This window comes from Macrococcoides bohemicum (assembly GCF_016865215.1).
GTDB lineage: Bacteria > Bacillota > Bacilli > Staphylococcales > Staphylococcaceae > Macrococcoides > Macrococcoides bohemicum.
The window spans coordinates 2,076,175-2,191,517 of the sequence record NZ_CP054482.1 but is presented as its reverse complement, the minus strand read 5'-3'; the positions used below and the strand labels follow the sequence as shown (position 1 = coordinate 2,191,517).

Genomic DNA, 115,343 nt, shown 5'->3' with positions numbered 1-115,343 from the left:
ACTTTCCATCGTACTAGGTCTAAGCATTACGATGACTGCGATGTTTAGTATTATATTCAGTATGATTACGCTCATGATAGTAATTCTAGCAAGCTTAAATCATAAATTTAATTCACAGACGACATGGATGATACTAATTGGTATGTTGATTAACTTCTTCTTTTCTAGTCTCGTATATGTGTTAGTGCTGATGTTTCCGGAGAAATCATCAAACATCATGAATTATTTGTTTGGCTCGATAAACTCGGTAAGTTTTAAAGATATTATGATTTTATTACCATTAACTATTGTTGGCATGATGATTATTTATTTTTTGCAGCAGCAAATTGAAATACTCGGTTTAGGACAAGACCGAGCGATTGCACTTGGTTTACGAACGAATACAATCATCTATATTTTGCTTATTACGACGAGTATTATGTGTGCTGTGCTCATTAGTATGACAGGTATTATCGGATTTGTAGGTATGATTATCCCGCCATTTGTAAAACTGAATTTTAAAGGGAATCATCATGCGAAGCTGAATCTGACAATACTTCTTGCAGTATTACTCGTCTTAACGGGAGACTTTCTGGGTAGAGAAATGCTTTATCCAGTACAGATTCCTGTATCAATTATGATGTGTTTAATGGGTATGCCGCTATTACTATGGATTATTATGAAACAAAACAGAAATACTATAAACTGAAATATTGCATTAAGCTCGCTAAAGTAAGCGCATTGGTGATTTCGCCATGCGCTATTTTTGTTTTTAAATCTTTAATTGGCACGAGCACGACTTTGATATCTTCAAACATTTCTCGGGAAATGGTATCTGTTTGTGTGCTGTTGGACACTAATACGGTCGTTAATTGATTCGTAAATAAAGCTGGATTCGGGTGCATAACGCCAATCACTTGCGCCTCGCCGATATATCCTGTCTCCTCACTGAGTTCTCTTCGACCAGCAATTAATGGAGGTTCGTCTCTATCCACAATGCCGCCAGGTAATTCGAGTACGTAATCTTCGATGCCGATACGAAATTGCCTGATCATAACGATACAATCGTTATGTATTGCGATAATATTTACCCAATTTGGAGCTGCGATTTGATAAAATTCAGCACTTTGTGCCTGATAAGTAAATTCTGTCGTATTGACTTGAAATACACGGTAATCAGTCGTATTGATGATTTGTCTTTTATGCCAGTCCATAAGTCACCTCGTCATTTTAGTCGATTTAATTTTAACAGATAGGCTATACTATTGTTAACTGGAGGGGGTTTCATGGAAAGAGCAATCATATTTGATCTTGACGGAACATTACTTGATCGAGAACGTTCGTTACGCTTATTTTTAGAAGATCAGTTTGAAAGATATAGAGCGTATTTTACGCATGTACAGAAAAATGACTATATCAATTATTTTATAGCATACGATGAACATGGTTATGTGAAAAAAGAGCGTGTATATAAAGCTTTGCTTAATCAACTTGATATTCATTACATCGAAAAGAAGGATTTACTGCTGGATTATGATTTAAATTATCCGAAGTTTGCTACAGGTTATCCAGATGTAAAAGATATTATTTCGAGAATTCAAAATAGAGGATTAAAAATAGGTATTATTACAAATGGTAAGGTATCACACCAAAGTTATATTATCGATCTTTTGGGTATAGAGAAATATGTTTTAGAAACGTTAATTTCTGAGGCAGTAGGTTACAGAAAACCAGAACCGGAAATATTTATGATGATGTGCGATAAGCTGGGTGTTAAACCAGAGGAATGTATTTTTGTCGGTGACCATCCGGTAAATGATATCGAAGCGGCTCACCGTTTAGGGATGAAGACAGTATTTAAAGATAATCATTATTTTAAAGCGCCGAGTGAAACAATGATGGACTATCGAATAGAGGATTTATCTAAATTATTTAATATTATAGGTGAGGAGACGATATAGATGAATGTCGTATGGAAAGATGAAACAGTTGCAGGTGGTATATTCGAGACAATCAATGTTGAAGGGAATTCAGTAGTTAATTCAAGTGTTGAGGCCAATGAATTAATCGTTGAGAAAGAAAGTGTATTAAAAATTGAAGGTAAATTAAATGTACCTTATTTGAAAGTGTATGGTGAATTAGTTGTTGAAGGAACGCTTGAAACGAATGAGCTTGTAATTGGTGAAGATGGCTATATTGCTGTACAGGATGAAGCGGTTATCGGCACAATCGATAATAAAGGAACGCTTGATTTAAAGCGTGGTATAAAAGTGGATGATATTCAAAATAAAGGTTCATTTATTGGAATGGGACCAGTAAAAGCCACAACATTTCAGTCTAATGGATCATTGCGTCTGGATGAAGAGCTGAATGCAGAAAACGTTACAATTATTGTAGCTGATGTAAGTAATATTCGTTATATTATATGCGACGAACTTACGGTGAAAGCCGAACGAGAAAAGCTCATCTTTAAAGATAAATCATCAGTACTTACAGTACGTGAAATCGATGCGGTAAAAGCAAGTGTAGAAAATGTAGTTTGTGATCTACTACGTGCAGATGACGTAACGATTAAAGAGAATTGTTCGATTAAAGTCGTAGAGTACGTTAATGATTATGAATACGACGAAGCTTCAGATGTATTAGAATTTGCAAAAATCAAGAGAGACTAGAGGGATAGAGAATGGAACTGGCATTGACGAATAATGATATCGCGATTCATTATGAACTGATTGGAAAAGGGTATCCTCTGGTGATGCTACATGGCCAATTTATGAATACAACGATGTTTGATGATTTCGATACGGCATTTATGAAAAACTTTCAAATTATTAAAATAGATCTGCGTGGCCACGGATTTAGTGATAAACCGTTAGAAATTCATATGGATGATTATGTAGAAGATGTATTGACTGTTCTGGATCTTTTATATATTAAAGAAGCACACTTTTTAGGATTTGGACTCGGTGGTTCTGTAGCAGCAACGATTGCTTCGAAATATCCAAAGTATGTAAAAAAATTAATATTAATCAGTACTGGGATTAGAAGTTACTATGAAGCTGAGCGTGAATTTCATAATCAATATGCGAGTATACTAAGAACGATGTCACGCAAAGAACGTAACGCTATGCTGGAAGACTATATGTTTAAAGATGTTAAAACTGTAAAAAAATATTATAAGAAGATGAAAGATACACAAAGTGGTATGACTGAAAAAGAAGAGGATGCGGTCATCATCTCTACTGTTGATTATAACCCTCAAAAGCTTGATGTGATTGAAGTAAAGACGCTCGTGATGAGCGGTAGATATGATGAATTAGTACCGGTTGAAGAAGCTGAAGCGCTCGCTGCACTATTACCTGCCAGCAAATTGTCAATTTATGAAAATAGTGGCCATGGGTTGTTATATGAACAATACGATGATTTTGTAAAAGAGGTTAAATTGTTCCTTCAAAACTAATTACAATCTGATAGCGTTATGTTAAAATATGTGAGTACTGATAAACTTAAGGATATTTTTGGAGGATGCATGAAGAAAATCATAGCATTGTGTACAATTACCCTATTACTCGCAGGCTGTCATGAAGAAGAAGTTGCACACACATCTACACAGAAACAATCGTCTACGAATCATCAAGCTAATCCTACTGTTGAGATGGAATTTATACATAGTGATCCTAAAAAGATAAAACCACAGCACAAACAAATCGCAGACGAAAACATTCAGCAACTCAAAAATGAAATTTCAATAGAAGTTGCTTCGAAAATTCCGAAATTAAAACCTATTACATCACAATATGAATATGTGGATACCGTTAGAGAATATTCGAAAGAGATGGATCGGGTTATTAGTACGATGACTGTATATGATAATAAAAAAGATGTTGAACAGCAACTGAACAAAGTAAAACATATTGTGGTCAAATATGAAGCGAAAGTTCAAACGGCAAAAGAATTGCCGCAAATAAAAAAAGTAGATGCAGAAGTGAAGAAAGCGAATGATAAATATATTCAGTCATTTGGCAAAATAGCCTCGGCAATTACCACGAAAGATACAGCACTAAAAGAAGACGGTTATACTGATTTCTCAAAAGGAAACACTTATTTTAACAGAGCGTACTATGGCGTACAATCTATTGAGGATAACGTACAGAAGGAAGCAATGTTTGAACCAGATGCTACAAACGAACCACCAACGAGTGAGTCATCATCTCTAGAGATTGTCGTTTATACAGCAAACGGTAGTGAAGCGTTACCGCTAAGTGATTCACCGGAAGTTAAGAAGAGTGCACCACTGAAATAGAGATACTTATTACACAAATATGATGAACAAACAGTGAAAATCATTATGATTTTATTGTTTGTTCTTTTTTTAAAGCTTATTCAAAAAACTTTATAATCTATTATAATTTTGATAAAGTAAGTGCTAATAAGATACTTAAAGGAGTGCCTATGGACAATAATATGTATGATAATCGGTCATTGTTCGATAAATATAGTGAGATGGAACGCTCAAAGAAAGGTTTAGAAGCAGCAGGAGAATGGGAGAGCTTTAAAGAAATGCTTCCCGAGTTAAATGGTGCTGCTGTGCTAGACTTAGGTTGTGGTTACGGCTGGCATTGCCAGTATGCTGTAGAACAAGGCGCAGAGAAAGTTGTCGGAATCGATATTTCTGAAAAGATGTTAGAGCGTGCGCAGGCACAGCCGGATGCAGATAAGATTATTTTTATTAATCAGTCGATGGATGAATTAGACTTTGAACCACATGAATTTGAAGTAGTAATGAGCTCATTAGCGATACATTATTTGCCGTCATTTAAAGATGTTGTTGAGCAGGTTAAGGAAGTATTAACGATTAACGGTACATTTATCTTTAGTGTAGAACATCCTGTATTTACAGCTGAAGGTAGTCAGGACTGGATCTATGATGAGGCTGGTAATAAATTGTTCTGGCCGGTAGACAACTATTATAAAGAAGGCGAACGTGAAACGCAGTTTCTTGGGGAAGAAGTAAGGAAATATCATCGAACACTTTCACATTACTTAAGTGTGCTGATTGATAATGATTTCGTGATTAAGGGCATCTCTGAACCTGAGCCAAGTGAAAAACTATTAGATGGAGTGCCTGAGATGAAAGATGAACTGAGAAGGCCGATGATGCTTATTATTTCTGCACGTAGAAAATAATGCATATTGTGTTATAAATAAAAGAGGAGAGATAAGCTTAAGCTTGTCTCTCCTTTCTATTATCGTAAAAACCAATAATCGGTTTTCATACCTTTTAAATAACTATATTCTTTCGGCGTAATTCCGTGTGTACGAAGTTCATCGTTGATAAAATCTCTAACATCCCAAACGAGGTGAATAAATTCATTCGTTGGAAGTATTGTAGACATTTGCGAATTATCGATATTTAAAATTGCTGTAATATCCTGAGATGTTAAATTAAAATGTTCTGCGATTGTTGCAATAGATAACGTCGCATCGTTTAAGTGAGCGTATAATTCTGTGCTTGTAACTTTACGTTCTTCAACTGATAGTGACATGTTCATCCTTCTTTCTACGTGTAGAAGGTTATTATAATACTTTTAATGTAAAACACAAGGTATTTTTTACTTTAATGTGATAAATTCTGCACAACTTTCACTTTTGAAGGATACGTTGTCATTAAATCATTAATAAAATTAAACTGTGTTTGTTTCGTACCGTTATCAAGTGATGATTGCATTAAAGGTACAGTTTTGTAGCCACCAGCGTTATAATCACCTTCATTGTATGTCGGTAAGAATTCACCTGATGCTACTTCAACACCATCTTTTGTTTTTTTGATATCTAAAGATAATATTCCGCCTAAACGGGTCTGCATTTGACCTTGACCGCTAAAGAAATTACCTTGGCTGTAGATGACAAAACTATCTTTATCCTGTTTCATCGGTTCTAAAGCATGAGGATGTCCACCAAGGACGATATCCGCACCGTAATCCGTTAGCGCCTGTGCTACATCTCGTTGCTCTTGATTCTCGTGATACTGATACTCTGTACCCATATGTAATGAGACAACAACGCCATCAACTTGTGGTTTTAATGTTTCGATATCTTTTTTCATTTTTTTAAGGTCGATAAAATTCACATCATAATCAGCAGCTGGTTCATGGCCATTCGTCCCATATGTGTATGCTAAAAATCCGAGTTTTACACCGTTTTCTTCGATGATACGTGGCGTGTCATGATCTTCTTGACTACGATAAGCCCCGACATATGGTAAGTGCATTTTATCTAAGTAATCTAAAGAAATATGTAACCCTCTTTGTTCCTGATCGAGTGCGTGGTTATTCGCATTAGAGACAATATCGAATCCAGCATTTTTAATTGCCTGTGCGACTTCAGGGGGCAAATTAAATGTAGGATAGTCATCTAGACCTAATTCATTTGCAGCGATGGGTGTCTCAAGGTTAGCGATCGCAATATCAGCGTTCTCAATCATCGGTTTAACCGCTTCAAATCCTGGATTAAAGTCATAACCATTTGCCGTCTGTGCATGACGCGCCACATGACCATGAACGAGTACGTCACCGACTGATTTTAAATTCACGATGCCGTCTTGTGCTTCGGGTATTTGATGATCAAGTACAGCTGTAGGTAGAACGAATTGTGATGCAGTTAATACAGAAAGTGCAAGTGCTTTAATTTGATATTTATCCATTGGTTAAACTCCTATAAAATAATATTAATTACATTATATCTTAAATAAATATAAAAACATTATTTATTTTTAATGTAATATATTACCTTTATTTAAATAATGGATACGTTGATTAAGTGACCCGCGAAACTTTAAGTTTGGCTGAGATAGGCTATGGACATATGGACCGTCAACAAGTACATCGATATCATTTAATACTTCAGCCAGCATTGGCGTATTATTAATATACTCGATCATATATCCTGACCACATCCATATATCTTTTCTATCTCCGAATTTCTTTCTGAATGCTGAAATAAGTGGTTGAATAACAGCTAAATTATCTAACGGTTCCCCACCAAGTAGAGAAAGTCCGCTTATATAATCTTTATCCAGCAAGGTTAATATCTCCTCGATTTTCTGTTCTGTGATGCGTTCTCCATTATTAAATGGCCAGATACTTGCATTGAAACACGCTGGACAATGAAAGTGACAGCCGGATACATAGACAGACACACGCATACCTGTACCGTCTGTAACGACACAATTCATTATTTTAGCAACATATCCCATGCCTTCATACGTCATAATAAATCATCTCTTGTCGACATATGTTTGACACGCGTGGCAATTTCAATTTGACGTCCTTTTACCATCGGACGTTTTAAAGGCTGGCCGAGATAACCGCAAGTACGTTTGACCACATCTGTCGTTTCAGGATTATTGTTTCCACACTCAGGACAGACATATCCTGTAGCCGTCGGTTGAAATTCACCAGAATAACCACATTCAAAACATTGATCAATCGGTGTATTCGTACCGAGATAACCGACACGTGAATAAGCATAGTCCCATACCGCTTCTAACGCTTCGGGGTTATGGATAATCGGCGGGTATTCACAATAATGAATAAATCCGCCTGTTGAATAACGCGCGAAGTCTTTTTCAAAATCAATTTTTTCGAAAGGGGTTATATTTTTGCGTATATCATAATGAAATGAATTTGTATAATATCCTTTATCGGTCACGTTTACCACAAGTCCAAAGCGTTCAAAATCGAGTGTACAGAAGCGGTCCGTTAAAGATTCACTTGGTGTGCCGTATACACTGAACTGAATATCGTATTGATTAGTTAAGTCATCAGCATATGATTTTATCGTCTTTAATATATTTAATATAAAGTCAGAAGCATCTTTATGATGTTCCCAGTCTTTCTCAAATAAATGTGCGCCAACTTCGTATAATCCGATATAGCCGATACTGATGGTGCTACGACGATTTTTAAACAATGCTGATATGTCTTCGCCTGCATGTAGTCTTTTACCGAACGCACCATATTGATAAAGTATAGGGGCATTTTGTGGAAGTGCATCTTTTAATCGATTAATTCTAAAAAGACAAGCATCGCGTACAATATCCAATCTTTGATGTAACATGGTCATAAAAGTATCCGGGTTATTGCTTAGTAATGCAATCCGAGGTAAATTAAGCGTTACGACACCTAGATTGAAACGACCATTGTTGATAAACTGTCCATCTTCCTGATAAGTATTCAGGAAACTTCGACAACCCATCGGTGCTTTGAAATCTCCAATCATCTCTGTTAACGCCTGATAATTTAATACATCAGGATACATGCGTTTTGTAGCGCATTCGATAGCCAATTGTTTTATCGCATAATTTGGATCAGTCTGTTTTAAATTCACTCCGTCTTTTAAACTGAAGACAAGCTTTGGAAATATTGCAGTCGTTTGATCAGCACCAAGCCCTGCAATACGCGTTTTTAATATTGCACGTTGAATCATAACACTGTACTTATCCGTTCCTAATCCAAAGCCGAAAGTTACAAACGGTGTTTGCCCGTTACTTGTATATAGTGTATTAATTTCATATTCAAGCGACTGGATGGCATCACCGATATCTTTTTCGGTCATTTGCTGGATATATTGTTCCTGTTTATCTTGCTGGACATACTTTATTGCAGTTTGACGATGTTTTTCTGCATTTAAGACAGCATAAGGACTTAGCACTTCATCGATACGATCTACTGAGCATCCTCCATATTGACTGCTGGCGACGTTAGCGATAATTTGTGCAATCTGAGCTGCAGCAGTTTGAATCGATTTTGGTGATTCAACTTTCGCGTTACCAATCTTAAAACCATGAGCCAGCATATTTGGAATATCAATTAAACAGCAGTTCGTCATCGGCATATAAGGATGATAATCTAAATCGTGGAAATGAATATCTCCGTTTAAGTGAGCATGTTTAACATGTTTCGGTAGCATATCAAGGCCGAGTGATTTAGCAACAGTACCGGCTGTTAAATCACGCAGTGTATTAAAGACATTCGCATCCTTATTTGCATTCTCATGAACGACTTCCGGGTGTCTATTTATTAAACGTTCTAAGCTGTCCTTCAAATCAGTTGTTTCTGTTAACATTTTATCACCTACTATATATTGTGTTTGCAATTCAATATTAATACTATATACAGTATTTGTGTGCAAAATAGTAGTGAATTTGAAAAGATGTCATATTTACAACGAAGCTATCTGGTTTTAAGAACATGCGGTGTGAGAAAAGTTACAAAAAAAGCCGGACACAATGTTCGGCTGTGAAAATATTATCCTTTTAGAAAGTCTGGTGCTTTATAGCTAGGGTTTGGATATGTATAGAACCCCTCTCCTGTCCCAATCATCTAGGCTCTATCAACCGTTTCAGCGTCACCGACACCATTTGCAAGTAACATTTCTGCTGACTGTAATAATGGCACAAGTAAAGAATTTAATATATAGCCAGGTTGTTCTTTTTTAACAAGCATCGGTACCATATTAATCTGTTTCACAAAATTCATCACAATTGTATGTTTATGTTAAATTAGAAAGTTTAATTTTTACTTAATCATTGGTAAAATAGAATAAATATTAATAAAAATAAATGCTTTTAAAAAGGATAGCAACAACTTATAGAACCGTGGGGGACTTACTATGACAAACGAGTTAAATATCGACATCGCAGCACAGGAAGAAAAAAAGAAATTAGTAGCTGAAAAATTTAATGACAATACATTTGATATGTATTTATCAGCGCTATCTAAAGAAGCGTTAAAAAATATATGTCGCAACCTGGGTATTAAAGGTTACTCTTCTAAAAATAAAGAAGATTTGATCAGCTTAATTACCGAAGCTTATTTTGCAGATGATCAAATGCTAGGTAAGATGCTGGAAACATATGATAGTAACTTTAAAGTCGTGTTAGATGATATCACAGCACAAGAAAAGAACTACATAGTATATCATCATGATATACCGGATGAAGTTTTCTTATTTTATGCAGATGACACTGAGCTATTGTTCATTCCTCAAGATGTAAAAGTGCATTTTAATGCGTATATTCAAGCGCATCCAGCATTTAAAGAAGAAATTGATAAGATTCATTTCTATCGTAGCGCATTAAATTTATATGGCTTTGTAACGTTGAAACATTTAGCAGTGTTAAAAGAAAAGTATTTCAATGTACAAATGACTGAAGATGAAATCCGTGAAGAGCTTATTACAGTGATGCCTGAGTACGAAGCGCTGATTAAAGATGGCAGTGTTAAACATAAAGAGCTTAGCAATATTGATATCGATTTAAAATTTTTAACCGAACAAAAAGAATACTATATTCCTAAATATGAAGATTATAAATTATATACAGAATATTTCTATATTGAGCCGACGCAAGACATTAAGCATTTAGTTGAATATATCGAAGCAGGAATCACTGAAGATTTCCAGGGAACAGACACAGGGAAATTAATTGTTAATACAATCTTGTTCGGATTACGTGCCAACGAAACACCGGAACAAATTCTATTACATATTGATAACGTAGAGAAGAATGGTTTCGTTAAGTTTGATGATCGTGAAAAGTTGACTGAACTTATTGCAGCCGCATTAAATACAGCAAGATTATGGATGCTAAATGGACACACGCGCAATGAAGTAGAAAGTAAAGTACAAATTGAACAAGGACAATCTCAGGTTCAAGCACAGGCACCAGTACAAACAGTGAAGAAGAAGAAACCTGTACAAGTAAAAAGAAAAACGAAAAAACGTGGTAAAAATAGAAACGTAGCACACGTAGCGAGATTGAATAAACATTAATTGGTATGTAGATAAGCGTATAACTAGAGCGATATAGCGTTTGATGTTATAGTGTATCGTAACAAACATTTAGAGGTGAACAACTTGAATAGAACTAAAGAAACAACAGTTTGGGGTCGCATGTATAACATATTAAATCTTGCTGTTGTCGTATTAATCATTATCCGACTAATTACTGATATGAACTTTAATATGTTAATCGTATGTTCGTTTGCAGCTTTACTTGTACTTGGACTACTGGATAGTTTAGACCGCAACGCATGGCGTGAGAATATGTTCCGTCATATCTTTGATCTTATATTGCTTGTATTATTTGCAGTACTTTATTTCGGATAATATAAATTGTCATCAATAAGACTTCAATGCTATTGAAATAATTTCCTTATTCAACTTATAATGAGGAATATTATTAAATAGATTGGAGTCTTTTTATTATGAAGAAAACAAATGTGTATTTTAATCACGATGGTGGCGTGGATGTGTCAGGAAGCCCGAACTTGTAAAATCAAAATTGGCGGATCACCAATTTCAGCAACAAAGTCCAACTCGAAATTGGAGGATCACCAATTTCAGCATCAAAATCCAACTCGAAATTGGCGGATCACCAATTTCAGCATCAAAATCCCGCCCGAAATTGGAGTATCACCAATTTCGTCCAACCATCACCAATAAACAAGTCCGATATCGACAAGATATCGGACTTGTTTTGTATATACTTAATTGCTAATAATCGTTATCAGTACAATAATGTAGCACAATACATTTTTACTTGATACACTAAATAAAAAATGCATAGGAGAACGATAATGTTTAATATATTCAAGAGAAAACAGGAAAAGACAAACGATATGTTAACTGTTCTAGGGGTTGATGATCGCGTACGTGGTACTGCAGGTGAGGAATATGTGCATCACGAACAGCAAATCACTGAACTGATCAAGCCGATTAAAGAAGTGGAAGCGAAGACGACAATCGACGGACTGCCAAATAATATTTACTGGATGGTTGGGCATGTCATTGTAGAAAATGAATATCGTTTAATACCGAACGCTGCTAATACTGAAATTGCTGGATTAGCAAAATATTTTAAATCGGGAACGAGCCCTGATGACTTTGATGAAGATATTCCTTCGTTTGATACATTGAAGTTATTGCTTCCACTTCAGACGAAACGTCTATTAGGTGGGATTTGCGATCGCGACGAACTAAGTATTAAGAATGACGATATCGAATTTGCTGCCAACCATATGACGCTTCATCTCGGGCAGCTAAAAACGATGCATCAGCTTATAATGAACAATGACTAGGGGGTAAATTTTATGAGAAAACAATTAGAAAGTCCAACATACTTTCATCACGTTGAACATTTAAAACATCAGCAAGGCTCTAAACGCACACTATGGGCGTCACTTTACATCACATTATTCTTTACGATTGTAGAAATTGTCGGGGGGATATTATCTAACTCACTTGCATTACTATCTGACTCAATGCATATGATGAGTGACGTATTAGCATTAGGATTATCGATGCTTGCTATTTATTTTGCATCAAAAGCACCAACAGCTAAATATACATTCGGATATTTACGTTTAGAAATATTAGCAGCATTACTTAACGGCTTAGCACTTATCGTCATTGCATTAGGTATCACATACGAAGGGATTATGCGTATTTTACATCCGCAAACAGTTGATGTTAAATTAATGCTGATTATCTCTACAATCGGACTTATCGTCAATATTATCTTAACATTCATCTTAACCCGTTCATTAAAAGGTGAAGACAATATCAATGTGCAAAGTGCACTTTGGCATTTTATCGGAGATTTATTAAATTCAGTAGGCGTTATTGTTGCAGTGATCATCATCTACTTTACACACTGGACTTTAATTGACCCAATTTTAAGTATCATCATTTCAATTATCATTTTCCGTGGAGGATATAAGATTTGTAAGAATACTTGGGATATTTTGATGGAGCGAGTACCAGATGGATTAGATACTGATAAAATTATTCAGACGATGAAAAATCATCCGGCAGTTGTTGATGTGCATGAATTCCATCTATGGTCAATTACAACTGATCATCCATCAATTACAGCGCACGTTGTTGTTGAACCTTCAACAGATGATAAGAACTACCAGGTCATCAATGAACTCTCAACGATATTAGCTGATAAATACAATTTAAAACACGCAACCCTTCAAATCGAACATCTGGAGAAAAATAATCCGGACAATGCATATTTTGAAGAGGTTAAACATCACGAATAAAACCGTGTGCAGCAATTGCTGTACACGGTTTTTTATAGATAATTATGATAGTTGATCTTTTGGAATAGGCGAAACATCTGATAATTTATATACATTATGGCTAATATATTGTAGCTCATCTAAATAAAAGGTAATGTAACGTAGAAGACGTAATAATGTCAATTCATCATTATTTGTTTCCATAATACGATCATAATTGAGTTTTCTACAACGGAGACGCATAAATGAAGGGGCCTCATGATACAGGTCATTCTGGTAAATAGAACATGTCCATCTGTGATTGAAACGATCGAAGATTTCATAGTTGTTTAGTGCGTTCAAGATGTATCCCCCCTTTATATTAAATTAAATATATCACGTTCATTGTTTGAATAATACAATAATAAATTACAAAAATAAATAATAATTAATTTATATTTGCTATTAAATTGCATGATTGAAATCAAGTGGTGGATAACAAATATGGAAAACTTATTGAGTTAATTACTTTATACGATTTATAAAATTAATTTAAATTAAATTTATCATGATATGAAAATAATAGTTAATTTTATTTCTTATAGATAATATTGTAAAATAAATATTTCAAATTCATTTGACATAACATATAATGGAGAGGATAACATAATAATAGATTGGGTGAGGGATTTGAAATATATACTAGGCGTACTAGCGTGTGTATTTTTATTGTTTACAACAGGTTGCAGTAACCAGGAAGAAAAAATCATCAGTGCAAAAAGTGCAAGAAAATCTCAATATCTTTACCAATGGTCAGGAACGAAAAAAGATGATATTATGCTGGTCAATTCAGCAATGAAACACTTTTTTGATCGCTATGCAGATGCATATAATAAAAGTAATTACAATCTCCTCAAATCCACTGTAAAAGAAGGCTCAATCGCTGAAAAAGAATTAAAAAAAGAAATTAGCAGCGGTAATTATACAAATATGGAAGTATATAGTACTACAATAGATAAGATTACAACGCAAAAAGATGAATATGTTGCACTTGTGGGTAAAGAAATATCTAATTACGCATCGAATGGCAGAACATACTCTGAAACTGTTTTTCATTTTGCCTATGATCCTTCATTAAAGCAAATGATGATTACTCAAATTTCAGACGTTAATAATAGCGAACTTAAGGTTAACGATCAATCGCAAGCTCAAAAAAACACAAAAGGTAACGGCGTTGTGATCGATGTTTTATCTACAAATTTTAAAAATGAATTTTTCCTAGATAATAATCGATTTGCTGGCGGTATTTCTGAACAAATGAGTTTCCAGGTGATTAAGGATAAGTTTGGAGACTTCTCAGATCATACAACGATTAACCAAAAGAAATATTATATCTTCGGCAATGCTGGTATCAATTTTAATAAACAGTTAGACGATAAGAGTACAGGTGCTGAAACAGCACAGGATATGGTCATTATCCCTCCATACATGTTGTATCAGGATGTTCTTGCATTTTACGGGCAACCTAACAAAGAATTTTTAGAAAATACTAATGACCCGCGCGTTATCTATGAGAATGAATCAGGTAATGTGAAAGTTGCATTTCATTTATCAACAAATAAAAAAGAAGTAGAATATGTTGAAAAATTAAAATAAGTGAAACCCCTACAAATGTTTGTAGGGGTTTAATATTATTATACCTGAAAGCGTGAAAGAAATTTTCGCGAAGATAGTTTGCTTTTTTAGAGTACTCATACACTTCTATGGTAAAATAGAGGGAAATAACTGAATGGATGGTGTAGTCGTGCGTATATATAAATTGATATTAGCGGTAATGTTGTCCTTTGTGCTTGCGGCATGTAATAATGCACAACAAGACAAAGAAGAAACGAAATCTACTGAAACATCAAAAGTGAAGTCAGACACCCCTGAAGCAACAACAGAGCAACCATCAAGTGAAGCGCAGTCTGTTAAAGATAAGAAGAAAGAAGCACAATCAAAGAAAAAAATAAAACAAACAAAAAAATCTACTAAAGCTAAAGTGACGAATACAAACGAAACGGCAGCGAACTTAAAACAGCTGACGCATCAAACGATGACCGATTATTTAAATGCAATGCCGAATGCATTTAATCAACGTAATTATAGTATGATTCGTCCCTTTATAAAATCTAACTCTAAAGCTGAAGAATATATATTAGCGAAATTACCAACAGGAAGTTTTGATAATTATCGTATTACCGCTCAGAGCATAGATCAAATTGATGTTAGAAATAGATATGCGCATGCCATTGTTACTCGTACGCTATCATCAAATGCTACAGGGGGACAATTGAAACGCGTTATAACAGTGTTTGATTTCTACTATAATAAACAAACAAAAAAAATGGAGCTATATGATTTTAACGATAAAGTAATATTTGATGTACATGATAACGCTCCAGCTACACCGAAAACTTCTTCGGCGCAACCTAAACAGCCAACACAACAAGCCAAAGGTGATGCAACGACATGTATTCAAACACGATTACAATTAAGTTGTGAAGGTATAAGTGATACACAGTTACGTAATGCATACAACACAATGGTGAGCGCAGGTACTTTACCTCAAGCAGCTGACAATGGATGTATTACTTGTACAATTAAAGCAGCCTATCAGTTAAAAGATCAGCCGGTCGCTTCTCAAGTAAAGGTGAAAAGTTTACCTCAAGCTGTTCAAATGGCATCCGACAAATACCGTAAAAAGGTAGAAGCTTATTATTCTGAAATGGATATCGCAATTGTCGGTGCTGAACCGATAAACGGTAAAGATATTCAGGAAGATTTAGGTGGAAAGTACTATAAAGTTAAAGCGATAGATATTCAGTCGAAAGAACTATTACAAACATATAAAGTATATATTCAAAGCGGAAAAATAATCGCTGAATAAAATCTATTTTATAGATACAAAAAACGTCAGAAATTAATCTGACGTTTTTTAATTTGTGGTTTATTTTACTGGATAAAATATAGTAATGCGACGAAGTGACAAAGTGCACCGGCAAAGATAAAGAAATGCCAGATCATATGGAAGTAATGACGATGTTTTTGTGCATAGAACCATGATCCAACACTATACATCACACCACCTAAAACGATAAAGGTAATAAACAACCAGCTCGCTTTTGTAATGAGCGCTGGAAATAAGAGGATACCTAACCATCCCATAATCAGATAGATTGCAAGACTGATTTTAGGATTAACATGTTTTGCGGTCGATTTATAAACTATACCTGCAATCGTAATAACCCATTCGATAATCATGATACTGATACCTAACTTACCACCCACTAGACTTAAAGCCACAGGAGTATAAGTCCCCGCAATAGCGATATAAATTAAAGAATGGTCGATAATGCGCATCACGTATTTATGAATCGACTTCGGGGGCATAAGATGGTAAATTGCTGATGATAAGAACATAAGAAAGATGCTGATTAAAAATACACTGATACCAAAAGCAAATGTTGTACCATGTTCGATATATGTCTTGATGGCAAAATAAGGCAGGGTGAGTAATATAAGCAAAGCGGGCACACCATGAGATACCGAGTTGCCTACTTCTTCACCGAATTTCAATTCTTTTATATCTCTGAAATTATAGTTAGGTGTTTCCGGTTTCATCTGATCATTCCTTTAGTATGCGTTTTTATCTTATTCTAACATATAATTAATGATTATATGATTTTAGACTATTCGTAAAAAATAAATAAAATGTGTCGAAATCAGTGATGAATTCACTGAAAATTCTAAATTTACAGTGATTTGTTACAGTTATGTTACAATGTAAAACTGAATATATTATTTAATTAACCATATATTATGAAGCGTTTTCAAACGTTGATATATCAGTGTTTTATTGAAATGGCAAACCATTCTTTAATTGTTAAGTGAAATATAAAAATTGTCGAAACTAATAAAAAGAATTTTTATCTCAATTCATTACCGAACACCTGGAAGTGTTGGTATAATTCAATTGAACACAACTTTGTTCAAAAAGTGTTCGTATTTCAAATAAATATTATTACTTATTACTAAATAATCATTTGAAAGAAAACTGTAATGTCAAAAGAACTGTATATATGCAATAATAGATTTATTGAAAAAGTTTGGCAAGGAGGAACGAAATTTGAAAAAGAAATTAATTTTTGCGGCTACAACTGCATCAGCTGCGGTTGCTACTTATTCACATCAAGCAGAAGCAGCAGAACATAAAGTACAACCTGGCGAGTCATTATGGTCTATCGCCAACCAATATAATACTTCGATTGATCAGTTAAAGTCGTTAAATCAATTATCATCAAATCTGATTTTTCCTTACCAAACTTTAAAGGTATCGGGTGAAGTAACACGAACAAATGCGACAACTTCAACGACAAATGTGAGCCGTCCACAAAGTGGTACAAGCACGGGTAATACACATGTAGTTCAATCGGGTGAGAGTTTATCGATCATCGCAGCAAAATACAATACATCTGTAGCACAGATTATGAAATTAAATAATTTATCTGGTTATTTAATCTTCCCGAATCAGAAATTAAAAGTAACAGGAGCAGTAAGTACGACTATTCCTATGACAACAACATCTACAAATTCAGGCACAACTGGTGCAAAAGTACATATAGTGCAACATGGTGATTATTTAGCGAAGATTGCCAGCCAATACGGTGTTTCAATCCAAAGTATTAAACAATGGAATAATCTATCATCAAATATCATCTACTCAAATCAAAGATTAATCGTTAGTGGGAATGCAGTTGCCGCTACTATTCCGACAAGCGACGTGCAAAAAGCACCTGCTAAAGTTGTAACAATTCCAGTAGTCACAAAAACACCGGTGTTTGCACATGCTAATTTGTATGACTACGGTCAATGTACATGGTATGTATTTAACAAACGTGCTGCAATCGGAAAAGGTATTTCAACGTATTGGTGGCATGCATACAATTGGGCAAGTGGTGCACGTAAAGATGGATACACAGTAAACAGCACTCCGGCAGTTGGTTCAATGGCAACAACTACTGATGGCCCATATGGGCACGTGGCATTCGTTGAACGTGTCAATGCAGATGGAACAATCATGGTTTCAGAAACGAATTATTTAACGCCTTCAGGTGTTGTAGGTTATAGAACACTTACATTATCTCAAATGAGCAGATATCAATTTATACATTAAAGAGGAGAGACGATTGTCTCTCCTCTTTAATTTTGTCTATTTAAATAAATCTTTTATGCCTTTAATCAAACCATCGATTGCAGCATCTAATATTCGATGCAGCGCTTCGCGAATTTGGAGTCCGATATCAGTTTCAGCTTTACTTTCTTCAGCTGTACTATTAAAGCCTTCTCCGTCTGTATTGACGAAACCTTTAATCGACCAGATCTTCAAACCTTGCTGTTTCGCCTTTTTTTCGGCTTGCAACAATCTATCTAAATAATCCTTTTGCTGATAAACATAACCAACACGAGCATAACCTTGCTGAACGAGTAGTTCATTAATCATCGTATTGCCACAATATAGATAGACTAAATCTCTGCCGTATCGATCTTTCTTACCTTTCGTGTCATACTGAATCTTTAAATCACATGTTTTTACAATAGATTCTGTAAAGCGTGCCGCTTCAATCGCATACGGTTGAACGGGTGTGTTAGGCTTTTTTGATTCAGGCGTGTCAACAAGTAGTAATCTCACTGTCTTTTTTCTGTTATTTACTTTTACAGAAATAGTATCGCCGTCAATAGCGCGATCAAATGTTGCATCAATCTTAGGCATGTCTGTTTGAAACATGCTCAAATTTATTGTTAAAGCTAAAGCAGATAATATCAAAATAAACCCTCATTTTTTAAAAGATGTTTCTATTATACACAAACGTATGTTCTGTTTCAAATGAGATAGTGCTTTATCAAGTAATACTTGTTCGTTATAATGAATATAATAAAGAAAAGCAGGTGAAGCTGATGAAAGAAATACATGATATTGTTGCGCATAACTTAAAGATGTATCGGACTGATAATGGATTAACTTTAGATAATGTATCGCGACGTACAGGAGTTTCAAAGACAATGCTGTCGCAAATTGAGCGAGGAGATTCTATTCCATCAATTACGACGGTGTGGAAAATAGCGAATGGTTTGAAGATAAGTTTCACAGCATTAATCAAGTCTCCTGATCAAAAAGTAGATATAAAGAAAAAGTCAGAATTAATGGAGATGACCGGAGATGATGGAAGATATCGTTTATACCCATTCTATCCATTTGAAAGCGGACACCCATTTGAAATGTATCAGTTTGAAATTGAGCCAGGTGGTGTATTCGCAGCAGAAGCCCATCAAAACGGTGCTGAAGAATATATTATGATCTATGATGGCATGCTCAATCTGAAAGTACAGAATGAAGATTATCAAATTGGAAGTGACATGTCGATTCGCTTTGATGCGGATGTCCCTCATGTGTATATCAATATAGGTGAAGGCATCGTTCGTGGTACGATGACCATCTATTATCCGGAGCAAATGCTATGAAAAGACATGGCGTTATCTTATGTAGTATCATCGCAGTCATTGCGACACTACTCGGACAATTGTTTCCGATTATCGGTGGTATCATCTTTAGTATTATTCTTGGTATTATCATCAGTAATGCAATAAAGCTACCTGATCAATATCAACCAGGTATTAAATTCGCTTCCAAGAAAATATTACAGTATGCCATCATTGTAATGGGATTTACGCTTAATTTAAGAGTAGTAGTAGAAATGGGATTATCATCTTTACCTATTACATTAACGACAATAACAGCAGCGTTACTCACAAGTGTATGGTTAGGGAAAGTTATGAACATCGGAGAAAATATTAGAACATTAATCGGTGTGGGAACAGCAATTTGTGGCGGCTCTGCAATCGCAGCAGCAAGTCCGATTGTGGATGCAAAAGAAGATGAAATCGCATTCTCATTATCAACGATCTTTCTATTTAATATTATTGCAGTATTCATCTTCCCGGTTATTGGACATACAATTGGCTTAAGTGATATTGGATTCGGTCATTTTGCGGGCACAGCAATTAATGATACGAGTAGCGTCGTTGCAGCTGGATATGCCTATTCTGAAACAGCCGGTGACACCGCAACAATCATTAAACTTGTCAGAGCACTGATGATTATACCGGTCTGTCTCATACTCGTAATGGTACAACTTAAGAAAAGCGAGAAGAGAGCGTTTAGTATTAAAAAAGTCTTCCCGTGGTTTATTCTATATTTCTTTCTGGCAAGTGTAGTGACATCAATTATTAATTTGCCTGAAGCAATAATTTCGTATATAAAAATGCTATCAACCTTTATGATCAGCATCGCGATGGCAGGTATCGGGTTATCGGTAAGTATTAAGCAATTCAGGTCAATTGGAATTAAGCCTGTTTTACTAGGTGCAAGTGTATGGTTCGTTGTAGCGGGTATTAGTTTAATAATGCAGTGGCTGTTAAATATCTGGTAGGAGTGTTTATATGATGAAGAAATTTATATTGTCGTTTGTCATTGGATTAATTGCGATGGTATTAAGAAGTGACAAGAAAGCACAATAATTAATAAGAGCCTGTTAAAGGGCTCTTTTTTTATTGGCAAAATTCATTAATACATTGTATATTAATTGTGTGTTAACAAATGTTAAATGAGGTGACTTAATGTTTGTAAAGCAACGTGAATTAAGTAACTATGAACGTTATCTTTTAGAAGTAAAAGACAGGATACAAATCGATAAATATGATAGTGATAAATTATTCACTTTAGAGAAAGGACTGTTAGGTGAAGCGTATTTTTATGAAAGTATTAAAGATTGTGAAGGTGGCGCTAAAATATGGGACTTGCGATTAAATATTAAAGGGGAATCACAATACGACTTTATTATTGTATCGAATAAAAAAATCGTTCACTTTGATACGAAGTATTATGAGGGGAAATATAATTATAATAACGGCGTATTTATGAGTGAATATAATTACGTTATCAATAATCCGCTACATAAATTGGACATGCAACACAACAAACTGCAGGAACTCGTAAGGAAATTAGGTATTAACTATGAAGTGCTAAGTTATGTGATTTTTGTTGGTGAGCAATTTGAAGTTATCGGATACAAAGGAGATAAGAGAATATTATTTAATAAAGATTTAGATAGGATAGTTGAAAGCCTAAATGAATGCGAAGTAACAGAAGAAGAAATACAAATAGCACGCAATTTATCAGCATATTATTATGATAAAGGCGTGTATGATCGCATCTATTATTATCCATTTGATTTGATGAGAAAAGGAGTAAAGTGTGCGAAGTGTCATAGGTTTTTACCTCTAATGGAGAAAAATGCGAAAAAAGTGAGATGTGCTTGTGGATGTGAATATACTAAAAAAGAAATCGTACGGCTTGCCTTTGATGCAATACATTTACTGAAGAACACAAGTGTTACTTCTGGAGATATCTTCGACTTTACTGGTGTTGGGAAGACAACGATTAAGAAAGTGCTTAGCAGAGAATATGAAAAAATCGGCGTTAATCGATCGACTGCATATGTGACGAGTAAATCAGATGGCATGTTAATTAAAGAAGAAGTTTATTTGTATAAGGTAGAAGTTATGAAATCCAACGAGTAAGAGTCTTCAGAATCAATTTGGCGCCACTTCCGTAGACGATATTAAGAAATCCAACGAGTAAGTGCCTTCAGAATCAATTTGGCGCCACTTCCATAGATGATATTAAGAAATCCAACGAGAAAGTGTCTTCAGAATCAATTTGGCGCCACTTCCGTAGATGATATTAAGAAGTCCAACGAGTAAGTGTCTTCAGAATCAATTTGGCGCCACTTCCGTAGATGATATTAAGAAATCCAACGAGTAAGTGTCTTCAGAATCAATTTGGTGTCACTTCCGTAGATGATATTAAGAAATCCAACGAGAAAGTGTCTTCAGAATCAATTTGGTGTCACTTCCGTATACGATATTAAGAAATCCAACGAGAAAGTGTCTTCAGAATCAATTTGGCGCCACTTCCGTATACGATATTAAGAAATCCAACGAGAAAGTGTCTTCAGAATCAATTTGGCGCCACTTCCGCAAACAATACCTAAAAAAATACACGGAAACATAAGTTTCCGTGTAAATATTATTATTCAGCCTTCAATGGTGCAACTTCACGACCCAAATCAGCTGGTGCAAGAGGATTCTCGCGTTTTGGTATAGGCTTGTTCGTAGATTTCAGTTTCTCAGGTACTTTGCCATTTTGTGCTGAGGTCTTCTTCGGTGCTTCGTTTATTGTTGATTTCTCAAGATTAATTTTCTGTGTACTTTCTGAGAATTCACCAAGTTCATTTTTATTAGCATCTTTTGTTAAGTTCACGACACTATCTATAAATGTTCCAGTACCGTTAGCAACTAAACGATTTGATACATCATTGAATGTTGTGTTGTGGAATGTTGCTGTCGTATTATTTGCGTAAACTGCAGATATTGGTGAGCGTTTGCCATCAATTTCAATGTTATTTACGACTGAATTATACATATCAAATGAATAATTCTTCGGTTTCATTCCTTCAGTATAATAAACACCATGAACGATGTCATTACGACCAAAAGGTAGTAGATTCATTTCGACATTATTTGATCGTTCACGTAGTTCACCGTTTACTCCGGCAGCAATAAAGTAACTCTTAGCACGGGTCTTGACATCATCAGTATTCCAGTAAACATTACCATACGTAGATTCTACGTGGAAGGTTGTTTCATAATCATTGAATGTAGAATTCGTAACATTGATTGTTGTATTTTGATCTTTAAGCCAGTTTTCTTCATTAGCATCCTGTATCGTACCATTTTCATAAACGACACCGATCCAGCCCATATACTCTTTAGAGCGTTTTGAAGTTTTAGCGTTAGATATTACTTTATCGATATTAACCACAGCATCATCTTTATGACCGCTTAAATAAATCGCCATACCGAAACTATCAGTGATATCATCTCCACCGACATCTTCTAAATTTACATTTTGAATATTCACATCACGATATTCTTGAGCAAATATCGCATATCCACCATACATATGTTTATAGTTTACGTCATGGATATTTAAACTTTTCGTATTCGTAATTGCAATACCTTTAGTCATCGCAGTTTTATAGAAATCATCTGCTTTTTTCATTGTGAAGTATAAATCTTGAGGGTTTTTACTACCATCGATTGTTATACCTTCAATTTCGATTTCAGAAAGAGCATCTTTGTTTGAAGATAGACGCATTGTATAAAATTCTGGCGGGTTTGTCATTGGATTCTTCGGTTTGATGATTGCACCTTCACCCTTAATGTGTAATCCTTTAATATCATTTACTTCTATCGTTTTATTCGTATCATAAGTACCCTGTGGAATTACAACTTCAACAGCTTCTTCTTTTGACTTTTCAATTGCTTTTATTAAAGCGTCTGTATCATCTTTATTATCATCTGGCTTTGCTCCGAAATCTGCGACGTTAATTTGTTTAGCATTTTTAATAGAAGGAACTTTTTGAGTACCATTTTCTTGTGACGTTTCTTCGGTGCTTGTATCTTTTGACTTATCTTTCTGTGTATCCTGGCAACCAGTAAGTAATACTGTGAAAGCAACAGCTGGAATTAACCATTTTTTCTTAAAAGACATTATTTATTCTCCTTTGAATCATAAAATTTATGATACAGTTCATTCTAACATATAAAGCACATGTACCTGTTAATATATGCTATACATATCAGTGTATAAAACAACTAAATTCCTATAAAACGCTATCTAACCATTAAAATCTTTACTATAATAAAACTAACTGACTAAACAGGGGGATACATTTGTGAACTACTTTTGGCTGAATTGTGGATACAATAGATTTAATCACTTCGAAGATTTAATGGGACAAGTTTCAGTGTTCGACTCCACAGTACACTTTAACCCGAATGAAGGCTATACAGCGTTTAAACGCGCAGTGCCTGGTGATAAAGTTATCTTCTATCAAGTACAGAATAAAATAGGTCTACTTGGAACAGGATCTGTCTTAAAAGTTGAAGAGCCGAGACGTGGACAGATTAAAATACACTTTAAATATGAAGAGAAGCTATTGCCATTTACAAAAGAATATTTAATTCGAGATGAAGGGCTTAAACTGACGATTAATGGTATGAAAGAGCAACTGCTTAATCCATTACCTGAAGTAGACTATACAAAGATAGTACGTGTTGGGCGAAATGAAGAGAAGATTAACCGTTACTTTATAATGAAGGAAGACATAGATTTTGAAGCGGATGAAACATATATAATCTATGTACGTAACATTAATGGCGTGAACCGTAATGGATTTAAACATTACGGACAAATGCAGCCTGGTGATAAAGTGATTATCTACAGGACAACGCCCGAAAGAGGGATTTACGGAACTGCTAGCGTAATAGAAGGAATGCAACAAAATCAACCGATTCCAGGAAGAACTGACAGCACAGCAGTAAAGATAAAATATATAGAAGACATTACGCCACGTACCATCTATGAACTAGACCGTGAACCACAATTACGTGCGCAATATTTCTTACATGAGAAGTGGAATGAGTCGATTACTGAGATAACTCGTATACAATATGAAGCGTTCCTCAATCCATCTGAAGAAACACCGCTTATCTCGACTTCTATACAGCAAACGATTGAAACAGCTAGCTACTCAGCGAAGAAAAATATGCACAGTGCATATAAGCAAGCACAAGCAAGTGATATGCTAAGCCCGATACATGGCCTGAATAAACCACAAAATAAGACACAGCTTGCATTACCGAATGATATAAATAAATTGTATACACCATCGGAACCGTGGAAGATGATATACGTATTTAGCTTACCAGAACATTTTAATGGGATAGCAACTGCTATTAAGTATTTGCAGCTAAAACGATCACAACTCAAAGTTTTTACTGCAGGAAGTGATTGGACGATGGGTAATTTATATGGACAATACGTCAAAGAAGAAGAATATACCGTGCTTCACCAAGGTATTATTACCGAAGCGCTATCAAGTGCTGTGCAATGCGATTTATTAATAGAAGATTTTGATCAAATAAGTGCAGGACAACTGAAACCATTAATTCACGCTGCGCAAGGTGAACATGTGTCGTTACCGATTATGACAGAACTTACACGCGCGACATTAGGGCAGTCAGAAGCGGCAACGTATCAATTGCATAAAGACTTTAAAATCGTTGCAATTACAACGCAATCAATAGAAGCATTTAAAGCGCAGTATCCAATTTATATGCACCCATATATGAAATTTTATGCATATAGCTAATAATTAAATATGACAAAACAATTTCTATTTATTAAAATAATATTTATTAACAAAATTATTTTATGAAGAGTGGATAAGATGAAAACAATTGATGAAAAGTTGTTGTTACTGTATAAATATTTGGAAGAACATGATTTCTTAAGAGAAGAAGTTGCAGAGTACATTGAGATTACACCGAGGCAGTTATCACGACTTATTAATCAGTGGCAGGACGAAGGAATAATAGAATATATCGGTGGCATTGGCCGAGGCAATTATTCAACGATAATATTCAACGTTGATATCGAACAACAAGTTATAATGGATATCATTTCCAACTTAAATGATTATTCTATTGAAGAAATAACACATATATTGTCACTCCCTTTAAATGAATCTTCTAAGAGGCTTATTGAAGGTTTGTTTAACAATGCTATTCATGCAGAGAATACGCAAATGTCACCACTTAAAGAGCAAAAAGGCACAGTAACGATGGATTATATTTATCGGCTTCCAGAGAACTTAAATCCACTCCAACAAACAGACATAGCTTTAGATACGCTTTTGTATAATACAATGGATCGATTATATACAATTTCAAATGACATGACGTTTACATCCAAACTTGTTCAATATGAAGTGGTTGATGAAAATAGTATTACTTTATATTTATATCAGGATATTACGTTTTCTAATGGGAAGAATTTGTTGGCAGTTGATGTTGTAAATTGTTTAGAGACATTAATTAATCATGAGTGGCATAAAGAAAACTTAGACTACATTTATAAAATTGAATTAGTTGATTTATTTGCATTAAAAATCTATTTTGATGCTGACTTAGACAAATTGAAGTTTGATTTATCGAGCACTTTTTCAAGCATTTATATTCAGGAATTTGATGCTTTTATTGGTACAAACACATACTATATAGCATCAATAAAGGATAGTTATATTCAATTAACAGCACGCCAAACATCTCATCATGCTTTACCTGAAATTAACGATGTTTTTTTAATGAAAAGTTACGCAAGTTATGAAAGCTTTATTAAAGATAAACATTGTGAAGAAGTTGATAAATATGCGAAGATGACAAAATTTGTAATGATGAATCCTTGCTTTACTCAATTAGATTTACAAGAAAGACGGGTTCTTTTGCATTACATAAAAAAATATTACTACCAAGATTATGAAGATCTAACATTAGAGCAATATTCGATAACTAAGAAATCAATTGTTATGGGGATACCTGACTTAACAAGGCATAAAGTAATACCACTTTATCAGTACCTTAAAGCAGTTGGATTTAACATAGCATCTGTAGAGTTGCCCTTTGATTATTTTATTGGTCAGAATAACAAAGAAATACAATGTGATTTTGTAATATTAGGTCATACTTACAGAGAAGAAACATATTTTTATAAACTGATGAACTATACGCATATGAGACAATGGTTTGATTGTTTACCGGAAATGAGAATGTTAAAAAAAGAATACCTTGTAAAACCACTCAATAAATGGAAAAAACTAGAACAAGGTTACTCAGACTTCTTAACAAATAATGCTTATTTCATGATTACAAAACAGAAGAGAAGAAAGTTTATCGTTTTGAAGGGTCAGAAAAATGTTAAATTTAACAATGATGGTATAATTATATTCGGAGATATACTCGTAAGATAAGTGTAAAAGGGGCAATTTTAAAATATCTCTTATTAATTTGTATAATAATGTTTATTATAAAATTAAAAAAATAAATTTATTTAAAAATTTAAATTTTTATAACTTTGTAGGAAGTAGCATGTGATTAAAATGGATAAAAGATTATTATATTTAGAAAAATATATCACCGATAATATAGAAGATGTTACTTTGGCAGAATACTTAAATATATCAAATCGACAATTATCAAGACTATTAAAGCAATGGGCAGATGAAGGCTATATTAAATATACACCGGCTGTAGGTAGAGGTCGAAAAGCTGAAATAACATTTATTACTGACGTCGAAAAAGAATTATTCTACTATGCGATGAAACATCATAAAAATATGACACTCCAGGAAATCAATGATTTTCTGGAGTTGCCGTGGGATGATGAATCGAAAGAAGTCATTGTTAAAAAGTTGAAAGAAAGTTTTAAACAAGAAGATAGTAGTGGTAATATGGTTGTCGATTTCGTGTATTCAATTCCTTATACAATACACCCACATATCTCTCAAGATATAATCAGCTTCCAAGTGATTACGCAGACCAATAATACGTTATATAAACTTGATAAGGATAACAAAATCCTAAATGAAATCGTAAAGTACGATGAGTGGAAAGAACAAACACTTCATATATACTTACATAAAGATATTTACTTCAATGACAAGACTAAACTCACAGCACAACATGTGTATGACTCACTTTATGCCTTGATGTTTGAATCAAATTATCGTATTTATTTTGGCAACGTGAACAAAATAACAATCATTGATAAGTACTATTTAACGATTGAACTATGTGAGAGAACAGATCATGTTAAGTATTTGCTTGCCGAGCCATTTGCATCAATCTTTAAAGTGAAAAATGGGGAACTTCAAGGTACTGGCCCCTACTATTTGTCTTTTAAAGATGAAAATGAAATTAAACTGTCACTAAATCCTTACTACAAACGTGTCGTTCTAATCGAGGAAATACTATTGATTAAAAACCGTAAACGTTTTCTGGAATATATATCATCCAATAAATATGACAAATCACTATCTAAAAGAGTCTATATAGGTAACGATATGCTCGTCTTTAATCCGAATACGACATTCTCTTTAGAAGAACGACATGTCATTATTGAAGCGATGTTATACGTTCTATATGAAGATAACATCAATAACTGGAAGAATTTTAATTGGCTGCTTGATGAACCACAGAGCAGAGGAATTATTTCTAACATTTCCAGACCTGTACGAATGTTAGTCGATCAATACAACGCTGAAATCATGGAAAAGGTGAGAGACGAACTAAATAAAACAGGTTATTATATAGAGCTTATATATACAGAACATCACAATTATTTAAGCACAAGCTTGAAAGAATATGATGTTGATATTGTGTGGATGTCAGAAGCATATAATCAGAAACAACCATTTATGCTTTACGATTTACTATTACATTGTAAATTTAAAGATTGGTATATCGATGATCCAAATTGCATAGAATTTATTAAAAATTATAGATATGAAAATTTTGATCAGCTTGAAAATATCGCAAAAACAATTCTACAATCTTTTGAAGATAGATATTTATTTGCAAATGTACTATTAAAGCAGAAAGTCTTCTTCTATCCTTCTGTTGTAAAGTATGTAGATGAAGATAAATATGGTTATCTTGATTTTGGTAATGCAATATTAAAATAAAAACATATGTGAGTTCACAAAAATGTCGCAATTAAACAGTATATATTAGTATATCAATCAGGAACTAAGCTAAATGAATAAATCGTTAATTTGTAAAATTAAGCTAGACAACTAAAAAGCCTTCTGTGCTAATGTAGTGAACCCAAAAGTTGAACTTTTTATTATGCTACTTTTATTAAAGCAAGATTTCTGTATTCTACAGGAGTCTTGCTTTTTAATTTTCACTTCTTTCTTACGAAATTATAATATTCTATATACTTATTAATTTCATTTGCTAATTCATCGTATGATTCAAATGTCTCACCATAAAACATTTCTTGCTTTAAGATCTATGCATTTTTTAGAAAATAGCATTAATACTTGTTTCCTAGGTAACAGTGGTGTTGGAAAGACGGACCTGGCAATCTCATTAGGAAATAGAAGCATGTAAACAAAATATAAAGACTAGATTCTATACCTTTAAAGATTTAATAGACTTATTAACTGACTCAGATTACAAAGGAATCATCAATAAAACATTAAGGTAATTAAATAGAATAGAGTTACTTATCATTGATGAAATTGGCTATACTCCCATCACTTAAAAACGAGCGGATTTATTTTATCAGTTAATGTCACTAAGATACGAAATGAAATCAACAATAATTACGACTAATATTCCCTTTTCTGGCTGGGGTGAGCAATTCAGTAATAAAATCGTATCAGCAGCTATAATTGATTGATTAATTCACCATTCTAAAGTATTTAAAATTACCGGGGAATCATATCAATTAAAAGATTATAAAAACGAAAAATCCTTAAATATACGACATTCATAAATCGCTAAAAAACGACATTTTCAAACCGCCATAAAACTATATTCATAAACCGCTATTGATATAAAGCGATTCGTCGTTTTAAAAAACTAAAAGAAGACATTTATCAGTAAAATGTCTCTTTTAAAAAAAGTTTATATCATTTAAGATATATAACAGAAATTAATTTAATATCTATATATACTAAGGGGAATATATTCACTTTTTACACCATTGTAATAATAAGTTCTTTAGTGGTTTTTATTTATTATTAATAATAAATAAAAAAGTTTTAGCTATAAAAATAATTAAATAATATAGTATGGATTTAAATTTTGTTATTTAAAATTCTGTAAATTTAAAATTTAAGAGGTGGCATATGTCAGAATCTAAAAAGAAAAGATTTTTCAAGATTAGTGTTATTGATGAAAAAGTTAGATTTAAGTTGTATAAATCTGGTAAACACTGGGTTAAAGCAGGTATTAAAGAGTTAGAGATGCTTAGAATTTTAGGTATGCCAATGATTGTTAAACAAATCAGTGATAAAGAAAATATTCAAAACAAAGCTGCTGATAGAGTTAAGAATGCAGCAATTACAGGGACGACCATGGCTGGGGGATTATTAACAATAAATTTATTAGATAATAATCAAGCTTTTGCAGCATCTGACCTTCCTATAACTTCAGATTTATCTTCATTAAGTGAAACCGTTGCTAACCAAAACTCTACAGTAATTTCTAATTCAGAAAGTGCAGTCAGTGAATCTGAATCTTTAACTGGTGATTCAACTTCATCAAGCGAGAATTTGGAAACACAGGAACAGGATAGTTCTAGTGAATCTTCAAGTGGTACTACAGAAGAAAATCAATCTGTTAGTGAAAGTGAAAGTATTTCATCTTCAATGAGTACTTCTATATTAGAAAGCGAATCACTTTCAGAAAGTAAATCAATTTCAGAAAGTGAATCAATTTCTGAAGAGAAAGTTAACTCTAATAGTTCAGATGAATCATTATCATCAACGAAAGATAGTACAAGCTTGACAACGGATAGTGAAAGTTCTGATTCAAACTCAGAAAGTGTTGACTCATCTTCGAACTCAGAAAGTGTAACTAATAATTCAGATAGTGAATTAATTTCTCAGTCAGAAAGCCTTTCACAAAGTGCATTAGAAGCTGGAACATCTGTAAGCGATTCTAATATTGATTCTGACTCTTTAAATAGTCTATCAATGAGCGAATCTGTTTCAGTAAGTGAGAGTCTTTCAACTTATTTTAGTGAAACTCCTACTGTTAACAAAGTAATAACTTTGGGATCATTTAGTACGATAAATACATTAGCAGCAGCTGGACAGACATTAACATATACGGGGGCTGGTACTGATATAAATTACAATGTTCCAATTTACTATATATTAAAAACTTATAATGATGGAAGTAAAGTGACATTCACATATACAGTTACCTATGATAATCCAAATACTACTACAGTGGAAAAAGCGCCATCCACAATGTCTAGTAGTTATGCTATATATAATACAGGAACATCTAACCAAACTATGTTTACATTAGGAAGTGGGTTTGGTACACCTTCTGACGCTACTAGTTATATTACTGATTCAACTGGTACAAAAGTTAGTACCCTGGAAACTAGAACAACACCTATGGTTAAACAAGGCAGTGGATATACTTGGGCTAATGGATACCAAATGAATGGATATTATGCAAAGTTAGGTTCTGGGTTAACGACGACTTGGACAGCTCCTCTCAATGCTACTGGTGATACTTCATTTAAATTTGATCCTTACGCAACATCTGTAACTGGAGGGACAGACTTTTTTAATAATCAGTTAATCACTGTACCTGATTCAGCAAGTGTTTCAACAAGTACAAGTGTAGCGAACTCACAGAGCACAAGTGTAGCGAATTCGCAGAGTACAAGCACAAGTGTAGCGAACTCACAGAGTACAAGCACAAGTATAGCGAATTCGCAGAGTACAAGCACAAGTATAGCGAATTCGCAGAGCACAAGCACAAGTGTAGCGAACTCGCAGAGTACAAGCACAAGTATAGCGAATTCGCAGAGTACAAGCACAAGTGTAGCGAACTCACAGAGTACAAGCACAAGTATAGCGAATTCGCAGAGCACAAGCACAAGTGTAGCGAACTCACAGAGTACAAGCACAAGTATAGCGAACTCACAGAGTACAAGTACAAGTATAGCGAATTCGCAGAGCACAAGCACAAGTGTAGCGAATTCGCAGAGCACAAGCACAAGTATAGCGAATTCGCAGAGCACAAGTACAAGTATAGTTAATTCTCAGAATACAAGTACAAGTGTAGCGAACTCACAAAGTACATCGACATCAGTATCTGAATCAGCGAGCGCGTCAACGTCAATCTCAGATAGTACTTCATTAAGTACATCAGTATCTGATTCAGCAAGTACATCAACGTCTGTATCTGACTCAACAAGTACATCAACATCAGTATCTGACTCAGCAAGTACATCAGTATCTGATTCAGCGAGTACATCAACATCAGTATCTGATTCAGCAAGTACATCAACGTCAGTATCTGATTCAGAGAGCGCGTCAACATCGATCTCAGATAGTACTTCATTAAGTACATCAGTATCTGATTCAGCAAGTACGTCAGTGTCTGACTCGGCGAGCGCGTCGACATCAGTATCTGACTCAACAAGTACATCAGTATCTGACTCAGCAAGCGCGTCAACATCAGTGTCTGATTCAGCAAGTACGTCAGTATCTGATTCAGCAAGTACATCAACGTCTGTATCTGACTCAACAAGCACATCAACATCGATCTCAGATAGTACTTCATTAAGTACATCAGTATCTGACTCAACGAGCGCGTCGACATCAGTATCTGACTCAACGAGCGCGTCGACATCAGTATCTGACTCAGCAAGCGCGTCGACATCAGTGTCTGATTCAGCAAGTACATCAACATCAGTGTCTGACTCAGCGAGCGCGTCAACATCAGTGTCTGATTCAGCAAGTACGTCAGTGTCTGACTCGGCGAGCGCGTCGACATCAGTATCTGACTCAACAAGTACATCAGTATCTGACTCAGAAAGCGCGTCAACATCAGTATCTGATTCAACAAGTACATCAGTGTCTGATTCAGCGAGTACATCAACGTCAGTATCTGACTCAGCAAGCGCGTCAACATCAGTGTCTGATTCAGCAAGTACATCAACATCAGTGTCTGACTCAACAAGTACATCAGTGTCTGATTCAGCGAGCGCGTCAACATCGATCTCAGATAGTACTTCATTAAGTACATCAGTATCTGACTCAACAAGTACATCAACATCAGTATCTGATTCAGCAAGTACATCAACATCAGTGTCTGACTCAGCGAGCGCGTCAACATCAGTGTCTGACTCAACAAGTACATCAGTGTCTGATTCAGCAAGTACGTCAGTGTCTGACTCAGCGAGCGCGTCAACATCAGTGTCTGATTCAGCAAGTACGTCAGTGTCTGACTCGGCGAGCGCGTCGACATCAGTATCTGACTCAGCAAGCGCGTCAACATCAGTGTCTGATTCAGCAAGTACATCAACGTCTGTATCTGACTCAGCGAGCGCGTCGACATCAGTGTCTGATTCAGCAAGTACATCAACATCAGTGTCTGACTCAGCGAGCGCGTCAACATCAGTGTCTGATTCAGCAAGTACGTCAGTGTCTGACTCAGCGAGCGCGTCAACATCAGTGTCTGATTCAGCAAGTACGTCAGTGTCTGATTCAGCAAGTACGTCAGTGTCTGACTCGGCGAGCGCGTCGACATCAGTATCTGACTCAGCAAGCGCGTCAACATCAGTGTCTGATTCAGCAAGTACATCAACGTCTGTATCTGACTCAGCGAGCGCGTCGACATCAGTGTCTGATTCAGCAAGTACATCAACATCAGTGTCTGACTCAGCGAGCGCGTCAACATCAGTGTCTGATTCAGCAAGTACGTCAGTGTCTGACTCAGCGAGCGCGTCAACATCAGTGTCTGATTCAGCAAGTACGTCAGTGTCTGATTCAGCAAGTACGTCAGTGTCTGACTCGGCGAGCGCGTCGACATCAGTATCTGACTCAGCAAGCGCGTCAACATCAGTGTCTGATTCAGCAAGTACATCAACGTCAGTATCTGACTCAGAAAGCGCGTCGACATCAGTATCTGACTCAGCGAGCGCGTCAACATCAGTGTCTGACTCAGCAAGTACATCAGTATCTGACTCAGAAAGCGCGTCAACATCAGTATCTGATTCAACAAGCACATCAACATCGATCTCAGATAGTACTTCATTAAGTACATCAGTATCTGACTCAACGAGCGCGTCGACATCAGTATCTGACTCAACGAGCGCGTCGACATCAGTATCTGACTCAGCAAGCGCGTCGACATCAGTGTCTGATTCAGCAAGTACATCAACATCAGTGTCTGACTCAGCGAGCGCGTCAACATCAGTGTCTGATTCAGCAAGTACGTCAGTGTCTGACTCGGCGAGCGCGTCGACATCAGTATCTGACTCAACAAGTACATCAGTATCTGACTCAGAAAGCGCGTCAACATCAGTATCTGATTCAACAAGTACATCAACATCAGTGTCTGACTCAACAAGTACATCAGTGTCTGATTCAGCGAGCGCGTCAACATCGATCTCAGATAGTACTTCATTAAGTACATCAGTATCTGACTCAACAAGTACATCAACATCAGTATCTGATTCAGCAAGTACATCAACGTCAGTATCTGACTCAGAAAGCGCGTCAACATCAGTGTCTGATTCAACAAGTACATCAACGTCAGTATCTGATTCAGCAAGTACATCAACATCAGTATCTGACTCAGCAAGCGCGTCAACATCAGTGTCTGATTCAGCGAGCGCGTCAGTGTCTGACTCGGCGAGCGCGTCGACATCAGTATCTGACTCAGCAAGCGCGTCAACATCAGTGTCTGATTCAGCAAGTACATCAACGTCTGTATCTGACTCAGCGAGCGCGTCGACATCAGTGTCTGATTCAGCAAGTACATCAACATCAGTGTCTGACTCAGCGAGCGCGTCAACATCAGTGTCTGATTCAGCAAGTACGTCAGTGTCTGACTCAGCGAGCGCGTCAACATCAGTGTCTGATTCAGCAAGTACGTCAGTGTCTGACTCGGCGAGCGCGTCGACATCAGTATCTGACTCAGCAAGCGCGTCAACATCAGTGTCTGATTCAGCAAGTACATCAGTGTCTGATTCAGCAAGTACATCAGTATCTGATTCAGCAAGTACATCAACGTCTGACTCAGCAAGTACATCAGTATCTGACTCAACAAGTACATCAGTGTCTGATTCAGCAAGCGCGTCAACATCAGTGTCTGATTCAGCAAGTACATCAACGTCAGTATCTGACTCAGAAAGCGCGTCGACATCAGTATCTGACTCAGCGAGCGCGTCAACATCAGTATCTGATTCAACAAGCACATCAACATCGATCTCAGATAGTACTTCATTAAGTACATCAGTATCTGACTCAACGAGCGCGTCGACATCAGTATCTGATTCATTAAGTACATCAGTATCTGACTCAGAAAGCGCGTCAACATCAGTATCTGACTCAACGAGCGCGTCGACATCAGTATCTGACTCAGCAAGCGCGTCAACATCAGTGTCTGATTCAGCAAGTACATCAACGTCTGTATCTGACTCAGCGAGCGCGTCGACATCAGTGTCTGATTCAGCAAGTACATCAACATCAGTGTCTGACTCAGCGAGCGCGTCAACATCAGTGTCTGATTCAGCAAGTACGTCAGTGTCTGACTCAGCGAGCGCGTCAACATCAGTGTCTGATTCAGCAAGTACGTCAGTGTCTGACTCGGCGAGCGCGTCGACATCAGTATCTGACTCAGCAAGCGCGTCAACATCAGTGTCTGATTCAGCAAGTACATCAGTGTCTGATTCAGCAAGTACATCAGTATCTGATTCAGCAAGTACATCAACGTCTGACTCAGCAAGTACATCAGTATCTGACTCAACAAGTACATCAGTGTCTGATTCAGCAAGCGCGTCAACATCAGTGTCTGATTCAGCAAGTACATCAACGTCAGTATCTGACTCAGAAAGCGCGTCGACATCAGTATCTGACTCAGCGAGCGCGTCAACATCAGTATCTGATTCAACAAGCACATCAACATCGATCTCAGATAGTACTTCATTAAGTACATCAGTATCTGACTCAACGAGCGCGTCGACATCAGTATCTGATTCATTAAGTACATCAGTATCTGACTCAGAAAGCGCGTCAACATCAGTATCTGACTCAACGAGCGCGTCGACATCAGTATCTGACTCAGCAAGCGCGTCAACATCAGTGTCTGATTCAGCAAGTACATCAACGTCTGTATCTGACTCAGCGAGCGCGTCGACATCAGTGTCTGATTCAGCAAGTACATCAACATCAGTGTCTGACTCAGCGAGCGCGTCAACATCAGTGTCTGACTCAACAAGTACATCAGTGTCTGATTCAGCAAGTACGTCAGTGTCTGACTCAGCGAGCGCGTCAACATCAGTGTCTGATTCAGCAAGTACGTCAGTGTCTGACTCGGCGAGCGCGTCGACATCAGTATCTGACTCAACAAGTACATCAACATCAGTATCTGACTCAGCAAGTACATCAGTATCTGATTCAGCAAGTACATCAACGTCTGACTCAGCAAGTACATCAGTATCTGACTCAACAAGTACATCAACATCAGTGTCTGACTCAACAAGTACATCAGTGTCTGATTCAGCAAGCGCGTCAACATCGATCTCAGATAGTACTTCATTAAGTACATCAGTATCTGACTCAACAAGTACATCAACATCAGTATCTGACTCAGCGAGCGCGTCGACATCAGTATCTGATTCAACAAGCACGTCAACATCGATCTCAGATAGTGCTTCATTAAGTACATCAGTATCTGATTCAGCAAGCACATCAACATCAGTATCTGACTCAGAAAGCGCGTCAACATCAGTGTCTGATTCAGCAAGTACGTCAGTATCTGATTCAGCAAGTACATCAACGTCTGTATCTGACTCAGCGAGCGCGTCGACATCAGTGTCTGATTCAGCAAGTACATCAACATCAGTGTCTGACTCAGCGAGCGCGTCAACATCAGTGTCTGACTCAACAAGTACATCAGTGTCTGATTCAGCAAGTACGTCAGTGTCTGACTCAGCGAGCGCGTCAACATCAGTGTCTGATTCAGCAAGTACGTCAGTGTCTGACTCGGCGAGCGCGTCGACATCAGTATCTGACTCAACAAGTACATCAACATCAGTATCTGACTCAGCAAGTACATCAGTATCTGATTCAGCAAGTACATCAACGTCTGACTCAGCAAGTACATCAGTATCTGACTCAACAAGTACATCAACATCAGTGTCTGACTCAACAAGTACATCAGTGTCTGATTCAGCAAGCGCGTCAACATCGATCTCAGATAGTACTTCATTAAGTACATCAGTATCTGACTCAACAAGTACATCAACATCAGTATCTGACTCAGCGAGCGCGTCGACATCAGTATCTGATTCAACAAGCACGTCAACATCGATCTCAGATAGTGCTTCATTAAGTACATCAGTATCTGATTCAGCAAGCACATCAACATCAGTATCTGACTCAGAAAGCGCGTCAACATCAGTGTCTGATTCAGCAAGTACATCAACGTCAGTATCTGACTCAGAAAGCGCGTCAACATCAGTGTCTGATTCAACAAGTACATCAACGTCAGTATCTGATTCAGCAAGTACATCAACATCAGTATCTGACTCAGCAAGCGCGTCAACATCAGTGTCTGATTCAGCAAGTACGTCAGTGTCTGACTCAGCGAGCGCGTCGACATCAGTATCTGACTCAGCAAGCGCGTCAACATCAGTGTCTGATTCAGCAAGTACATCAGTGTCTGATTCAGCAAGCACATCAACATCGATCTCAGATAGTACTTCATTAAGTACATCAGTATCTGATTCAGCAAGTACATCAGTATCTGATTCAGCAAGTACATCAACGTCTGACTCAGCAAGTACATCAGTATCTGACTCAACAAGTACATCAGTGTCTGATTCAGCAAGCGCGTCAACATCAGTGTCTGATTCAGCAAGTACATCAACGTCAGTATCTGACTCAGAAAGCGCGTCGACATCAGTATCTGACTCAGCGAGCGCGTCAACATCAGTATCTGACTCAGAAAGCGCGTCAACATCAGTATCTGATTCAACAAGCACATCAACATCAGTGTCTGACTCAACAAGTACATCAGTGTCTGACTCAACAAGTACATCAGTGTCTGATTCAGCAAGCGCGTCAACATCGATCTCAGATAGTACTTCATTAAGTACATCAGTATCTGACTCAACAAGTACATCAACATCAGTATCTGACTCAGCGAGCGCGTCGACATCAGTATCTGATTCAACAAGCACGTCAACATCGATCTCAGATAGTGCTTCATTAAGTACATCAGTATCTGATTCAGCAAGCACATCAACATCAGTATCTGACTCAGAAAGCGCGTCAACATCAGTGTCTGATTCAGCAAGTACGTCAGTATCTGATTCAGCAAGTACATCAACGTCTGTATCTGACTCAACAAGCACATCAGTGTCTGACTCAACAAGTACATCAGTGTCTGATTCAACAAGCACATCAACATCGATCTCAGATAGTACTTCATTAAGTACATCAGTATCTGACTCAACAAGTACATCAACATCAGTATCTGACTCAGCAAGTACATCAGTATCTGATTCAGCAAGTACATCAGTATCTGATTCAGCAAGTACATCAACGTCTGACTCAGCAAGTACATCAGTATCTGACTCAACAAGTACATCAACATCAGTGTCTGATTCAGCAAGCGCGTCAACATCAGTATCTGATTCAACAAGCACATCAACATCGATCTCAGATAGTACTTCATTAAGTACATCAGTATCTGATTCAGCAAGTACATCAACATCAGTGTCTGACTCAACAAGTACATCAGTGTCTGATTCAGCAAGTACGTCAGTGTCTGACTCGGCGAGCGCGTCGACATCAGTATCTGACTCAACAAGTACATCAGTATCTGACTCAGCAAGTACATCAGTATCTGACTCAGAAAGCGCGTCAACATCAGTATCTGATTCAACAAGCACATCAACATCGATCTCAGATAGTACTTCATTAAGTACATCAGTATCTGATTCAGCAAGTACATCAACGTCTGTATCTGACTCAACAAGTACATCAACATCAGTATCTGACTCAGCAAGTACATCAGTATCTGATTCAGCGAGTACATCAACATCAGTATCTGATTCAGCAAGTACATCAACGTCAGTATCTGATTCAGAGAGCGCGTCAACATCGATCTCAGATAGTACTTCATTAAGTACATCAGTATCTGATTCAGCAAGTACGTCAGTGTCTGACTCGGCGAGCGCGTCGACATCAGTATCTGACTCAACAAGTACATCAGTATCTGACTCAGCAAGCGCGTCAACATCAGTGTCTGATTCAGCAAGTACGTCAGTATCTGATTCAGCAAGTACATCAACGTCTGTATCTGACTCAACAAGCACATCAACATCGATCTCAGATAGTACTTCATTAAGTACATCAGTATCTGACTCAACGAGCGCGTCGACATCAGTATCTGACTCAACGAGCGCGTCGACATCAGTATCTGACTCAGCAAGCGCGTCGACATCAGTGTCTGATTCAGCAAGTACATCAACATCAGTGTCTGACTCAGCGAGCGCGTCAACATCAGTGTCTGATTCAGCAAGTACGTCAGTGTCTGACTCGGCGAGCGCGTCGACATCAGTATCTGACTCAACAAGTACATCAGTATCTGACTCAGAAAGCGCGTCAACATCAGTATCTGATTCAACAAGTACATCAGTGTCTGATTCAGCGAGTACATCAACGTCAGTATCTGACTCAGCAAGCGCGTCAACATCAGTGTCTGATTCAGCAAGTACATCAACATCAGTGTCTGACTCAACAAGTACATCAGTGTCTGATTCAGCGAGCGCGTCAACATCGATCTCAGATAGTACTTCATTAAGTACATCAGTATCTGACTCAACAAGTACATCAACATCAGTATCTGATTCAGCAAGTACATCAACATCAGTGTCTGACTCAGCGAGCGCGTCAACATCAGTGTCTGACTCAACAAGTACATCAGTGTCTGATTCAGCAAGTACGTCAGTGTCTGACTCAGCGAGCGCGTCAACATCAGTGTCTGATTCAGCAAGTACGTCAGTGTCTGACTCGGCGAGCGCGTCGACATCAGTATCTGACTCAGCAAGCGCGTCAACATCAGTGTCTGATTCAGCAAGTACATCAACGTCTGTATCTGACTCAGCGAGCGCGTCGACATCAGTGTCTGATTCAGCAAGTACATCAACATCAGTGTCTGACTCAGCGAGCGCGTCAACATCAGTGTCTGATTCAGCAAGTACGTCAGTGTCTGACTCAGCGAGCGCGTCAACATCAGTGTCTGATTCAGCAAGTACGTCAGTGTCTGATTCAGCAAGTACGTCAGTGTCTGACTCGGCGAGCGCGTCGACATCAGTATCTGACTCAGCAAGCGCGTCAACATCAGTGTCTGATTCAGCAAGTACATCAACGTCTGTATCTGACTCAGCGAGCGCGTCGACATCAGTGTCTGATTCAGCAAGTACATCAACATCAGTGTCTGACTCAGCGAGCGCGTCAACATCAGTGTCTGATTCAGCAAGTACGTCAGTGTCTGACTCAGCGAGCGCGTCAACATCAGTGTCTGATTCAGCAAGTACGTCAGTGTCTGATTCAGCAAGTACGTCAGTGTCTGACTCGGCGAGCGCGTCGACATCAGTATCTGACTCAGCAAGCGCGTCAACATCAGTGTCTGATTCAGCAAGTACATCAACGTCAGTATCTGACTCAGAAAGCGCGTCGACATCAGTATCTGACTCAGCGAGCGCGTCAACATCAGTGTCTGACTCAGCAAGTACATCAGTATCTGACTCAGAAAGCGCGTCAACATCAGTATCTGATTCAACAAGCACATCAACATCGATCTCAGATAGTACTTCATTAAGTACATCAGTATCTGACTCAACGAGCGCGTCGACATCAGTATCTGACTCAACGAGCGCGTCGACATCAGTATCTGACTCAGCAAGCGCGTCGACATCAGTGTCTGATTCAGCAAGTACATCAACATCAGTGTCTGACTCAGCGAGCGCGTCAACATCAGTGTCTGATTCAGCAAGTACGTCAGTGTCTGACTCGGCGAGCGCGTCGACATCAGTATCTGACTCAACAAGTACATCAGTATCTGACTCAGAAAGCGCGTCAACATCAGTATCTGATTCAACAAGTACATCAACATCAGTGTCTGACTCAACAAGTACATCAGTGTCTGATTCAGCGAGCGCGTCAACATCGATCTCAGATAGTACTTCATTAAGTACATCAGTATCTGACTCAACAAGTACATCAACATCAGTATCTGATTCAGCAAGTACATCAACGTCAGTATCTGACTCAGAAAGCGCGTCAACATCAGTGTCTGATTCAACAAGTACATCAACGTCAGTATCTGATTCAGCAAGTACATCAACATCAGTATCTGACTCAGCAAGCGCGTCAACATCAGTGTCTGATTCAGCGAGCGCGTCAGTGTCTGACTCGGCGAGCGCGTCGACATCAGTATCTGACTCAGCAAGCGCGTCAACATCAGTGTCTGATTCAGCAAGTACATCAACGTCTGTATCTGACTCAGCGAGCGCGTCGACATCAGTGTCTGATTCAGCAAGTACATCAACATCAGTGTCTGACTCAGCGAGCGCGTCAACATCAGTGTCTGATTCAGCAAGTACGTCAGTGTCTGACTCAGCGAGCGCGTCAACATCAGTGTCTGATTCAGCAAGTACGTCAGTGTCTGACTCGGCGAGCGCGTCGACATCAGTATCTGACTCAGCAAGCGCGTCAACATCAGTGTCTGATTCAGCAAGTACATCAGTGTCTGATTCAGCAAGTACATCAGTATCTGATTCAGCAAGTACATCAACGTCTGACTCAGCAAGTACATCAGTATCTGACTCAACAAGTACATCAGTGTCTGATTCAGCAAGCGCGTCAACATCAGTGTCTGATTCAGCAAGTACATCAACGTCAGTATCTGACTCAGAAAGCGCGTCGACATCAGTATCTGACTCAGCGAGCGCGTCAACATCAGTATCTGATTCAACAAGCACATCAACATCGATCTCAGATAGTACTTCATTAAGTACATCAGTATCTGACTCAACGAGCGCGTCGACATCAGTATCTGATTCATTAAGTACATCAGTATCTGACTCAGAAAGCGCGTCAACATCAGTATCTGACTCAACGAGCGCGTCGACATCAGTATCTGACTCAGCAAGCGCGTCAACATCAGTGTCTGATTCAGCAAGTACATCAACGTCTGTATCTGACTCAGCGAGCGCGTCGACATCAGTGTCTGATTCAGCAAGTACATCAACATCAGTGTCTGACTCAGCGAGCGCGTCAACATCAGTGTCTGACTCAACAAGTACATCAGTGTCTGATTCAGCAAGTACGTCAGTGTCTGACTCAGCGAGCGCGTCAACATCAGTGTCTGATTCAGCAAGTACGTCAGTGTCTGACTCGGCGAGCGCGTCGACATCAGTATCTGACTCAACAAGTACATCAACATCAGTATCTGACTCAGCAAGTACATCAGTATCTGATTCAGCAAGTACATCAACGTCTGACTCAGCAAGTACATCAGTATCTGACTCAACAAGTACATCAACATCAGTGTCTGACTCAACAAGTACATCAGTGTCTGATTCAGCAAGCGCGTCAACATCGATCTCAGATAGTACTTCATTAAGTACATCAGTATCTGACTCAACAAGTACATCAACATCAGTATCTGACTCAGCGAGCGCGTCGACATCAGTATCTGATTCAACAAGCACGTCAACATCGATCTCAGATAGTGCTTCATTAAGTACATCAGTATCTGATTCAGCAAGCACATCAACATCAGTATCTGACTCAGAAAGCGCGTCAACATCAGTGTCTGATTCAGCAAGTACGTCAGTATCTGATTCAGCAAGTACATCAACGTCTGTATCTGACTCAACAAGCACATCAACATCGATCTCAGATAGTACTTCATTAAGTACATCAGTATCTGACTCAACGAGCGCGTCGACATCAGTATCTGACTCAACGAGCGCGTCGACATCAGTATCTGACTCAGCAAGCGCGTCGACATCAGTGTCTGATTCAGCAAGTACATCAACATCAGTGTCTGACTCAGCGAGCGCGTCAACATCAGTGTCTGATTCAGCAAGTACGTCAGTGTCTGACTCGGCGAGCGCGTCGACATCAGTATCTGACTCAACAAGTACATCAGTATCTGACTCAGAAAGCGCGTCAACATCAGTATCTGATTCAACAAGTACATCAACATCAGTGTCTGACTCAACAAGTACATCAGTGTCTGATTCAGCGAGCGCGTCAACATCGATCTCAGATAGTACTTCATTAAGTACATCAGTATCTGACTCAACAAGTACATCAACATCAGTATCTGATTCAGCAAGTACATCAACGTCAGTATCTGACTCAGAAAGCGCGTCAACATCAGTGTCTGATTCAACAAGTACATCAACGTCAGTATCTGATTCAGCAAGTACATCAACATCAGTATCTGACTCAGCAAGCGCGTCAACATCAGTGTCTGATTCAGCAAGTACGTCAGTGTCTGACTCAGCGAGCGCGTCGACATCAGTATCTGACTCAGCAAGCGCGTCAACATCAGTGTCTGATTCAGCAAGTACATCAGTGTCTGATTCAGCAAGCGCGTCAACATCAGTATCTGACTCAGAAAGCGCGTCAACATCAGTATCTGACTCAGAAAGCGCGTCAACATCAGTATCTGATTCAACAAGCACATCAACATCGATCTCAGATAGTACTTCATTAAGTACATCAGTATCTGATTCAGCAAGTACATCAGTATCTGATTCAGCAAGTACATCAACGTCTGACTCAGCAAGTACATCAGTATCTGACTCAACAAGTACATCAGTGTCTGATTCAGCAAGCGCGTCAACATCAGTGTCTGATTCAGCAAGTACATCAACGTCAGTATCTGACTCAGAAAGCGCGTCGACATCAGTATCTGACTCAGCGAGCGCGTCAACATCAGTATCTGACTCAGAAAGCGCGTCAACATCAGTATCTGATTCAACAAGCACATCAACATCAGTGTCTGACTCAACAAGTACATCAGTGTCTGACTCAACAAGTACATCAGTGTCTGATTCAGCAAGCGCGTCAACATCGATCTCAGATAGTACTTCATTAAGTACATCAGTATCTGACTCAACAAGTACATCAACATCAGTATCTGACTCAGCGAGCGCGTCGACATCAGTATCTGATTCAACAAGCACGTCAACATCGATCTCAGATAGTGCTTCATTAAGTACATCAGTATCTGATTCAGCAAGCACATCAACATCAGTATCTGACTCAGAAAGCGCGTCAACATCAGTGTCTGATTCAGCAAGTACGTCAGTATCTGATTCAGCAAGTACATCAACGTCTGTATCTGACTCAACAAGCACATCAGTGTCTGACTCAACAAGTACATCAGTGTCTGATTCAACAAGCACATCAACATCGATCTCAGATAGTACTTCATTAAGTACATCAGTATCTGACTCAACAAGTACATCAACATCAGTATCTGACTCAGCAAGTACATCAGTATCTGATTCAGCAAGTACATCAGTATCTGATTCAGCAAGTACATCAACGTCTGACTCAGCAAGTACATCAGTATCTGACTCAACAAGTACATCAACATCAGTGTCTGATTCAGCAAGCGCGTCAACATCAGTATCTGATTCAACAAGCACATCAACATCGATCTCAGATAGTACTTCATTAAGTACATCAGTATCTGATTCAGCAAGTACATCAACATCAGTGTCTGACTCAACAAGTACATCAGTGTCTGATTCAGCAAGTACGTCAGTGTCTGACTCGGCGAGCGCGTCGACATCAGTATCTGACTCAACAAGTACATCAGTATCTGACTCAGCAAGTACATCAGTATCTGACTCAGAAAGCGCGTCAACATCAGTATCTGATTCAACAAGCACATCAACATCGATCTCAGATAGTACTTCATTAAGTACATCAGTATCTGACTCAACGAGCGCGTCGACATCAGTATCTGATTCATTAAGTACATCAGTATCTGACTCAGAAAGCGCGTCAACATCAGTATCTGACTCAGCAAGTACATCAGTATCTGATTCAGCAAGTACATCAACGTCTGACTCAGCAAGTACATCAGTATCTGACTCAACAAGTACATCAACATCAGTGTCTGACTCAACAAGTACATCAGTGTCTGACTCAACAAGTACATCAGTGTCTGATTCAGCAAGCGCGTCAACATCGATCTCAGATAGTACTTCATTAAGTACATCAGTATCTGACTCAACAAGTACATCAACATCAGTATCTGACTCAGCGAGCGCGTCGACATCAGTATCTGATTCAACAAGCACGTCAACATCGATCTCAGATAGTACTTCATTAAGTACATCAGTATCTGATTCAGCAAGCACATCAACATCAGTATCTGACTCAGAAAGCGCGTCAACATCAGTGTCTGATTCAGCAAGTACGTCAGTATCTGATTCAGCAAGTACATCAACGTCTGTATCTGACTCAACAAGCACATCAGTACCTCCAACCTTCTCTAATGAAGATGAAGAAGTTTTACCGTTCAATAACGAAAATGATTCAGCAACTCATAATAATAATGTGACTATGGAATCATTACCTGACACAGGTGAATCAAATAAAACTTTAATCCCGGCTTTCGCAGCATTCCTTGCAGGTCTAGGTTTGTTAAGAAGAAAGAAAAAAAACGAGGATGAAAATCCAGAAGAAAGCAAATAACTAAATATATAGTTACAGGCACAAACATAATGTATGTTTGTGCCTGTACTATAATAATAAAAAAATGAAATATGAAGAGGTTTAAGCGTGAAAAACTTAATTAATATATTTTTGCGTCATACAGAACATCGACAACTTTATCGACGTATTTTGTTTACTATGATGATTATGATTATTTATATTATCGGCAGTAACATTGAAATTTTATCTACTGCAAATATTGATAGTAAAAAAGATGTGTTTACCACTATAGGTGTCGCAGCAATGGGGGGCGATTATTCGAGGGTTTCACTTTTCTCTCTTGGTCTTGGACCATATTTAACATCCATGCTGATTATTAATTTATTAGCTTTTAGAAATTCTGATGCTGTATTTATGCAAACGAAAAAAGAAAGACAAATTAAAGAGAAACTGCTTATATTAGCTCTTTCGATTGTTCAAGGTTACCATCTGCTAAGTATGTATGTAAAAAATGGTGAGGATAAAGCAGAAATTATGGCTCTTGGATTACTTGTAGTTATAGCTGGTAGCATGCTTTTAATTTGGTTGGCAGATCAAAATTTTATGTACGGTATTGCAGGTCCAATGCCGATTGTTGTTATGAGTATTATAAAGTCTATTGCTTATGGTGATCATACAGTGGTAATACATTTAAAAATATTTATTTGGTTTATTATTATTTTACTTCTTTTATTATGTGCTATTTTACTGATTATTATTGAACGTGCAGAGTATAGGATAAATTATATAGATATTTTAAATGTTTCAAAAATACAAAAAAACTTTTTAGCATGGAAATTGAATCCAGGAGGAAGTTTAGCAATAATGTTGAGTATGTCTATATTTATCATTATCAAATCAATTATTGAAATGTTTATTGTCATGTTCACGAAACATAAATTAGAAAGTATAAAATATATGGATTTAACGCATCCATTAGGTATCACCTTTTTTGTTTTATTACTTGGTATTCTTGCTTATCTTTTATCTTTATTAATGTTAAATCCCAAGAAAAAAGCGCAAGAATTTCGAAAAACAGGTAATTATATAGTGGGAGTAAATCCAGGAAAAGAAACATCCCAATTTTTATCTAAGAAGGCAAAAAGAATTAGCTTATTTAGTGCATTTATGATATCGGTTATTATTGGACTACCTTTCTACTTTACTTTATTGGTTCCTGAATTATCTAAAGAAATATATTTATCCATTCAAATTTTAATGTTGATATATGTTTCGATTAATATTATGGATGTAATAAGAAATTACATGTATTTCAATCGCTATAAAAGTTATATGAATAAATATTGGTAGGGTGTTAATATGAAATTTTTTATACCGGCATGGTATCAAGAGAATCAATGGTGGCGCGATAAAAATGTGCCATTTTATGAAAAAGAAAATCGGAGTGATTTCGATGATATGATAAGTTTAATGAATATGCATAAAAAAAATAGTCAACCTTTTCACTTGATACAATTAGCATATCATTCGAGCTTTCAGCTATTCTTACATCGTAATCATCTATATGAATGTGAATATTTTTCAATTTTTGATTTTATTCAAGGTTTTCCGAAGAGCACACCTCGACCTTTGGATTATAGAGACTTTAACTGGCCGGAAGGTACAGAATTTATCTATACTTTATTTATTATTAAAGCTGTAAATGACAATGAAGTAACAAATATTTATTATAATGAAGATGGATATTTGGTATGGATGGAGAAATTTATAGATAATGTTAAAGTATCGAAATGGATTTTTGACAATCGTGGCTTTCTATCGTCTATCATTAAATACGTTGATGGACGAGAACAGCAATTATTTTATCTGAACTATGATGGAGATATTTTACTTGAAGAAAATCTAGTGACCGGTGAAGTATATGTAAGGAAAGACTTTGAAAAATTTAAATCTAAATATTATACAAATATCGAATTTCTTATACAGGAACAACTTACTACTTATCTTGAGAATTTCCAAGTTGATTCTGTCATTGTTGCATTTAATAAATGTCACAATCATTTAATTGAATCAGTTATATCAAATGAAAATATTGTATATTCAATTTTCAAAGAAAGAAACAGTGCTGAATTTTTAATTGAAGGATTACATGACACAAAATTTATTGTGGATACTAAAAGTAATGAAAATAAATTATTGGCGAAGATAAATCAATCCAATATATTAAGGATTACTCCGTTTGATACAGAAGTCTTGCCATCAATCAGTAATCAACTTTATTTGGATTATATTGGTATCTTTATAGATGGTATTTCTGATAAAGAACTTATTAAAATTATTCAGGTGCTTCAGCCGATATTGCTGGAAAGTGGTAAATACAAGTTGAGTTTATTAACCAGAAAAGGTTCACATAGTAGAACAGAGGAACTAAGACAGATTGTAAGTGATGTGAATGATAAATTTCTGGAAAAAGAAGATTTAGAAGATTTGTTGGAAGAAGCAATAGAAGACTTAGAAGTAATAAAGTTTGAATATATTCCTTATGAAGTTGATTTATTGAAATTGATTTCTAAAATACGTATTATTGTTGATTTAAGTAGTGAACCTGATTTATATATTCAGATTGCTAGTATCAGTTCAGGTATCCCTCAAATCAATAAAGTTAAAAATGAGTATGTTGCTGATGGAATGAATGGTCTTATTATTAATGATATTAATCAACTTCCAAATGCCATCTTGGATTATTTACAAAGTTTGAAGCAATGGAATGCTTCGTTAAGTTATTCATATAAACTGATTGAGAAATATTCTTCTTTAAATATCATAAAAACAATTGATTATTTTTTGGAAGGAGGCTCATATGGCGAGGAAATTTAGAATCCTTCATATCGGTAAATTATCCATTGAGAATGAATTTATAAATAGAAAAGATATATCGATTGACTTTCTTGATAGTAGAGTTTTTGAGAACGAATCCATTGATTTTGAAGAAGTACTTACTTTCATTGAACAACAAAAAGCGTACAATTTTGTATTTGTAGAATATGAGTATAAGGAAAAGTTAAAAAGATTATTAATGAAAATCATTGAACCATTTAATACTTATATAAGTATGGAGTATTATGGCGCATCTTTTATACATGATGATGAATTGCAAAAATATTTTATTCGTCCAATTTCCGCTGAAAATAGACAAAAACTTATCGAAAAAGTAAAGTCCTTATGCTTCAGTGGACAATATGGTGACAAAAAAGGGCCAGGACAAATTAAAATTCATCCGAACTTTAAAGAGCAACATGAATATTTAGGTAATCGATGGTTAAAGTTATCTGGAGAATTTGGTAATCATTATCAGCAAATCGCGATGTTAGATGATTTGCTTTACTACGAAAAAGAAAAAGCATTGGAAATTTGGCCCGAATATAAAAAGGTTGGCAATGTGTCGATTGAAATAACATTTAGAATCTATAGTAGTGGTACTGTAGATGATATCATCAAAACGATTACTGTAAATGAAGATCATTTAAAAGAACCTATCATTATTGAAAGTATGCCTGAAGATGCTTTCATTTCTTACAGTGTTAAAGCAAAAGGAACAGGAGAATTATATTTAGGGGCAATCCATAGAAGATGGTCACGCTTAGAATTCGGGAAGTTTCTTCTAGGTGGTGAAATATTTAAAGACGATGAACGCAATGAATTCATCTATATTTTTAACCCAGGAGATATGAAACCACCTTTAAATGTTTATTTTAGTGGATATCGATCTGCAGAAGGTTTTGAAGGTTATTTTATGATGCAAAAGCTAGGGGCACCGTTTCTTCTGATAGGTGATCCGAGAATAGAAGGGGGTTCTTTCTATGTTGGATCAGAAGCTTATGAGCAAGGAATACAGAGTGTAATAAATGATAAGTTAGCTTATCTTGGTTTTAAAGATGATGATCTTATACTATCAGGCCTATCTATGGGCTCATTTGGTGCAATTTATTATGGTGCTAAGCTTAATCCAGCAGCAGTAATTGTTGGAAAACCTTTAGTAAACATTGGTACAATCGGACAAAATATGAAGTTACTACGACCTGAAGAATTTGGCACATCATTAGATGTATTACTAGAAGTAACGGGTGGTAATACAGATGAACATGTTTTACGATTAAATCAAAAGTTTTGGGATACTTTTAATAAAAATGATATTAGTCGTACAACTTTTGCAATTTGTTATATGGAAGATGATGATTATGACTTATACGCTTTCAACGAATTGTTAGATGTTTTAAGTGAAAATAGAGCACGTGTTCTATCCAGAGGTGTACCTGGGAGACATAATGATGATTCACCAACAATTAATAATTGGTTTATTAATTTTTATAGAATTTTGCTAGAAATGAAGTTTGGGAGAAGTAAATAATGAATAATATATATAATATTTACTGGAATAATATCGACAAAATAACCTTTTTGTATGGTACAAAACTTAAGTTTGTTAATCGATGTGTAGAATTTGAAAATTTTCAAATTCCTGCAGGTATTACTATTCATTTATGGAGAATGAAGACAAGTTTCTATAATAATAGAATTCATCCTTCATTACCTTTACTATCTAGAAATGAATACTATACAGTTCAATTTAAATATGAGTGTAAACCTGAGAACGGAATATATTTTGTAATTGAATTTTACAAAAAAAATGATGAAATAATTGAAACGTTGATTGTTCAGGATAAAGAAGTGGATTTCGTTTATCCTGAAAATGCTGATTATTATCAAATAAAGATGATGAGTGCCTCGGTTAATCAATTAAAATTCGATTGTATTACTTTAACACATCAACAATTATTAATGGATATGTCGAATGCCATAGATATTTATAATAGATGGTCAAATGAGGTGTTATAAATTGATTAATATAGATGAAAGTATTAATAAGGTGCGCATAAAAAGTATCAAAAGGATTTTAAAAGAAATTACTATGCTAGAAGATGAATATAAAGTTTTAACAGATGAGCAATTAAAATCTAAAACAGATGAGTTTAGAAAGAGACTTAAAACAGGAGCTACTTTAGATCAATTGCTCGTTGAAAGCTATGCAACAGTTAGAGAGGCAAGTAGACGTGTTTTAGGAATGTTTCCGAAAGAAGTACAGCTCATAGGAGCGATTGTACTCCATCAGGGAAATATTGCTGAAATGCAAACTGGTGAAGGAAAAACACTAACGGCTACATTACCTTTGTATTTGAATGGTTTGACCTCAAGAGGAGCCTATTTAATTACGACAAACGATTATTTAGCACGAAGAGACTATGAAGATATGAAACCATTATATGAATGGTTAGGTTTGACAGTTTCTCTAGGGTTTGTTGATAAACCAGGTTATGAATATAAAAAGGGTGAGAAAAAGTTATTATATGATGCTGATATTATATACTCAACAAATGGTCGAATTGGATTTGATTATTTGATTGATAATTTAGCAGATTCATTAGAAGGTAAATTTCAGAAAAATTTGAACTTCGCCATAATTGATGAAGTTGATTCAATAATATTAGATGCAGCTCAAACACCATTAGTTATAAGCGGGGCACCTCGTGTACAATCAAATATGTTTAATGTTGTGAAGTCATTTGTTGATACCTTAGAAGAGGATGTTCACTTTTTTTTAAATTCCAAGAAACAAGAGATATGGCTAACAGATGAAGGGGTAGCAATGGCTAATCAATACTTTGATGTGAAAAGTATTTATCAACCCGGATTATCATCTCTCGTAAGAAATATTAATTTAGCATTACGTGCAAAATATTTATTCGATATGAATCAAGATTACTATATTATTGATGGAGAGATAGTTCTAATTGATAGAATATCAGGGCGATTGCTTGAAGGAACTAAACTTCAAGCTGGCTTACATCAAGCAATTGAAGCGAAAGAGCTGGTAGAAATCTCTGAGGGTAAGAGTGTACTGGCTACGATAACATTTCAAAACTTATTTAAACAATTTAATGCTTTTTCAGGAATGAGTGCAACAAGTAAACTGGGAGAAAAAGAGTTTTTTGAATTATACGGAAAATTAGTTATACAAATTCCGACAGCCAAACCAATTCAGCGTGTCGATTATGATGATCGTGTATTTATAACGAAAGAGGATAAAGACAATGCAATAATAGAAAAGGTAGTTGAAATCCATCAAACTTCTAGACCAATATTATTGATAACTAGAACAGCAGATGATGCTGAATATTTTTCGAAATGTTTATATGAATTAGAGATACCCAATAACTTATTGATTGCTCAAAATGTTGCCAAAGAAGCACAAATGATTTCAGAGGCAGGATATCTTCATAGTGTAACAGTTGCAACCAGCATGGCTGGAAGAGGAACTGATATTAAACTTGAAAAAGGTGTAGAAGCTTTAGGAGGCTTAGCTGTAATTATTAGTGAACATATGGAAAACAGCCGTATTGATAGACAGCTAAGAGGTCGTTCAGGAAGACAAGGTGATCCGGGCAGCTCACAAATATATATTTCTTTAGAAGATTATATCGTTAAGCGCTGGAGTAATAATAAATTAATTGAGAATCAATATATAAAAAATATGAATACGAATCAAGTAGAAGAAAGTAGATTACTTGCACGAAAAATAAAAAAAATAGTTGAACGTGCACAAATTGTATCTGAAGAGCATGGAATGTTAAATCGCCAAATCAACAATGAGTTTGATCAAAGTGTCAGTGTACAACGTTTAATGATTTATAAAGAACGTAATAAAATACTTGAAGCTAAGTCGTTTGAAAGATTTGACTTCACACAACTGGCACATGATGTATTTACACGATATGTTTACACTGAATACCCTCTGACAGATCGTGAAATAAAACAATATATTTATAAAAATATTAGTTTTCAATTTGAGGAAGATATACCTAATGAAGTAAAGCAATCACCTTCACTTTTAATAGATTATTTAACGATGCTTTTTGAACAAACATTGGAAAAAAATAAAATGCAGTTTACTGATGAACATTTTTATATCCACTTTTTACAAAAATGTATTTTGAAAGCAATAGATAGCAGCTGGATAGATCAGGTTGACTATTTACAACAACTTAAAAATAGTATTAGTAGTAGACAACTCGGAAGAAGAAATGTCATATTTGAATATCATAGAACGGCGCTGGAATCATATTCTATGATGACTTCTGAAGCAAAGAGAAGGATGGTTAGAAATCTTTGTCTGAGCATGAAAGATTATGATAAAAAAGGGAACCTGGTTATTCATTTTCCATAAAAAAGTATTGATGGGATTGTCTCAATCTAGTTTTAATATTTATTTTTACTGAAAACGAGATAGTGCTTTACAAGTGTTTGAGCTAATACTCGTAAAAAATGAGACATGAACGATAAAACTTATAGTCAATCCTTAGGAGGTAATCATGACAATTTATAATATAAATTTTGGTATTGGCTGGGCAAGCAGTGGCGTAGAATATGCACAAAGTTATCGTGCAAAACTATTACGCACAATAAAAAAAAATTTAAAATTTGTATTTCTGGATTTTATTCAAAATGAAAATATCCAAACTTTAACGAGTAATCTTGGCTTCAAAGATAATGAAATTATTTGGCTTTATCAATATTTTACTGATATTAAGATTGCACCTACTTCAGTAACAGTAGAAGATATTATTCAACAATTAAATCATGAAGTAATAAAAGAAGAAAATAATAATAAAATACGCAGGATTTTCTTTAAAAATAATCAAACATTCGTAACTTGCTATTTGAAAGAAGAAAATAAAGATATCGTTGATAGAGCAGAATTTGTATCTAATGGGATGTTGATTCGCAAAGATTTTTATTCATATGTGCGCACCTTATCAGAGTTTTATGCACCCTTTGATAATAAAGCTAAAGCTTATATGAGGCAATATTATAACAAAGACGGATCAGTTGCTTATGAAGAATATATTAATGAAGATCAGGATACAAATATCTTTATTATAGATGATGAACCAATATATGGTAAGCGTGAATTTGTTTCATATTTTATACGTAAACTAAATTTAACTCAAGATGACATTTTAATTATCGATCGTGTGACTAAGATTGGTCAATCCATATTAGAAAATAAAGGAGATTGTAAAATAGGTGTTGTAATACATGCAGAGCATTATAGTAAGAATGCAACAAATGATAATACAATATTGTGGAATAATTATTATGAGTATCAATTTGCACAAGCTGATGAAATAGATTTCTTTATAACAGCCACGGATCGTCAAAGAGAATTGTTATCTGAACAATTTGAATATTACTGTAGTAAGAATCCGCTTATAAAGACAATTCCGGTCGGTGCTTTAGATAAACTGGTTAAACCTAAGGCAACACGTAAACAATTTTCTGTAATTACAGCATCAAGACTAGCAAATGAAAAACATGTAGACTGGTTAGTCAAAGCGGTAATCAAAGCGAGAAAAATTTTGCCAGATTTGAATTTTGATATTTATGGTGATGGCGGTGAAAAGAGTAAGATACAAGATATTATTAATGAGTTTCAAGCGAATGATTATATTCATCTAAAGGGTCATGTAGATTTAAAGGATGTTTACAAAAATTATGAATTATTTTTATCTGCTTCACAGAGTGAAGGATTTGGCTTAACTTTAATGGAAGCGGTAGGATCAGGATTAGGGATGATAGGATTTGATGTCAATTATGGGAATCCAACATTTATTAAAGATGGTGAAAATGGTTTTCTGATTCCAGTAAAAATCACTGAAGATTCAATCGATCAGATAACTGATCGTATTGCTGATAAAATTATTGAATTTTATAAAATGGACTTGAAAAATGTATCTAAAGTTTCCTATCAAATAGCTGAACCATATAAAAAACGATATATAAAACAAAGATGGCTAAATTTATTTGAGGAGGTCAGTGAATGATAACATTATTTGAGCACTTCAACACTCCAGCAAGAAAACTTTATAGTTCTTTGAAAATTGCTAACATGAATCTGTCAACCTTCGTAATAGAAGATGATGGCTTTCTACCAGATGAAATAATAACGCCATATAAGCTGTTTTCAAAATATGCACCTAAAAAAACTGATAAACCACTTTATTTTAATAGGGTAAAAATACCTAAATACTGGGAAATAGAAGGATCTAATGAACAGGCAACCATCAATGATAATGGCAAAATTAGAGCAAATATCAAATATAAAAAAAATTATCTTTCAAGAATTGTACAGCAAGTTGAGTGGTTAAATGAAAATGGGATAATACGTTCGATTGATCATTATACAAAGCACGGTATATTATTTGCACGCACTGTAAATAGTGAACAAGGAAACCCAATTTTCAAAACATTTTTCAACCAGCAAAATGAAATTATAATATATGAAAATTATATTACAAAGTCAATTATGCTTTATTTAGATAATAGAGAATATATATTTAATGATAAGAATGAATTTACAGCATTTAGCTTAGAAAGATTGGATTTCGATACAACTGATGTTGTTTTTAATTCATTAGCAACACCATTATTAGCTCTTATTAATAGGAAGCAATCTATAAAAGGCTATTTATTCTGGCAGGAACGTATACATCAGGAGTTACCTGGAAATATGCAATACATACTCGAAAGTGATGCTTTGGAATCTATAAAAGTAATTGTTCCTGACGAAGAAGAGTATAATAAAATTATAGCTCTTGCTGCGAATAATGTTAAAAGTAAGATTAAGAGGGCAGGTTACTTGTATAGATACCATAGAAAGAATACATTTAGTAAAAATGTATTAACAGTTACAAATTCAGATCAGTTACCGCATATTGAAAAAATCATTCAAAGTAGTCCGAGTTATACCTTTAATATAATTGCGATAACAGAAATGTCATCAAAATTAATGGACCTTGGGAAATATAAGAATGTCAGATTATTCCCTTCAGTTGATTTAAAGGTAGCAAGAAAAATTTATGAAAATACAGATATTTATTTAGATATTAATCAAGGCAATGAAATTTTAAATGCTGTTCGCAGTGCTTTTGACTATGATTTATTAATAATGGGTTATAAAGAAACTGCGCATAATCCTACATTTACTGGAAATGAACTACTCATCAGCCAATCAAATCCTGAAGAATTGATTAGATTGCTTAATTTGACAAAAAGAGATAAAGAAATATTATTAAGACAACAAAAACTACAAGCAAATGAAATTGAAAAAGAAGAATTTAGAGCTGTTTTTGATAAAAATAGTTAATTGAAACAAAAAATACTTTAGTATTAACTATTTTTCATAATAAACAAATATTTTGTTAACATTTAAAACAAGATAATATTTAAAGATGTAAATGAAAGGCACCCTAAAAGTTAGACTTGAAATCTAACTTTTGAGGTGTTTTTTTAAGATGGAAGGTAGTAATAGTACATCTCAATAATTATTATATATTTGTTATTAAAAATGACTCCTATTTAATTATTATGAATATAAAACTCTGTAATTTCTATGATGTAAAAATAAACTAAAAATTAATATAATCATGCTATAATAACTAATATTAATCAACCACCTTTAAAGAAGGTTATATTTGGAGGAAACACATGAAAAACACGACTTTTTGCTGAACAAATTGAATAAGTATTCGATACTTAAATTTACGGTAGGTACAGCATCAATATTAGTGGGAACTTTAATTTTTCTGGGCAATAGTGCTGAAGCAGAAGAAACTACGAAGGAAACACTGGCAACAGAAGCGCCGACAGAAACAGCTACAACAGAAGAGGCTACAACTGAATCACCGATAACTGACAGTGTAATATCAGAATCAATATTACCAGAGAAAGCAGTAAATCTTGAATTGAATGCTGATAATACAGAACTGACAGGTTTCGCAACAGCAGGCCAAGTTGTTGAATTGACAATAGCAGATGGTACTGTTGAAAAGACCGTTTTTGATACTGACGGAACAATGATGTTATCAATATTGATGTAATAGATGATTTTCAATTATCTATTACAGTAAATAAAAAGAATGAACATATTAAATACTTACTTTCTAAGCCTTTTAGTGCTATATATCGCGAAGAAGATGATGAAATTGTTGGTACCGAACCATATTTTGTCAAATCTAAGAAAGAGCATGAAATTATTTTGCAAGTAAACCAATACTTTAAACGTCTTGTAGAAGTAGAGAGCATGTATTTTATAGAAAATAAAAAGTGTTTTTCTGAATATATTTCATCTGATAAGTATGACACCAGCAAGTATAACACCAGCAAGTATAAAAGCGTTTATCTCAACCATCGAATGTTATTGATGAATCCAAAATCAACGCTCAATTTTGATGAAAGAAGAATGACATTTCAATCATTGCAAAGTTACCTATACGAATATTTCCTTAAAAACGATAAATACTTTAAATGGATGGCGAAGATACTAGATAAAAAAATAAAAAGGGGGAATATCCACAAACTTATTGATGAATTCAGTGAAGTAATATTTAAACACATTATTAAACAGATTAATAAAAATAGAATATGTATTGAGTTAGTCTGTATAAAACAAGAGCAATATAACGAACAACATACGGATGATCTTGACGTAGATATCCTATGGATGACTGAGTCAATACATAAAAAGCAACCAATTTATGTTATATGATTTATTGTTATGTGGAAAGTTCAAAGAATAGTATATCAATAAAGAACCTTTTTAATAATTTTGTAAAAATTTTCAATTTGACAATTTTCATTTTATTAGAAGATGAAGCGATAAGCCACATTAAAGATCTAGAGGATAATTATTATTATTCGAATGTATTAATCAATGAAAAACGATTTGTTTATACATCAGCAATTCTGCACATAGATATAAACCAATATGGAATTATAGATTTCGGAAGTGCAATTCTGAAATAAAATTGAATATTCCAGATAACATTAATGCTTTTAGTTTCAACGATAACTAAATTTTAAAAATTATAATAAATACAAGAGTAAATATTATATAAAGCATCTTGTCACAAAATTGTCACAATTCAAACGAACTATCAATTGCGGATAAGAATATACATTATTTTGTATATAAAAATATATTTTATTATATAAATAGCAAGGAAACACTTATAAATAATAGATGTATGGTAATTGCTAAAAAATGTATGATACAATATAAAATATAAATATACAAAAATAATGTATTTTTATACAAAATTGTTGATAACTTAGTTGTATGTTAAATGCATGTAAGTGTGACATTGTAAAATAATAGTATTAAAATAATAATAAGTCATAATCTGATTATTATGGCGAATTGACAATTTGAATGATTAAGAAATAAAGAGGAGGATTTTTATGAACAAGTATGGTATTAGAAAGTTCACAGTAGGAACAGCATCAGTAGTAGTAGGTTCATTATTGTTCCTAGGCGCTGGTCAACAAGCTGACGCTGCAGAAGCAACATATTCTTTAGGAGATCGTGTTTACTCAGATAACAACGGTAACTACGTTCAAGATGCAGGAGACACAGGTCTTGCTGGATTAACAGTTACAATCCGTGATTATGCAGGTAACCACGTTGCAACAACAACAACAGATGCGAATGGTAACTACACATTCTCAGGTTTAAAAAATGGTACTTACGTAGTTAACTTCGAAGTACCTGCAGGATATGCAAATGATGTAGCAAATATCGGTTCTGAAGATGTAGATTCAGACGGACCAGTTGACGTATTAGTTGATATTAACGGAGCTAACATCACTACTTTAGACACTGGTTTCATTCCTTTAAATGGACAAGGTTCTAAACCAGTACAAGGTGGAGAAGCTACACCAGCTCCAGCACCAGGTAATGGTGGAGAAGTTAAACCAGCACCATCACAAGGTAATTTATCAATCGGAGACCACGTATGGTGGGATGCAAACCGTAACAACTTATATGATCAAGGTGAAAACCCAGTAGCAGGATTACGTGTATCTATTCGTGACTATGCTGGAAACTTTATCGCTGAAACAACAACAGATGCAAATGGTAACTATGCATTCCATGGTTTATCAGATGGTCAATACATCGTTAACTTCCATAATCCATTAGACTGGTCACCAGTTATTGCGAACATCGATAATGATGTTTCAGAAGCAATTGATTCAGATGGACCAACTGACGTTATCGTAAACTTAAAAGGTGCTTCTAATTATAATGTAGACCAAGGTTACTATGGCGTTGGAACTCCAGCTCCAGGTGGCGGCGGAGAAGTAACACCTCCAGGCGAAACAACACCTCCAGGTGGCGGCGGAGAAGTAACACCTCCAGGTGAAACAACACCTCCAGGTGGCGGCGGAGAAGTAACACCTCCAGGTGAAACAACACCTCCAGGTGGTGGTGGAGAAGTAACACCTCCAGGTGAAGTAACACCTCCAGGCGAAGTAACACCTCCAGGCGAAGTAACACCTCCAGGTGAAGTAACACCTCCAGGCGAAACAACACCTCCAGGTGAAACTAAACCATCTGAGCCTGCACCAACTACACCAGCACCGGTTGAAACTGTTAAACCAGCTGAAATTGGTAAATCAGTATTACCTGATACAGGTGAAAAAGACAATGGTGGAGCACTTGCTTCAGTATTAGCATTATTAGGTGGAGCTGCATTATTCGGTTCTCGTCGTAAATAATAAGCAACTTATCAATTGGTTTGGAGACGTCTGAATCAATAACTAAGTTTTTATATTTAAGTAGCGCACACTCTATGAGTGTGTGTTACTTTTTTTATGAGGTTTTGTAATCAAAATGTTACATTATATTGTTTGAATTTTCAGATAATAGTAGTTATAATGTATTAAATATAGATTATATATTACACGATGAAAAGGAGCGGATAATGTATGGAACAGTTATTAGCACAGCTGCACCTATTCTCCGTAGGTCCAAATAATGCAATTGTATCTTCTCTGATCATCGGTACATTAACAGTAGTGGCGATGATTATTGATAAAACGAAATCAGATGAAAGTGATTAAGCATGAAATAACTTTATGCTAATTACTTTCATCTTTTTTTAAAAATATATAAAATTACATATTAATATTTATTAATATTTATTTATAACATTAATTGCATGTTTTTTTAGTGGTGTACTTGAAAACTTATCCGTCAGTTAATCAACATTTCAGTACGAATGAAGTCATTAGAACTATGAGAGCAAGTCAGGGTGAAGGTAGTTTTGCGATTCCAGTACCGTGCATTATATACCCAATATTAAGAAAGAACTCGTTCTTTAATAAGTTGTATGATAATCTGACATACAGTGATGATATGAATGGATCTAGAAATGAGCTTAATTATATAAGTGTTGAAGAAGGAGTCAAGCAATCGATGAAGTAATAAAGTTAGCCATCTGTGGATTCAGATGGCTTTTATTTATTTGATACGATATAGATGCATCGCATTGCCATGCAATATACCATCGATATATTGTGCATCAATGCCACTTTCCTCGATATATTTTACAGCACGCGTGTATTTCTCATCCTGGAAGTATGGGAAATCACTGCCTAACATAAAGTGAGATGGATCAAATGTATTCACTGAATTAATAAGAGACGGTACATGGAAGTTTGCTGTATCAAACCAGAATTGTTGATTGAGTACATCAAATGGACTTTTACTAAATGCATCTCAGTCCTCATAATTATCTTCTATGCGCTGTATTAGGAATGGTAATGCTCCGCCCAAATGTGAAATATGGAATTTAATATTTGGATACTTTTGTGGAATATCTTGCTTTAATAACTGTAGTGTTGCAATCATTGCTTTAAGCGGTGCACCTACCACCCATTCCAGACTGAAGTCATTGATCATTGGACTTATGGCACCACATCCTATCCTGTCGGATGGATATAGATAACTGCATTCAATTCATTCATCGCTTTAAAGAACGGTTCAAATTATGCGTCACCGATAGATGTTTTATTTTGAACGAGTGTTGATATCGCAATCTCTATAAATTCATCCTTTTGTAGTAAAGATGTCGCTTCTTCTATTGTCTGATCTACATAAGGTGATGATACTGCGCCATACACGAGAAATTTCCCGGGATATTTTTGTACCATTGCTTCGTATAAATCATTGATCATTGTTGCAGCATTATGTGCTTCTTCTTTTGTGCTCTATTGTGGTGTTGCAGAAATAATTTGTGTTGCTACACCTGCATCTTCCATCATCTTAAACGTTTATTTAATTCATCTTCAGTAATACCAGTATTAATATTCTTTGCGATATCTGTTCCTTCTGAACTGAGTGATTTTAAGTGATCTAAGTATTCAACTGACCAAAGATGAACATGCGTATCGATATATTTAGTCATTACTTTATTCCTCCTACTCATTTATATATATCTATTATAAACGAGAGTTATGTTCGCTTATAAATGGTATGATTCACGTTAAATTTCAAGGGGGATTAGAGCACAATTAATCAATATATTCATAATAAATTTACTTACTTTTAAACTGTTATCAATAATAATGGATTATAATGAATTAACACGTTTAGGAGGATCTAATCTATATGAAAAAGAAAAGTGCTGCATTAATCGCTACATCATTTTTTGTAACGACAGTAAATGTTTCTGCGATGGAAACAGACTACTATTATGATGGTATGAAACCTGAAAATACAAAGATTGCTTATCCTATTATCAAGCAATATCCGAATATGAGGACAATGATGAAATCTATACCAAATCGCTATTCAAAGTATACTGCTATCGGGCGTATATCTAATGAGAACGGTTGGGCGGGTCCTGAATATGAAACGATGGGGACTGGGTTTGTTATTGATGATCATACAATATTAACAAATGCGCATGTGATTGATGATGAACATGGTAAGGCAACAGATGCTAATTATTTAACGTTTGAGATGAACCGTAATGGTGAAGATATTCCTCGTGAATTTGAAGTCACTGAAGTTGTGAAAGTACCATATGCAGATGTGGCATTACTACATACAACTGAGAAGCTTACGGATCATGCGAAACCGATGAAGCTTGCGACGGATTATCAAATCAAGCAGTTGAAGCGTGGCCAACGCATGTATAGTGTAGGTTATCCGTTTGATGGTAAGTATTATGAGAAACGTTATTATAATAGAGCGTTATTTATTATGAGAACATTAAATCAAACTGAATTTGTATTGAAAGATAAATTCAGAGCAGGGGCATCAGGTTCTCCGTTATTTGATAGTAAATTAAGCGTGTATGGACTACGCACATATGGATATGATCTTTACGGTGGAGATGATACACGTCTAGGTAAGGTTGAATATAGTGGAGCAGAGTCATTGTATGGCTATACGGGACGTTTTGTTAGAAAGCATATGTATTAATTTATTCGAAAATATTTTTAGAGACATGTTGGTTGCAACATGTCTCTTTTTTAGATTTTTAAATAATTTAAGTATTTCGAAAATTAGTGTAGATTTTTCATCTTTATTCTATTAAACTATTAATGTAAACGATTTCAACATTGGTGGGAGGATATTAAAGGGTATGGATAATAAATTAAAACAAAAGAAGGAAATAAATGTTTGGTGGGCACTCGTACCGCTTGTCTTCATGATTGCGAGTATGTTATTTACAGTTGTTGTGTTAGATCAAGCGCCACATATTCCATTGATGATCGGTACTGCGATTGCAGCAATTGTTGCACATCAACATGGCTTTACATGGGAAGAAATTGAAGAGATGATGTACAAAGGGATTAAACTTGCATTACCTGCGATTGTCATTATTATCCTGGTTGGATTAGTTATCGGTGCCTGGATTGGTGGAGGCGTCGTTGCTACGATGATTTATTACGGGTTAAAGTTGATTTCTCCAAGTTTATTTTTAGTTACGATTTGTTTAATTTGTGGCATTGTAGCATTAGCCATCGGTTCAAGTTGGTCAACAATGGCAACGGTTGGTGTTGCTGGTATGGGGATTGGTTTAAGTATGGGCATCCCTGCGGGTATGATTGCTGGTGCTGTAATATCAGGGAGTTATTTCGGGGATAAGATGAGTCCGTTAAGCGATACAACAAACTTAGCATCAGGTTTAACCGGTACTGATTTATTTGATCATATTAAGCATATGTTCTTTACGACAATTCCGGGGATTATTATCGCATTAATTGCCTATTTCTTTATCGGGCGTCAATTCGCCGGTGGTCACATGGACACGAAGAAGATAGATACTTTATTAAATGCAATGAAGGATCAATTCGTCATTTCGCCTTGGTTATTATTGATTCCGGTAATTGTTATCGTCTTAGTTGCGTTAAAGGTACCAGCTGTTCCTGCTTTAGTTGTGGGTATTATATTAGGAGCTGGTGCACAGCAACTTGTTCAAGGCGATAACATGAAAACTGTTATGGACACACTTCAAACAGGTTATAAGATGGAATCGAAAAATGAATTAGTTACTGAATTATTCAATAAGGGTGGTCTTGAATCGATGTTCTTTACCATCTCGATGACAATTGTAGCGATGACGTTCGGTGGTATTTTAGAGTTTAGTGGTATGTTAAATGCGATTATTTCTAAGATTTTATTAGTAGCAAAATCTACAGGTAGCTTAATTGCAGCGACGATTGTGAGTTGTTTTGCTACAAATGCAACGTGTTCAGAGCAATATATTAGTATTGTTGTCCCGAGTCGTATGTATTTACGCGCATATATTGATAAGAACTTACATCCGAAGAACTTATCTCGTTGTTTAGAGGACAGTGGTACGTTAACAAGTGTATTTGTACCTTGGAATACGTGTGGTGTATTTATTGCAGGAACGCTTGGCGTTAGTGTAGCTCAATACGCACCTTACGCAATTTTAAACTTTATCGTACCTGTTATTTCAATCATTTATGGCTACACTGGCTTTAAGATTGTAAAGATGACGAGAGAAGAAAGAGCCCATTTCGAGCAACAGAATTTACAACCTGTTGAATTAGCTTAACATAAAAAATGCGTTTGAGATTTAATCTCAAACGCATTTTGTATTAATTGTTTATATCAAAATCTGTATGGAAGTTCTCTCTATAACGATCAATTAATAGTTGTAACGTACGAACATCATTTTCAGTAAATTTTACTGATGATTTATTTAGATGATTGTCGTATTTATTCATTATATCTTCGACTAAGACTTGTCCTTCATCTGTCAATTTCGTTGCTACTTTTCTTTCATCGTCTTTACGACGTTCTTTCGCAACAAGTCCCATAGCGCGAAGTTTCTTTGTCTTTGTACTTGCAGAATCCATCTTATATGAAATATCTTTTTGTATCTCAGCAATTGTACTCTCTTTATCGAAGTAGAGTTTATGTAGGATTAAGAATTCCGTATAAGAAATACCGTATACTTTATTTAAAGATTCATTGAGGTTTGCTTCTATCAAGCTGACTGTTTTAAATAATGATTGTTCTAATTCGATCATAAAATTCGCTCATTTCTTTTGATAATTTGGCGGTTGGTGTAAAACATACAATAAACCGTGCGTTAACTGAAATGTTAATAAAAGTTAATTTCTTTAAACTTCATTATTTACACACAAGATATTTCATGTTATCAACCTAAATAGTATATCATAAAAATAAATGAAAGGCATCATTAAGATGTGGATTTTAATGAATGATAATTTGTTTGAGGTTTGCGCGATTATATTATTAATAAGCTGTTTCTTTTAAATTTGAAATGTATCTTAAATGATAACATTAAAAATAAATATAATATTTAAAGAGGTGAAGAAACCAAATTTTACATAAAAGTTATTCTAAAATAATTAAAATATGAAAATGTATATTGCCTATACTATTTTTGAAAGTTAATTACATTGATTTTGTTGAAACGACAATTATATAAAAAATATTAATAAAATGTATAAGTTTTGTTAGAAAATTAATATAATTAATCATATAATAACATTCTTAATAATAAGTTTACCTTTCATTTTTGGTGATCATATTTTTTTCTGATAGATATTGATTACTTCAAGTATTATGAAATATGGTATTTTATAATATGAATAGTACAATTTAAAAAGAGATGCTGGAAAGGAAAATAAAAAATGACTGAGATAAACATTAGAAAAGCTGAACTGAGAGACGTAGTCGCTATTGAACGCATTCAACAGCACGCATTAGATGTCCTTGTTAATCCTGAAGCATTAGATCCTGTGCCGATAGATGAACTTAAAGAAGAGATTAAAGCAGGTTTGATGGCTGTAGCAGAGATTGAAGGTGTCGTTGGTGCTTTCAGAACGATGCATCTACCGACTGATGACTACTTAGGGCCGTACGCTGGTATTGATGATGCTAAAGCAAGCGGACTGATTTATTCAGATATTACGATTGTGGATCCGGATTATAGAGGGTTATCTTTACAGCGTAAACTTGGAGAATGGTTATTTGAACAAGTTGCTGCGCAATATAAGATTATTATGGCGACGGTTCATCCTGATAATACACCAAGCTTAAAAGATAAGTTTCATTTAGGGATGCACATTGTTGCCATGGATAGACTTTACGGTGGTAAATTGCGATTTATCTTTATGAAAGATTTGATGCATAAGTATGGTGTATTGGATGTCGTTGAAGTCGAACGTGATGATTTAGAGCAGATTCAGGTATTGCTCGAACAAGGATATCGGGGTTTAGGGTTGAATGCCAATAAACTTCAGTTAGGGAAATTCGACACTACAACTTATGTATGATGGCGCGTAGTTGATTTTCTGTGTATCATATGTTTTAAGAGAGGTGTATATAATGAAGAGAAGTGAAAAAAGGCGAGATGGCTGTCTGAAGTGGATTGTGCTGCTCTGTCTGATTATACTCGTAGGTATTGGCTGGTATGTAAGCAATGCTTATTTTAAAGTTCAGGAGACAGCTAATAATATTCAGCATAAAATAGAAGGTCGCGATCAATCTGATTTACGTGATAAAGCAGTGAGCATTCAGGATAAAGACGCTGTCAGTGTTGCGTTATTTGGAGTTGATGCAAACGAAGAACGATTATCTGCAGGGGATAAAGGGCGTAGCGACTCGATTATATTACTGAGTATAAATCCGAAGAAGAACAAGACAGTGATGGTAAGTATTCCACGTGATACATATAGTGAGATGGTCGGAAAAGATACGCAGGAAAAAATTGCTCATGCTTATGCCTATGGTGGTGCCAAGATGGCAGTGCAGTCAGTTGAAAAGCTGATGAATGTACCGATTGATTATTATGCGACAGTAAATATGGACGGCATGCATAAGTTAATTGGTGAGGTCGGAGGGATTGACGTTAAGAGTAATGCAACGTTCAGTGCAAATGGCTATGATTTTGTGAAAGGGCAGACTGTACATTTAGATGGCGATAAAGCATTGGCATTTATCCGTGCACGTAAAGGTGATGGTGCAGGTGGTGACTTTGGGCGTCAGGAGCGTCAGCAAATCGTCATTCAAGGTTTAGCGAATGAAATCGTGGGTGTACAATCTGTGACGAAACTGGATGCCATCCTGAAAAATATTGACGGTAATGTTGTTACGGATATGTCCTTTGATGATTTGAAAGGTTTAGGGTTATCATATCGCGGTGCATTGGATAATGTGAAGAAGTACCAGTTAACCGGTGAAGGTACGATTATGGCGGATGGCTTATGGTATTTCCTGCCGAATGAGGATCAGAAACTAGAAGTCCGTAATTTATATGTGGAGAATTTAGGTTTATAGCGCTTAAAGAATGAAGCGTTTTCATTTTGGTGATATACTAAAGATGAAGATAAGAGAGGGGCTGTTACAAATGATGTATCAACATATCTTGATTCCGGTAGATGGTTCAAAAGTGAGTGAGTATGCATTTCAAAAGGGTGTCGACATCGCGAAAAGAAATAATGCAGCAATTACATTAGTGCATGTGGTGGATATTAGAACATACGCGAATGTAGAAAGTGAACGGGGTTCATTGCATGAGAATGCCGATAAGTATACTGAGAAGATGTTGAATGGCTATAAAGCAATTGCTTTAGAACAAGGCGTGAAATCAGTTGATATAAAGATTGGTCACGGAGCAGCACGTCAGGTTATTACTAAAGAGATAGCGCCGAAAGCAAATTGCGATTTAATTATCTGTGGCTCTAATGGTATAAATACATTAGAACGTTTTGTGATGGGTAGTGTTTCAGAAGCGATTGTACGTTATGCGAAGTGTGATGTACTCGTTGTCCGTACTGAGCAGGTGCCGGATGACTTTAAACTTGAAGCATTTACGGAAGAGTTTAGAAGAGAATATAGTAATAATTAAAGGTATGAAAATAAAACGGGGATAAGAATGATTCTTATCCCCGTTTTATTTTTTATTGATATTTTGCAAAATTGAAGGATGATTTATTATCCTTCGCCGTTTAATTTAACTAAGATTTTGACTTGGTTTTTATCGTTCGTTAATGTTTCGAAGCCTTCTGTGACGATATCATCTAATTCGATTTCTTTTGTAATCGTATTTTCAGTATCAACTTGCCCACTGCCTAATAAGTCGATTGTTTGTTGGTAGCTTGCTCTAGAATAAGCAATTGTAGATGTGATTTGCACACCAGTGTTTGTTAATTGCAATGGTGGCCAAGAGATGTCTCCTGCAAATATTGATACGATAACCATTTTACCGCGAGGGCGCGTAGCATCGATTGCCTGTTTAAATGTTGGTGCAACACCTGCAACTTCAAATGAACGATCTACGCCGCCAGGTACGATTTTCTTAATGGCTTCAACTGCATCCACTTCACCAGAATTGATGATGTCAGTAGCACCACATTCTAATGCTTTTTCTAAACGTTCTTTTGATAAATCCAATACGATAATCTTTCTTGCGCCAGCTGCACGTGCTGCAAGTGTCGTATATAATCCGATAGGACCGGCACCGAAGATTGCAACAGTATCACCGAATTCAATTTCACTTTCTTTTACAGCCTGCACACCCACTGCAAGCGGTTCAATTGTTGCTGCGACACGTAATGATACTGAGTCTGGTAAGTGATACAAATTAACTTCAGGTACGTTTACTAGATCAGTGAAACCACCGTCTGTGTGTAATCCAATAAAGCTAAAGCCATCATATACGTCTAGTTCATCGATACTTTTACCATGTGTTACCGTTGGGTTAACAGATACACGGTCACCAACTTTAAAGTCTTTTACTTCACTTCCTACTTCAACGACTGTACCAGAGAATTCATGCCCCATAATTAAAGGTGCTTTTCCACCTGTTAATTCATCTTCTTTATCGACTGGAATAAATACAGGTCCTTCCTGATATTCGTGTAAATCTGATCCACAAATACCTGCGTAGCCAACTTTCACACGTACTTCGTTCGGTTTCATATCACGAATTTCTTTTTCTTCTACGCGAATATCTTTCGGACCATACCATACTGCTGCTTTCATTGACAAACACTCCTTGATGAAATTTTATTTTTATAACAGTTATATTATACCAATTAGTGTCGTGTGTTACAATTCATCTGTTTTATTTTTCAGAATATTTTTATATAATATTTATTCGAAATATTGCGTTGTTTTTAGGTTGTATCGTCTTTACGAGAAGTATTAATAAATTAAAGAATTAAAGAGATAAACGTTTTTAAAACTGTTATATAGTTTTTGTTTTTAACAATATAACAATTTTGTGAAATCAGTAACTTTAATTGTGATGATAGGGTCACAAATACTTGTTCTTATCAAGTTGAGATGGATTAAAAAATTTATATTATTTTTTCACAAAGGTATTGTAAACGGTTTTATCCTGTGGTATTTTTGAGGAGTCAAAAAATATAGTCATCGGATGACTGAGTGAGTCGAAAACGATTATGGGGGAGAATATATTATGAATGAAAGAAAGTCTAATGTGCGTTGGATGTTCGCACTGATGTTCTTTGTCATCGGGGTTATTGCCTATATGGATAGAGCGAATATTTCTTATATCGCTGGTCCGATGATGGAAGATTTAAATATGTCTAAAGCGCAATTTGGGATGTTAGGTTCTATATTTGCAGCAGGTTATGCATTAATGCAGGTACCAGCAGGGATCATGGCTGAGAAATTTGGTCCTAAGAAGATGTTAACATTTGCACTAGTCTGGTGGAGTGCATTTACAATCCTGACTGGGGTTGTTAAAAATCACGGATTATTATACACGATGCGTTTCTTATTCGGTATTGGTGAAGGTCCGATGTATCCATCAAACGCTGTATTTAACACATACTGGTTTGCAAAATCAGAAAAAGGTCGTGCTTCAAGCGCCTTACTGGCAGGTAGTTACTTCGGTCCTGTTATTGCACCATTTGTAACAATCGCTATTTATCAGGCGTTTGGATGGGAAGCGGTATTCTATATCTTTGGTGCAATCGGTATTTTAATTGCTTTACTATGGGCTGTTATTGCTAAAGATTTACCTGAACAACATAAGATGGTGAATGAAGCGGAAAAGCACTATATCATGGAAAACCGTGATGCAGTAGGTGGTGCTACGAAAGAAACTGCACCTTGGGGACGTTTCTTCCAACGTTTCAGCTTCTTTGCAATCGCCGGTCAATATTTCGTAGTACAGTTTGTTATCACATTATTCTTAATCTGGTTACCAACTTACCTGCAAGAAGAATATCATATTATTTTAACGGATATGAAATTCTTAGCGGCAGCACCGTGGTTAATGATGTTCGTATTAATCATGGCTGGTGGATCAATTTCAGATGCGATTGTTGCACGTGGTCATTCTAAATTTAAAGCACGTTCAAGTATCGCAATCTTTGGATTTATCGTATTTGCGATTTCGTTATTCTTATCAGTTCAAACTAATGATATGACGATGAACATCTTTTACTTATCACTATGTTTAGGTGGGGTAGGTTTATCGATGGGTATGAGTTGGGCTTCAGCTGCTGACCTGGGACGTAACTACTCAGGTACTGTTTCAGGATGGATGAACTTATGGGGTAATATCGGTGCTTTCTTAAGTCCATTCTTAGGTGGGGTATTAGTACAGAAGTTCGGTTGGGATACGACGTTCTATTTAATGTTGATTCCGGCAGCACTTGCAATTATCCTATGGTTCTTTGTTAAACCGGATGAGCCATTATTAGAAGAACATAGACAAGCATAGTTTTTAGACACTCATTATTGGGTGTCTTTTTTATATAGAAGCTATTAAATAGACATAACAATGCCGGACACTGTGAGTATCCGGCATTGTTGCGTTATGAAAATGTCTAGATCATCTTTCTGACAGTAATCTGGTAGACGATATTGATGATGATTGCGACAGCGGCGATAACCGACAGAGCGAAGTGTTGCGGTACGCCTGTTGCATACCCATATATCGTAATCAGCATCATTGCTGCGGGTAATAAAATATTAGTAATTTTAAAAGCATTATATAGTCCGGTAAATATCGTATACATTTCTTCTTTAGATAATGAATCAATAAGCTTGTCATCAAAGTCTGCTTCAAAGTTATCGGGTAAATCACGTTCCGGATACAGTTTGTTAATCATGCTATAGCCGTAATAGCGCATGAGAATAGCAATAATTAACACGATTATACTGATAATTCCTAAATATAACGGCGCATCATTAATACTGATTAATAGAATTGATCCGAGCGCGAAATAAAATGAAATAATGATAGCGATGTTCATCTCGGAAAATTTCTTGAATGATGCTCTGTCCTGTTCGTAATGTTCTAAACTAGGGTCATTATCTACTTTATAGGCAAGCTTACTATAAATAAAGGCAATAATAGCAAATAATACAGCAAGTATGCATAACACAACGATATATGGGGTAGAAGTAAGTATATCGGTTAAAGGTAGTTTCCAGTAATCGATACTGAGCAGCATGATAGCAGCGAGTATTGCGATAATGATAGGTAATATGTATTTTCTAAACATAATGGCCTCCTCTTTTTTTAATAGTATACCCAAATATTTTAAAATGAGACAGACAAAATCGTTTGCTTAATTAGAATAATTATTATATAATAATTAATATAAATAACAATTAAAAGGAGAGATTATTGATGGCTAAAAAAACACAAGAAAACAAAGTAGTAGCAGCATTAAACCAACAAGTGGCAAACTGGACGGTGCTTTATACGAAATTACATAACTATCACTGGTATGTAAAAGGACCACACTTCTTCAGTCTACACACTAAATTCGAAGAGTTATATGATGAGGCTAACGTTTACATCGATGAATTAGCAGAGCGTATTTTAGCGATTGAAGGAAATCCTATTGCAACGTTAAAAGAAAGTTTAGATTTATCTGTTGTTAAAGAAGCTAAGAAAAATTTATCTGCAGCAGATATGGTGAAAGATTTATCTAAAGACTTTGATAAAGTAATCAAACAATTAGAAGAAGGTAAAGCTACAGCCGAAGAAGCAGATGATGAAATGACTGCAGATATGTTCTTAGGTATGATTACGAACCTTGAGAAACATAACTGGATGTTAAAATCTTTCTTAGGATAATTTAAAATCTAACGCGTTATTATTAGTTAATAAATTAATTGATACACTTCAATGGAATTGAAGTGTATTTTTTTATGTTTTCCCTTAAAATGAATGTAAGTAGAGGTGAGCATAATGGAAGAAAAAATCAAACAATGTATTAGAATCGCTAAAATGTATTATGAAGAAAATTTAGGGCAAAAGGCAATTGCCGATGAACTTAATATCTCCAGACCGACTGTATCGAGACAACTTCAATTTGCTAAAGATATGGGGATTGTCAATATTACGATTCATGACCCATATGAAAAAAGTGAGGAACTCGCAGAATTACTGAAAGAAAAATATAATTTAAAGTATGTCTTAATTAAAGAAGTATCGAGCGATAAATACGAAATTGTGCTCAGTGCTATAGCAGAAGCAGCTGCAGAATTTCTTCATGACAATGTGAAGAATAACGATGTCGTCGGCATTAGCTGGGGAAAAACGATGTATGAAACTGCTAATTTAATGAAACCGACGAATTTAACTGGCGTTTCTACCATTCAGTTAAAAGGTGGTATTTCATACTCAAATATAAAGACGAATTCACATGAAACGTTAGCATTATTTGCAAAGAGCTTCAATTCCATTCCACGTGATCTACCTGTTCCTGTTATTTTTGATAACAAACAGGTGAAACAATTAGTGAGTGAAGATCGCCATATTAAAGGGATTTTAAGCATGGCAAGTACATGTGATGTTGCCATATACACTACAGGGACAGTGCGCGATGAAGCACTGTTGTTTAAACTTGGCTTTTTATCGGACGATGAAGTTAAGCGTCTGAAGAATGAAGCGGTGGGTGACATCTGTTCAAGATTTTATAATAAGAATGGGAGAATTGCTGACGTCTGGGTCGATGATCGTACGATGGGTGTGACCCTGGATACATTAAAGCAGATTCCAACAAGTATACTTGTTGCAGGCGGTAAGCATAAGATAGAAGCAATTCGAGGTGCACTAACGGGTGGTATACCGAATGTACTTATAACTGACAGCATTACAGCTAAGCAATTAATTTAACTTGAACGTAATTTCATTTAACATTTTTACTTTTGTTCAATATCTGTTATAATGGATTTGAATATAAGGGAGGAATAAATAATATGAATTTAGCGAAATATATTGATCATACTGCTTTGAAACCAGAAACAACGACTGCCCAAATTGAACAGCTTGCACAAGAAGCACGTGAATACGGCTTTATGAGTGTATGTGTGAATCCGACACATGTAAAATATGCACATGCTTTATTAGAGGGTACTGATGTTTTAGTATGTACTGTAATCGGCTTCCCATTAGGTGCTAATACACCAGCAGTAAAAGCATTTGAAACGAAAGATGCGATTGCTAACGGTGCAGGTGAAGTTGATATGGTGATTAATATCGGTGCGGCTAAGAGCGGTAACTTTGATTTAGTACGTGAAGATATTAAAGCAGTAGTAGATGCTGCAGGAGATGTTACGACGAAAGTAATCATCGAAACAAGTCTTTTAACTGATGAAGAGAAAGTGAAAGTGAGCGAAATTGCGAAAGAAGTAGGAGCAGATTTCGTTAAGACTTCTACAGGATTCTCAACAGGTGGAGCAACAGTAGCAGATGTGAAATTAATGCGTGAAACAGTTGGACGTGATATGGGTGTAAAAGCATCAGGTGGCGTGCGTTCTTATGAAGACGTTAAAGCGATGATCGATGCTGGCGCTACGCGTATCGGCGCATCAGCTGGTGTACAAATTTTAAAGGGTGAAGAAGCTAAAGGGGATTATTAATTCCCTTTCACTTTTGATATAAAAGAAAACGCTTACAAAAAATGGAGGTTATTAATTATGAGAATGGTAGACATTATTGCAAAGAAACGTGACGGACATGCATTAACAAAAGAAGAAATTGAATTCTTCATTAAGGGTTATACTAAAGAAGAAATTCCTGATTATCAGGCATCGAGTTTAGCGATGGCGATATTCTTCCAGGATATGAACGATGAAGAACGTGCTAACTTAACGATGGCGATGGTTGAAAGTGGTGATCAGATTGACTTAAGCGCTATAAAAGGTGTGAAGGTTGATAAACATTCAACAGGCGGTGTTGGTGATACAACAACTTTAGTATTAGGACCGTTGGTAGCAGCACTTGATATTCCGGTTGCGAAGATGAGCGGCCGTGGATTAGGACATACAGGTGGAACAATTGATAAATTAGAAGCGGTAGAAGGATTCCATGTTGAAATTTCAGAAGAAGACTTCGTTAAGATTGTAAATGAAGATAAGTTAGCGGTAATCGGACAAACAGGCAATTTAACACCGGCAGATAAGAAATTATATGCATTACGTGATGTAACAGGAACAGTGAATAGTATACCGTTAATCGCCTCAAGTATTATGAGTAAGAAGATTGCAGCAGGAGCTGACGCGATCGTATTAGATGTTAAGACAGGTGCGGGAGCATTTATGAAGACAGAAGAAGATGCAGAGCAGCTTGCACATGCAATGGTTAAGATCGGAAATAACGTCGGACGTAATACGATGGCGATAATCTCTGATATGAGTCAGCCTTTAGGATTTGCAATCGGTAATGCACTGGAAGTGAAAGAAGCGATTGAAACATTACGCGGCGAAGGACCGGAAGACTTAACAGAACTTGTACTTACTTTAGGCAGTCAAATGGTCGTATTAGCAGGTAAAGCAGAATCGTTAGATGAAGCACGTGCGAAATTACAGGAAGTAATTGATAATGGTAAAGCTTTAGAGAAATTTAAAACATTCCTTACTAACCAAGGTGGAGATGCGTCAGTCGTTGATGATGTTACTAAGTTACCTCAAGCAGAATATGTGATTGAAGTACCAGCGAAAGAAAGTGGTGTCGTAAGCAAGATTGTAGCAGATGAAATCGGAGTGGCTTCGATGTTACTCGGTGCAGGACGCGCTACGAAAGAAGACGTTATTGATCTAGCAGTAGGATTGATGCTACGTAAGAAAGTCGGCGACAAAGTTGAAGCGGGCGAATCACTTGTAACAATATACGCAAACCGAGATAATGTAGAAGACGTTATGAATAAAATTTACGACAATATTGAAATTGCAGACAGTGCAGAAGCACCAGTATTGATTCATAAAGTTATTACTGAGTAGTAGGATTGGATTGGATGTTTGAGCGATGTGTCCAATAAACATGAGATATTGGACAAGTCACATTGAAATCCACCTCATTCAGCACAACGCAAAGGAGAGATAATCATGAAATTTAATAGAATTCATTTAATTGTAATGGACTCTGTAGGTATCGGTGAAGCACCAGATGCTGACAAGTTCGGAGATCTTGGAAGTCACACTTTAAAACATACGTTAGAAGGTTACGAAGGAAAACTACCAAACTTAGAGCGTTTAGGTTTAGGAAATATTGCTGAACTTCCAGTAGTAAATAAGGTAGATGAACCGGTTGGCTATTATACGAAATTATCTGAAGCATCAGTTGGGAAAGATACGATGACTGGACACTGGGAGATTATGGGGTTGAATATCGATAAACCGTTTAAAGTTTATCCTGATGGATTCCCTGAGGAACTCGTACAAGCAATCGAAGAAATGACAGGACGCAAAGTTGTTGCCAATAAACCAGCATCAGGTACAGCAATCATTGACGAGTGGGGCGAACATCAAATGAAAACTGGCGATTTAATCGTCTATACTTCAGCTGACCCTGTATTACAAATTGCTGCCCATGAAGATATTATTCCATTAGATGAATTATATGAGATCTGTGAGAAAGTGCGTGAGTTTACAAAGGATCCTAAATACTTGATTGGTCGTATTATTGCAAGACCATATGTAGGGGAACCTGGAAACTTTACGAGAACATCTAACCGTCATGATTATGCGTTAAAGCCTTTCGGACGTACAGTGATGAATGAAATGAAAGATGCTGGTTTAGATGTAATCGCAATTGGTAAGATTAATGATATCTATGATGGCGAAGGTGTTACTGAGTCAATCCGTACGAAAGATAATATGGATGGTATGGATAAATTATTAGAAGTTGTAAAACGTGATTTCAAAGGTTTAAGCTTCTTAAACTTAGTAGACTTTGATGCGTTATATGGTCATCGTCGTGATAAAGAAGGTTATATGAATGCGATTAAAGCATTTGATGAGCGTTTAGGTGAACTATTAGATGAACTCCGTGAAGATGATCTATTAATCATTACTGCAGATCATGGTAATGATCCAACAATGCCTGGAACAGACCATACGAGAGAATATGTACCTTTATTGATGTATTCAAAATCAATCGGTAATGGTGAACTTTCAGGACACGACTCATTTGCTTCAATTGGTGCTACGATCGCTGATAACTTTGAAGTGAAATTACCTGAATTCGGAGAGAGTTATTTGAATAAATTGAAATAGAAACAAATAAAATTGGCTCGCTACTTATTGTAGTGAGCCATTTTTATATCACTTGTCGTTCAATCGCGCGTAAAGTATTAAAGAAGTCCATGATCTCTTCAAAGTGGGGACCCCGATTTTTATAATGATATTCTATAAAGTATATGGCATCAGCAAGCTTTTGTGGTAAATCATACTGGATGCTCATGGTTGATTTAAATTTTTTAAGATCTATAGAGTGGATTTCATCATAATATTTATTATAAAGATCGATGGATTCTTCTAAACCATACGACATAATTAAGTTTAATCGTTCTTTTTCTGTAAACATGTCTATCATCTCCATGATAGACATCTTACCCTTTTAATATTGAGATGGAGTGAATTTAAAGTAAATTATCTGTAAATATTAGTTTTCAGCAATACTTTTAATGAATGTTTTCATTTTATCGAAATCATTAACTGAACGGGAAAGGAAGAATTTCTTCTGTTTACGTACGAGAAGATTACGTTTATTCGTTATCGCTTGACCTGTAAATTTAAGCCCTCGCCATGTTTCTTTCTGAACTTTAATATGCTGAATGTAGAAGACTTCATCAAGTGGTTTACTAAATAGCGCTGCATGCATGAATTTATAGAGCTCACCTGGTGTACTAGTTGTTTCTGAAGTACTTGAAGTCCCTTTATTATCACGCATAAAGTCTCCGGTATAGATTGGTAGGTCTGTTATATTAACATTTGGACGTGTGAATATGGCTAAGTAAAGATGATGATCTGTAATATCACCGATGTATAGTTCTTCCTGTCGCTCGTTATATTTTACGAGTAATTCTACTATCCAGAATGTTATTGCAATAAGAATAAAAATGACAAACAGAATAATGGTCCATGAAGGAATATTTGTTAGCTCACTCATATTTTCTGTAAAGAAAATGTCTAAAGTGAAGGGGAGGACACTATAAATGTCCGGAAATAACAAAACAATAACCATTTGTAGCATCTGCTCAAATATAAGTAATATAAAAATAACAAAAAGTGTTGTGTATATGAACGGTAAAAGTTTATTTACCGGTGTTCGTGAGAAAAGCATAATTAAAACCTCATTTCTTAAAGTACAAACACTACATTAACATTTTTTTTATTATTTTTATAGTTTTTTATAGATTTTTAATAGTTTCGCTTAAGATAAACATGAATGGGGTATAGTGAAATAAAATAACGTAGATAAAGGGGACGTCACTATGAAATGTAACTGTAAAAAGACGACTGGTGCAGTCGGTGCAATTGTATTTGTTGCAGCGAGTGGAGCACTATATTATTTCTTAACGAAAAATCAAAAACAAAACGATGAGGTACAAAATTTGAATCATAACGATGAGAAGAAAAAAAGCGTCAATGTTGAACTTGTAAAGCCGGAACCGACACCACCTGAAGCTGTAGGGAAAGAGTTTCATATGCCACACTTTATGGTGAAGAATTTAGTGGTAACGCCAAACGATAATGGTGTTACTTTCCGCTTAGATTATAGAATTGATCGCGTGCTTTATAATTATCTTATGCATAATACACCGCATTATCGTTTCAGATTTACATTGCCATTAGAGTTGAAACCTTACTTTGAAGGTAATGGTACGGCTAAAGTGTTAGGTGAACTTGTATATGGTACTGGTGAAAAGTCAGATTACAGCGTAACGTTTAATTTTAAGAAGCATGATGACATTGATAGCGCGAAGATGTATGAAATTGGTGAGATGACTGGTCCATATCATCTAGATATTGTTGATGAACAGTTAAAAGTATTGAACGAATATGATGACGTTTATGCAGCTGCTAATTTAATTAGATTTTAATGGATAATTTGTTGATCTTGAGTTAGAAAAAAATCCACCTCAGCCGAGGTGGATTTTAAATTATTCTGCTGGTGCTTTACCTTCTTGATAAATATTTCTCCAGCCGTCTTTTTTGCTTAACATTTCTTTAGCGATAGCTTGCGCGCCTTCTAATGAATGGCTTGCAGCCCATCCGCATTGTACTTCGTTACATGCTGGTACTTCTGTAGCAGTAAGGACGTCATTTAATGTTTTTTCCAGTATAACTAACACGTCTTCATAGTCATCATGATTAATTAGTGATAGGTAGAATCCTGTCTGACATCCCATTGGTGATAAATCTACAACTTTATCTGTATGGTTACGGATGTTCTCAGCCATTAAATGTTCTAATGAGTGTAGTCCAGGCATTTCCATATGTTCTTTGTTTGGTTGTTTGAAACGGATATCGTATTTGTTAATTACATCGCCATTGATACCTTCTTTAATACCTGCTAAACGTACGAATGGTGCGTCTACGATTGTATGGTCTAAGTTAAAGCTTTCAACATTCATTTTTTGTGTCATGATGTGCCTCCTGATTATTTGAGTAATGCAAATCCTTCTTTTAAGTCTTCTAATAAATCTTCACTATCTTCAATACCCACTGAAATACGTACTAATCCATCAGTGATTCCTAATTCTAAACGGCGTTCACGTGGAATAGATGCATGTGTCATTTGACTTGGTACAGAGATTAAACTTTCAACTGCACCTAATGATTCAGCTAATGTAAAGTATTTTAAAGATTTTACAAGTAATTCAGCATTTTCTTTAGAACCGACATCAAATGAAATCATTCCGCCGAAACCTGTTGCTTGTGATTCATGAATTGCTTTACGTTCTGCATCTAATAATGATGGGTGGAAGATGTTTGTTACTTTATCTTGTGATTGTAGGAATTCGATAATTTTCTTCGTTGTTTTTTCGGTTTGTTCCATACGTAATGCAAGTGTTTTAATACCACGTACAAGTAAGAAACTATCTTGTGGTCCGAGTATACCACCAGCAGAGTTCTGAATAAAGTGAATTTGTTCTGATAATTCTGGTGTACGTGAAACAAGCAAACCTGCTACAACATCACTATGACCACCGATATATTTTGTCGCTGAATGTAATACAATATCAACACCTAGATCGATTGGATTCTGGAAATATGGTGTCATAAATGTATTATCTACTACTGAGATTAAGTCGTTTGCTTGTGCGATTTCAACCATTGCACGAATGTCCGTAACATTGAGTAATGGATTTGTCGGTGTTTCGATATATAACATCTTAGTTTCAGGTGTAATTGCCGCTTTAACCGCTTCAACATCTGTTGTATCTACAAACGTTGATTTAATGCCGATACGGTCAAATACTTTAGTAAATACGCGGTATGTTCCGCCGTAGACGTCACTACCAACTACGATATGGTCACCAGCATTTAACAGCATTACTACTGTTGATACTGCTGCCATACCTGAACCGAATGCGAAACCTTCATGTCCATGTTCAAGGTCTGCGATTAACGTTTCTAAAGCAGTACGTGTTGGGTTCTTCGTACGAGAATATTCGTAACCTTGACGTAAGTTACCAATACCATCTTGTTTATATGTGCTTGTCTGATAAATTGGTGCATTGACTGATCCAGTATAGGTATCAGTCGTTTGTCCACCATGAATCATCATTGTTTTTTTCTTCATTGTTATTCTCCTTTAATATTAAATATTGCTTGTGATAAATATCTGTCGCTAGCATCCGGGAAGATGACTACGATATTTTGATGCGTAAAGTGTTGTTGCTGATTTAGCGCCGCCTGTAATGCAGCACCAGATGAACTACCTTGCATTAACCCTTCAAGCTTAGCAAGTTCTGACACTTTTGTAAAAGCATCAATATCAGAAATCGTTTCAACTGCATCGATTAAATCTTTTGGTAAGAAACCTGGCCATTTTTCAACACCGATACCTTCAGTCCTGTGACTGCCTGATTCACCACCATTTAATATTGAACCTTGTGGCTCAACGATGACTTTATGTGCATCTTTAAAGTAGTGTGCTAGCCCTGTAAACGTACCACCTGAACCAGCGCCGGCTACGATCATATCAACGCGTCCAACATCAGCGATAATTTCATTCGCAAGTCCTTCATAACTAGAAGGATTATCAGGTGATTCGAATTGATTGGTGAAGAATGCACCCGTTTCCTGTGCATATTTTAATGCTTCCTCGCGTGCGAATAGCATCCCTTTATCCGTTGGTGTATTGATAATTTCTGCGCCTAAAGCACGCATAATGCTTTGTTTTTCAACGCTGAACTTCTCAGGAACGTATACACGTAATTTTAAATCATACTTCTGGCATATAAGTGCCAACCCGATACCCGTGTTCCCTGCAGTTGCTTCAACGACTTGACCGGTTTTAATATCACCGCGTTCTAAAGCTTTGGTAATAATATTTAGTCCAAGGCGATCTTTTACTGAACCACCTAAATTATGATTCTCTAGTTTTGCGAAAATACGATTTCCCTCATTTAACGGAAATGCTGTAATTTCTACTATAGGTGTGTGGCCGATTAAATCAAATGGTTTTTTAATTGTCTTTTTTTCTAAAATCTGAAGGTGTGCAAAGCGATTAAGCTGTGTATCGTGATAGTCGAAGCCATTGCGGCTGGCGATAACTTCCATCGTTTCTTTTAATGGATAATATTCACGGTTTAAATCATCTACTAAATTATTGAAACCAAGTGACGTATAGTACGCTATCATCGATTGTTTCTCTTCTTCAGAATTGAAGATTGTATCTAAAATGATGACGCGGCCACCATCATTAAGTAATGCTGCATATTTACCGACTGCGATATCTTTTTCTGTATCTGTTAAGTGGTGGAAAGCAAATGAAGAGATAAATGTATCAGCTGGTTGCTGTTTGAAATTTAAGAAGTCACCACGTTCAAACGTAATCCCTGTCTTCTTTTCTCCGATTGCTGCCATTTCTTCGCTTGGTTCAATCGCACGGACGTTTAAACCTTGCTGTAAAAGGTAATTAGTTAAGTTACCAGTACCTGGTCCAAATTCTACAACATCGCCTTGTGCATGTTTTACTGCTTGTGCAATCATAAAGTCATAGTTTACAAAAACATCTTTATATTCAGGGTCCTGACCCGTCACGAAGTTATCGTATTCCGATGCCCAGTTTTTAAATATATCCATAAAAGGTAAGCTCATGATTATTTCCGCTCCTATATTTTAAGTAATCTTATCGGTTAACTCGGGATTAATAATAACATGGTACGAATTAGAAAACAACGAAATAGTTTGTGAATTTTGTCACAACGAGATATAATAGTACTATTACAAAATTTGAAAGTTGGTGGCATATGAAGAAGATTGTTGTTTTACCATATGATAGTATTTGGCAGCATTTGTTTTTAGATGAAAGCAGAAAATTAAAAAATAGTATTAAAGAGCACGCCGATAATATATTGCATATCGGTTCAACAGCAGTGCCTGGTATGTCGGCTAAACCAATTATTGATATGATGATTGTCACTAAAAGTTTGCAGCTCTTTGAAACGCAGCATCTGGCTTTAATCAATTTAGGTTATGAAAGAATCACATCGGCATTTAAAGATAGTTTACAATATGTGAATCGCGTTTCAGGTGATAGAACACATCAGCTCTATATATTTCCATCTGGTCATGAAAAGATTTTAGAAATGACTGCGTTTACCAGCTATTTAAAGTATTATCCGAGTGAGATGGAACGATATAATAGTGTGAAAATAGAACTTGCTAAAATGTATCCATTTGAAGTTCACGCATATGAACAGTCTAAACTTATCTTTGTTACCGTAATGACAGTAAAAGCTCTTGACTGGTATAGTGATAGAACATCACATGAAGATGTTTCAATAATATAAGAACGAGATTGAAGATTACTTCTATCTCGTTTTTTTTCATCATTAAAAGAATAATACAAAAATAGTGGAAATTTTGTTATTATTACTAAATAAATGCATTTTTTAAAGGAGATAAAAATATGCCGTCAATATTAATTGTAGAAGATGAACTTGAGATTGCCGAACTTATAAAGTTTATTCTTGTGCGTGAAGGATTCGGAAAAGTTGATATTGCTTCTACATTTGCACAGGCGAAGTTGATGATTAGTACACATTATGATACTTATCTATTGGACATAAATCTTGGGGATGGGTCAGGTTATGATCTTGGCAATGAAATACGTGAAATGACCGATGCGCCGATTCTTTATGTTTCGGCCAATACACAGGATAGAGATAAGATTAAAGGCTTTCAAAATGGAGCAGATGATTATATTACAAAGCCATTTAATCCGATGGAGCTTGCGGTGAGAGTAAAGGTCAATGTCGAGCGTTATATGAAGTCCGGTAAAAAAGAAAAGGCGTTATATTCATTTGACGAACGAAATGCAGAATTAACTGTAAGAGATAAGAAATATCTGCTTTCAGGAAAACAATATTTATTGATGCAATACCTCTATGAACATCAGGATGAGATATGTACAAAAGAGCAGATTTATGAAGCGGTGTGGGAAAATCAGTTTGTAGATGATAATACAGTGATGGTTCATATCCGAAAGTTAAGAGAAAAGCTCGAAGTGGAACCAAGTAAACCGAAATTATTACTAACATCACGTGGTATCGGCTACATTTTAAAATCAGGTGAGGATAAATGAGCATCAGCAAAAAATTTATGATTCGCTTTATCCGTTATTTTCTTATCTTTTATTTTTCAGTGACCTTAATTATTTGTGCCTTCTTTCTCTATTTTCTGGTTACGAGTGAACAAAGTTTCTTTGAGGAAGATATGCAAAGTGTGGATTCATATGCTATTAGTGAATATATTAAGTTTGACGGGGACAAAGTTAAACCGGTTAAAGAGATGGTTAATTATATTAAACAGCACAACGGCATACTTGTAGTAAGAGACAAGGGTGGTAAGGTCATATATTCGTCTGATAAAGATTTCAAATTACAGCCGTTAAATACATATCGTGCTGAAGCATTTACGACATGGGAGCTGCCTAAAGGACAGCAGGTTATCTATTTGGAGAATAAAGTATTAAATGAAGCGAGACGTAAGCTTGAAACTGATTCGAAAGAAGCACAGCGTTATTTAGAGCAACACGATCTTGCGTTATTCGTTGCAGATAAAAAAGGCTTAACTAAAATTTCTGGACAGTTTGATGAAGATGTCGTGAATAGTACGCTATTTAAGCATAAGAATAATGACAATTACCAGAAATATTTCTTTGTTTCATATTTTAAAGATAATAAAAATTACTATGTGGTTCAGAAAAATCAACATCCGGCTGATACGAAAGCAATCTTTGCAGAGGACAGCTATATGTATGATAAAGATTTTATGAATGACATAAAAAATTTTTTAATTTGGTATGCATGGATAAATCTCGTTGTATTGGCTGCTATATTACTGTTCTCAATCTTTTTAGGTAATCGACTAGCGCAACCGTTAAAACACTTTTCAACATGGGTAGAGCGACTTGCAAAAGGTGACTATTCAGTGCTTAATGATGAAAGAATCTATAAAAATGGTCGATTACGTCGTAAATATCGTATGTATAGTCCGATTGATGGTGCGATAGCGAAACTTACAGGAAAGCTTGCAGATGATAAAAATTACCAAAGTAATATGAATATTCAGCGGGAAAAATGGGTACGGGGTATTACACATGATTTAAAAACACCGCTTAGCTCAATCTATGGATATGCCAAAATACTTAACAGTGGTATGCTGCTTGAACCGGACGAACAGAAGAAGTTTATCGGCATTATTGAAGATAAAGCATTATATATTGATCAGCTGCTTAAAGATTTAAATATGGTCTATCAACTGAAAAGTGATGGGATTCAATTCCATACAGAAGAAACATGTTTGCGAACATATATCGATGCATTTGTCTCTCAATATGGCAATAAAGGTTTAAGCTACATACATAAAGAAGATGCGACGATTCATATTGATACGTCAAGGATGGATCGCGTGCTGACGAATATTGTGACGAATAGTTTTACACATAATGTCAATGTTGAAGTATGGATCAGTACGTATACGAATGGAAATAACGCGATTATAGAAATTGCGGATAATGGGCAAGGTATACCACAGGAAGATCTGACACATATCTTTGAACAGTTCTATCGTGGTAATAGAACAAATGAACACCATAATGGCAGTGGTTTGGGATTATCTGTGGCAAAAGAAATCGTGGAACTGCATGACGGCACGATAGACGTTGTCAGTTCAGTTGCTGGCACGAAATTCTTAATTACTTTACCAACATACTAATTTTGATATTTGACAGAATTTATAGATAACTATATAGTTATCTATAAATTCAATAACTTATCAAGACGGATTGAGGGAAGGGCCCGATGACATCCAGCAACCTGCAGTAATGTAAGGTGCTAATTCCTACAGCGTAAGCTGGCAGATAAGAACGTGTAGACATTCCTATCTGGGAATGTCTTTTTTTTATAAGTACGGAGGAGAGAATAATATGAATAACAAAGTATTACAATATATAGATGAAAATAGAGATAAATTCATACGCATCAGTCATGAAATTCATGCACGACCTGAACTAGGCAACGAAGAATACTTTGCGTCTAATTTGCTGAGCAAGACATTAAAAGATGCAGGATTTAGTATAGAGCGTGATATTGCAGGACATGAAACTGGATTTATCGCATCGTATGAAAGTGAGAAAGCAGGACCTACTATTGCTTATTTAGCAGAATACGATGCATTGCCAGGTTTAGGACATGCATGTGGTCATAACATTATCGGCACATCTAGCGTATTATCAGCGATTGCTCTAAAAGAAGTGATTGATGATTTAGGCGGTGTCATTCAAGTGTTCGGCACACCAGCTGAAGAAGGTGGTGTAAACGGGAGTGCGAAAGCATCATACGTTAAAGCTGGGTTATTTAATGATAGTGATGTAGCATTGATGATTCATCCTGGTCATGAATCGTTTAGAACCGTGCCAACATTGGCAGTAGACGTATTTGAAGTGGAGTTTTTTGGCAAGACTGCGCATGCTTCTGAGAATGCACATAATGGTATTAACGCGCTCGATGCGATGATCAGTTTCTTTAATGGTATCGGTCAACTGCGTCAACATATTAAAAAGACGGATAAAGTGCATGGTGTTATTTTAGATGGTGGTAAGTCAGCAAATATTATTCCGGATTATACGAAAGCGAGATTTTATACACGAGCAATCAGCAGAAAAGATTTAGATGTATTAACCGGTAAAGTTGATCGTGTAGCACAAGGTGCGTCAATTACAGCAGGTGCAGAATATCAACTCAACCACATTCAAAATGGTGTCAATGAATTCATCAGAAATACATTTTTAGATGATTTATTTGAGAAACATGCTATTATGCATAATGAACCAATTTTGCATGATGATTTTGGTTTCGGTTCAACGGATACGGGGAATGTAAGTCATATCATTCCTACGATTCACCCGCATATAAAGATGGGGTCATCGTCGCTCGTAGGCCACACAGTAGAGTTTCGTGAAGCAGCGAAAAGCGCACACGGAGACCATGCCTTATTACAAGGCGCTAAAATAATGGCAACGATGGCTATCGAGTTAATCGAGAAACCTGAAGAACTACAACGCATTAAACATTTACATGAAACATTAAAGGAGAACATTTATGGGGACTAAACCAATCAACTTACCATTAGTTATGAAAGATTTATATGGGGAGAAAGTGATGTATTCATCACGCCCATCCTATACTTTTAATCCATGGCTGCAGCCGGAAGAACATCAGTCAAATTTACTGAGCGCACGTGAACTATTAATCGCCGAGATGCCGGTCGTTGTACACCAAGCGACTGTGACAGATAAAACTGAAGCGTTGTTTAATGCAGTTGGATTTGATATGCCAAATAGTTTCAGAGTGTATAATACACGTGAATCATATGAACAGGTGTTACGCGAGGCAGTTGCAGATGGAGAAAAGATATTCTTTCAATATGCCCATGAAGAAGAATTAGTACCAGGCGATAAATATGTCGTACCGCGTGATAAATTTTTAGCGCTTAACAATAAATCAATACTGGATAAATGGACAAAGGGGAAATTCTTACCGAAACGTGACGTTGTAGCGATTGAAGAGTTTGAAAATACTGTTCGCAAGTGGTCACTGCCTTTCGTGATTAAACCAGGAGACGAACATCCGACTGCCGGTGGATATGGCGTAATGCTGTGCTATACGCAGGAAGATGTTGAACGTAGTATTAAACGTGTCCGAGAAGCAGAAGGTACAGAGCAGATGATTATCGAACAGTTTATTGAGCCAGTGCATAATTATTGTATACAATATGCATATAGCGAAGAACTTGGTATTAAGTTTATTGGTTCAAGTCAGCAGATTACTGAAAAGTATGGTAAATATCGTGGGAATATTATAAATCATGATATTCCGCAGAATGTCATCGATGCCGGAATGGAAATCATGCAAAATGGTGTAGAAGCAGGATATGTTGGAATTGCTGGCTTTGATTTACTTGTGGATAGCGAAGGTGCGATTTACGCAATCGACCTTAACTTCAGACAGAACGGTTCAAGCTCGCTGTTATTATTAGATAGCGTGTTATCTGGAGACTATAAGAAGTTTCTTGCGTATTATAGTGCTGGAGATAATGCGAAATTCTTTGATGTCATATTGAATGAAGTGAAAGCAGGATACTTATTCCCGCTTGCCTATTATAATGGAGATTATAAAGAGAAAGACGGATTCCCATCACGATTTATCTGTATCTGGCACGGAGATGAAGCGGTAGTAGAATCACGCGTAAAAGCATTTGAAGCTCGACTTAAGGAGTGATTCATTTGAGTAAGAAAAATAATGCAACAGGCATTGCGGTAGCAACGACAATTATTAGTGCGACTTTAATTCCGTTTTTGTTTAGTTTAGTAAAATTAATCGGGAAGAAATAAGGTCGTCTGCAAAGCAGAACGCTGCGTTACTTACACGAGTAACGCAGCGTTCTATTTTACTTTTATGCCAAAGAGTTGAATAAGCGCTGTACTTTGAATGCTGTTTACGGAACAGCCTTTCAAATCGTTGGCTTGTACTGATATACCGTCAATATCACTTTCTGATAAGTCAATTGTATTAAGAGATGTCTCAACAATACTTAGACCGTTAAGTTGTGATTGGGTAATCGCCCATTTTTTGGTTTCGATATGATACAAATAACCGTCATGACCATCAATAGTGTCAAAGTGAACATGATCAAATATGCTATCAGCAATATTAAATAGATTCATCTTTGTTTGATAGAAATGTACGTCTTTAAGATGTACATTATTTAATGTAAATCCGGTCATTAGCGTATCTTTTATATATACACGACGAAAGCTTACATCTTCAAATGTCATGTTCTGCATCATACAGCTGTCTATTGTTACATCAGTGAGATGTATATTGTATATGTCACTTGTGAATGTACATTTTATAAAAATAATATCATCGATTTCGCGCAAGTCACTATCAAAGAGGATAGTACAGTTTGAATAGTGCATTCCGTAATCATCACGCGTTAAAGTAATTGTTTTGTCGTGGATGCTCTCGATTGTCTTGTGTTGAGGTGACTTAATTTTCATCCATTAATCTCAATGTACCAACCGCACCTGAATATTCACCGTTTTCGATGAAGTAAGGCTTAAAGTTACGGAGAATTGTGTAGTTCATAACAATATCGCGTAATAACGTATTATTTAAGAAACTTGAACCGATGTAGACAACATATTCGGCACCGAATTCACGTGCAGCATGAATGGATACTGTTGTTACTGTTTCACCGACGACACCGAATACAGAAGCAATTTTATCGGCATCGGTAAAGTTTTTAGTATCTTTGTTATGAAGGACATTACCGAAATTGGCTGCAGTTAATTCACCTGGTATCGGTGTTTTATCTCCTTTATAGATATGTTTTACTTTAAGGTCGATGATGTCACGGTTTCCTTCTTTTGCGGTTGTCACAATATCATCGAAATTTACTTTTCCAGTCAGTAAGTAGGATAATCCCATCATCATACCACCACCTGCACCTGTTCCACCCGCACGAATTTGTGTATCACCATCTACAAAGTGAATCGAAGTACCCGTTCCGACGTTACTAAATACAAACTTTGAAATATCAAGATTCATTGCTGTAAGAAATGACTGTATGCCACGGAATGTTGCATCGAACTCAATTGATTGAAATGCATTTTGCGGGATTAAACTTTGAAGATAAGTTGCCTTACCACCCGTTAAAGCTACTTGTGCGTCTGGTAAAGTCTTTAACCATTCAGCTACCTCTTCGAGTTCGGTGCTCAGTTGTTTTCTGAATGTGAATTTGCCATTTTCTAAAATGGCGATTTTTATTAATGTACCGCCCGCGTCTATACCAATTTTCATATAAATACCTCATTCAACTTTTTAATGTAGTTATTATACTATATTGCCTTTCGTTTGTATTGTTTCCGAGTGATGTTTAAATTTTGTGATAATTTTTTAGGAAAAAGGGTATATAACGAGATAAATAATTATATTAATCCAAGACGGAGGCAACATTATGGAATTTATAGGATCTCAAATTAAGATTGTTCAATATAAAGAGGAATATAGACCTCAATTAGAAGCGTTTGAATTAACAGATAGACAAGAGATATATTCATCATTACCTTTAGAAGTTTTAGATGAAGGTTTATTTGACCCGAACCGCAGACCGTGTGTTGTGCTTAATCATGATGAGCAGGTTGTCGGGTTCTTTGTACTACATCAACATTATCAGCATGAAGGATATGACACACCAGTAAACGCTGTTTACGTGCGTAGCTTATCAATCAATAATAAGTTGCAAGGGCAAGGCTATGGTACTGAGATTATGATGAATATTCCTGAGTTTGCGCAGAGTGTATTCCCGAACTTTGATCATCTTTTCCTAGTTGTCGATGCTGAGAATCAGGGCGCGTGGAATTTATATGAGCGTGCTGGCTTTATGCATTTAGCGACAAATCCTAATGGGCCAATCGGCAAGGAACGTCTTTATTATTTAGACTTAGACGCAAACTATGTTTCTAAATTAAGATTGGTTCAAGATGGCGACAATATTAAATTGCTGAAAGATGAAAAAGAAGTAGGAACTGTCGATTTAGAAGTTGATGGAGATATCGCTACATTGAAAGCGATGGATATTACTGAAGATGTGGATGTTATCCATGAAAATGTATTGCGTCAGATTGCGACTTTTGTCCGTAAACATTTTAAAGATGTCATCAGGATAGAAGTAGAGGTTCCGGAAAATTTAAGAGATGTATACTTAAATAATAATTTTGTACCGATGGATGCTGAACATCCTCATCATTTAACGAAATTAATTCGTTATTAATCTTGCGTTAGAGGTCGTTTTCTTGATATGATGTAGTGTGAACTTAAACTAGCATAGTTTGAAAGGACGAAGAAAATGAAAATCTCTGAATATACAAAAGAAATGATAGATGAAAACTCTTTTATCGATTTAGCTTATATTTATTTAACTGAAAAAGGTAAAGAAGTTAACCTCTATGATTTAATCGATGAATTCCAATCTATAGGTGAGTATTCAAGTGAAGAAATTGAAACACGCGTTGTTCAATTCTACACAGATTTAAATACAGATGGTCGTTTCTTATCAACTGGTGAATATATGTGGGGTCTTCGCGACTGGTATTCAGTAGATGATATCGAAGAAAAAATCGCGCCGACTGTACAAAAATTTGACGTACTTGATGAAGACGATGAAGATGCACCTAAGATCGCTTTACTTGGTGAAGGTGAAGTCGAAGATGAATTAGACATTGTTGTTAGTGAAGATGACGAAGAAAACGTTGACGCTGAAGATGAAGAAGTCGAAGATGAATTAGAAGAAGCAGGTTTAGTAGTTGAAGCCGATGAATTCGATGACGAAGACGATCAATTCGAAGATGAAGAGGAAGAAGACGAAGAAGAATAATAATCTTAGTTGACATTTTGCTCAAAAATGATTATTATTTTACTTGGGCTCCTTTAATTAGGACGAACGTATAAACTTATGCGCTCCCTTTGCTTTTGCAAACGGAGTGCTTTTTTATTTTTTTAGGAGGTAAATCATGACAAAATTTATATTTGTAACAGGTGGAGTAGTATCTTCTTTAGGTAAAGGGATTACTGCAGCAAGTTTAGGAAGATTATTAAAAAATCGTGGTTTAAATGTAACAATTCAAAAGTTTGATCCATATTTAAACGTAGATCCAGGTACGATGAGTCCATACCAGCACGGTGAGGTATTCGTAACTGATGATGGCGCAGAAACAGACTTAGATTTAGGGCACTATGAACGTTTCATCGATATTAATTTAAATCAATATTCTAATGTTACAGCAGGTCGTGTTTATTCTCATGTATTGAAGAAAGAGCGTCGTGGTGATTATTTAGGTGGGACAGTTCAGGTTATTCCACACATTACTAATGAAATTAAATCACGTTTACTTTTAGCTGGTGAATCAACGAAAGCTGATGTCGTTATTACTGAAATTGGTGGTACGACAGGAGATATCGAATCACTTCCTTTTATTGAATCAATTCGTCAAATTAAAAGCGACCTAGGTCGTGAGAATGTAATGTACATTCACTGTACATTATTACCGTATATTAAAGCTGCGGGTGAAATGAAAACGAAGCCGACACAACACTCTGTGAAAGAATTACGTGGATTAGGTATTCAACCAGATATGATCGTCGTGCGAACTGAATATGAAATGACAGAAGACTTACGCGATAAAATTGCGTTATTCTGTGATATCGATAAGAAATCAGTCATTGAATGTCGCGATGCGGATACACTTTACCAAATCCCGGTTGCATTACAAGCTCAAGACATGGATGACCTTGTGATTGAACGTTTAGGGCTAGAAGCAAGTGGTGAAGCTGATCTAACTGAATGGAATCAATTGTTAGATACTGTACGTAACTTAGAAGGAAAAGTGAAAATTGCATTAGTAGGTAAATATGTTGCATTACAGGATGCGTATCTTTCAGTTGCAGAAGCATTAAAACATGCAGGTTATGCATTTGGTAAAGATATTGAAATCGACTGGATCAATTCAGAACATTTAGATGTAACAAACTATAAAGAACGTCTTCAGGATGCTGACGGTATATTAGTACCTGGCGGCTTCGGTGAACGTGGTATCGAAGGTAAGATTTTAGCGACGCAATATGCGCGTGAAAATGATATTCCATTCTTCGGTATCTGTTTAGGTATGCAACTTGCAACAGTTGAATTTGCACGTAACGTTGTTGGATTGAAAGGTGCACACTCAGCAGAGTTAGATCCAAATACACCGTATCCAGTTATCGCTTTATTACCTGATCAGAAAGATGTTGTAGATTTAGGCGGAACATTACGTTTAGGTTTATATCCATGTGAAGTTCAGGAAGGTACGAAAGCATTTGAAGCATATGGTACTGGCCATGTTGATGAACGTCACCGTCATCGTTATGAATTTAACAACGAGTATCGTGAACGTTTAGAAGAAAAAGGATTAGTATTCTCAGGACTTTCACCAGATGGTCGCTTAGTGGAAATCGTTGAAATCCCTGATCATAAATGGTTTGTGGCATGTCAGTTCCATCCGGAATTCTTATCACGTCCAATGAAACCACAAAGTTTATTCCGTGGATTTGTAGAGGCAGCAATTAATAAATAAGATTTTTTAAAGGTCATCCTTTTGGATGGCCTTTTTTGTTTGTGATGAGTTAACAAAAGTTAACTATTGAAAACGGCTTTGTGTTGTTGTAAATTAATTGGGGAGGAGGTGTAATATGTTTCTAAAACTTCATGAACCTGATAATAAGATAAGTTATTTGATGAACGTTGATGGAAGGTGTAACCTGACAAAAGATGATCGTACAGCTTTATTTGCATATCAAATTGGATTTGCCGGGGAAAACTATTTTTATGAACAACTGCAAGCTGTCGAAGGGGGATTGAAGCTTTGGGATATTACGTTGAAAGAATCTAGTAAAGCTCAGTTTGATTTTTTGATTATCGGGGATGGTAAAATTTTTCACTTTGATACAAAAAATTATTCAGGAGAATACACTTATATAGATGGAATATTTAAGAACAATCGCGGTAGAGTTGATCAAACGATAATATCACAGTTGAAACGTGCAGACCTTATTTTGCCACAATTTTTAATGCGTAATGGATTTCAATACGAACATGTAAGTCGCATCATCTTTGTGAATGAAAATTTTGTTTTGAGGAACTTCAATGGTGATCAATATGTGAAGTTTGCCGGCCAAATACCTGGTATTATAGATTATCTTAAAAAGCTTGGACCGCCGACTGATGAAGACTATCGTTTAGCTAAAGCATTGATATCAGCGGACGTGGTAGATAATCACCGATTTGCTTATTACGATTATACGCAGATGAAGAAAGGTTATCGTTGTCCAAAGTGTAAGCGATTTGGGTATGTGGAGGTAGCAAGTAGAAAAAAATATGTGGCTTGTCGTTGTGGTAGACGACTAGGCAAACTAGATTATATTACAGAAGCAGCTAGACAAGTTTCGATCCTTAAAAATGAACCATTTCAAATTAAAGAAATAGCTGAATGGAGTAACTGTGAAATTAAGACAGTCCAAAGAGCTCTTTTAAATAGCTGTATGTTTAAAGGAAAGAATAAAGGTAGAGTTTATTGGTTTCAATAGTAATGTGTAAGAGCAACAAGTCTGATATAAGTGATATATCGGACAAGATGCACGTTGAAATCGTGGATATCAAGAAAACAAGTCCGATATAAGTGATATATCGGACAAGAGCAAATCGAAATCGCGTATATCAAGAAAACAAGTCTGATATACGCAATATATCAGACTTGTTTCATCACTCTTTTCCTATTCCTCCACCAGCATCTCATGCATCACACTATAGATTGCATAGTAGATGTAATTCATCGCCATCATATGCGGCGTAATAATACGACTGAAATCTTCAGTAGGGACCAGCGCACGTGGTGTACTTAAATCGATAAAATTCATCGATCGAATATCTTCGTGCTTATTACATACTAATACGTAGTCGATATCTCGTGCTTCCAGACTATCGACAAACTCAGCAGTACTTTCATCATAGGCATCGCTCATTACAAGAATACGATCTGTTCCATCAACTAACGCATCAGAAATGTAGACTGCAGCATCGAATAAACTTTCTTTACTATTTGCAGCAAATTCCTCGAAAAACTTTAAGTCGCCAAATCCTTTAATGTATATTTTACCTTCTCCGACAACGGCTTGTGCAAGTAATCTGCCCGCTATATCCAGCTCAGCTTCTTGCATATCTATTTTTTTAAAGATACCATTAAGTTGCGTATTAAATATTTTAAGCATGGTAAACCTTCTTTCTAAAATTCTTAACACATATCATACCATAAATGAATAGGAGAAAACATGAAATGAAAATATTAGTAATTGATGATGAACCTAATATCCGACTTCTTTTTCAGGAAATATTTAAATTGAAAGGCTATGATACTGAAATTGCGGAAAACGGAAAAATAGGATTAGAGATGTTAAAGGAGAATTATTACGACCTCATTTTTCTGGATCGTAAAATGCCGGTCATGTCGGGTGACGAAACGTTAGAACAGCTGAGAAAATTCTCGGATGTTCCTGTTTATCTTGTTTCCGCTTTTCAGACAGATGAAGAGATTCAATCAATTAAGCAGACTGGCGCAACAGGTGTGTTAATGAAGCCGTTTACAATTGACGAAGTTGTGAAAATCGCTGAAAAGTTTTCATAAAACGACCCTTAGTGCATGCAAATAAGATAACGAAGTGCTATACTTACCTTATAAAAATAGTGCTTAAGCACAAACAAGGAGGATTTTATCCATGCCATTAGTTTCTATGAAAGAAATGTTAATCAAAGCAAAAGAAGGTGGTTATGCTGTTGGTCAATACAACCTTAACAACCTTGAATTCACTCAAGCAATCTTAGGTGCTTCACAAGAAGAAAACGCGCCAGTTATTTTAGGTGTTTCTGAAGGTGCAGCTAAATATATGGGTGGTTTTTACACAGTAGTAAAAATGGTTGAAGGTTTAATGAAAGATATGGAAATTACAGTTCCTGTAGCAATCCATTTAGACCACGGTTCAAGTTTTGAAAACTGTAAAGCTGCGATTGATGCTGGATTTACTTCTGTTATGATTGATGCTTCACATCATTCATTCGAAGAGAACGTTGAAATCACAAGTAAAGTAGTTGAATATGCACACGCTAAAGGTGTTTCAGTTGAAGCTGAATTAGGTCGCGTTGGTGGACAAGAAGATGATGTAGTATCTGACGGTGTTGTTTACGCTGATGCTAAAGAATGTCAGGAATTAGTTGAGAAAACTGGTATTGACTGCTTAGCGCCTGCATTAGGTTCAGTACATGGTCCTTACAAAGGTGAACCAAACTTAGGTTTTAAAGAAATGGAAGAAATCGGTAAAGCAACAGGTTTACCATTAGTATTACACGGTGGTACGGGTATTCCAACTAAAGATATCGAACGTTCAATTTCTTTAGGTACTGCTAAAATCAACGTAAACACTGAAAACCAAATCGCTTCAGCGAAAGCTGTTCGTGATACATTAAACAATGATGCTAACGTATATGATCCACGTAAATATTTAGGACCAGCACGTGAAGCGATTAAAGCAACTGTTATCGGTAAAATTAAAGAATTTGGTACTTCTAACAAAGCTTAAATTTTATTTCATACTTTAGACTGATATGCATGGCATATCAGTCTTTTTTCTTGACTAATTTTACCCTTTGAATTATATTTGACTTCATACTTTTTGTTTTGCATTACTAAAATGAATTAGTTTATAATAAAAATAATCAACAATAATAAGATAAATATGTGTGATAAAAGTTAAAGGAGTACAATTATGTCAGAAGAAGTAATTAAAATAAGAGGAGGCAATCCTCTTAAAGGCTCAGTTCAAATCAGTGGTGCTAAAAATAGTGCAGTTGCTTTAATTCCGGCAACCTTAATGGCAAGTAATCCTGTTACATTAGAAGGGCTACCAGAAATTTCAGACGTTGTGACTTTAATGAGCTTATTAGAAGATTTGAACATAACGACAACTTTAGATGGCGATCGTTTAACAGTAGATCCTTCTAATGCTGTTAACATGCCACTTCCTAATCATAAAGTTCAATCATTACGTGCTTCATATTATATGATGGGTGCAATGCTTGGAAAATTTAAGAAATGTGTGATTGGATTACCTGGCGGATGTCCTTTAGGACCACGTCCTATTGACCAGCACATTAAAGGTTTCGAAGCATTAGGTGCTACTGTTACGAATGAAGCAGGTGGTATGTATCTTGAAGCTAAAGAGCTGAAAGGTGCGAAAATCTTTCTTGATGTCGTGTCTGTTGGTGCAACAATCAATATTATGCTTGCTGCTTCGATGGCTAAAGGTAAAACAGTCATTGAAAATGCTGCTAAAGAACCTGAAATCGTTGATGTAGCAACGCTATTAAACAACATGGGTGCGAAAATTCGTGGTGCCGGTACGGATACTTTAAAAATTGAAGGTGTTGAATCACTTCATGGTACTTCACACACAATTATTCCTGATAGAATTGAAGCTGGTACATATATGTGTGCCGCTGCAATGATGGGTGAGGAAGTATTAATTGAAAATATTATCCCACTACATATGGAACCATTAACTGCTAAATTGATTGAAATGGGCGTTGATGTTCAAATCGGTGAAGATAAAGCTTTAATTTCTAAACCGGAAAAATATAATCCAGTAACGATTACGACAAATGTTTATCCTGGATTTGCGACTGATTTACAACAACCTTTTACACCATTATTGTTTATGGCAGAGGGTCAAAGTACGATAACGGATACTATCTATCCAGCCCGATTCAAACATGTTGATGAATTATCACGTATGAACGGTGATATCACTGAGTCTGGTGGTACTGCAATTATTAAACCATCTCAACTATCAGGTGCAGAAGTTGCTGCTAGTGATTTGCGTGCAGGTGCTTGTTTAGTTATCGCAGGTCTTGCTGCTGAAGGTATTACGACGGTTTATAATGTTAAACATATCGACCGTGGATACAGCGGTATTGTTGAGAAGCTAAAGGCACTTGGTGCAGATATCTGGAGAGAAGAGATACAATAATGAATTTCCTAAAACGGCCAAATGCCGTTTTTTTTCTTAAGCAGCAACAAATATATAAAAAATATATTTGATATATTTTTTATATCGGTGTACAATAGTAATATAAAGAGGTGAGTCATATGGAAGTATGTCCGTATTTAGAAGAGACGTTTAAGATTCTTGGTCGCAGTTGGAATGGCCTACTTATAAACTATTTATCGCGTTCAGATGATCGCTCTGCACATTTTTCTGATATGAAACGTGACTTAAAATCAATTACCCCACGTGCATTAAGTTTGAAATTGAGTGAATTAGCTGAATGGGGCCTTGTCGAAAAGAAAGTCGTTTCTACAACCCCTCTTTCAATTAAATATGTATTAACGGATAAAGGTTATGCCTTATCTGAAGCGATGCATCCGATTGAAACATGGGCACAAGAGCACTTAGAACTAGACGAAAAACAAGCATAATAGGAAGCTTACTTGCTGAATAGTCAGTAGGTAAGCTTTTTATTTTGTCTTTAAAAAATAAGTATCATTTTACAACTAATGGTACGCATAATGTTGGAATGTGTTATACTATTAACGATGTTACATATCTAATGCAGAGGAGAATGTTTATGGAACGTAGTTTGTCAATGGAATTAGTCAGAGTTACAGAAGCGGCGGCGCTTAAAAGTGCGCGTTGGGTAGGTAAAGGTTTAAAGAACGAAGCGGACGACGCAGCAACGACGGCAATGCGCGAAGTATTTGATACAATTCCGATGGACGGTGTTGTAGTTATTGGTGAAGGTGAAATGGATGAAGCGCCAATGTTATATATCGGTGAAGAACTAGGGACTAAAGAAGGTCCTCAAATTGATATCGCAGTTGATCCTTTAGAAGGAACAACGCTTGTTGCTGAAGGTTCATGGAATGCAATAACAGTACTAGCTGTTGGTGATAGAGGAACATTACTTCATGCACCGGATATGTATATGGAGAAAATTGCAGTTGGTCCTGACTGTGTAGGTGTAGTGGATATTTCTAAGTCAGTAACAGAAAATTTACAGGCAGTTGCTAAAGCGAAAGGTAAAGATATTTCTGATGTTACAGCTACGCTTTTAAATCGTGAGCGTCATGCAGGCATTATTAAAGAAATTCGTGAAGCGGGTGCGCGTATTAAGTTAATCGAACACGGAGACGTTGCTGGTGCGATTAATACAGCGTTTGATTTTACTGGTGTTGATATTTTATTCGGTTCAGGTGGTGCACCTGAAGGCGTTATTGCTGCTGTGGGTATTAAAGCTTTAGGTGGCGACTTCCAGGGTATTCTTTTACCGGAAGATGTAGAACAAGAAGAGCGTTGCCGCAAGATGGGAATCGAACCGAACACTGTATTACAATTGGATGATATGGTAAAAGGTGACGACGCAATCTTTGCTGCTACAGCAGTTACTGACGGTGAATTAATGAAAGGTGTTCAGTTTAAAGGCGGATATGCTGAAACACATTCATTAGTTATGCGCGCAAAATCTGGCACAGTACGTTTCGTACAAGGTCGCCATAGTTTAGAGAAGAAACCAGGTTTAGTAATCAATCAGGAAGATACAATTTAATCATAATTACAAGCTTGAGCAGACGCTCGAGCTTTTTCTTTTTATCAAAACATGCTAAACTATCTAATGATACTCCTCTTGAAACTTCTTCTATTTTCTTTTTGAATTTTCCAAAACGAATGCATATAGATTTATTGATAAATTAATATAGAAATGGGTGTAGAAATGGTAGAAAAAGTGAGAACAAGCCCTCAGTATGAGTCTTTTCACGAATTATACAAAAATCATACAACAAAGGCATTAACAGCAAAAGCGAAAGAACTAGGTCTTGTTAATTATAGTAAATTGAATAAAAAAGAGTTAGTGCTGGCCATCATGGAAAAACAGATGGAGAAAGACGGCAACTACTATATGGAAGGTATATTAGATGATATACAGCCTGATGGATACGGTTTTTTAAGAACGGTTAACTATTCAAAAGGTGAGAAAGATATTTATATCTCTGCCAGTCAGATTCGTCGTTTTGAGATTAAAAAAGGGGACAAAGTTACCGGCAAAGTTCGTAAACCAAAAGAAAATGAGAAATATTACGGATTATTGCAAGTAGACTTCGTCAATGATCAAAATGCTGAAGAGGTTAAGAAGCGTCCTCACTTCCAGGCGTTAACCCCACTATATCCGGATACAAGAATTCGTCTTGAAACAACGAAGACAGCATATTCAACGCGTATAATGGATTTAGTGACACCAATTGGATTTGGGCAACGTGGTATGATTGTAGCACCTCCTAAAGCAGGGAAAACATCATTACTGAAAGAAATCGCAAATGCAATCTGTGTTAATCATCCGGAAGCGAAATTGTTTATCTTACTTGTCGGTGAACGTCCTGAAGAGGTAACGGATCTAGAGCGTTCGGTAGAAGCAGCAGAAGTAGTACATTCAACATTTGATGAACCACCAGAACATCACGTAAAAGTGGCTGAACTGTTATTAGAGCGTGCGAAACGTCTTGTTGAGATTGGTGAAGACGTCATTATCTTAATGGATTCAATTACGCGACTAGCACGTGCCTATAACTTAGTGGTACCGCCGAGTGGTCGTACATTATCAGGTGGATTAGATCCTGCCAGTCTGCATCGTCCGAAAGCATTTTTCGGAGCGGCGCGTAACATTGAAGCAGGTGGAAGTTTGACGATTCTATCTACGGCACTTGTTGAAACAGGTTCACGTATGGATGATATGATCTATGAAGAGTTCAAAGGGACAGGAAACATGGAGCTTACGTTAGATAGAAAGCTTGCTGAAAAACGTGTTTATCCGGCTATTGATATCCGCAGAAGTTCAACACGTAAAGAGGAATTATTACTTGATAAGAAAGAATTAGAGATGGTTTGGCAGCTGAGAAATTTATTTACGGATAGCAATGACTTTACGGAACGTTTCTTACGCCGACTAAAACAAAGTGAATCAAACGAAGATTTCTTTAAACAACTCGGTGAGCGCATGGTCGAAAGTGCGAAATCAGGTAAACCGATCATTTAAAATTTAACCTTGCTTTTTTATAGTGAGACGTATATAATATGTAAGTATTGACGTGAAAATATTTCACGAAATAACTCTGTTCCAGATGGTTCAGGGCAAAGGAGCTGAAAACAATTATGAAACCAGGAATTCACCCAGATTATCAAAAAGTAATCTTTTTAGATTCTACTACAGACTTCAAATTCTTAAGTGGATCTACACGTAAATCAAAAGAAACAATGACTTGGGAAGATGGAAACGAGTACCCAGTAATCCGTTTGGATATTTCTTCTGACTCTCACCCATTCTACACAGGCCGTCAAAAATTCGCATCTGCGGATGGACGTGTTGAACGTTTCAACAAAAAATTCGGTCTTAAGTCAAATAACTAATACTGAAGCTTTAAACTCTTATACCTTTTGGTGTAGGAGTTTTTTTAATGTTGAAGATGAGTTTTAAATCACAATGTAATATAGGGTTAAATTATGATATAATAAAGCGATTATGACTTAAAAAGGTGGCATTCAAGATGTATGAGCAGTATCATTCGGGTTGGATAGAGTGTATTACGGGTAGTATGTTTAGCGGGAAAAGTGAAGAATTGATTCGTCGTGTGCGTCGCGGACTTTTTGCGAAGCAGCGTGTCATCGTCTTTAAACCATCCATCGACGACAGATATAGCGATTTAGAAGTCGTCTCTCATAATGGCAACAAAGTTGAAGCAGTTAATGTCTCGCATTCTTCTGAAATAATGGAACATGTGCAGGAAGACCATGATATTATTGCAATAGATGAAATTCAGTTTTTTGATAATGATATCGTCGGTGTAGCAACACAGCTTGCTGAAGAAGGATATCGTGTTATTACTGCTGGTTTAGATATGGACTTCAGAGGTGTACCTTTTGAACCCGTACCTGAAATCATGGCAGTTGCTGAACATGTTACAAAGTTGCAGGCAGTGTGCAGTGTATGTGGTGCCCCGAGTTCAAGAACACAACGCCTTATTAACGGTGAGCCGGCGCGCTTTGATGATCCGATTATTTTAGTTGGTGCAAAAGAAAGTTATGAACCGAGATGTCGTGAGCATCATATCGTTCCGAAATAAAATATGAAACACATTAAATAAACTTAAAAAGGAGTAAATATATATGTTTGATCAGTTAGAAATCGTAGAACAACGTTATGAACAATTAAATGAATTATTAAGTGATCCGGATATCGTAAGTGATACCGATAAATTAAGAGAATACTCAAAAGAACAGGCTGATCTTCAGGAAACAGTTGAAGCATTTAGAGCGTATAAAGAAGTGAAGCAACAACTTGAAGAAGCATTAGAAATGATGGGTGACGCAAGTGATGCTGATGAGCAGGAAATGATTAAAGAAGAAATTAATGAATTAAAACCGCAAATTCCAGTATTAGAAGAAAAGATGAAACTATTATTAATTCCAAAAGATCCTATGGATGATAAGAACGTAGTGATGGAGATTCGTGGAGCAGCTGGTGGAGATGAAGCGAATATCTTTGCTGGAGACTTATTCCGTATGTATTCAAGATTCTCAGAAGAACAAGGGTGGAAGATTGAAGTTATGGAAACGAATGAAGCGGACCATGGTGGATTTAAAGAAATTAGTTTCACAATTATCGGAAAAGGTGCATACAGTAAATTGAAATTCGAAAATGGTGCCCACCGTGTACAGCGTATCCCAACGACTGAAAGTGGTGGACGTATTCATACGTCTACAGCAACAGTAGCGGTATTACCAGAAGTAGAAGATGTGGAAATTGAAATCCGTCAGGAAGATTTACGTATTGAGACGTATCGTTCATCTGGTTCTGGTGGTCAGCACGTTAACACAACTGACTCAGCAGTACGTATTACGCATATTCCGACTGGGATTGTGGCAACGTCTTCAGAAAAATCTCAAATTAAAAACCGTGAAAAAGCATTAAAATTACTTAAAACGCGTGTATTTGATGCGAAATTACAGGAAGAACAGGCGAAGTATTCTGAACAACGTAAATCAGCAGTAGGTACTGGTGACCGTTCTGAACGTATTAGAACATACAATTATCCTCAAAACCGTGTAACGGATCACCGTATCGGTTTAACGATTCAAAAGCTGGATCAGATTGTAGAAGGTAAATTAAGCGAAATCATCGATGCGTTAACAATCGCAGAACAAACGTCTAAATTAGAAGCATTAAATGATGGCGTACTATAACGTCCAGCAGCTGATTAAACAAGGTGAAGCGGTTTTATCACAAAATGAGGAACCAGTAATCGGTGCGAGATATTTAATGATGGATCTGTTTGAGCTATCACAAATGGATATAATGATGGATAATAAACAACTGACTGAAGAAGAACGAACGCGTTATCTAACAGGTATCGAACAGTTAGCACATCATATACCGCTTGCACATATTACCGGGTTTCAAATGTTCTATGACCGCAAGTTTATGGTGACAAAAGATGTACTTGTGCCACGCAATGAAACGGAAGAGCTTGTATCTCTTGTCATTGAAAAATGGAGCAATCATCAATCTTTCGCTGATATCGGTACAGGTAGTGGCGCTATCGCAATATCTCTTGCCTTAGAGTTACAGGGAACTAAAGCTTATGCCGTAGACATTTCTAGTGATGCGCTCAATACTGCACGTAATAATGCAGCAGCACTTAACGCAGAGGTCACCTTTTTAGAAGGCGATTTACTCGAACCGTTAATTAATCGTGGAATTAGGGTAGACTGTTTAGTAAGTAACCCGCCGTATATTGCACAAAGTGAACTAGAGTTAATGAATGAAAGTGCATTGCATGATCCCCATATCGCTTTATTTGCAGAAGATGATGGTTTGGCATTGTATAAACGTATGATCGAGCGTATGCCGGATATATTAAATCCAGATGCCCTTGTCGCATTTGAAATTGGACATGCACAAGGCGCGGCTATCTCAGAATATGTCTTGAAACTTTATCCACACATTACGCCACAAGTCGTTCAGGATATTAACGGTTTGAATCGCATTGTCTGGTTTGAATGGTGTGAATAAGTTATGCACAAATTACAGGAGTTATCCACAATTTGTGCATAACTTTTTATTTTGTTTTAAAATATGAGTAAAGAGAGGGGATTCAGCATGCAGACAAAAATTTGGAATGTGCGTAACAATGTGGATGACTTATCAAGATATCCACAAGTACAGGAAATCATTACAGGGTTTAAACAAGATGAAATCATTGCAATTCCTACCGAAACAGTTTACGGATTAGCTGCTAATGCATTGAGCAGTACGGCTGTGGATAAAATTTTTAAAGCGAAAGGACGTCCGCAGGATAATCCACTTATCGTTCACATTTATGAAAAAACACAAATTGAAGAATTTGCATGTATTCCGGATGATAAAGTACATCAATTGATGGATGCGTTCTGGCCAGGACCAATTTCATTTATTTTACCGCTTCAAAAAGACGTGCTAGCATCTGCAGTTACCGCTGGACTTAATTCAGTAGCAGTACGAATGCCAAGTGATAAAATTGCACGCCAAATACTGAAATTAGTTTATCTACCGCTTGCTGCACCTTCTGCAAATACGAGTGGAAAGCCGTCTCCAACAACTGCAGATCATGTGAAGTTTGATATGGATGGAAAGATTTATGGCATTGTCGAAGGATTTCAGGTAGATGTAGGTATTGAAAGCACGGTTTTGGATTGTACATCTTATCCATATAAAATTGCACGTCCAGGTGCGATTACAAAAGATAATTTAGAGCGCATCATTCCAGGATGCATTACAACAGCACACTATAATACAGAACAGCCGATAGCACCTGGTATGAAATATCGTCATTATGCACCCGACAGTCCTATGGTACTTGTGTCTGATATAACGCAATTACAGCTTGCCTCAAATGAAGCGCTGATAGCACCACGTAATGAGTTATCACGTTTTAATGACAATGTGACATATGCTTTAAGCGAGACATTTGAAGATATTGAAGGTGCCATGCATAATTTATATAGTGCATTACGCGAGATGGATCAGCAGAAAGAAATTACAAAGCTCTATATCGCTGACTATTCCCATATTGATGGGAGCGATGCATTAATGAATCGCATCAATAAAGCAACTTCAGGAAAGTAGGGAGAAAGATGGATATCGTTTTTGTTTGTACAGGAAATACGTGCCGTAGTCCGCTAGCAGAAAGTATCGCAAGATCAATGTCAAATAAACATTCATTTTCATCGAGAGGTATTTTTGCGATGGATGGTATGCCCGCTTCACGCCATACACAACAAATTATTGAAACGAATCATTTGCCGGTTGCTTCACTAAGTGCTGGCTTTGATCGCGTGGATAGTGAAAAAGATTTAATCTTAACGATGACAGCAAATCACCGTGATACGATTCGTTCGATGTATCCAGCAAGCAATGTATATACGTTAATTGAATATGTGGATGGTGTAAGTCAGGACATCCAGGATCCATATGGTGGAGATTATGAAATATATCAACAGACTTACGAACAGTTACAGGAAAATATCACGAAATTATTAACAAAAATTGATGAAAAATAGACAATTCAAAAAATAACGAATCATTTTCCGGAAATGTTTTAACTCACTTTTTAAATAGGCTATAATATGAAGTATGTAATAAAAGGAGGGATATTGTGAAGATTGCGATTGCAAGTGACCATGGTGGATTTGAGTACAAAGCTAAAATTACAGAATTTTTAACAGCACAAGGTATTGAGTTTAAGGATTTCGGGCCAGCATCAACTGAATCAGTCGATTATCCAGACTATGCAGGTCCTGTAGCACATGCTGTAGCAAACGGTGAATATGACCGAGGCATTTTGATTTGCGGTACTGGTATTGGGATGAGTATTACAGCAAATAAAGTGCCGGGTATTCGTTGTGCGCTCGTTCATGACGTGTTTACAGCTCAAGTGACACGCGAACATAATAATTCGAACATCCTGGCAATGGGACAACGTGTTATTGGTGAAGGATTGATGCTACTTATCGTTAAAACATGGTTGGATGGTGAATTTGAAGGTGGACGCCATCAGAAACGTATCGATAAAATAGCGCAGCTGGAGTCTAGCAATGGATAACATTAATACATTGCTGGATGAACTCGTAGCAATTGATTTCTTTAAGCCAAATACGTTATGTGTTATTGGATGTTCAACTTCTGAAGTTATTGGTGAACGTATCGGTACAAATAGTTCTGATGAAGTAGCAAAAGTATTTTTTGAAGCATTTCAACGTATACACAAACAAACGGGTGTTGATTTTTGTTTCCAGGGTTGTGAACATATCAATCGTGCGATAACGATGGAACGTCGTGTGCAGGAGCGATATGGCTTTGAAATAGTCAGCGTGGTACCTGTAAAAGGGGCCGGTGGCAGTATGAGTAGTCTGGCATATCAAAGTTTCGAAGATCCAGTAGTTGTTGAGCATGTCGTGTGTGATATAGGTATTGATATCGGTCAGACGCTGATCGGTCAACATATTAAACATGTACAGATTCCTGTACGCGTTGCAACGAAAAAAGTAGGCGAAGCAGTGGTTACGATTGCAACGCATCGTCCGAAGTTAATTGGTGGTCCTAGAAGTCAATATTAAATGAATATCAGGGGGATATATGATGAACGAAATTAAAGCGCAGGATAATGTACTATTTGAGGCAATGCATAAAGAATTAGAAAGACAAAATAACAACATTGAATTAATTGCTTCAGAAAATTTTGTTTCTAAAGCTGTAATGGAAGCTCAAGGTTCAGTATTAACAAATAAATACGCTGAAGGTTACCCGCATAAGCGTTATTATGGTGGATGTGAGTTTGTCGATATCGTAGAAGATTTAGCAAGAGACAGAGCGAAAGAATTATTTGGAGCAGAACATGCAAACGTTCAGCCGCATTCAGGATCTCAGGCGAATATGGCGGTTTACCGTGTAGCGATTAAACCAGGAGATACTGTACTAGGCATGGATTTAAGTCACGGTGGACATTTAACGCACGGTTCTCATGTGAATTTCAGTGGTATAGATTATCATTTCGTAGCTTACGAGGTGGATAAAGAAACTGAAACAATCAATTATGACAATGTACGTGCTTTAGCAAAAGAACACAAACCGAAATTAATTATTGCTGGTGCTTCAGCATATTCACGTGAAATTGACTTTAAACAATTTAGAGAAATTGCTGATGAAGTTGGCGCATTATTTATGGTTGATATGGCACACATCGCTGGACTTGTAGCTACAGGTCTTCATGAAAACCCGGTACCATATGCTGATTTTGTAACGACAACGACGCATAAGACGTTACGTGGGCCACGTGGTGGTATGATTTTATGTAAAGCGGAATATGCAAAAGCAATCGATAAAGCAATATTCCCGGGTATTCAAGGCGGACCTTTAATGCATGTAATCGCAGCGAAAGCTGTGGCATTTGGTGAAGCGTTACAACCTGAATTTAAGACGTATCAAACACAAGTTATTAACAATGCGAAGACGCTTGCTGCGTCATTGTCAGAAAGAGGACTGCGCATCGTAAGTGGTGGCACAGATAATCATCTGTTTAGCGTTGATGTGACACCGATGGACTTAACAGGTAAGGTTGCAGAACATGCGTTAGACGCAGTTGGTATTACTACGAATAAAAATACGATTCCATTTGATAAGACAAGTCCATTTGTAACAAGTGGTATTCGAATTGGTACGCCAGCAGTAACAACACGTGGTTTAAAAGAAGATGAAATGAAATTAATCGGTAATATTATCGCTGACGTATTAGCAAATTATGAAGATGAACAAGTGTTAGCGAAAGCAAGAGAGCAAGTTAAATCAATTACAGATAAGTTTCCTTTATATCAGTAAAGATTTAACGATAAATCACCTGAGTTTATAAAAAGAAATAAATACAATATAGTTTGGAGAAGATTATTATGGCGAAAGTCCATGTTTTTGATCACCCGTTAATTCAACATAAGTTAAGTTACATTCGAGACGAGCAGACTGGAACGAAAGAATTCCGCGAGCTTGTAGATGAAGTGGGTATGTTAATGGCATACGAAGTTACGCGCGATTTAGAATTAGATGATGTCACAGTGAAGACACCAGTTACTGAAATGACAGCGAAACGTTTATCAGGTAAGAAGATGGCAGTTGTACCTATTTTACGCGCAGGATTAGGTATGACTGATGGTGTATTAAAGTTAATTCCGGCAGCGCGTGTCGGACATATCGGATTATATCGTGACCCTGAAACTTTGCAACCTGTTGAATACTTCGCAAAGTTACCTCAGGATATTGAGGAACGTGATTTTATCGTCGTTGACCCGATGCTTGCTACAGGTGGTTCTGCAATTGAAGCGATTAATTCTTTAAAGAAACGTGGCGCTACTAAAATTCGTTTTATGTGTTTAATCGCTGCGCCGGAAGGTGTTAAGTTATTACAAGAAGCACATCCTGATGTAGATATCTATATCGCAGCATTAGATGAGAAATTAGATGACCATGGCTATATCGTTCCTGGATTAGGTGATGCTGGTGATAGATTATTTGGTACAAAATAAGAATATAGGAGATTATCATGAAAAAAATTATGACGATTTTTGGTACAAGACCTGAAGCGATTAAAATGGCCCCTCTTGTACTCGCTTTAAAAGAAGATCCGGAGTTAGAACCAATTGTAGTTGTTACTGCGCAACATAGAGAAATGCTGGATCAAGTATTAACAATCTTTGATATTACGCCAGATTATGATCTAAACATAATGAAAGCAGGTCAAACATTATCTGAAGTGACAAGTCGCGTAATTTTAGGCTTAGAAGAAGTGATTCAGGAAGCTAAGCCTGATATGATCTTAGTCCATGGTGATACAACGACAACATTTGCAGGTAGTCTTGCTGCCTTCTATAACGAAGTTGCAATCGGTCACGTAGAAGCGGGATTACGAACTTTCCAGAAATATTCTCCATTCCCGGAAGAGATGAACCGTCAAATGACAGGTGTACTTGCAGATATTCACTTCGCACCGACTGAAGAAGCTGCACAAAACTTACTGAATGAGAATAAACCGGCGGACAAAATTGCGATTACTGGAAACACTGCAATTGATGCATTGAAGACAACAGTAAAAAGTGATTACGTTTCTGAAATCCTTGCAAATGCTGAAGGCAGAAATGTGATTTTACTTACGGCGCACCGCAGAGAAAATATCGGACAACCGATGCACAATATTTTCAGTGCAATTCGTCGTATCGTCGATGAATTTGAAGATGTTGAAGTAGTTTATCCGATGCATAAAAACCCTAAAGTACGTGAGATCGCAGCTGAACATTTAGCAAATCACGATCGCGTTCAACTTATTGAACCGTTAGATGTTATTGATTTCCATAACTTTGCTTCGCGCAGTCATTTTATATTAACGGATTCAGGCGGTGTCCAGGAAGAAGCGCCTTCTTTAGGTAAGCCGGTACTTGTACTACGTGATACGACAGAACGCCCTGAAGGTGTTAAAGCTGGAACATTAAAACTTGCAGGCATTGAAGAAGAAAATATTTATCAGTTAACAAAAACGTTACTGACAGATGAAACAACTTACCAAAGTATGTCAAAAGCAAGCAACCCTTATGGTGATGGTGAAACTTCTAAAAGAATTTGTGGTCATATAAAATATTATTTTAACTTGACACAAGAAAAACCGGTACCATTTAAGGTAGAAGCATCTGAAAAATAATTAAATTGATAATTTTTTAAAACCAAACATAATTATTTGTCTAATTTGTGAACATTCCGTGAAATTTATGTTTCTAAAGTTTTGACATAGCATTGACACGGTATTTTGCCTATATTATCATAAAATGTGGAATGAAACGGTTTTCATCCGCGTGAAAACTATTTCTAAGGAGTTCCCCAATATGTCAGAATTCAAGACTTTTTTTAAGCAATACCTGCAATATTTTATATATTTAATCTTAATACTCTTAATAATCGCTATGTTCACGCATAATGATTTTGTGTTAGGATTAGTTATTGGTACTATTGCGTCTGCGATTAGTACTTTTGTATGGTATCACAATTTATCGCGTGCGATTAAGAGTGATGCATTGTATATCTCAAGTGGTATGGGCATTCGTTTTTTAATAGCGGTCATGGCATGCCTCTTCTGGGTGAGATATCCTGCAATATTTGATATATTAGGTATCGCACTTGGCCTAATGTTGACCTATGTAATGATTATCATTCATGGTGTGAACAGTTTAAAAAAATAATACATAAAGGAAGAGGTGAAGAAATGGAACACGAATCACCCCTCTATAATCTCGAAATTGCAGGTCATAATTTACTGTTCGATTTATCATCAGTTTTAATGCTGACAGTTACAGCTGTAATTGTATTTATTATCGCACTTTTATGCACACGTAACTTAAGTATTAGACCACATGGCAAACAGAATTTTATCGAGTGGATTTTCGATTTTGCTAGAGGCATTATCAACAGTAATATGGCTTGGAACAAAGGTGGACGTTTTCACTTTCTAGCTGTAACAATTTTAATGTTTATATTTATTGCAAACATGCTAGGGTTACCATTTGCTATCATCAACGGTCATACATTATGGTGGAAATCACCTACTGCTGATCCAACAGTGACATTAACACTTTCTATATTGATGGTACTACTTACGCATTTCTATGGTGTTAAAATGCGAGGAAGTGGCAATTACTTAAAAAGTTTTGCTCAACCCGTTTGGTTTATGGTACCGTTCAAGATTATTGAAGAATTTTCTTCTACATTAACGTTAGGTCTGCGTCTTTATGGTAACATTTTTGCAGGTGAAGTTTTACTAGGTTTACTTGCGGTAATGGGTGCTGGTGCAGGAATGGGTGCGGCTGGGTTTTTAGGTGCAGCAATCCCAACAATGGTTTGGCAAGGTTTCTCAATTTTCGTAGGTGCTGTACAAGCATTTATTTTCACAATGTTATCAATGGTTTATATGTCACATAAAGTGTCAGATGACCATTAATATAAAAAATTAAAAAACTATTATATTTCTTTAGGAGGAAATTATTCATGAATTTATTAGCAGCAGCAATCGCAATCGGTTTAGCAGCATTAGGAGCAAGTTTAGGAGTAAGTAACATCGTAGCACGTACAGTTGAAGGTGTAGCACGTCAACCAGAATCTCGTGGACCATTAATGACAATCATGTTCATCGGTGTAGGTTTAGTAGAGGCACTTCCTATCATCGCGGTAGTTATCGCTTTCATGGTAATGAACAGATAATCATATAAGTAACTCGTTAAGGCGAAGTCAACTTTGATTTCGCCATTCATTTATCAATATAACTGCGATGAAAGGAGCGTTAACTTTGAATTTCTTAATATTAGGTGAAACAGCACAAGCTGTGCCTCAAGGTGTTCAATGGGGCACAGCATTATATACTTTAGCACTGTTCATAATTTTATTATTACTTTTAAGTAAGTTTGCCTGGGGGCCACTTAAGAAAATTATGGATGAACGTCAAGAAGGTATTAATAACGATCTTGATAGCGCTAGAAAACAAAATGAAGATGCAAAACATTACGCTGAAGAAAATAGAGCTTTATTAGCAAAAACACAAAACGAAGTTTCAATTATGATGGAAGATGCAAAAGCACAAGCTAAAACACAACAAGAAGCAATCATCCACGAAGCTAATATGCGTGCAAACAAAATCGTGAGCGACGCACAAGTTGAAATTGAAAATGAAAAACAACGTGCTATTGCAGACATCAACGATCGTGTTGCTGAATTATCTGTTTTAATTGCACAAAAAGTAATCAATAAAGAAATTAACGAACAAGATCAAAAACAACTTGTTCAACAATTTATTCAAGAGGCAGGCGATAAATAATGGCCAACGTCTTAAATAAATACGCAGAGAGTTTATTAGAAGTTGCAAAGGTACAAGGTGTATCACAAAGTGTTTATTCAGATCTTTTAGAGATAAAGCAGGCATTAGTAAATGATTCAACATTTGCGTCTTTTGCAGAAGATCCAAAAGTATCTAAAGAAGCACGTATAGCATTCGTTACAGAAACCTTCAAAGGTGTGGATGCACCATTAATGAATTTACTGAAAATCTTGGCTGATCGCAAACAATTAGGACTTATTCCTGGTATTGTGGACGCATTCGTTGAATACTATAACAATGCAAACCAACAGGCAAAGATGAAAGTAGAATCTGTATATCCACTATCTTCTGAAGAGTTAGATGAATTAGGAAAAGTATTCATCGAAAAAACAGGCTATAAAAAATTATTAATTGAAAATGTTATTAATGAATCTTTAATCGGCGGTATTCGTACTACAATCGGAACGACAGTATATGATGGTTCAGTTATCAATGAATTAAATCAATTAAGTAAGTCGTTTCAAAAACAATAATTTCTTATAAGGAGTGACATCAATGGCCATCAAAGCTGAAGAAATCAGTGCGTTACTAAAATCACAGATTGCAAATTATGAGTCTGGTATGACCGTAACGGATGTAGGTACTGTTATCCAGGTCGGTGACGGTATTGCATTAGTTCATGGCTTAAACAACGTTATGGCTGGGGAACTAGTCGAGTTTGGTAACGGTGTATTAGGTCTTGCACAAAATTTAGAAGAAAATAACGTAGGTGTCGTAATCTTAGGCCCTTACTTAGATATTAAAGAAGGCGACGAAGTTAAACGTACAGGTCGTATCATGGAAGTTCCAGTTGGCGAAGAGTTAATTGGACGTGTTGTTAACCCATTAGGGCAACCCATTGATGGACGTGGCCCGCTTAACACAACTAAAACACGTCCAATCGAGTCACCAGCTACTGGTGTTATGGATCGTAAATCAGTTGATGAGCCATTACAAACAGGTATCAAAGCGATTGATGCGTTAGTACCAATCGGGCGTGGCCAACGTGAGTTAATCATCGGTGACCGTCAAACTGGTAAAACAACAGTTGCAATCGATACAATTCTTAACCAAAAAGATGAAGATATGATTTGTGTATACGTAGCAATTGGACAAAAAGAATCAACTGTACGTACTGCTGTTGAAACTTTACGTCAACACGGTGCATTAGACTATACAATCGTAGTATCAGCATCAGCATCTCAACCAGCTCCGTTATTATACATCGCGCCTTACGCTGGTGTAGCAATGGCAGAAGAATTCATGTTCAACGGTAAACACGTATTAATCGTATATGATGATTTAACAAAACAAGCAGCAGCTTACCGTGAGTTGTCATTATTATTACGTCGTCCGCCAGGTCGTGAAGCTTATCCTGGGGATGTATTCTACTTACACAGTCGTTTATTAGAACGTGCGGCTAAATTAAATGATGATTTAGGTGGCGGTTCTATTACTGCATTACCATTCGTTGAAACACAAGCAGGGGATATCTCAGCTTACGTACCAACGAACGTTATCTCAATTACAGATGGACAAATCTTCTTACAATCAGATTTATTCTTCTCTGGTGTACGTCCTGCGATCAACGCCGGATTATCAGTATCACGTGTTGGTGGTTCTGCACAAATTAAAGCGATGAAAAAAGTAGCGGGTACATTACGTCTTGACTTAGCATCTTACCGTGAATTAGAATCATTCGCACAATTTGGTTCTGACTTAGACCCACAAACTAAAGCGAAATTAGAGCGTGGTAAACGTACGGTTGAAGTATTAAAACAAGATCAAAACAAACCTTTAACAGTTGATAAACAAGTTACAATTCTTTATGCATTAACTAAAGGTCACTTAGATGATATTCCTGTTGAAGATATTACACGTTTTGAAGATGAGTTATTATCATGGATTGGTTCTAACGCACCACACATCTACCAAGAAATCCGTGAAACTAAAGGCTTACCAGCTGATGAAACATTTGTTGAAGCATTCAATGCATTCAAGAAAGTCTTCAGAAAATCAGAAGTATAATCTTTAATAAGGAAATTAATCAGAAGGTGGTGACAAAATGGCTTCTCTTAGAGACATAAAAGGCCGCATAAATTCGACTAAAAAAACAAGTCAAATTACGAAAGCGATGCACATGGTTTCTAACTCTAAACTTCGTCGTGCTGAAGAAAATGCTAAAAGCTTTTATCCATATATGAATAAAATGCAGGAAGCAATTACAGCAATCGGAGGTAACAGTTCAGACTCAAACCATCCAATGTTGCAGTCACGTCCTGTTAAGAAGACAGGTTACTTAGTAATTACTTGTGATAAAGGTCTTGCTGGACCTTATAATGCAAACATTTTAAAAAGCGTTACAGCTAAAATAAAAGAACGTCATAATAACAATCCTGCTGAATACGGTATTTTAGTAATTGGTCGTGTTGGTCGTGATTTTTTACGCTCACGTGAATATAACGTTGAAGGTGAAATTATCGGGCTTTCTGAGCAACCATCATTTAAATCAATTAAAGATATCAGTCAAAAAGCTGTTTCACGTTTTGAAACTGGGGAATATGACGAAATTTATATGCATTTTAGCCACTTCATCAGTGTACTTGAGCAAGAAGTTCAGGAGCGCAAAATTTTACCGATATCTAAAGAAGAAGTATCAGGTGAGACTTCATTATCTAACTATGAGTTTGAACCTGATCAAGATGCCATTTTAGAAGTAATTCTTCCACAATATGCGGAAAGTTTAATCTATGGTGCCATTTTAGATGGTAAAGCAAGTGAACATGCATCACGTATGACTGCAATGAAAAATGCAACTGACAATGCAAAAGAATTAATCGATGATTTATCATTACAATATAACCGTGCGAGACAAGCAGCAATCACTCAACAAATTACTGAAATTGTTGGTGGAGCAGCCGCATTAGAATAACACTTAGGAGGAATAAACATGGCAGTAGGTCACGTAATCCAAGTTATGGGTCCTGTTATCGACGTTAAGTTCGAAAACGGTCAATTACCAGCATTAAACAATGCCTTAACTTTAGATATTAAACGTGAAGAAGGCAAAACAACGAAGTTAGCGTTAGAAGTTGCCCTTCATTTAGGTGACGATGCTGTACGTACAATCGCTATGAGTTCTACTGATGGCGTGCAACGTGGAGCAGAGGTAGTCGATACTGGATCACCAATCTCAGTACCAGTTGGAGACGTAACTTTAGGTCGCGTATTTAACGTATTAGGAGAAAAAATCGATTTAGGTGAAGCATTAGATGCAAGCGTGCGTCGTGATCCAATTCACCGTTTAGCACCTAAATTTGAAGAATTATCTACAAAAGTTGAAATCTTAGAAACAGGTATCAAAGTAGTAGATTTATTAGCACCATATATCAAAGGTGGTAAGATCGGTCTATTCGGTGGTGCCGGTGTAGGTAAAACTGTATTAATTCAGGAATTAATCAATAATATCGCACAAGAGCACGGTGGTATCTCAGTATTCGCAGGTGTTGGTGAAAGAACACGTGAAGGTAATGACTTATTCCACGAAATGAGTGACTCAGGCGTTATTAAGAAAACAGCGATGGTATTCGGACAAATGAACGAGCCACCTGGTGCACGTATGCGTGTAGCATTATCTGGTTTAACAATGGCTGAATACTTCCGTGATGAACAAGGTCAGGACGTACTTTTATTCATCGACAACATCTTCCGTTTCACACAAGCAGGTTCAGAGGTTTCGGCACTTTTAGGTCGTATGCCTTCTGCCGTTGGTTACCAACCAACACTTGCTACTGAAATGGGTCAATTACAAGAGCGTATCACGTCAACTAACGTTGGTTCAGTCACATCTATCCAAGCGGTATTCGTACCTGCCGATGACTATACTGACCCGGCGCCAGCAACAGCGTTCGCTCACTTAGATGCAACAACAAACTTAGAGCGTAAATTAACGGAGATGGGTATTTATCCAGCCGTTGACCCATTAGCGTCTACATCACGTGCATTAACACCAGCAGTAGTTGGAGAAGAACACTATGAAGTAGCACGTCGCGTTCAGGCAACTTTACAAAAATATCGTGAGTTACAAGATATTATCGCTATCTTAGGTATGGATGAATTATCTGATGACGATAAAAAGACTGTAAACCGTGCACGTCGTATTCAGTTCTTCTTATCTCAAAACTTCCACGTAGCTGAACAATTTACAGGTCAAAAAGGTTCTTACGTACCAGTTCAACAAACGGTACAAGACTTTAAAGCGATCTTAGATGGTAAATATGACCACATCCCTGAAGATGCATTCCGCTTAGTTGGTGGCATCGAGGCTGTGTTAGAACAAGCTAAAGGTATGGGTGTTGAAGTTTAATTTCTTAGGAGGATGGAACTATGAATAAAATCGCATTAGATATCGTCACTCCTAACGGTTCAGTTTACTCAGAGCATGAAGCAGAGTTAGTAGTATTACAGACTGAATCAGGTGAATTGGGTGTGATGGCTGGTCATATTCCTACAGTCGCACCTCTAAAAATTGGGGCCGTACGTGTTACACGTTCTGCTAATGATAAGGATCATATTGCTGTAACGGAAGGATTTGCTGAAATCCGTCCAGAGAAAGTTACGATTCTTGTTCAATCAGCTGAGCAAGCTGATGAAATTGATATTGAAAGAGCTAAATCTTCCTTACTTCGCGCTGAAGAGCGTATGAAAGAAGATAAAGCAGAACATGTTGATTTCCACCGCGCAGAACGTGCATTACATCGTGCAATGAACCGATTAGAAGTTGCAAAATATCGCTAAGAGGCTGTAAAAGAAGCGTTAAGACGCGAACAAACTGGAGACAATTCCTTTAAAATCGCTTTTTGATTTTGAAGGAATTGTTGAAGTTTGACTAGCGGCTGCTTCTTTTACGCCGTTTCAAAAGAGGCTGTCGATAAAGCGTTTGCTTTGAACATGCCAATTAATTAAGAAATTTAAAGTACACAGTTATCTGTGTACTTTTTTTGTAGAGGAGAAATATGAATATTTACGCACTGACATATGTCTTTTTATATTTAGCTATCACAGCCGTGAGTTTTAATAGTTTGCAGGCACTGCGTTTTGATCAATTATTTAAAGCAGGAAAGATGAAAGAAATACAAGTTTTGTTAATATGCTTAAGCATGTCTTTGAGTTATGTAGTGACCAACTTTATTATTGATTTAATTAAACAAACAAATCTTATTATGGTTTTATTTTAGTGATATAATTAATATACGGTATATTTAAATAATATTAATATTTTCATTGTTTAAGAAGTTTTCATTAACAACACGTGGGGTATTTGGTATAGAATAGATGTATAGCTATGTTAATTTGGAGGTTAAGATGGATACAATTATAGTTAAAGGTGGCACTAAATTAAAGGGTCATGTTAAAGTTGAAGGTGCTAAAAATGCAGTGTTACCGATTATAACAGCATCAATTCTTGCTGCTGAGGGTAAAAGTGTGTTCACAAATGTTCCTGATTTATCTGATGTGGATACTATTTCAGCCGTTTTAGAAGGCTTAAATGCGAAAGTATATAAAAAATTAAATGTTAATACTGTTGAAGTTGATGCAAGTGGTGAACTTTTAACGCATGCTGCATATGAATACGTTAGTAAAATGCGTGCAAGTGTGCTTGTGTTAGGGCCATTATTAGC

General features: G+C 36.2%; 104 protein-coding genes, 7 pseudogenes and 1 riboswitch (2 of these 112 only partly in view). Of the genes and pseudogenes, 87 read left to right on the top strand and 24 right to left on the bottom strand.

What is annotated here, in order from left to right; genetic code table 11:
• Nucleotides 1-688, top strand: partial view of a FecCD family ABC transporter permease gene (locus HT586_RS11435; RefSeq protein WP_157742251.1) — the 3' portion only. Its footprint begins 263 nt before the window's first position; only the last 688 of its 951 coding nucleotides appear in the window; its start codon lies off the left edge, out of view; the stop codon is at nt 686-688.
• On the opposite strand, the gene HT586_RS11430 is transcribed toward HT586_RS11435, so the two are convergent.
• Complete coding sequence (locus HT586_RS11430) at nt 678-1,193, bottom strand: NUDIX hydrolase (RefSeq protein WP_203545843.1); 516 nt, start codon at nt 1,191-1,193, stop codon at nt 678-680. The two genes, HT586_RS11435 and HT586_RS11430, sit on opposite strands and share 11 nt — an antisense overlap.
• 72 nt (nt 1,194-1,265) lie before the next feature.
• On the opposite strand from HT586_RS11430, the gene HT586_RS11425 reads away from it, so the two are divergent.
• The 5 genes from HT586_RS11425 to HT586_RS11405 all read left to right on the top strand — a co-directional run bounded on the left by HT586_RS11425 (nt 1,266) and on the right by HT586_RS11405 (nt 5,166).
• The gene (locus tag HT586_RS11425) at nt 1,266-1,940 is read left to right on the top strand and encodes an HAD family hydrolase (RefSeq protein WP_096077927.1); all 675 of its coding nucleotides are present in this window, start codon (nt 1,266-1,268) and stop codon (nt 1,938-1,940) included.
• On the top strand, nt 1,941-2,651 hold the full coding sequence (locus HT586_RS11420; RefSeq protein WP_096077928.1) for a hypothetical protein: 711 nt from the start codon (nt 1,941-1,943) through the stop codon (nt 2,649-2,651).
• Between the two features lie 11 nt (nt 2,652-2,662).
• A complete protein-coding gene (locus tag HT586_RS11415; protein WP_096077929.1) occupies nt 2,663-3,439 on the top strand; it encodes an alpha/beta fold hydrolase in 777 nt (258 codons plus the stop codon).
• Nucleotides 3,440-3,508: 69 nt separating this feature from the next.
• The gene (locus HT586_RS11410) at nt 3,509-4,282 is read left to right on the top strand and encodes a hypothetical protein (RefSeq protein WP_203545842.1); all 774 of its coding nucleotides are present in this window, start codon (nt 3,509-3,511) and stop codon (nt 4,280-4,282) included.
• Between the two features lie 149 nt (nt 4,283-4,431).
• Nucleotides 4,432-5,166, top strand: coding sequence for a class I SAM-dependent methyltransferase (locus HT586_RS11405; protein WP_203545841.1), 735 nt, complete (start codon nt 4,432-4,434; stop codon nt 5,164-5,166).
• A gap of 59 nt (nt 5,167-5,225) precedes the next feature.
• Here HT586_RS11405 and HT586_RS11400 read toward each other — a convergent pair whose 3' ends face one another.
• The 5 genes and pseudogenes from HT586_RS11400 to HT586_RS12475 form a co-directional block, all read right to left on the bottom strand.
• The gene (locus HT586_RS11400) at nt 5,226-5,525 is read right to left on the bottom strand and encodes a DUF2316 family protein (protein ID WP_111746731.1); all 300 of its coding nucleotides are present in this window, start codon (nt 5,523-5,525) and stop codon (nt 5,226-5,228) included.
• Nucleotides 5,526-5,596: 71 nt separating this feature from the next.
• Nucleotides 5,597-6,682 (bottom strand): CapA family protein, encoded by a 1,086-nt coding sequence (locus HT586_RS11395; protein ID WP_203545840.1) that lies wholly within the window; start codon nt 6,680-6,682, stop codon nt 5,597-5,599.
• Nucleotides 6,683-6,751: 69 nt separating this feature from the next.
• Entirely contained in the window at nt 6,752-7,249 is a 498-nt protein-coding gene (gene nrdG, locus HT586_RS11390) for an anaerobic ribonucleoside-triphosphate reductase activating protein (RefSeq protein ID WP_203545839.1), read from the bottom strand.
• On the bottom strand, nt 7,246-9,105 hold the full coding sequence (gene nrdD / locus HT586_RS11385) for an anaerobic ribonucleoside-triphosphate reductase (RefSeq protein ID WP_203545838.1): 1,860 nt from the start codon (nt 9,103-9,105) through the stop codon (nt 7,246-7,248). Before nrdD ends, nrdG begins: the two co-directional genes overlap by 4 nt.
• Nucleotides 9,106-9,287: 182 nt before the next feature.
• A pseudogene (locus HT586_RS12475) lies at nt 9,288-9,521 on the bottom strand (hypothetical protein); the annotation flags it as partial.
• Between the two features lie 130 nt (nt 9,522-9,651).
• Here HT586_RS12475 and HT586_RS11375 point away from each other — a divergent pair.
• The 4 genes from HT586_RS11375 (at nt 9,652) to HT586_RS11360 (ending at nt 13,088) form a co-directional block, all read left to right on the top strand.
• A complete protein-coding gene (locus HT586_RS11375; RefSeq protein ID WP_203545837.1) occupies nt 9,652-10,812 on the top strand; it encodes a Rho termination factor N-terminal domain-containing protein in 1,161 nt (386 codons plus the stop codon).
• Between the two features lie 84 nt (nt 10,813-10,896).
• On the top strand, nt 10,897-11,148 hold the full coding sequence (locus HT586_RS11370; protein WP_203545836.1) for a hypothetical protein: 252 nt from the start codon (nt 10,897-10,899) through the stop codon (nt 11,146-11,148).
• 470 nt (nt 11,149-11,618) lie between these two features.
• Complete coding sequence (locus tag HT586_RS11365) at nt 11,619-12,119, top strand: hypothetical protein (protein WP_203545835.1); 501 nt, start codon at nt 11,619-11,621, stop codon at nt 12,117-12,119.
• 12 nt (nt 12,120-12,131) lie between these two features.
• Nucleotides 12,132-13,088 carry a cation diffusion facilitator family transporter gene (locus HT586_RS11360; protein WP_203545834.1) on the top strand — a complete coding sequence of 319 codons (957 nt, stop codon included), beginning with the start codon at nt 12,132-12,134 and terminating at the stop codon, nt 13,086-13,088.
• A gap of 42 nt (nt 13,089-13,130) precedes the next feature.
• Here HT586_RS11360 and HT586_RS11355 read toward each other — a convergent pair whose 3' ends face one another.
• Complete coding sequence (locus HT586_RS11355; RefSeq protein WP_133354175.1) at nt 13,131-13,409, bottom strand: hypothetical protein; 279 nt, start codon at nt 13,407-13,409, stop codon at nt 13,131-13,133.
• Nucleotides 13,410-13,736: 327 nt separating this feature from the next.
• Here HT586_RS11355 and HT586_RS11350 point away from each other — a divergent pair, with 327 nt between their 5' ends.
• Both HT586_RS11350 and HT586_RS11345 read left to right on the top strand, forming a co-directional pair.
• Entirely contained in the window at nt 13,737-14,702 is a 966-nt protein-coding gene (locus HT586_RS11350; RefSeq protein ID WP_188018592.1) for a TcaA NTF2-like domain-containing protein, read from the top strand.
• Nucleotides 14,703-14,835: 133 nt separating this feature from the next.
• Nucleotides 14,836-15,975, top strand: coding sequence for a TcaA NTF2-like domain-containing protein (locus HT586_RS11345; RefSeq protein ID WP_203545833.1), 1,140 nt, complete (start codon nt 14,836-14,838; stop codon nt 15,973-15,975).
• A 65-nt stretch (nt 15,976-16,040) separates the two neighbouring features.
• Here HT586_RS11345 and trhA read toward each other — a convergent pair whose 3' ends face one another.
• Nucleotides 16,041-16,709: a PAQR family membrane homeostasis protein TrhA gene (gene trhA / locus HT586_RS11340; protein WP_133354173.1), complete on the bottom strand. Its 669-nt coding sequence runs from the start codon at nt 16,707-16,709 to the stop codon at nt 16,041-16,043.
• Between the two features lie 505 nt (nt 16,710-17,214).
• Between trhA and HT586_RS11335 the strand changes: the two genes are divergently transcribed.
• Nucleotides 17,215-18,261 carry a LysM peptidoglycan-binding domain-containing protein gene (locus tag HT586_RS11335; protein ID WP_188018595.1) on the top strand — a complete coding sequence of 349 codons (1,047 nt, stop codon included), beginning with the start codon at nt 17,215-17,217 and terminating at the stop codon, nt 18,259-18,261.
• Between the two features lie 36 nt (nt 18,262-18,297).
• Here the strand turns inward: HT586_RS11335 and HT586_RS11330 are convergent, their stop codons facing one another.
• Entirely contained in the window at nt 18,298-18,912 is a 615-nt protein-coding gene (locus tag HT586_RS11330; RefSeq protein ID WP_203545832.1) for a thermonuclease family protein, read from the bottom strand.
• 131 nt (nt 18,913-19,043) lie between these two features.
• Here HT586_RS11330 and HT586_RS11325 point away from each other — a divergent pair, with 131 nt between their 5' ends.
• The 3 genes from HT586_RS11325 (at nt 19,044) to HT586_RS11315 (ending at nt 21,725) form a co-directional block, all read left to right on the top strand.
• Nucleotides 19,044-19,607, top strand: a complete 564-nt coding sequence (locus tag HT586_RS11325) for a helix-turn-helix domain-containing protein (protein WP_203545831.1) — start codon at nt 19,044-19,046, stop codon at nt 19,605-19,607.
• Complete coding sequence (locus HT586_RS11320) at nt 19,604-20,575, top strand: YeiH family protein (RefSeq protein WP_203545830.1); 972 nt, start codon at nt 19,604-19,606, stop codon at nt 20,573-20,575. The genes HT586_RS11325 and HT586_RS11320 overlap by 4 nt, the downstream gene beginning before the upstream one ends.
• A 187-nt stretch (nt 20,576-20,762) precedes the next feature.
• Nucleotides 20,763-21,725: a nuclease-related domain-containing protein gene (locus HT586_RS11315; protein ID WP_203545829.1), complete on the top strand. Its 963-nt coding sequence runs from the start codon at nt 20,763-20,765 to the stop codon at nt 21,723-21,725.
• 511 nt (nt 21,726-22,236) lie between these two features.
• Here the strand turns inward: HT586_RS11315 and HT586_RS11310 are convergent.
• The gene (locus HT586_RS11310) at nt 22,237-23,760 is read right to left on the bottom strand and encodes a glycosyl hydrolase family 28-related protein (protein WP_096077948.1); all 1,524 of its coding nucleotides are present in this window, start codon (nt 23,758-23,760) and stop codon (nt 22,237-22,239) included.
• Between the two features lie 184 nt (nt 23,761-23,944).
• Between HT586_RS11310 and HT586_RS11305 the strand changes: the two genes are divergently transcribed.
• The 3 genes from HT586_RS11305 (at nt 23,945) to HT586_RS11295 (ending at nt 28,792) form a co-directional block, all read left to right on the top strand.
• A complete protein-coding gene (locus tag HT586_RS11305) occupies nt 23,945-25,423 on the top strand; it encodes an EVE domain-containing protein (protein ID WP_203545828.1) in 1,479 nt (492 codons plus the stop codon).
• 78 nt (nt 25,424-25,501) lie between these two features.
• A complete protein-coding gene (locus HT586_RS11300; protein WP_203545827.1) occupies nt 25,502-27,079 on the top strand; it encodes a periplasmic substrate-binding domain-containing protein in 1,578 nt (525 codons plus the stop codon).
• Nucleotides 27,080-27,208: 129 nt separating this feature from the next.
• Nucleotides 27,209-28,792 carry an ABC transporter substrate-binding protein gene (locus HT586_RS11295; protein WP_238999361.1) on the top strand — a complete coding sequence of 528 codons (1,584 nt, stop codon included), beginning with the start codon at nt 27,209-27,211 and terminating at the stop codon, nt 28,790-28,792.
• A 221-nt stretch (nt 28,793-29,013) separates the two neighbouring features.
• Here HT586_RS11295 and HT586_RS12650 read toward each other — a convergent pair whose 3' ends face one another.
• Nucleotides 29,014-29,106, bottom strand: a complete 93-nt coding sequence (locus tag HT586_RS12650; protein ID WP_111746766.1) for an IS3 family transposase — start codon at nt 29,104-29,106, stop codon at nt 29,014-29,016.
• Between HT586_RS12650 and HT586_RS12645 the strand changes: the two genes are divergently transcribed.
• The 3 genes and pseudogenes from HT586_RS12645 to HT586_RS12640 all read left to right on the top strand — a co-directional run.
• The gene (locus tag HT586_RS12645) at nt 29,079-29,222 is read left to right on the top strand and encodes an ATP-binding protein (protein WP_407943974.1); all 144 of its coding nucleotides are present in this window, start codon (nt 29,079-29,081) and stop codon (nt 29,220-29,222) included. The two genes, HT586_RS12650 and HT586_RS12645, sit on opposite strands and share 28 nt — an antisense overlap.
• A gap of 181 nt (nt 29,223-29,403) precedes the next feature.
• Entirely contained in the window at nt 29,404-29,514 is a 111-nt protein-coding gene (locus HT586_RS12470; protein WP_312040080.1) for an ATP-binding protein, read from the top strand.
• A gap of 451 nt (nt 29,515-29,965) precedes the next feature.
• Nucleotides 29,966-30,091, top strand: a pseudogene (locus HT586_RS12640) (KxYKxGKxW signal peptide domain-containing protein); the annotation flags it as partial.
• A 1,337-nt stretch (nt 30,092-31,428) separates the two neighbouring features.
• On the opposite strand, the gene HT586_RS12655 reads toward HT586_RS12640, so the two are convergent.
• Nucleotides 31,429-31,881: a hypothetical protein gene (locus HT586_RS12655; RefSeq protein WP_203545825.1), complete on the bottom strand. Its 453-nt coding sequence runs from the start codon at nt 31,879-31,881 to the stop codon at nt 31,429-31,431.
• A gap of 64 nt (nt 31,882-31,945) precedes the next feature.
• Here HT586_RS12655 and HT586_RS12635 point away from each other — a divergent pair.
• From HT586_RS12635 to HT586_RS11210, 16 genes and pseudogenes are all read left to right on the top strand, one after another.
• Nucleotides 31,946-34,393, top strand: a pseudogene (locus HT586_RS12635) (hypothetical protein); the annotation flags it as partial.
• 858 nt (nt 34,394-35,251) lie between these two features.
• A complete protein-coding gene (locus HT586_RS12630) occupies nt 35,252-45,610 on the top strand; it encodes an LPXTG cell wall anchor domain-containing protein (protein WP_456238164.1) in 10,359 nt (3,452 codons plus the stop codon).
• Between the two features lie 87 nt (nt 45,611-45,697).
• Nucleotides 45,698-46,921 carry an accessory Sec system protein translocase subunit SecY2 gene (gene secY2, locus HT586_RS11260; RefSeq protein ID WP_111746900.1) on the top strand — a complete coding sequence of 408 codons (1,224 nt, stop codon included), beginning with the start codon at nt 45,698-45,700 and terminating at the stop codon, nt 46,919-46,921.
• Nucleotides 46,922-46,930: 9 nt separating this feature from the next.
• Nucleotides 46,931-48,448, top strand: coding sequence for an accessory Sec system protein Asp1 (asp1, locus tag HT586_RS11255; RefSeq protein WP_111746898.1), 1,518 nt, complete (start codon nt 46,931-46,933; stop codon nt 48,446-48,448).
• Nucleotides 48,432-49,979 carry an accessory Sec system protein Asp2 gene (gene asp2, locus HT586_RS11250; RefSeq protein WP_111746896.1) on the top strand — a complete coding sequence of 516 codons (1,548 nt, stop codon included), beginning with the start codon at nt 48,432-48,434 and terminating at the stop codon, nt 49,977-49,979. Before asp1 ends, asp2 begins: the two co-directional genes overlap by 17 nt.
• Complete coding sequence (gene asp3, locus HT586_RS11245; RefSeq protein WP_111746894.1) at nt 49,979-50,467, top strand: accessory Sec system protein Asp3; 489 nt, start codon at nt 49,979-49,981, stop codon at nt 50,465-50,467. Before asp2 ends, asp3 begins: the two co-directional genes overlap by 1 nt.
• Nucleotides 50,454-52,853, top strand: coding sequence for an accessory Sec system translocase SecA2 (secA2, locus tag HT586_RS11240; RefSeq protein WP_203545823.1), 2,400 nt, complete (start codon nt 50,454-50,456; stop codon nt 52,851-52,853). The genes asp3 and secA2 overlap by 14 nt, the downstream gene beginning before the upstream one ends.
• 145 nt (nt 52,854-52,998) lie before the next feature.
• On the top strand, nt 52,999-54,510 hold the full coding sequence (gene gtfA / locus HT586_RS11235) for an accessory Sec system glycosyltransferase GtfA (protein WP_203545822.1): 1,512 nt from the start codon (nt 52,999-53,001) through the stop codon (nt 54,508-54,510).
• A complete protein-coding gene (gene gtfB, locus HT586_RS11230) occupies nt 54,507-55,832 on the top strand; it encodes an accessory Sec system glycosylation chaperone GtfB (protein WP_203545821.1) in 1,326 nt (441 codons plus the stop codon). The genes gtfA and gtfB overlap by 4 nt, the downstream gene beginning before the upstream one ends.
• A 328-nt stretch (nt 55,833-56,160) precedes the next feature.
• Nucleotides 56,161-56,305, top strand: a pseudogene (locus HT586_RS12465) (YSIRK-type signal peptide-containing protein); the annotation flags it as partial.
• Nucleotides 56,306-56,768: 463 nt separating this feature from the next.
• Nucleotides 56,769-57,233, top strand: a complete 465-nt coding sequence (locus tag HT586_RS11220; RefSeq protein ID WP_111746884.1) for a hypothetical protein — start codon at nt 56,769-56,771, stop codon at nt 57,231-57,233.
• Between the two features lie 692 nt (nt 57,234-57,925).
• A pseudogene (locus HT586_RS12625) lies at nt 57,926-58,027 on the top strand (YSIRK-type signal peptide-containing protein); the annotation flags it as partial.
• A 21-nt stretch (nt 58,028-58,048) separates the two neighbouring features.
• Nucleotides 58,049-58,279: pseudogene (locus tag HT586_RS12620) on the top strand (SdrD B-like domain-containing protein); the annotation flags it as partial.
• The gene (locus HT586_RS11215) at nt 58,262-59,242 is read left to right on the top strand and encodes an SdrD B-like domain-containing protein (RefSeq protein ID WP_407943987.1); all 981 of its coding nucleotides are present in this window, start codon (nt 58,262-58,264) and stop codon (nt 59,240-59,242) included. The pseudogene HT586_RS12620 and the gene HT586_RS11215, both read left to right, overlap by 18 nt.
• Before the next feature lie 210 nt (nt 59,243-59,452).
• Complete coding sequence (locus tag HT586_RS12555) at nt 59,453-59,587, top strand: hypothetical protein (protein ID WP_269152385.1); 135 nt, start codon at nt 59,453-59,455, stop codon at nt 59,585-59,587.
• A gap of 118 nt (nt 59,588-59,705) precedes the next feature.
• On the top strand, nt 59,706-59,951 hold the full coding sequence (locus HT586_RS11210) for a hypothetical protein (RefSeq protein ID WP_203545819.1): 246 nt from the start codon (nt 59,706-59,708) through the stop codon (nt 59,949-59,951).
• A 36-nt stretch (nt 59,952-59,987) separates the two neighbouring features.
• Here the strand turns inward: HT586_RS11210 and HT586_RS11205 are convergent.
• Nucleotides 59,988-60,933, bottom strand: a pseudogene (locus HT586_RS11205) (amidohydrolase family protein).
• A gap of 203 nt (nt 60,934-61,136) precedes the next feature.
• Between HT586_RS11205 and HT586_RS11200 the strand changes: the two are divergent.
• Complete coding sequence (locus tag HT586_RS11200) at nt 61,137-61,955, top strand: trypsin-like serine peptidase (protein WP_203545818.1); 819 nt, start codon at nt 61,137-61,139, stop codon at nt 61,953-61,955.
• 163 nt (nt 61,956-62,118) lie between these two features.
• Nucleotides 62,119-63,561, top strand: a complete 1,443-nt coding sequence (gene nhaC / locus HT586_RS11195; RefSeq protein WP_203545817.1) for a Na+/H+ antiporter NhaC — start codon at nt 62,119-62,121, stop codon at nt 63,559-63,561.
• Between the two features lie 43 nt (nt 63,562-63,604).
• Here the strand turns inward: nhaC and HT586_RS11190 are convergent, their stop codons facing one another.
• A complete protein-coding gene (locus HT586_RS11190) occupies nt 63,605-64,039 on the bottom strand; it encodes a MarR family winged helix-turn-helix transcriptional regulator (protein ID WP_203545816.1) in 435 nt (144 codons plus the stop codon).
• 630 nt (nt 64,040-64,669) lie between these two features.
• Between HT586_RS11190 and HT586_RS11185 the strand changes: the two genes are divergently transcribed.
• The 3 genes from HT586_RS11185 (at nt 64,670) to HT586_RS11175 (ending at nt 66,888) form a co-directional block, all read left to right on the top strand.
• Nucleotides 64,670-65,314 (top strand): GNAT family N-acetyltransferase, encoded by a 645-nt coding sequence (locus tag HT586_RS11185; protein WP_203545815.1) that lies wholly within the window; start codon nt 64,670-64,672, stop codon nt 65,312-65,314.
• Between the two features lie 52 nt (nt 65,315-65,366).
• A complete protein-coding gene (locus HT586_RS11180) occupies nt 65,367-66,317 on the top strand; it encodes an LCP family glycopolymer transferase (RefSeq protein WP_203545814.1) in 951 nt (316 codons plus the stop codon).
• A 70-nt stretch (nt 66,318-66,387) separates the two neighbouring features.
• Nucleotides 66,388-66,888 (top strand): universal stress protein, encoded by a 501-nt coding sequence (locus HT586_RS11175; RefSeq protein ID WP_203545813.1) that lies wholly within the window; start codon nt 66,388-66,390, stop codon nt 66,886-66,888.
• 86 nt (nt 66,889-66,974) lie between these two features.
• Here HT586_RS11175 and HT586_RS11170 read toward each other — a convergent pair whose 3' ends face one another.
• The gene (locus tag HT586_RS11170) at nt 66,975-68,024 is read right to left on the bottom strand and encodes a 2,3-butanediol dehydrogenase (RefSeq protein ID WP_111746871.1); all 1,050 of its coding nucleotides are present in this window, start codon (nt 68,022-68,024) and stop codon (nt 66,975-66,977) included.
• 439 nt (nt 68,025-68,463) lie between these two features.
• Between HT586_RS11170 and HT586_RS11165 the strand changes: the two genes are divergently transcribed.
• Nucleotides 68,464-69,738, top strand: a complete 1,275-nt coding sequence (locus HT586_RS11165) for a pyruvate MFS transporter (RefSeq protein ID WP_203545812.1) — start codon at nt 68,464-68,466, stop codon at nt 69,736-69,738.
• Between the two features lie 106 nt (nt 69,739-69,844).
• Here HT586_RS11165 and HT586_RS11160 read toward each other — a convergent pair whose 3' ends face one another.
• Nucleotides 69,845-70,525, bottom strand: a complete 681-nt coding sequence (locus HT586_RS11160) for a DUF3169 family protein (protein ID WP_188018642.1) — start codon at nt 70,523-70,525, stop codon at nt 69,845-69,847.
• 128 nt (nt 70,526-70,653) lie between these two features.
• On the opposite strand from HT586_RS11160, the gene HT586_RS11155 reads away from it, so the two are divergent.
• From HT586_RS11155 to deoB, 5 genes are all read left to right on the top strand, one after another.
• Nucleotides 70,654-71,106 (top strand): Dps family protein, encoded by a 453-nt coding sequence (locus HT586_RS11155; protein ID WP_096077973.1) that lies wholly within the window; start codon nt 70,654-70,656, stop codon nt 71,104-71,106.
• A 114-nt stretch (nt 71,107-71,220) separates the two neighbouring features.
• Nucleotides 71,221-72,150 (top strand): sugar-binding transcriptional regulator, encoded by a 930-nt coding sequence (locus tag HT586_RS11150; protein WP_096077974.1) that lies wholly within the window; start codon nt 71,221-71,223, stop codon nt 72,148-72,150.
• An 83-nt stretch (nt 72,151-72,233) separates the two neighbouring features.
• Entirely contained in the window at nt 72,234-72,896 is a 663-nt protein-coding gene (gene deoC / locus HT586_RS11145; RefSeq protein ID WP_096077975.1) for a deoxyribose-phosphate aldolase, read from the top strand.
• Between the two features lie 57 nt (nt 72,897-72,953).
• On the top strand, nt 72,954-74,255 hold the full coding sequence (locus HT586_RS11140) for a pyrimidine-nucleoside phosphorylase (protein ID WP_133354151.1): 1,302 nt from the start codon (nt 72,954-72,956) through the stop codon (nt 74,253-74,255).
• Between the two features lie 99 nt (nt 74,256-74,354).
• Nucleotides 74,355-75,530, top strand: coding sequence for a phosphopentomutase (gene deoB / locus HT586_RS11135; protein ID WP_096077977.1), 1,176 nt, complete (start codon nt 74,355-74,357; stop codon nt 75,528-75,530).
• A 43-nt stretch (nt 75,531-75,573) separates the two neighbouring features.
• Here the strand turns inward: deoB and HT586_RS11130 are convergent, their stop codons facing one another.
• Both HT586_RS11130 and HT586_RS11125 read right to left on the bottom strand, forming a co-directional pair.
• Nucleotides 75,574-75,840, bottom strand: a complete 267-nt coding sequence (locus HT586_RS11130) for a hypothetical protein (protein WP_096077978.1) — start codon at nt 75,838-75,840, stop codon at nt 75,574-75,576.
• A 78-nt stretch (nt 75,841-75,918) separates the two neighbouring features.
• On the bottom strand, nt 75,919-76,500 hold the full coding sequence (locus HT586_RS11125) for a hypothetical protein (protein ID WP_203545811.1): 582 nt from the start codon (nt 76,498-76,500) through the stop codon (nt 75,919-75,921).
• Nucleotides 76,501-76,750: 250 nt separating this feature from the next.
• On the opposite strand from HT586_RS11125, the gene HT586_RS11120 reads away from it, so the two are divergent.
• A complete protein-coding gene (locus HT586_RS11120) occupies nt 76,751-77,359 on the top strand; it encodes a hypothetical protein (RefSeq protein ID WP_096077980.1) in 609 nt (202 codons plus the stop codon).
• Between the two features lie 60 nt (nt 77,360-77,419).
• On the opposite strand, the gene HT586_RS11115 is transcribed toward HT586_RS11120, so the two are convergent.
• Genes HT586_RS11115 through HT586_RS12570 form a run of 3 tightly spaced genes read right to left on the bottom strand, consistent with a single transcriptional unit; the run spans nt 77,420 to nt 80,588 of the window.
• Nucleotides 77,420-77,905 carry an S-ribosylhomocysteine lyase gene (locus tag HT586_RS11115; RefSeq protein ID WP_096077981.1) on the bottom strand — a complete coding sequence of 162 codons (486 nt, stop codon included), beginning with the start codon at nt 77,903-77,905 and terminating at the stop codon, nt 77,420-77,422.
• 14 nt (nt 77,906-77,919) lie between these two features.
• On the bottom strand, nt 77,920-79,065 hold the full coding sequence (locus HT586_RS11110; RefSeq protein ID WP_203545810.1) for a bifunctional cystathionine gamma-lyase/homocysteine desulfhydrase: 1,146 nt from the start codon (nt 79,063-79,065) through the stop codon (nt 77,920-77,922).
• A 2-nt stretch (nt 79,066-79,067) separates the two neighbouring features.
• On the bottom strand, nt 79,068-80,588 hold the full coding sequence (locus HT586_RS12570) for a pyridoxal-phosphate dependent enzyme (RefSeq protein ID WP_203545809.1): 1,521 nt from the start codon (nt 80,586-80,588) through the stop codon (nt 79,068-79,070).
• A 152-nt stretch (nt 80,589-80,740) separates the two neighbouring features.
• Between HT586_RS12570 and HT586_RS11100 the strand changes: the two genes are divergently transcribed.
• The 5 genes from HT586_RS11100 to ldmS all read left to right on the top strand — a co-directional run bounded on the left by HT586_RS11100 (nt 80,741) and on the right by ldmS (nt 86,275).
• On the top strand, nt 80,741-81,283 hold the full coding sequence (locus tag HT586_RS11100; RefSeq protein WP_133354145.1) for a GrpB family protein: 543 nt from the start codon (nt 80,741-80,743) through the stop codon (nt 81,281-81,283).
• Nucleotides 81,284-81,402: 119 nt separating this feature from the next.
• Nucleotides 81,403-82,077, top strand: coding sequence for a response regulator transcription factor (locus HT586_RS11095; protein WP_096077985.1), 675 nt, complete (start codon nt 81,403-81,405; stop codon nt 82,075-82,077).
• Between the two features lie 131 nt (nt 82,078-82,208).
• Nucleotides 82,209-83,711 (top strand): sensor histidine kinase, encoded by a 1,503-nt coding sequence (locus HT586_RS11090; protein WP_203545808.1) that lies wholly within the window; start codon nt 82,209-82,211, stop codon nt 83,709-83,711.
• 54 nt (nt 83,712-83,765) lie between these two features.
• A riboswitch (SAM riboswitch) is annotated at nt 83,766-83,863 on the top strand.
• Between the two features lie 59 nt (nt 83,864-83,922).
• Nucleotides 83,923-85,107 carry a M20 family metallopeptidase gene (locus tag HT586_RS11085; protein ID WP_133354143.1) on the top strand — a complete coding sequence of 395 codons (1,185 nt, stop codon included), beginning with the start codon at nt 83,923-83,925 and terminating at the stop codon, nt 85,105-85,107.
• A complete protein-coding gene (ldmS, locus tag HT586_RS11080; RefSeq protein ID WP_203545807.1) occupies nt 85,097-86,275 on the top strand; it encodes an L-aspartate--L-methionine ligase LdmS in 1,179 nt (392 codons plus the stop codon). The genes HT586_RS11085 and ldmS overlap by 11 nt, the downstream gene beginning before the upstream one ends.
• A 164-nt stretch (nt 86,276-86,439) precedes the next feature.
• Here the strand turns inward: ldmS and HT586_RS11075 are convergent, their stop codons facing one another.
• Both HT586_RS11075 and coaW read right to left on the bottom strand, forming a co-directional pair.
• Nucleotides 86,440-87,057: a pentapeptide repeat-containing protein gene (locus HT586_RS11075; RefSeq protein ID WP_133354141.1), complete on the bottom strand. Its 618-nt coding sequence runs from the start codon at nt 87,055-87,057 to the stop codon at nt 86,440-86,442.
• Entirely contained in the window at nt 87,047-87,859 is an 813-nt protein-coding gene (gene coaW / locus HT586_RS11070; RefSeq protein ID WP_203545806.1) for a type II pantothenate kinase, read from the bottom strand. The genes HT586_RS11075 and coaW overlap by 11 nt, the downstream gene beginning before the upstream one ends.
• 157 nt (nt 87,860-88,016) lie before the next feature.
• Between coaW and HT586_RS11065 the strand changes: the two genes are divergently transcribed.
• The 4 genes from HT586_RS11065 (at nt 88,017) to HT586_RS11050 (ending at nt 92,179) form a co-directional block, all read left to right on the top strand.
• Entirely contained in the window at nt 88,017-88,832 is an 816-nt protein-coding gene (locus tag HT586_RS11065; RefSeq protein WP_096077991.1) for a GNAT family N-acetyltransferase, read from the top strand.
• A gap of 75 nt (nt 88,833-88,907) precedes the next feature.
• Entirely contained in the window at nt 88,908-89,435 is a 528-nt protein-coding gene (gene rpoE, locus HT586_RS11060; RefSeq protein ID WP_203545805.1) for a DNA-directed RNA polymerase subunit delta, read from the top strand.
• A gap of 136 nt (nt 89,436-89,571) precedes the next feature.
• The gene (pyrG, locus tag HT586_RS11055) at nt 89,572-91,170 is read left to right on the top strand and encodes a CTP synthase (protein WP_096077993.1); all 1,599 of its coding nucleotides are present in this window, start codon (nt 89,572-89,574) and stop codon (nt 91,168-91,170) included.
• 115 nt (nt 91,171-91,285) lie between these two features.
• On the top strand, nt 91,286-92,179 hold the full coding sequence (locus tag HT586_RS11050) for a nuclease-related domain-containing protein (protein WP_203545804.1): 894 nt from the start codon (nt 91,286-91,288) through the stop codon (nt 92,177-92,179).
• A 186-nt stretch (nt 92,180-92,365) separates the two neighbouring features.
• On the opposite strand, the gene HT586_RS11045 is transcribed toward HT586_RS11050, so the two are convergent.
• Nucleotides 92,366-92,860 carry a DUF2529 family protein gene (locus HT586_RS11045; protein ID WP_096077995.1) on the bottom strand — a complete coding sequence of 165 codons (495 nt, stop codon included), beginning with the start codon at nt 92,858-92,860 and terminating at the stop codon, nt 92,366-92,368.
• 65 nt (nt 92,861-92,925) lie between these two features.
• Here HT586_RS11045 and HT586_RS11040 point away from each other — a divergent pair, with 65 nt between their 5' ends.
• The 28 genes from HT586_RS11040 to murA (HT586_RS10905) form a co-directional block, all read left to right on the top strand.
• The gene (locus HT586_RS11040; RefSeq protein ID WP_096077996.1) at nt 92,926-93,273 is read left to right on the top strand and encodes a response regulator; all 348 of its coding nucleotides are present in this window, start codon (nt 92,926-92,928) and stop codon (nt 93,271-93,273) included.
• Nucleotides 93,274-93,364: 91 nt separating this feature from the next.
• Nucleotides 93,365-94,222 carry a class IIb fructose-bisphosphate aldolase FdaB gene (gene fdaB, locus HT586_RS11035; protein ID WP_096077997.1) on the top strand — a complete coding sequence of 286 codons (858 nt, stop codon included), beginning with the start codon at nt 93,365-93,367 and terminating at the stop codon, nt 94,220-94,222.
• A gap of 186 nt (nt 94,223-94,408) precedes the next feature.
• Nucleotides 94,409-95,668 carry a UDP-N-acetylglucosamine 1-carboxyvinyltransferase gene (murA, locus tag HT586_RS11030; protein ID WP_096077998.1) on the top strand — a complete coding sequence of 420 codons (1,260 nt, stop codon included), beginning with the start codon at nt 94,409-94,411 and terminating at the stop codon, nt 95,666-95,668.
• A gap of 119 nt (nt 95,669-95,787) precedes the next feature.
• Nucleotides 95,788-96,117, top strand: coding sequence for a winged helix-turn-helix transcriptional regulator (locus tag HT586_RS11025; RefSeq protein WP_096077999.1), 330 nt, complete (start codon nt 95,788-95,790; stop codon nt 96,115-96,117).
• Nucleotides 96,118-96,266: 149 nt separating this feature from the next.
• Nucleotides 96,267-97,244, top strand: coding sequence for a class II fructose-bisphosphatase (gene glpX / locus HT586_RS11020; RefSeq protein WP_203545803.1), 978 nt, complete (start codon nt 96,267-96,269; stop codon nt 97,242-97,244).
• Between the two features lie 165 nt (nt 97,245-97,409).
• Entirely contained in the window at nt 97,410-98,726 is a 1,317-nt protein-coding gene (rho, locus tag HT586_RS11015) for a transcription termination factor Rho (protein ID WP_096078001.1), read from the top strand.
• 116 nt (nt 98,727-98,842) lie between these two features.
• On the top strand, nt 98,843-99,097 hold the full coding sequence (locus HT586_RS11010) for a type B 50S ribosomal protein L31 (protein ID WP_096078002.1): 255 nt from the start codon (nt 98,843-98,845) through the stop codon (nt 99,095-99,097).
• Between the two features lie 137 nt (nt 99,098-99,234).
• Nucleotides 99,235-99,810, top strand: coding sequence for a thymidine kinase (locus HT586_RS11005; protein WP_096078003.1), 576 nt, complete (start codon nt 99,235-99,237; stop codon nt 99,808-99,810).
• 43 nt (nt 99,811-99,853) lie between these two features.
• The gene (prfA, locus tag HT586_RS11000; RefSeq protein WP_096078004.1) at nt 99,854-100,930 is read left to right on the top strand and encodes a peptide chain release factor 1; all 1,077 of its coding nucleotides are present in this window, start codon (nt 99,854-99,856) and stop codon (nt 100,928-100,930) included.
• Nucleotides 100,917-101,759: a peptide chain release factor N(5)-glutamine methyltransferase gene (gene prmC, locus HT586_RS10995; RefSeq protein ID WP_203545802.1), complete on the top strand. Its 843-nt coding sequence runs from the start codon at nt 100,917-100,919 to the stop codon at nt 101,757-101,759. The genes prfA and prmC overlap by 14 nt, the downstream gene beginning before the upstream one ends.
• A gap of 87 nt (nt 101,760-101,846) precedes the next feature.
• The gene (locus HT586_RS10990; RefSeq protein ID WP_203545801.1) at nt 101,847-102,851 is read left to right on the top strand and encodes an L-threonylcarbamoyladenylate synthase; all 1,005 of its coding nucleotides are present in this window, start codon (nt 101,847-101,849) and stop codon (nt 102,849-102,851) included.
• Between the two features lie 8 nt (nt 102,852-102,859).
• Nucleotides 102,860-103,285 (top strand): low molecular weight protein arginine phosphatase, encoded by a 426-nt coding sequence (locus HT586_RS10985; protein WP_203545800.1) that lies wholly within the window; start codon nt 102,860-102,862, stop codon nt 103,283-103,285.
• A gap of 95 nt (nt 103,286-103,380) precedes the next feature.
• Nucleotides 103,381-103,827: a ribose 5-phosphate isomerase B gene (gene rpiB / locus HT586_RS10980; protein WP_133354133.1), complete on the top strand. Its 447-nt coding sequence runs from the start codon at nt 103,381-103,383 to the stop codon at nt 103,825-103,827.
• Nucleotides 103,820-104,341 carry a TIGR01440 family protein gene (locus HT586_RS10975; protein WP_111746815.1) on the top strand — a complete coding sequence of 174 codons (522 nt, stop codon included), beginning with the start codon at nt 103,820-103,822 and terminating at the stop codon, nt 104,339-104,341. Before rpiB ends, HT586_RS10975 begins: the two co-directional genes overlap by 8 nt.
• A gap of 22 nt (nt 104,342-104,363) precedes the next feature.
• Complete coding sequence (gene glyA / locus HT586_RS10970; protein ID WP_133354132.1) at nt 104,364-105,599, top strand: serine hydroxymethyltransferase; 1,236 nt, start codon at nt 104,364-104,366, stop codon at nt 105,597-105,599.
• 68 nt (nt 105,600-105,667) lie between these two features.
• On the top strand, nt 105,668-106,297 hold the full coding sequence (gene upp / locus HT586_RS10965) for a uracil phosphoribosyltransferase (RefSeq protein ID WP_096078011.1): 630 nt from the start codon (nt 105,668-105,670) through the stop codon (nt 106,295-106,297).
• Between the two features lie 17 nt (nt 106,298-106,314).
• Nucleotides 106,315-107,463: a non-hydrolyzing UDP-N-acetylglucosamine 2-epimerase gene (wecB, locus tag HT586_RS10960; protein ID WP_203545799.1), complete on the top strand. Its 1,149-nt coding sequence runs from the start codon at nt 106,315-106,317 to the stop codon at nt 107,461-107,463.
• A 181-nt stretch (nt 107,464-107,644) separates the two neighbouring features.
• Nucleotides 107,645-107,998, top strand: coding sequence for an ATP synthase subunit I (locus tag HT586_RS10955; RefSeq protein ID WP_203545798.1), 354 nt, complete (start codon nt 107,645-107,647; stop codon nt 107,996-107,998).
• A 23-nt stretch (nt 107,999-108,021) separates the two neighbouring features.
• The gene (gene atpB, locus HT586_RS10950; protein WP_111746806.1) at nt 108,022-108,753 is read left to right on the top strand and encodes a F0F1 ATP synthase subunit A; all 732 of its coding nucleotides are present in this window, start codon (nt 108,022-108,024) and stop codon (nt 108,751-108,753) included.
• A 47-nt stretch (nt 108,754-108,800) separates the two neighbouring features.
• Complete coding sequence (gene atpE / locus HT586_RS10945; protein ID WP_099581438.1) at nt 108,801-109,013, top strand: F0F1 ATP synthase subunit C; 213 nt, start codon at nt 108,801-108,803, stop codon at nt 109,011-109,013.
• 67 nt (nt 109,014-109,080) lie between these two features.
• Nucleotides 109,081-109,623, top strand: a complete 543-nt coding sequence (locus HT586_RS10940; protein WP_111746802.1) for a F0F1 ATP synthase subunit B — start codon at nt 109,081-109,083, stop codon at nt 109,621-109,623.
• Nucleotides 109,623-110,156, top strand: a complete 534-nt coding sequence (gene atpH / locus HT586_RS10935; protein ID WP_096078015.1) for an ATP synthase F1 subunit delta — start codon at nt 109,623-109,625, stop codon at nt 110,154-110,156. Before HT586_RS10940 ends, atpH begins: the two co-directional genes overlap by 1 nt.
• 22 nt (nt 110,157-110,178) lie before the next feature.
• On the top strand, nt 110,179-111,690 hold the full coding sequence (gene atpA, locus HT586_RS10930; RefSeq protein WP_111746798.1) for a F0F1 ATP synthase subunit alpha: 1,512 nt from the start codon (nt 110,179-110,181) through the stop codon (nt 111,688-111,690).
• 37 nt (nt 111,691-111,727) lie between these two features.
• Nucleotides 111,728-112,594 (top strand): ATP synthase F1 subunit gamma, encoded by an 867-nt coding sequence (gene atpG / locus HT586_RS10925; RefSeq protein WP_096078017.1) that lies wholly within the window; start codon nt 111,728-111,730, stop codon nt 112,592-112,594.
• 18 nt (nt 112,595-112,612) lie between these two features.
• Nucleotides 112,613-114,028 carry a F0F1 ATP synthase subunit beta gene (atpD, locus tag HT586_RS10920; protein ID WP_096078018.1) on the top strand — a complete coding sequence of 472 codons (1,416 nt, stop codon included), beginning with the start codon at nt 112,613-112,615 and terminating at the stop codon, nt 114,026-114,028.
• Nucleotides 114,029-114,048: 20 nt separating this feature from the next.
• Nucleotides 114,049-114,459: a F0F1 ATP synthase subunit epsilon gene (locus tag HT586_RS10915; RefSeq protein ID WP_188018623.1), complete on the top strand. Its 411-nt coding sequence runs from the start codon at nt 114,049-114,051 to the stop codon at nt 114,457-114,459.
• A 218-nt stretch (nt 114,460-114,677) separates the two neighbouring features.
• The gene (locus HT586_RS10910) at nt 114,678-114,899 is read left to right on the top strand and encodes a DUF1146 domain-containing protein (RefSeq protein WP_096078020.1); all 222 of its coding nucleotides are present in this window, start codon (nt 114,678-114,680) and stop codon (nt 114,897-114,899) included.
• Between the two features lie 127 nt (nt 114,900-115,026).
• Nucleotides 115,027-115,343, top strand: the 5' end (the start) of a protein-coding gene (gene murA / locus HT586_RS10905) for a UDP-N-acetylglucosamine 1-carboxyvinyltransferase (protein WP_096078021.1). 967 nt of this gene lie beyond the right edge of the window; only the first 317 of its 1,284 coding nucleotides appear in the window; its start codon is at nt 115,027-115,029; its stop codon lies beyond the right edge, outside the window.

What these genes read in the sequence shown, in the direction of transcription:
- HT586_RS11405 (WP_203545841.1), top strand. Translation starts at nt 4,432, where the DNA reads ATGGACAATAATATGTATGATAATCGGTCATTGTTCGATAAATATAGT.
- HT586_RS11150 (WP_096077974.1), top strand. Translation starts at nt 71,221, where the DNA reads ATGGAAGAAAAAATCAAACAATGTATTAGAATCGCTAAAATGTATTAT.
- HT586_RS10975 (WP_111746815.1), top strand. Translation starts at nt 103,820, where the DNA reads ATGGATAACATTAATACATTGCTGGATGAACTCGTAGCAATTGATTTC.
- HT586_RS11065 (WP_096077991.1), top strand. Translation starts at nt 88,017, where the DNA reads ATGGAATTTATAGGATCTCAAATTAAGATTGTTCAATATAAAGAGGAA.
- HT586_RS11315 (WP_203545829.1), top strand. Translation starts at nt 20,763, where the DNA reads ATGTTTGTAAAGCAACGTGAATTAAGTAACTATGAACGTTATCTTTTA.
- nrdD (WP_203545838.1), bottom strand. Translation starts at nt 9,105, where the DNA reads ATGTTAACAGAAACAACTGATTTGAAGGACAGCTTAGAACGTTTAATA.
- HT586_RS11180 (WP_203545814.1), top strand. Translation starts at nt 65,367, where the DNA reads ATGAAGAGAAGTGAAAAAAGGCGAGATGGCTGTCTGAAGTGGATTGTG.
- atpH (WP_096078015.1), top strand. Translation starts at nt 109,623, where the DNA reads ATGGCCAACGTCTTAAATAAATACGCAGAGAGTTTATTAGAAGTTGCA.
- HT586_RS11425 (WP_096077927.1), top strand. Translation starts at nt 1,266, where the DNA reads ATGGAAAGAGCAATCATATTTGATCTTGACGGAACATTACTTGATCGA.
- nrdG (WP_203545839.1), bottom strand. Translation starts at nt 7,249, where the DNA reads ATGACGTATGAAGGCATGGGATATGTTGCTAAAATAATGAATTGTGTC.
- atpE (WP_099581438.1), top strand. Translation starts at nt 108,801, where the DNA reads ATGAATTTATTAGCAGCAGCAATCGCAATCGGTTTAGCAGCATTAGGA.
- nhaC (WP_203545817.1), top strand. Translation starts at nt 62,119, where the DNA reads ATGGATAATAAATTAAAACAAAAGAAGGAAATAAATGTTTGGTGGGCA.
- HT586_RS12650 (WP_111746766.1), bottom strand. Translation starts at nt 29,106, where the DNA reads ATGTTTTATGGTGAGACATTTGAATCATACGATGAATTAGCAAATGAA.
- HT586_RS11160 (WP_188018642.1), bottom strand. Translation starts at nt 70,525, where the DNA reads ATGTTTAGAAAATACATATTACCTATCATTATCGCAATACTCGCTGCT.
- HT586_RS11120 (WP_096077980.1), top strand. Translation starts at nt 76,751, where the DNA reads ATGAAATGTAACTGTAAAAAGACGACTGGTGCAGTCGGTGCAATTGTA.
- prmC (WP_203545802.1), top strand. Translation starts at nt 100,917, where the DNA reads ATGGCGTACTATAACGTCCAGCAGCTGATTAAACAAGGTGAAGCGGTT.
- HT586_RS11140 (WP_133354151.1), top strand. Translation starts at nt 72,954, where the DNA reads ATGAGAATGGTAGACATTATTGCAAAGAAACGTGACGGACATGCATTA.
- HT586_RS11050 (WP_203545804.1), top strand. Translation starts at nt 91,286, where the DNA reads ATGTTTCTAAAACTTCATGAACCTGATAATAAGATAAGTTATTTGATG.
- upp (WP_096078011.1), top strand. Translation starts at nt 105,668, where the DNA reads ATGGCGAAAGTCCATGTTTTTGATCACCCGTTAATTCAACATAAGTTA.
- HT586_RS11295 (WP_238999361.1), top strand. Translation starts at nt 27,209, where the DNA reads ATGGATAAAAGATTATTATATTTAGAAAAATATATCACCGATAATATA.
- HT586_RS11310 (WP_096077948.1), bottom strand. Translation starts at nt 23,760, where the DNA reads ATGTCTTTTAAGAAAAAATGGTTAATTCCAGCTGTTGCTTTCACAGTA.
- HT586_RS11115 (WP_096077981.1), bottom strand. Translation starts at nt 77,905, where the DNA reads ATGACACAAAAAATGAATGTTGAAAGCTTTAACTTAGACCATACAATC.
- HT586_RS10910 (WP_096078020.1), top strand. Translation starts at nt 114,678, where the DNA reads ATGAATATTTACGCACTGACATATGTCTTTTTATATTTAGCTATCACA.
- secA2 (WP_203545823.1), top strand. Translation starts at nt 50,454, where the DNA reads ATGAGGTGTTATAAATTGATTAATATAGATGAAAGTATTAATAAGGTG.
- HT586_RS11395 (WP_203545840.1), bottom strand. Translation starts at nt 6,682, where the DNA reads ATGGATAAATATCAAATTAAAGCACTTGCACTTTCTGTATTAACTGCA.
- HT586_RS10955 (WP_203545798.1), top strand. Translation starts at nt 107,645, where the DNA reads ATGTCAGAATTCAAGACTTTTTTTAAGCAATACCTGCAATATTTTATA.
- HT586_RS10940 (WP_111746802.1), top strand. Translation starts at nt 109,081, where the DNA reads ATGAAAGGAGCGTTAACTTTGAATTTCTTAATATTAGGTGAAACAGCA.
- HT586_RS11085 (WP_133354143.1), top strand. Translation starts at nt 83,923, where the DNA reads ATGAATAACAAAGTATTACAATATATAGATGAAAATAGAGATAAATTC.
- deoC (WP_096077975.1), top strand. Translation starts at nt 72,234, where the DNA reads ATGAATTTAGCGAAATATATTGATCATACTGCTTTGAAACCAGAAACA.
- asp2 (WP_111746896.1), top strand. Translation starts at nt 48,432, where the DNA reads ATGGCGAGGAAATTTAGAATCCTTCATATCGGTAAATTATCCATTGAG.
- atpB (WP_111746806.1), top strand. Translation starts at nt 108,022, where the DNA reads ATGGAACACGAATCACCCCTCTATAATCTCGAAATTGCAGGTCATAAT.
- HT586_RS11320 (WP_203545830.1), top strand. Translation starts at nt 19,604, where the DNA reads ATGAAAAGACATGGCGTTATCTTATGTAGTATCATCGCAGTCATTGCG.
- gtfA (WP_203545822.1), top strand. Translation starts at nt 52,999, where the DNA reads ATGACAATTTATAATATAAATTTTGGTATTGGCTGGGCAAGCAGTGGC.
- HT586_RS11400 (WP_111746731.1), bottom strand. Translation starts at nt 5,525, where the DNA reads ATGTCACTATCAGTTGAAGAACGTAAAGTTACAAGCACAGAATTATAC.
- HT586_RS10990 (WP_203545801.1), top strand. Translation starts at nt 101,847, where the DNA reads ATGCAGACAAAAATTTGGAATGTGCGTAACAATGTGGATGACTTATCA.
- HT586_RS11415 (WP_096077929.1), top strand. Translation starts at nt 2,663, where the DNA reads ATGGAACTGGCATTGACGAATAATGATATCGCGATTCATTATGAACTG.
- HT586_RS11005 (WP_096078003.1), top strand. Translation starts at nt 99,235, where the DNA reads ATGTATGAGCAGTATCATTCGGGTTGGATAGAGTGTATTACGGGTAGT.
- HT586_RS11125 (WP_203545811.1), bottom strand. Translation starts at nt 76,500, where the DNA reads ATGGTTATTGTTTTGTTATTTCCGGACATTTATAGTGTCCTCCCCTTC.
- HT586_RS11130 (WP_096077978.1), bottom strand. Translation starts at nt 75,840, where the DNA reads ATGTTTACAGAAAAAGAACGATTAAACTTAATTATGTCGTATGGTTTA.
- coaW (WP_203545806.1), bottom strand. Translation starts at nt 87,859, where the DNA reads ATGAAAATTGGTATAGACGCGGGCGGTACATTAATAAAAATCGCCATT.
- trhA (WP_133354173.1), bottom strand. Translation starts at nt 16,709, where the DNA reads ATGAAACCGGAAACACCTAACTATAATTTCAGAGATATAAAAGAATTG.
- HT586_RS11200 (WP_203545818.1), top strand. Translation starts at nt 61,137, where the DNA reads ATGAAAAAGAAAAGTGCTGCATTAATCGCTACATCATTTTTTGTAACG.
- HT586_RS11170 (WP_111746871.1), bottom strand. Translation starts at nt 68,024, where the DNA reads ATGAAAGCAGCAGTATGGTATGGTCCGAAAGATATTCGCGTAGAAGAA.
- HT586_RS12470 (WP_312040080.1), top strand. Translation starts at nt 29,404, where the DNA reads ATGTCACTAAGATACGAAATGAAATCAACAATAATTACGACTAATATT.
- fdaB (WP_096077997.1), top strand. Translation starts at nt 93,365, where the DNA reads ATGCCATTAGTTTCTATGAAAGAAATGTTAATCAAAGCAAAAGAAGGT.
- HT586_RS11420 (WP_096077928.1), top strand. Translation starts at nt 1,941, where the DNA reads ATGAATGTCGTATGGAAAGATGAAACAGTTGCAGGTGGTATATTCGAG.
- prfA (WP_096078004.1), top strand. Translation starts at nt 99,854, where the DNA reads ATGTTTGATCAGTTAGAAATCGTAGAACAACGTTATGAACAATTAAAT.
- HT586_RS11175 (WP_203545813.1), top strand. Translation starts at nt 66,388, where the DNA reads ATGATGTATCAACATATCTTGATTCCGGTAGATGGTTCAAAAGTGAGT.
- glyA (WP_133354132.1), top strand. Translation starts at nt 104,364, where the DNA reads ATGAACGAAATTAAAGCGCAGGATAATGTACTATTTGAGGCAATGCAT.
- HT586_RS12570 (WP_203545809.1), bottom strand. Translation starts at nt 80,588, where the DNA reads ATGAGCTTACCTTTTATGGATATATTTAAAAACTGGGCATCGGAATAC.
- HT586_RS10985 (WP_203545800.1), top strand. Translation starts at nt 102,860, where the DNA reads ATGGATATCGTTTTTGTTTGTACAGGAAATACGTGCCGTAGTCCGCTA.
- pyrG (WP_096077993.1), top strand. Translation starts at nt 89,572, where the DNA reads ATGACAAAATTTATATTTGTAACAGGTGGAGTAGTATCTTCTTTAGGT.
- rpoE (WP_203545805.1), top strand. Translation starts at nt 88,908, where the DNA reads ATGAAAATCTCTGAATATACAAAAGAAATGATAGATGAAAACTCTTTT.
- HT586_RS11300 (WP_203545827.1), top strand. Translation starts at nt 25,502, where the DNA reads ATGAAAACAATTGATGAAAAGTTGTTGTTACTGTATAAATATTTGGAA.
- rho (WP_096078001.1), top strand. Translation starts at nt 97,410, where the DNA reads ATGGTAGAAAAAGTGAGAACAAGCCCTCAGTATGAGTCTTTTCACGAA.
- HT586_RS11430 (WP_203545843.1), bottom strand. Translation starts at nt 1,193, where the DNA reads ATGGACTGGCATAAAAGACAAATCATCAATACGACTGATTACCGTGTA.
- atpG (WP_096078017.1), top strand. Translation starts at nt 111,728, where the DNA reads ATGGCTTCTCTTAGAGACATAAAAGGCCGCATAAATTCGACTAAAAAA.
- HT586_RS11220 (WP_111746884.1), top strand. Translation starts at nt 56,769, where the DNA reads ATGTATTTTATAGAAAATAAAAAGTGTTTTTCTGAATATATTTCATCT.
- HT586_RS11375 (WP_203545837.1), top strand. Translation starts at nt 9,652, where the DNA reads ATGACAAACGAGTTAAATATCGACATCGCAGCACAGGAAGAAAAAAAG.
- gtfB (WP_203545821.1), top strand. Translation starts at nt 54,507, where the DNA reads ATGATAACATTATTTGAGCACTTCAACACTCCAGCAAGAAAACTTTAT.
- HT586_RS11100 (WP_133354145.1), top strand. Translation starts at nt 80,741, where the DNA reads ATGAAGAAGATTGTTGTTTTACCATATGATAGTATTTGGCAGCATTTG.
- wecB (WP_203545799.1), top strand. Translation starts at nt 106,315, where the DNA reads ATGAAAAAAATTATGACGATTTTTGGTACAAGACCTGAAGCGATTAAA.
- HT586_RS11095 (WP_096077985.1), top strand. Translation starts at nt 81,403, where the DNA reads ATGCCGTCAATATTAATTGTAGAAGATGAACTTGAGATTGCCGAACTT.
- HT586_RS11090 (WP_203545808.1), top strand. Translation starts at nt 82,209, where the DNA reads ATGCAAAGTGTGGATTCATATGCTATTAGTGAATATATTAAGTTTGAC.
- ldmS (WP_203545807.1), top strand. Translation starts at nt 85,097, where the DNA reads ATGGGGACTAAACCAATCAACTTACCATTAGTTATGAAAGATTTATAT.
- HT586_RS10915 (WP_188018623.1), top strand. Translation starts at nt 114,049, where the DNA reads ATGAATAAAATCGCATTAGATATCGTCACTCCTAACGGTTCAGTTTAC.
- HT586_RS11045 (WP_096077995.1), bottom strand. Translation starts at nt 92,860, where the DNA reads ATGCTTAAAATATTTAATACGCAACTTAATGGTATCTTTAAAAAAATA.
- HT586_RS11190 (WP_203545816.1), bottom strand. Translation starts at nt 64,039, where the DNA reads ATGATCGAATTAGAACAATCATTATTTAAAACAGTCAGCTTGATAGAA.
- HT586_RS11360 (WP_203545834.1), top strand. Translation starts at nt 12,132, where the DNA reads ATGAGAAAACAATTAGAAAGTCCAACATACTTTCATCACGTTGAACAT.
- HT586_RS11010 (WP_096078002.1), top strand. Translation starts at nt 98,843, where the DNA reads ATGAAACCAGGAATTCACCCAGATTATCAAAAAGTAATCTTTTTAGAT.
- HT586_RS11110 (WP_203545810.1), bottom strand. Translation starts at nt 79,065, where the DNA reads ATGAAGAAAAAAACAATGATGATTCATGGTGGACAAACGACTGATACC.
- HT586_RS11155 (WP_096077973.1), top strand. Translation starts at nt 70,654, where the DNA reads ATGGCTAAAAAAACACAAGAAAACAAAGTAGTAGCAGCATTAAACCAA.
- HT586_RS11165 (WP_203545812.1), top strand. Translation starts at nt 68,464, where the DNA reads ATGAATGAAAGAAAGTCTAATGTGCGTTGGATGTTCGCACTGATGTTC.
- atpD (WP_096078018.1), top strand. Translation starts at nt 112,613, where the DNA reads ATGGCAGTAGGTCACGTAATCCAAGTTATGGGTCCTGTTATCGACGTT.
- HT586_RS11185 (WP_203545815.1), top strand. Translation starts at nt 64,670, where the DNA reads ATGACTGAGATAAACATTAGAAAAGCTGAACTGAGAGACGTAGTCGCT.
- HT586_RS11345 (WP_203545833.1), top strand. Translation starts at nt 14,836, where the DNA reads ATGGATGGTGTAGTCGTGCGTATATATAAATTGATATTAGCGGTAATG.
- HT586_RS11325 (WP_203545831.1), top strand. Translation starts at nt 19,044, where the DNA reads ATGAAAGAAATACATGATATTGTTGCGCATAACTTAAAGATGTATCGG.
- HT586_RS11025 (WP_096077999.1), top strand. Translation starts at nt 95,788, where the DNA reads ATGGAAGTATGTCCGTATTTAGAAGAGACGTTTAAGATTCTTGGTCGC.
- murA (WP_096077998.1), top strand. Translation starts at nt 94,409, where the DNA reads ATGTCAGAAGAAGTAATTAAAATAAGAGGAGGCAATCCTCTTAAAGGC.
- HT586_RS12555 (WP_269152385.1), top strand. Translation starts at nt 59,453, where the DNA reads ATGGAACAGTTATTAGCACAGCTGCACCTATTCTCCGTAGGTCCAAAT.
- HT586_RS11410 (WP_203545842.1), top strand. Translation starts at nt 3,509, where the DNA reads ATGAAGAAAATCATAGCATTGTGTACAATTACCCTATTACTCGCAGGC.
- HT586_RS12645 (WP_407943974.1), top strand. Translation starts at nt 29,079, where the DNA reads ATGATTCAAATGTCTCACCATAAAACATTTCTTGCTTTAAGATCTATG.
- HT586_RS11040 (WP_096077996.1), top strand. Translation starts at nt 92,926, where the DNA reads ATGAAAATATTAGTAATTGATGATGAACCTAATATCCGACTTCTTTTT.
- asp1 (WP_111746898.1), top strand. Translation starts at nt 46,931, where the DNA reads ATGAAATTTTTTATACCGGCATGGTATCAAGAGAATCAATGGTGGCGC.
- atpA (WP_111746798.1), top strand. Translation starts at nt 110,179, where the DNA reads ATGGCCATCAAAGCTGAAGAAATCAGTGCGTTACTAAAATCACAGATT.
- asp3 (WP_111746894.1), top strand. Translation starts at nt 49,979, where the DNA reads ATGAATAATATATATAATATTTACTGGAATAATATCGACAAAATAACC.
- glpX (WP_203545803.1), top strand. Translation starts at nt 96,267, where the DNA reads ATGGAACGTAGTTTGTCAATGGAATTAGTCAGAGTTACAGAAGCGGCG.
- HT586_RS11365 (WP_203545835.1), top strand. Translation starts at nt 11,619, where the DNA reads ATGTTTAATATATTCAAGAGAAAACAGGAAAAGACAAACGATATGTTA.
- HT586_RS11075 (WP_133354141.1), bottom strand. Translation starts at nt 87,057, where the DNA reads ATGAAAATTAAGTCACCTCAACACAAGACAATCGAGAGCATCCACGAC.